Origin of the sequence: Pseudomonas sp. OV226 (assembly GCF_003148705.1) — a bacterium.
Classification (GTDB): domain Bacteria; phylum Pseudomonadota; class Gammaproteobacteria; order Pseudomonadales; family Pseudomonadaceae; genus Aquipseudomonas.
Genome location: NZ_QGGS01000002.1, coordinates 230,687 through 346,029, shown reverse-complemented (window position 1 = coordinate 346,029; position 115,343 = coordinate 230,687). Strand labels below are relative to the sequence as shown.

The 115,343-nt window shown below is 58.8% G+C and carries 107 protein-coding genes, 1 tRNA gene and 1 pseudogene (1 of these 109 cut by a window edge); 57 read left to right on the top strand and 52 right to left on the bottom strand.

Annotated elements, in window-relative coordinates; all coding sequences use genetic code 11:
* Nucleotides 1–37 precede the first annotated feature (37 nt).
* From C7534_RS04680 to C7534_RS04630, 10 genes are all read left to right on the top strand, one after another.
* Nucleotides 38–1,288 carry a ribonucleotide-diphosphate reductase subunit beta gene (locus C7534_RS04680; protein WP_007943877.1) on the top strand — a complete coding sequence of 417 codons (1,251 nt, stop codon included), beginning with the start codon at nt 38–40 and terminating at the stop codon, nt 1,286–1,288.
* A 414-nt stretch (nt 1,289–1,702) separates the two neighbouring features.
* Nucleotides 1,703–3,289 carry a DNA cytosine methyltransferase gene (locus C7534_RS04675; protein ID WP_109785131.1) on the top strand — a complete coding sequence of 529 codons (1,587 nt, stop codon included), beginning with the start codon at nt 1,703–1,705 and terminating at the stop codon, nt 3,287–3,289.
* 669 nt (nt 3,290–3,958) lie between these two features.
* Entirely contained in the window at nt 3,959–6,190 is a 2,232-nt protein-coding gene (locus C7534_RS04665; RefSeq protein WP_109785129.1) for a sigma-70 family RNA polymerase sigma factor, read from the top strand.
* Between the two features lie 37 nt (nt 6,191–6,227).
* Nucleotides 6,228–7,694, top strand: coding sequence for an ATP-binding protein (locus C7534_RS04660; RefSeq protein ID WP_177412218.1), 1,467 nt, complete (start codon nt 6,228–6,230; stop codon nt 7,692–7,694).
* Nucleotides 7,691–10,558 carry a Z1 domain-containing protein gene (locus C7534_RS04655; protein ID WP_109785127.1) on the top strand — a complete coding sequence of 956 codons (2,868 nt, stop codon included), beginning with the start codon at nt 7,691–7,693 and terminating at the stop codon, nt 10,556–10,558. The genes C7534_RS04660 and C7534_RS04655 overlap by 4 nt, the downstream gene beginning before the upstream one ends.
* Nucleotides 10,542–11,546: a PD-(D/E)XK motif protein gene (locus C7534_RS04650; RefSeq protein WP_109785126.1), complete on the top strand. Its 1,005-nt coding sequence runs from the start codon at nt 10,542–10,544 to the stop codon at nt 11,544–11,546. The genes C7534_RS04655 and C7534_RS04650 overlap by 17 nt, the downstream gene beginning before the upstream one ends.
* A gap of 1 nt (nt 11,547) precedes the next feature.
* Nucleotides 11,548–13,353, top strand: a complete 1,806-nt coding sequence (locus C7534_RS04645) for an AIPR family protein (protein ID WP_109785125.1) — start codon at nt 11,548–11,550, stop codon at nt 13,351–13,353.
* A 293-nt stretch (nt 13,354–13,646) separates the two neighbouring features.
* On the top strand, nt 13,647–14,066 hold the full coding sequence (locus tag C7534_RS04640) for a very short patch repair endonuclease (protein ID WP_109785124.1): 420 nt from the start codon (nt 13,647–13,649) through the stop codon (nt 14,064–14,066).
* Between the two features lie 389 nt (nt 14,067–14,455).
* Nucleotides 14,456–14,965: a BRO-N domain-containing protein gene (locus tag C7534_RS04635; protein ID WP_109785123.1), complete on the top strand. Its 510-nt coding sequence runs from the start codon at nt 14,456–14,458 to the stop codon at nt 14,963–14,965.
* 207 nt (nt 14,966–15,172) lie between these two features.
* Nucleotides 15,173–16,162, top strand: a complete 990-nt coding sequence (locus tag C7534_RS04630) for a hypothetical protein (protein ID WP_109785122.1) — start codon at nt 15,173–15,175, stop codon at nt 16,160–16,162.
* Nucleotides 16,163–16,168: 6 nt separating this feature from the next.
* Here C7534_RS04630 and C7534_RS04625 read toward each other — a convergent pair whose 3' ends face one another.
* On the bottom strand, nt 16,169–16,984 hold the full coding sequence (locus C7534_RS04625) for a sulfite exporter TauE/SafE family protein (protein WP_109785121.1): 816 nt from the start codon (nt 16,982–16,984) through the stop codon (nt 16,169–16,171).
* A 112-nt stretch (nt 16,985–17,096) separates the two neighbouring features.
* Between C7534_RS04625 and C7534_RS04620 the strand changes: the two genes are divergently transcribed.
* On the top strand, nt 17,097–17,864 hold the full coding sequence (locus C7534_RS04620) for an AraC family transcriptional regulator (RefSeq protein WP_109785120.1): 768 nt from the start codon (nt 17,097–17,099) through the stop codon (nt 17,862–17,864).
* Between the two features lie 93 nt (nt 17,865–17,957).
* A complete protein-coding gene (locus C7534_RS04615; protein WP_109785119.1) occupies nt 17,958–18,275 on the top strand; it encodes a helix-turn-helix transcriptional regulator in 318 nt (105 codons plus the stop codon).
* A 49-nt stretch (nt 18,276–18,324) separates the two neighbouring features.
* Here C7534_RS04615 and C7534_RS04610 read toward each other — a convergent pair whose 3' ends face one another.
* Nucleotides 18,325–19,383 (bottom strand): MBL fold metallo-hydrolase, encoded by a 1,059-nt coding sequence (locus C7534_RS04610; protein ID WP_109785118.1) that lies wholly within the window; start codon nt 19,381–19,383, stop codon nt 18,325–18,327.
* A 215-nt stretch (nt 19,384–19,598) separates the two neighbouring features.
* Between C7534_RS04610 and C7534_RS04605 the strand changes: the two genes are divergently transcribed.
* Together C7534_RS04605 and C7534_RS04600 are read left to right on the top strand one after the other, a co-directional pair.
* Nucleotides 19,599–20,207 (top strand): TetR/AcrR family transcriptional regulator, encoded by a 609-nt coding sequence (locus C7534_RS04605; RefSeq protein ID WP_109785117.1) that lies wholly within the window; start codon nt 19,599–19,601, stop codon nt 20,205–20,207.
* A gap of 139 nt (nt 20,208–20,346) precedes the next feature.
* Nucleotides 20,347–20,880, top strand: coding sequence for a DUF1003 domain-containing protein (locus C7534_RS04600; RefSeq protein WP_109785116.1), 534 nt, complete (start codon nt 20,347–20,349; stop codon nt 20,878–20,880).
* A gap of 7 nt (nt 20,881–20,887) precedes the next feature.
* On the opposite strand, the gene C7534_RS04595 is transcribed toward C7534_RS04600, so the two are convergent.
* Nucleotides 20,888–21,829, bottom strand: a complete 942-nt coding sequence (locus C7534_RS04595; RefSeq protein WP_109785115.1) for a LysR family transcriptional regulator — start codon at nt 21,827–21,829, stop codon at nt 20,888–20,890.
* A gap of 15 nt (nt 21,830–21,844) precedes the next feature.
* On the opposite strand from C7534_RS04595, the gene C7534_RS04590 reads away from it, so the two are divergent.
* Nucleotides 21,845–22,543 (top strand): CTP synthase C-terminal region-related (seleno)protein, encoded by a 699-nt coding sequence (locus C7534_RS04590; protein ID WP_109785114.1) that lies wholly within the window; start codon nt 21,845–21,847, stop codon nt 22,541–22,543.
* Nucleotides 22,544–22,548: 5 nt separating this feature from the next.
* Nucleotides 22,549–22,856: pseudogene (locus tag C7534_RS04585) on the top strand (antibiotic biosynthesis monooxygenase family protein).
* Nucleotides 22,857–22,915: 59 nt separating this feature from the next.
* On the opposite strand, the gene C7534_RS04580 reads toward C7534_RS04585, so the two are convergent.
* Entirely contained in the window at nt 22,916–23,242 is a 327-nt protein-coding gene (locus tag C7534_RS04580; RefSeq protein ID WP_109785113.1) for a DUF2025 family protein, read from the bottom strand.
* A gap of 238 nt (nt 23,243–23,480) precedes the next feature.
* Between C7534_RS04580 and C7534_RS04575 the strand changes: the two genes are divergently transcribed.
* From C7534_RS04575 to C7534_RS04560, 3 genes are all read left to right on the top strand, one after another.
* Nucleotides 23,481–24,608 (top strand): glycerophosphodiester phosphodiesterase, encoded by a 1,128-nt coding sequence (locus C7534_RS04575; protein ID WP_109785112.1) that lies wholly within the window; start codon nt 23,481–23,483, stop codon nt 24,606–24,608.
* A 213-nt stretch (nt 24,609–24,821) separates the two neighbouring features.
* A complete protein-coding gene (locus C7534_RS04565) occupies nt 24,822–25,127 on the top strand; it encodes a PepSY domain-containing protein (RefSeq protein ID WP_109785111.1) in 306 nt (101 codons plus the stop codon).
* 126 nt (nt 25,128–25,253) lie between these two features.
* Nucleotides 25,254–26,432 (top strand): GAF domain-containing sensor histidine kinase, encoded by a 1,179-nt coding sequence (locus tag C7534_RS04560; RefSeq protein ID WP_109785110.1) that lies wholly within the window; start codon nt 25,254–25,256, stop codon nt 26,430–26,432.
* Here the strand turns inward: C7534_RS04560 and C7534_RS04555 are convergent.
* Entirely contained in the window at nt 26,429–26,857 is a 429-nt protein-coding gene (locus C7534_RS04555; protein ID WP_109785109.1) for a hypothetical protein, read from the bottom strand. The two genes, C7534_RS04560 and C7534_RS04555, sit on opposite strands and share 4 nt — an antisense overlap.
* 111 nt (nt 26,858–26,968) lie before the next feature.
* On the bottom strand, nt 26,969–28,594 hold the full coding sequence (locus C7534_RS04550) for a methyl-accepting chemotaxis protein (protein WP_046031985.1): 1,626 nt from the start codon (nt 28,592–28,594) through the stop codon (nt 26,969–26,971).
* 422 nt (nt 28,595–29,016) lie between these two features.
* Between C7534_RS04550 and C7534_RS04545 the strand changes: the two genes are divergently transcribed.
* The 4 genes from C7534_RS04545 to C7534_RS04530 all read left to right on the top strand — a co-directional run bounded on the left by C7534_RS04545 (nt 29,017) and on the right by C7534_RS04530 (nt 33,801).
* The gene (locus tag C7534_RS04545) at nt 29,017–30,039 is read left to right on the top strand and encodes a transporter (RefSeq protein ID WP_077431402.1); all 1,023 of its coding nucleotides are present in this window, start codon (nt 29,017–29,019) and stop codon (nt 30,037–30,039) included.
* Between the two features lie 270 nt (nt 30,040–30,309).
* On the top strand, nt 30,310–31,926 hold the full coding sequence (locus C7534_RS04540; RefSeq protein WP_046031987.1) for an inorganic phosphate transporter: 1,617 nt from the start codon (nt 30,310–30,312) through the stop codon (nt 31,924–31,926).
* A 289-nt stretch (nt 31,927–32,215) separates the two neighbouring features.
* The gene (locus C7534_RS04535; RefSeq protein ID WP_046031988.1) at nt 32,216–33,082 is read left to right on the top strand and encodes a hypothetical protein; all 867 of its coding nucleotides are present in this window, start codon (nt 32,216–32,218) and stop codon (nt 33,080–33,082) included.
* Nucleotides 33,079–33,801: a TylF/MycF/NovP-related O-methyltransferase gene (locus tag C7534_RS04530; protein WP_046031989.1), complete on the top strand. Its 723-nt coding sequence runs from the start codon at nt 33,079–33,081 to the stop codon at nt 33,799–33,801. The genes C7534_RS04535 and C7534_RS04530 overlap by 4 nt, the downstream gene beginning before the upstream one ends.
* Before the next feature lie 143 nt (nt 33,802–33,944).
* On the opposite strand, the gene C7534_RS04520 is transcribed toward C7534_RS04530, so the two are convergent.
* Nucleotides 33,945–34,391: a multidrug/biocide efflux PACE transporter gene (locus C7534_RS04520; RefSeq protein ID WP_046031990.1), complete on the bottom strand. Its 447-nt coding sequence runs from the start codon at nt 34,389–34,391 to the stop codon at nt 33,945–33,947.
* 90 nt (nt 34,392–34,481) lie between these two features.
* Between C7534_RS04520 and C7534_RS04515 the strand changes: the two genes are divergently transcribed.
* Nucleotides 34,482–35,336 (top strand): LysR family transcriptional regulator, encoded by an 855-nt coding sequence (locus C7534_RS04515; RefSeq protein ID WP_046031991.1) that lies wholly within the window; start codon nt 34,482–34,484, stop codon nt 35,334–35,336.
* A 99-nt stretch (nt 35,337–35,435) separates the two neighbouring features.
* On the opposite strand, the gene C7534_RS04510 is transcribed toward C7534_RS04515, so the two are convergent.
* The 3 genes from C7534_RS04510 to C7534_RS04500 form a co-directional block, all read right to left on the bottom strand.
* The gene (locus C7534_RS04510) at nt 35,436–36,671 is read right to left on the bottom strand and encodes an RNA polymerase sigma factor (RefSeq protein ID WP_109785108.1); all 1,236 of its coding nucleotides are present in this window, start codon (nt 36,669–36,671) and stop codon (nt 35,436–35,438) included.
* The gene (locus C7534_RS04505; RefSeq protein WP_046031993.1) at nt 36,671–37,015 is read right to left on the bottom strand and encodes a YciI family protein; all 345 of its coding nucleotides are present in this window, start codon (nt 37,013–37,015) and stop codon (nt 36,671–36,673) included. Before C7534_RS04505 ends, C7534_RS04510 begins: the two co-directional genes overlap by 1 nt.
* Nucleotides 37,016–37,082: 67 nt before the next feature.
* Entirely contained in the window at nt 37,083–37,508 is a 426-nt protein-coding gene (locus C7534_RS04500; RefSeq protein ID WP_046031994.1) for a YybH family protein, read from the bottom strand.
* Between the two features lie 139 nt (nt 37,509–37,647).
* Between C7534_RS04500 and C7534_RS04495 the strand changes: the two genes are divergently transcribed.
* Entirely contained in the window at nt 37,648–38,133 is a 486-nt protein-coding gene (locus C7534_RS04495) for a GNAT family N-acetyltransferase (RefSeq protein ID WP_109785107.1), read from the top strand.
* A gap of 60 nt (nt 38,134–38,193) precedes the next feature.
* On the opposite strand, the gene C7534_RS04490 is transcribed toward C7534_RS04495, so the two are convergent.
* The 5 genes from C7534_RS04490 to C7534_RS04470 all read right to left on the bottom strand — a co-directional run bounded on the left by C7534_RS04490 (nt 38,194) and on the right by C7534_RS04470 (nt 40,693).
* Nucleotides 38,194–38,535, bottom strand: a complete 342-nt coding sequence (locus tag C7534_RS04490; RefSeq protein ID WP_046031996.1) for a hypothetical protein — start codon at nt 38,533–38,535, stop codon at nt 38,194–38,196.
* Nucleotides 38,528–38,794 (bottom strand): prevent-host-death protein, encoded by a 267-nt coding sequence (locus tag C7534_RS04485; protein ID WP_046031997.1) that lies wholly within the window; start codon nt 38,792–38,794, stop codon nt 38,528–38,530. The genes C7534_RS04490 and C7534_RS04485 overlap by 8 nt, the downstream gene beginning before the upstream one ends.
* 97 nt (nt 38,795–38,891) lie before the next feature.
* Nucleotides 38,892–39,380, bottom strand: coding sequence for a GNAT family N-acetyltransferase (locus tag C7534_RS04480; RefSeq protein ID WP_109785106.1), 489 nt, complete (start codon nt 39,378–39,380; stop codon nt 38,892–38,894).
* Between the two features lie 98 nt (nt 39,381–39,478).
* Nucleotides 39,479–39,964 (bottom strand): GyrI-like domain-containing protein, encoded by a 486-nt coding sequence (locus C7534_RS04475; RefSeq protein WP_046031999.1) that lies wholly within the window; start codon nt 39,962–39,964, stop codon nt 39,479–39,481.
* 66 nt (nt 39,965–40,030) lie between these two features.
* Nucleotides 40,031–40,693 carry a LysE family translocator gene (locus C7534_RS04470; RefSeq protein ID WP_109785105.1) on the bottom strand — a complete coding sequence of 221 codons (663 nt, stop codon included), beginning with the start codon at nt 40,691–40,693 and terminating at the stop codon, nt 40,031–40,033.
* A 139-nt stretch (nt 40,694–40,832) separates the two neighbouring features.
* On the opposite strand from C7534_RS04470, the gene alaC reads away from it, so the two are divergent.
* On the top strand, nt 40,833–42,050 hold the full coding sequence (gene alaC, locus C7534_RS04465) for an alanine transaminase (protein ID WP_109785104.1): 1,218 nt from the start codon (nt 40,833–40,835) through the stop codon (nt 42,048–42,050).
* Nucleotides 42,051–42,238: 188 nt separating this feature from the next.
* Here alaC and C7534_RS04455 read toward each other — a convergent pair whose 3' ends face one another.
* Together C7534_RS04455 and C7534_RS04450 are read right to left on the bottom strand one after the other, a co-directional pair.
* Nucleotides 42,239–43,591, bottom strand: coding sequence for a GntP family permease (locus C7534_RS04455; protein WP_046032002.1), 1,353 nt, complete (start codon nt 43,589–43,591; stop codon nt 42,239–42,241).
* Between the two features lie 82 nt (nt 43,592–43,673).
* Nucleotides 43,674–44,207, bottom strand: a complete 534-nt coding sequence (locus tag C7534_RS04450) for a gluconokinase (RefSeq protein ID WP_046032003.1) — start codon at nt 44,205–44,207, stop codon at nt 43,674–43,676.
* Nucleotides 44,208–44,421: 214 nt separating this feature from the next.
* Here C7534_RS04450 and C7534_RS04445 point away from each other — a divergent pair, with 214 nt between their 5' ends.
* The 3 genes from C7534_RS04445 (at nt 44,422) to C7534_RS04435 (ending at nt 46,852) form a co-directional block, all read left to right on the top strand.
* Complete coding sequence (locus tag C7534_RS04445) at nt 44,422–45,453, top strand: LacI family DNA-binding transcriptional regulator (protein ID WP_109785102.1); 1,032 nt, start codon at nt 44,422–44,424, stop codon at nt 45,451–45,453.
* 56 nt (nt 45,454–45,509) lie between these two features.
* Nucleotides 45,510–46,142, top strand: a complete 633-nt coding sequence (locus tag C7534_RS04440; protein ID WP_046032005.1) for a glutathione S-transferase family protein — start codon at nt 45,510–45,512, stop codon at nt 46,140–46,142.
* Nucleotides 46,143–46,297: 155 nt separating this feature from the next.
* Entirely contained in the window at nt 46,298–46,852 is a 555-nt protein-coding gene (locus C7534_RS04435) for a hypothetical protein (protein ID WP_109785101.1), read from the top strand.
* Nucleotides 46,853–47,087: 235 nt separating this feature from the next.
* Here C7534_RS04435 and C7534_RS04430 read toward each other — a convergent pair whose 3' ends face one another.
* The 4 genes from C7534_RS04430 to C7534_RS04415 all read right to left on the bottom strand — a co-directional run bounded on the left by C7534_RS04430 (nt 47,088) and on the right by C7534_RS04415 (nt 50,613).
* Entirely contained in the window at nt 47,088–48,101 is a 1,014-nt protein-coding gene (locus tag C7534_RS04430; RefSeq protein ID WP_109785100.1) for an ABC transporter substrate-binding protein, read from the bottom strand.
* Nucleotides 48,098–48,625 (bottom strand): sigma-70 family RNA polymerase sigma factor, encoded by a 528-nt coding sequence (locus C7534_RS04425; RefSeq protein WP_109785099.1) that lies wholly within the window; start codon nt 48,623–48,625, stop codon nt 48,098–48,100. The genes C7534_RS04430 and C7534_RS04425 overlap by 4 nt, the downstream gene beginning before the upstream one ends.
* Nucleotides 48,626–48,741: 116 nt before the next feature.
* Nucleotides 48,742–49,533 carry a phosphate/phosphite/phosphonate ABC transporter substrate-binding protein gene (locus C7534_RS04420; RefSeq protein WP_109785098.1) on the bottom strand — a complete coding sequence of 264 codons (792 nt, stop codon included), beginning with the start codon at nt 49,531–49,533 and terminating at the stop codon, nt 48,742–48,744.
* A 138-nt stretch (nt 49,534–49,671) separates the two neighbouring features.
* Nucleotides 49,672–50,613 (bottom strand): fatty acid desaturase, encoded by a 942-nt coding sequence (locus C7534_RS04415; protein WP_046032010.1) that lies wholly within the window; start codon nt 50,611–50,613, stop codon nt 49,672–49,674.
* A gap of 335 nt (nt 50,614–50,948) precedes the next feature.
* Between C7534_RS04415 and C7534_RS04410 the strand changes: the two genes are divergently transcribed.
* Nucleotides 50,949–51,368 carry a GNAT family N-acetyltransferase gene (locus C7534_RS04410; RefSeq protein WP_109785097.1) on the top strand — a complete coding sequence of 140 codons (420 nt, stop codon included), beginning with the start codon at nt 50,949–50,951 and terminating at the stop codon, nt 51,366–51,368.
* 41 nt (nt 51,369–51,409) lie between these two features.
* Here the strand turns inward: C7534_RS04410 and def are convergent, their stop codons facing one another.
* The 3 genes from def to C7534_RS04395 all read right to left on the bottom strand — a co-directional run bounded on the left by def (nt 51,410) and on the right by C7534_RS04395 (nt 53,273).
* Nucleotides 51,410–51,949, bottom strand: a complete 540-nt coding sequence (def, locus tag C7534_RS04405) for a peptide deformylase (RefSeq protein ID WP_109785096.1) — start codon at nt 51,947–51,949, stop codon at nt 51,410–51,412.
* The gene (locus tag C7534_RS04400; RefSeq protein ID WP_046032013.1) at nt 51,946–52,908 is read right to left on the bottom strand and encodes a YihY/virulence factor BrkB family protein; all 963 of its coding nucleotides are present in this window, start codon (nt 52,906–52,908) and stop codon (nt 51,946–51,948) included. The genes def and C7534_RS04400 overlap by 4 nt, the downstream gene beginning before the upstream one ends.
* Nucleotides 52,909–53,081: 173 nt before the next feature.
* Complete coding sequence (locus tag C7534_RS04395; protein ID WP_109785095.1) at nt 53,082–53,273, bottom strand: CsbD family protein; 192 nt, start codon at nt 53,271–53,273, stop codon at nt 53,082–53,084.
* Nucleotides 53,274–53,473: 200 nt separating this feature from the next.
* Between C7534_RS04395 and C7534_RS04390 the strand changes: the two genes are divergently transcribed.
* On the top strand, nt 53,474–53,851 hold the full coding sequence (locus C7534_RS04390) for a hypothetical protein (protein ID WP_046032015.1): 378 nt from the start codon (nt 53,474–53,476) through the stop codon (nt 53,849–53,851).
* 172 nt (nt 53,852–54,023) lie between these two features.
* Here C7534_RS04390 and fadD1 read toward each other — a convergent pair whose 3' ends face one another.
* Nucleotides 54,024–55,724 (bottom strand): long-chain-fatty-acid--CoA ligase FadD1, encoded by a 1,701-nt coding sequence (gene fadD1 / locus C7534_RS04385; RefSeq protein ID WP_077431393.1) that lies wholly within the window; start codon nt 55,722–55,724, stop codon nt 54,024–54,026.
* 386 nt (nt 55,725–56,110) lie between these two features.
* Nucleotides 56,111–57,799, bottom strand: a complete 1,689-nt coding sequence (gene fadD2 / locus C7534_RS04380) for a long-chain-fatty-acid--CoA ligase FadD2 (RefSeq protein ID WP_109785094.1) — start codon at nt 57,797–57,799, stop codon at nt 56,111–56,113.
* A gap of 245 nt (nt 57,800–58,044) precedes the next feature.
* On the opposite strand from fadD2, the gene C7534_RS04375 reads away from it, so the two are divergent.
* Nucleotides 58,045–58,989 carry an alpha/beta hydrolase gene (locus tag C7534_RS04375; RefSeq protein WP_109785093.1) on the top strand — a complete coding sequence of 315 codons (945 nt, stop codon included), beginning with the start codon at nt 58,045–58,047 and terminating at the stop codon, nt 58,987–58,989.
* A gap of 42 nt (nt 58,990–59,031) precedes the next feature.
* A complete protein-coding gene (locus tag C7534_RS04370; RefSeq protein ID WP_008151121.1) occupies nt 59,032–59,502 on the top strand; it encodes a MaoC family dehydratase in 471 nt (156 codons plus the stop codon).
* Nucleotides 59,503–59,577: 75 nt separating this feature from the next.
* On the opposite strand, the gene C7534_RS04365 is transcribed toward C7534_RS04370, so the two are convergent.
* Entirely contained in the window at nt 59,578–60,045 is a 468-nt protein-coding gene (locus tag C7534_RS04365; protein ID WP_046032019.1) for a ferritin-like domain-containing protein, read from the bottom strand.
* 204 nt (nt 60,046–60,249) lie between these two features.
* On the opposite strand from C7534_RS04365, the gene C7534_RS04360 reads away from it, so the two are divergent.
* The gene (locus tag C7534_RS04360) at nt 60,250–60,486 is read left to right on the top strand and encodes a DUF3820 family protein (RefSeq protein WP_003213031.1); all 237 of its coding nucleotides are present in this window, start codon (nt 60,250–60,252) and stop codon (nt 60,484–60,486) included.
* Nucleotides 60,487–60,503: 17 nt separating this feature from the next.
* Complete coding sequence (locus tag C7534_RS04355) at nt 60,504–61,685, top strand: aminotransferase class V-fold PLP-dependent enzyme (RefSeq protein WP_109785092.1); 1,182 nt, start codon at nt 60,504–60,506, stop codon at nt 61,683–61,685.
* Nucleotides 61,686–61,687: 2 nt separating this feature from the next.
* On the opposite strand, the gene C7534_RS04350 is transcribed toward C7534_RS04355, so the two are convergent.
* From C7534_RS04350 to zwf, 4 genes are all read right to left on the bottom strand, one after another.
* Nucleotides 61,688–62,413, bottom strand: a complete 726-nt coding sequence (locus C7534_RS04350) for an intradiol ring-cleavage dioxygenase (protein WP_046032021.1) — start codon at nt 62,411–62,413, stop codon at nt 61,688–61,690.
* A 325-nt stretch (nt 62,414–62,738) separates the two neighbouring features.
* Entirely contained in the window at nt 62,739–63,404 is a 666-nt protein-coding gene (locus tag C7534_RS04345) for a bifunctional 4-hydroxy-2-oxoglutarate aldolase/2-dehydro-3-deoxy-phosphogluconate aldolase (protein WP_109785091.1), read from the bottom strand.
* 17 nt (nt 63,405–63,421) lie between these two features.
* Nucleotides 63,422–64,135: a 6-phosphogluconolactonase gene (gene pgl, locus C7534_RS04340; RefSeq protein ID WP_046032023.1), complete on the bottom strand. Its 714-nt coding sequence runs from the start codon at nt 64,133–64,135 to the stop codon at nt 63,422–63,424.
* Nucleotides 64,122–65,591 (bottom strand): glucose-6-phosphate dehydrogenase, encoded by a 1,470-nt coding sequence (zwf, locus tag C7534_RS04335; protein WP_046032024.1) that lies wholly within the window; start codon nt 65,589–65,591, stop codon nt 64,122–64,124. Before zwf ends, pgl begins: the two co-directional genes overlap by 14 nt.
* Before the next feature lie 226 nt (nt 65,592–65,817).
* Here zwf and C7534_RS04330 point away from each other — a divergent pair, with 226 nt between their 5' ends.
* Nucleotides 65,818–66,678, top strand: coding sequence for a MurR/RpiR family transcriptional regulator (locus tag C7534_RS04330; protein ID WP_177331417.1), 861 nt, complete (start codon nt 65,818–65,820; stop codon nt 66,676–66,678).
* Between the two features lie 101 nt (nt 66,679–66,779).
* On the opposite strand, the gene C7534_RS04325 is transcribed toward C7534_RS04330, so the two are convergent.
* From C7534_RS04325 to edd, 11 genes are all read right to left on the bottom strand, one after another.
* Nucleotides 66,780–67,634 (bottom strand): D-hexose-6-phosphate mutarotase, encoded by an 855-nt coding sequence (locus C7534_RS04325; protein WP_109785090.1) that lies wholly within the window; start codon nt 67,632–67,634, stop codon nt 66,780–66,782.
* 144 nt (nt 67,635–67,778) lie between these two features.
* Nucleotides 67,779–69,125, bottom strand: a complete 1,347-nt coding sequence (locus C7534_RS04320; RefSeq protein ID WP_077431391.1) for a carbohydrate porin — start codon at nt 69,123–69,125, stop codon at nt 67,779–67,781.
* Between the two features lie 128 nt (nt 69,126–69,253).
* Nucleotides 69,254–70,414: an ABC transporter ATP-binding protein gene (locus tag C7534_RS04315; protein WP_046032027.1), complete on the bottom strand. Its 1,161-nt coding sequence runs from the start codon at nt 70,412–70,414 to the stop codon at nt 69,254–69,256.
* 4 nt (nt 70,415–70,418) lie between these two features.
* Nucleotides 70,419–71,264: a carbohydrate ABC transporter permease gene (locus C7534_RS04310; RefSeq protein ID WP_046032028.1), complete on the bottom strand. Its 846-nt coding sequence runs from the start codon at nt 71,262–71,264 to the stop codon at nt 70,419–70,421.
* Nucleotides 71,257–72,165, bottom strand: coding sequence for a carbohydrate ABC transporter permease (locus C7534_RS04305; protein WP_007974433.1), 909 nt, complete (start codon nt 72,163–72,165; stop codon nt 71,257–71,259). The genes C7534_RS04310 and C7534_RS04305 overlap by 8 nt, the downstream gene beginning before the upstream one ends.
* A gap of 139 nt (nt 72,166–72,304) precedes the next feature.
* Nucleotides 72,305–73,603, bottom strand: a complete 1,299-nt coding sequence (locus tag C7534_RS04300) for an ABC transporter substrate-binding protein (protein WP_046032029.1) — start codon at nt 73,601–73,603, stop codon at nt 72,305–72,307.
* A 117-nt stretch (nt 73,604–73,720) separates the two neighbouring features.
* Complete coding sequence (locus C7534_RS04295; RefSeq protein WP_109785089.1) at nt 73,721–74,980, bottom strand: D-mannose isomerase; 1,260 nt, start codon at nt 74,978–74,980, stop codon at nt 73,721–73,723.
* A 219-nt stretch (nt 74,981–75,199) separates the two neighbouring features.
* Complete coding sequence (locus C7534_RS04290) at nt 75,200–76,669, bottom strand: ATP-binding protein (RefSeq protein ID WP_046032031.1); 1,470 nt, start codon at nt 76,667–76,669, stop codon at nt 75,200–75,202.
* Nucleotides 76,659–77,390: a response regulator gene (locus tag C7534_RS04285; RefSeq protein WP_046032032.1), complete on the bottom strand. Its 732-nt coding sequence runs from the start codon at nt 77,388–77,390 to the stop codon at nt 76,659–76,661. Before C7534_RS04285 ends, C7534_RS04290 begins: the two co-directional genes overlap by 11 nt.
* Before the next feature lie 158 nt (nt 77,391–77,548).
* Entirely contained in the window at nt 77,549–78,499 is a 951-nt protein-coding gene (locus C7534_RS04280) for a glucokinase (RefSeq protein WP_109785088.1), read from the bottom strand.
* Nucleotides 78,496–80,322 (bottom strand): phosphogluconate dehydratase, encoded by a 1,827-nt coding sequence (gene edd / locus C7534_RS04275; protein WP_109785087.1) that lies wholly within the window; start codon nt 80,320–80,322, stop codon nt 78,496–78,498. The genes C7534_RS04280 and edd overlap by 4 nt, the downstream gene beginning before the upstream one ends.
* Nucleotides 80,323–80,542: 220 nt before the next feature.
* Here edd and gap point away from each other — a divergent pair, with 220 nt between their 5' ends.
* From gap to C7534_RS04230, 9 genes are all read left to right on the top strand, one after another.
* Nucleotides 80,543–81,544, top strand: coding sequence for a type I glyceraldehyde-3-phosphate dehydrogenase (gene gap / locus C7534_RS04270; protein WP_109785086.1), 1,002 nt, complete (start codon nt 80,543–80,545; stop codon nt 81,542–81,544).
* A 17-nt stretch (nt 81,545–81,561) separates the two neighbouring features.
* On the top strand, nt 81,562–82,026 hold the full coding sequence (locus C7534_RS04265; protein WP_109785085.1) for a methylglyoxal synthase: 465 nt from the start codon (nt 81,562–81,564) through the stop codon (nt 82,024–82,026).
* A gap of 76 nt (nt 82,027–82,102) precedes the next feature.
* Nucleotides 82,103–82,621: an RNA polymerase sigma factor gene (locus C7534_RS04260; protein ID WP_077431387.1), complete on the top strand. Its 519-nt coding sequence runs from the start codon at nt 82,103–82,105 to the stop codon at nt 82,619–82,621.
* An 83-nt stretch (nt 82,622–82,704) separates the two neighbouring features.
* Entirely contained in the window at nt 82,705–83,670 is a 966-nt protein-coding gene (locus C7534_RS04255; RefSeq protein WP_109785084.1) for a FecR family protein, read from the top strand.
* Nucleotides 83,671–83,792: 122 nt separating this feature from the next.
* Complete coding sequence (locus C7534_RS04250; RefSeq protein ID WP_109785083.1) at nt 83,793–86,357, top strand: TonB-dependent receptor; 2,565 nt, start codon at nt 83,793–83,795, stop codon at nt 86,355–86,357.
* Nucleotides 86,358–86,471: 114 nt separating this feature from the next.
* On the top strand, nt 86,472–87,080 hold the full coding sequence (locus C7534_RS04245) for a biliverdin-producing heme oxygenase (RefSeq protein WP_109785082.1): 609 nt from the start codon (nt 86,472–86,474) through the stop codon (nt 87,078–87,080).
* A gap of 137 nt (nt 87,081–87,217) precedes the next feature.
* Nucleotides 87,218–87,613, top strand: a complete 396-nt coding sequence (locus C7534_RS04240) for a YbaN family protein (protein ID WP_109785081.1) — start codon at nt 87,218–87,220, stop codon at nt 87,611–87,613.
* 178 nt (nt 87,614–87,791) lie between these two features.
* The gene (locus tag C7534_RS04235; protein ID WP_046032042.1) at nt 87,792–89,936 is read left to right on the top strand and encodes a methyl-accepting chemotaxis protein; all 2,145 of its coding nucleotides are present in this window, start codon (nt 87,792–87,794) and stop codon (nt 89,934–89,936) included.
* 201 nt (nt 89,937–90,137) lie between these two features.
* On the top strand, nt 90,138–91,469 hold the full coding sequence (locus C7534_RS04230; protein ID WP_109785080.1) for a CoA transferase: 1,332 nt from the start codon (nt 90,138–90,140) through the stop codon (nt 91,467–91,469).
* A 104-nt stretch (nt 91,470–91,573) separates the two neighbouring features.
* Here the strand turns inward: C7534_RS04230 and C7534_RS04225 are convergent, their stop codons facing one another.
* Nucleotides 91,574–92,437, bottom strand: coding sequence for a DNA-3-methyladenine glycosylase family protein (locus tag C7534_RS04225; protein ID WP_109785079.1), 864 nt, complete (start codon nt 92,435–92,437; stop codon nt 91,574–91,576).
* A complete protein-coding gene (gene arcD / locus C7534_RS04220; RefSeq protein ID WP_109785078.1) occupies nt 92,434–93,861 on the bottom strand; it encodes an arginine-ornithine antiporter in 1,428 nt (475 codons plus the stop codon). Before arcD (C7534_RS04220) ends, C7534_RS04225 begins: the two co-directional genes overlap by 4 nt.
* 461 nt (nt 93,862–94,322) lie before the next feature.
* Between arcD (C7534_RS04220) and arcD (C7534_RS04215) the strand changes: the two genes are divergently transcribed.
* The 12 genes from arcD (C7534_RS04215) (at nt 94,323) to C7534_RS04160 (ending at nt 108,895) form a co-directional block, all read left to right on the top strand.
* Nucleotides 94,323–95,750, top strand: coding sequence for an arginine-ornithine antiporter (arcD, locus tag C7534_RS04215; protein ID WP_077431381.1), 1,428 nt, complete (start codon nt 94,323–94,325; stop codon nt 95,748–95,750).
* A 35-nt stretch (nt 95,751–95,785) separates the two neighbouring features.
* Complete coding sequence (gene arcA, locus C7534_RS04210) at nt 95,786–97,042, top strand: arginine deiminase (RefSeq protein ID WP_046032047.1); 1,257 nt, start codon at nt 95,786–95,788, stop codon at nt 97,040–97,042.
* 80 nt (nt 97,043–97,122) lie between these two features.
* Nucleotides 97,123–98,133, top strand: coding sequence for an ornithine carbamoyltransferase (locus tag C7534_RS04205; RefSeq protein WP_046032048.1), 1,011 nt, complete (start codon nt 97,123–97,125; stop codon nt 98,131–98,133).
* A gap of 194 nt (nt 98,134–98,327) precedes the next feature.
* Complete coding sequence (arcC, locus tag C7534_RS04200) at nt 98,328–99,257, top strand: carbamate kinase (RefSeq protein ID WP_046032049.1); 930 nt, start codon at nt 98,328–98,330, stop codon at nt 99,255–99,257.
* A gap of 12 nt (nt 99,258–99,269) precedes the next feature.
* Nucleotides 99,270–99,632, top strand: coding sequence for a DUF5064 family protein (locus C7534_RS04195; RefSeq protein WP_109785077.1), 363 nt, complete (start codon nt 99,270–99,272; stop codon nt 99,630–99,632).
* Nucleotides 99,633–99,773: 141 nt separating this feature from the next.
* On the top strand, nt 99,774–101,282 hold the full coding sequence (locus C7534_RS04190) for a sigma-54-dependent transcriptional regulator (protein WP_046032051.1): 1,509 nt from the start codon (nt 99,774–99,776) through the stop codon (nt 101,280–101,282).
* A 440-nt stretch (nt 101,283–101,722) separates the two neighbouring features.
* On the top strand, nt 101,723–102,106 hold the full coding sequence (gene gcvH / locus C7534_RS04185; protein WP_046032052.1) for a glycine cleavage system protein GcvH: 384 nt from the start codon (nt 101,723–101,725) through the stop codon (nt 102,104–102,106).
* An 11-nt stretch (nt 102,107–102,117) separates the two neighbouring features.
* Nucleotides 102,118–104,970, top strand: coding sequence for an aminomethyl-transferring glycine dehydrogenase (gene gcvP, locus C7534_RS04180; protein WP_046032053.1), 2,853 nt, complete (start codon nt 102,118–102,120; stop codon nt 104,968–104,970).
* A gap of 183 nt (nt 104,971–105,153) precedes the next feature.
* Nucleotides 105,154–106,530: an L-serine ammonia-lyase gene (locus tag C7534_RS04175; protein ID WP_109785076.1), complete on the top strand. Its 1,377-nt coding sequence runs from the start codon at nt 105,154–105,156 to the stop codon at nt 106,528–106,530.
* Between the two features lie 38 nt (nt 106,531–106,568).
* On the top strand, nt 106,569–107,693 hold the full coding sequence (gene gcvT, locus C7534_RS04170) for a glycine cleavage system aminomethyltransferase GcvT (RefSeq protein WP_077432198.1): 1,125 nt from the start codon (nt 106,569–106,571) through the stop codon (nt 107,691–107,693).
* A 404-nt stretch (nt 107,694–108,097) separates the two neighbouring features.
* Nucleotides 108,098–108,310: a cold-shock protein gene (locus C7534_RS04165; protein ID WP_007934683.1), complete on the top strand. Its 213-nt coding sequence runs from the start codon at nt 108,098–108,100 to the stop codon at nt 108,308–108,310.
* A gap of 96 nt (nt 108,311–108,406) precedes the next feature.
* Nucleotides 108,407–108,895, top strand: coding sequence for an RDD family protein (locus C7534_RS04160; protein WP_109785075.1), 489 nt, complete (start codon nt 108,407–108,409; stop codon nt 108,893–108,895).
* A 58-nt stretch (nt 108,896–108,953) separates the two neighbouring features.
* On the opposite strand, the gene nadA is transcribed toward C7534_RS04160, so the two are convergent.
* From nadA to tolA, 8 genes are all read right to left on the bottom strand, one after another.
* Nucleotides 108,954–110,012: a quinolinate synthase NadA gene (gene nadA / locus C7534_RS04155; protein ID WP_046032056.1), complete on the bottom strand. Its 1,059-nt coding sequence runs from the start codon at nt 110,010–110,012 to the stop codon at nt 108,954–108,956.
* A 247-nt stretch (nt 110,013–110,259) separates the two neighbouring features.
* Nucleotides 110,260–110,335: transfer RNA gene (locus tag C7534_RS04150), tRNA-Lys, on the bottom strand.
* Between the two features lie 63 nt (nt 110,336–110,398).
* Complete coding sequence (queC, locus tag C7534_RS04145; RefSeq protein WP_046032058.1) at nt 110,399–111,091, bottom strand: 7-cyano-7-deazaguanine synthase QueC; 693 nt, start codon at nt 111,089–111,091, stop codon at nt 110,399–110,401.
* A gap of 1 nt (nt 111,092) precedes the next feature.
* Nucleotides 111,093–111,740 (bottom strand): 7-carboxy-7-deazaguanine synthase QueE, encoded by a 648-nt coding sequence (gene queE, locus C7534_RS04140; protein WP_046032066.1) that lies wholly within the window; start codon nt 111,738–111,740, stop codon nt 111,093–111,095.
* 166 nt (nt 111,741–111,906) lie between these two features.
* A complete protein-coding gene (gene ybgF, locus C7534_RS04135) occupies nt 111,907–112,746 on the bottom strand; it encodes a tol-pal system protein YbgF (protein ID WP_109785074.1) in 840 nt (279 codons plus the stop codon).
* 6 nt (nt 112,747–112,752) lie between these two features.
* A complete protein-coding gene (gene pal / locus C7534_RS04130) occupies nt 112,753–113,250 on the bottom strand; it encodes a peptidoglycan-associated lipoprotein Pal (protein WP_003178634.1) in 498 nt (165 codons plus the stop codon).
* A 52-nt stretch (nt 113,251–113,302) separates the two neighbouring features.
* Entirely contained in the window at nt 113,303–114,583 is a 1,281-nt protein-coding gene (gene tolB / locus C7534_RS04125) for a Tol-Pal system beta propeller repeat protein TolB (RefSeq protein ID WP_442963196.1), read from the bottom strand.
* Between the two features lie 17 nt (nt 114,584–114,600).
* A protein-coding gene (gene tolA, locus C7534_RS04120; protein WP_109785072.1) for a cell envelope integrity protein TolA crosses the window boundary here: on the bottom strand, nt 114,601–115,343 show its 3' portion. Its footprint extends 337 nt past the window's final position; only the last 743 of its 1,080 coding nucleotides appear in the window; its start codon lies beyond the right edge, outside the window; it ends in the stop codon at nt 114,601–114,603.

Below are 115,343 nucleotides of genomic sequence, written 5' to 3'. Positions count from 1 at the left end.
CACGGGCATCTGGCCCTCACGCAGGAGACGACACGTCATGCTGAGCTGGGACGAATTCGACAAAGAAGACAGCGGCGAAGCCGTGGTAAAAGGCGCTAACGCCGGCCACGCGACCGAAGCCAACATGGACCGACTCGACACCGCTGGTGGTGTCGCCGCTCAAGAAGCTCGCGCCGTAACCGCGAACGACTCTGCCGCAATCGCCCGTGCCAAAGCTGCCCTGGACACCCTCGACGTCGCCGAAGGCCTCGCCGAACTCGAAGGCGCCTCCGCCCGCGTCGCTGTCGACGAAAAGCGCATGATCAACTGTCGCGCCGACCTCAACCAACTCGTACCGTTCAAGTACGACTGGGCCTGGCAGAAGTATCTGGACGGTTGCGCAAACCACTGGATGCCGCAAGAAGTCAACATGACCGCCGACATCGCCCTCTGGAAAGACCCGGAAGGCCTGACCGACGACGAGCGCCGCATCGTCATGCGCAACCTCGGCTTCTTCTCCACCGCCGACTCCCTGGTTGCCAACAACCTGGTCCTGGCCGTGTACCGCCTGATCACCAACCCGGAATGCCGCCAGTACATCCTGCGCCAGGCGTTCGAAGAGGCGATCCACACCCACGCCTACCAGTACTGCATCGAATCGTTGGCCATGGATGAAGGCGAGATCTTCAACATGTACCACGAGATCCCATCGGTCGCGAAAAAAGCCACCTGGGGCCTCAAATACACCCGTTCGATCTCCGATCCGAAGTTCGAAACCGGCACCGTCGAAACCGACAAAGAGCTGCTGCGCAACCTGATCGCCTACTACTGCGTTCTGGAAGGCATCTTCTTCTACTGCGGCTTCACCCAGATCCTCTCCATGGGCCGCCGCAACAAAATGACTGGCGTCGCCGAGCAGTTCCAGTACATCCTGCGCGACGAATCCATGCACCTGAACTTCGGCATCGACGTGATCAACCAGATCAAAATCGAAAACCCGCACTTGTGGGATGCCGAGATGAAGGAAGAGGCTTCGCAGATGATTCTGCAGGGTACTCAGCTGGAGATCGAATACGCTCGTGACACCATGCCTCGCGGCGTGTTGGGCATGAACGCGGCGATGATGGAGGACTACCTGAAGTTCATCGCTAACCGTCGTTTGAGCCAGATTGGTTTGAAGGAAGAGTATCCAGGGACTACGAACCCGTTCCCTTGGATGAGCGAGATTATGGACTTGAAGAAAGAGAAGAATTTCTTTGAGACGCGCGTGATTGAATACCAAACTGGTGGTGCGCTTAGCTGGGATTGATTTCCGAGCTCGCCGCGATTTGATGATTGCAGTGTGAATCGACAAATCGAAAAAGCAAAAGCCCCGATCTGATCGGGGCTTTTTATTCGGCCATGGATACTCACTTCCACCTCACGCCCAGAAAATTCCTACGACACTTACAGCAGTTTCCACCTCAATGGCCACTCAAAACCCTAACCGTTATGACAGCCCGATCGTTGAGGCCTTTGCTACAAAATGAACAGGACCGGAAGCCTTGCCGCGCACCTAAACTCGGTGGAATTAGGCATTTCTACTTAAAGTTCATTTCTTGCCCGTCACCCTAGTGAACCGTTACCATTTAACGCATATAGGGCGTGTCACTTTTGGGCCGCAACTCACCTGAGCGCTACAGTGCGCTTTTCTATTTTCGTCTTAGGCGCATCGACTAAATCAATGAAATATAAGGATTCTATCCCGGTCATCGACCTCTTTGCCGGCCCGGGCGGACTCGGGGAGGGATTCTCTTCAATCGGTGGCCCTGAGAAGGGAGTACGTAAGTTTCAGCTACGTGTCTCGATAGAGAAAGATCCTGTCGCTCACGCGACTTTGTCCCTCCGCGCATTGTTTCGCGCTTTTCCAAAAGGTGAAGCACCGGAGGCTTACTACCAATACATCCGGGGCGAAATTACTCGTGAAGAGCTTTTCAAGCATCCGGACGTACCGGCAGAAGCAGTGGAGGCAGCACAAGAAGCTAAGCTCGCAGAGCTTGGTAAAATTTCGCCCGATGAGGTCGACAATTGGATCAGGGAAGCCTTGATAGGCGCAGATGAATGGGTACTCATTGGCGGCCCGCCGTGCCAAGCATACTCAGTAGCAGGACGTGCCCGTCGAACACGTGAGAGCCAAGAGGAGTTTGAAAGCGACGAGAAGCACTTTCTCTACAAAGAGTATCTGCGCATTATTCGCGAGTTCAAACCGACGATCTTCGTCATGGAGAACGTGAAAGGCATACTGTCCTCGAAGCACAGTGGCTCGAACATTTTCCAGCAAATTCTCGAGGACCTCTCGACTCCTGGTGATGGTCTTTCGTACAACATCCGCTCCTTAGTCGTCCCTAAAGATGTGGAGAAACCAGATCCACATGACTTTGTCATTCAAGCCGAACGTCACGGTCTTCCTCAGGCTAGACACAGGGTTATCCTGCTTGGGGTTCGCTCTGACGTTGCCTCGAGCTGCCCTGCTCTATTGGAGCGTCCGCAAAAGTTTGTAATGGAACCCAGCAAAACGGTTTTCACCGTTGGGCAGGCTTTATCAGGGCTCCCTCCAATACGGAGCAAAATTTCAAGGGGAGGAGATTCTCTCGAAGCCTGGCTCTCCGCGTTAGAGGAGGCCAGTTCTATCCTTTTCCGATCCTATGAAACTGGCCGCGGGGAATTGATAGACGCTGTGAAAAGTGCTGCTGAAGACGCAAAGAGGCTGAAATCTAGTGGCAGTGGATTCGTACCTTGGAATGTAGTTCCAGAAATGAATACCAAGCAATGCGAGTGGTTCCTCGACCCACGACTGAAAGGGGTATTACAACATGAGGCTAGGAGCCATATGCGCTCTGACCTGCATAGGTATATTTTTGCAGCAAGCTACGCACGGTTGAACGGCACCTCACCAAAAATATACCAATTCCCTGCCCAACTCCTACCAGCTCATGAAAACGTGTCTTCCGATTCCGTTCCCTTTAGTGACCGTTTCAGAGTTCAAATGGAAGATGGCCCGTCTACCACCGTCGTCGCTCACATCGCTAAAGATGGCCACTACTACATTCACCCGGATCCAAGTCAGTGCCGCAGTTTGACTGTTCGCGAAGCGGCTCGACTGCAGACTTTTCCTGACAATTACTTCTTCGAGGGAAATAGAACACAGCAGTACACACAAATCGGAAACGCAGTCCCGCCGCTTCTTGCTAGAAAAATCGCAGCTGTTGTCGCTTCGATCATCGACGCCTATCGATCAGGAAAAAACCACCAAGCGTCACTTGGCATTTGATCGAACCGGACAGATTATCGAGCAACGCAATCAGCGCCAGATAGTTTCGGGGGCAGGTACCCGCAACGACGGCGAATTTTCAGCCTGCCTCAGCCAATGAAGATTCGCGACCTACTAACTCCGCCCATAGTTTTGAGCTTTCTCTCTGGGTAATGGGGGTGTCAGAGCGTCTCAGGAATATCTCTCATGGGAGGAGAGAACGGTCGAGAGAACTTAGCCTCCAGACGCTCTAAACGCTTCGCCTACTCAGAGATCATCCTGATTTGCTGTCTCATCAAGACGATCATTGACTTCTCGAGCCCAAATTTCGATCTGATTAACAAGCTGAGGAGAATTACCTTTCTGCGAGCCACGGTCAGCTATTGCCGTAGGCTCCTGCAGCGGCGCCACTCCTTTACTTTACGTGCTTATGACAAGTGGATATTGTGAACAGAGTAGCTTCACTGCAAAGTTCTTCGTGACATATCTATGTAAGTGATTTCTGGTAGGTTTCACGCCCCATTGCTCACCGTGCCGATAGGGACATCTTTATGTCAGCCTTGAGGGTGGTCATGATTTGTACGCCTTAGAGAGCGGGAACATGGACAAGGAATCGCCCCTGAAAACAAACATATACAGCAAGCTCATTTCTCAAGTCATTGTTGCGGAAGCTTCTCATGATGCGGACGCATGGGGCATGTGGGTAGCACCGTGGTGAAACTAAACCCTTTGCTCCGTATGGCGGTGATTGCTGGCGTAGAGGTCGCTGTAAAACTTCATGTTGCGCGGGGTGACGATCTAGATGCCCGGGACAGTGGAGGTGCCACCCCCCTGATGCTTGCTTCCGCACGAAGAAAGACGGGCATTGTGCGGTTGCTTTTGGTTGCTGGAGCAAACCCAGAGCTGCTCGATTCGGAGGGCCGGGGAGTCATAGCCTATGCGGAGAAGGGTGGATGTCCTGAATGCATTGCTCTACTAAGACAGGCACTAGACGCTTTCGGCCAAGTGAATGAGAGCGTATCTGATGACTGCTTCTCACTGCCAAGTGAGTCTACTCCGGGCGATGCGACAATAACAGAAGCATTTCAGACCACCTATAAAGCGGAGGATGAAGCGGCGGTAGTGGCCACTCAGGATGAGGTAGCCATGTCCGAAGTTTGCCTAGGCACTGTGCATCAAGAAGCGATGCTGGAGAACACTAATAGCGAATTAGATGACCTGCTCAATTTCGAGTCCGCGATAGAACCGCAAGAGTTCTTCGCCCGATCCAATAGCGAATCGGCTTCGGGGTCATTCGTTGCGATCGTCAGTTCGGAACCTGTGGTTTGGGATGACAAGGAGGTGGATTGGGATCTCGACCTGTCAACTGCACAGATTGCCGGTGATGGTATCAGCACTAACGTTGCAGCAGCGGCCGATCACGGCGCAGAGAATGACTTCCTGAAGGTCCGTAACCGCGGCCGAAAATCGGTTAAACGCGCTGTCCTCCAGACCGGCACGCGGCTGTCGATTAATCCGGAGATATGCATCACCTGGGCGAAGGAAACTCTGATGAAGGGATGGTGCTCTTTCGATGATGTCGACCGGCTGGTCGCCCATTGTGAGGGCAATGGTGATTTCGAAGAGCTACGCATTAATCTCCAGCGCAACTTGGAATCTGCCGGCTTCGATATTTTCGATCATTCTGACGAGCATGATGTTGTGCGATGGGACGCCAGATCGGACATTTCAGACATATTGTCCGGCGAGCTAGCTGAAGCGATTGAGGCAGCCCTTACGCGTGAAACGAGGCTGCCAGGCACGCAAAAATTCAGCATGGACAAGTCCTACGAACAGCAGCTGCTGGGGCCAATAGCGAGGGCAAAGCAGGAGCTTCAGCTAGGGATTCTCGCCTCCGAAGCCGCCATCGGAACGATCCTCGATGTCTTCGACAGCATCCGCAACGGGTACCGAGCTCCCGACTCTGTCTCGCTGAGGATCATCACTCCCTCGCGTTTGAACCACACGGAGACGGCCGAAGTCATGGCCGCCGTGGAAGCCCTTAAGTCTTGGCAGGCCAATGGTCGCAGGATGGAAGGTAAGCAGCGAAGAGAAGCGCTTGATGCGCTCGATGCGCTCGATATCTCTCTGGCGTTTCACAAGGATTTGGTCCGCTCCCTAGAGCAAAATATGGGGAGCATCGAACACTCCATTCAGCTGGACAAACTGATTTCGGTCTATGAGGCTGCCACTGCGCGTCTTATCCGCGAGCATCTTCCCTTTGCTAGGCGTTTTGCGGCAAGAAACGTGGAGGAAGGCGAAGACCCGGAAGATGTTTTCCAAGTGGTATACACGGGGTTGCAGCGATCGACGAGGCGTTTTGACTCAGCGCGAGGGGATAGGTTCGTTATCTATTGCACCTTCTGGATGCAACAGGCGCTAACGAGATGGCGTGCAGATGAAAGTGCATCGGTCCGCGTACCTGCGCATCGGTATTACAATTTGACAATGCTTGATCGCGTACTAGACAAGCTCGACATTCGCTCTGACGGCGCTGTTTCGGACAATGAACTTGCCACTGAGCTAGGGTGGACAACTGATCAAGTGCGAGAGTTTCGCAAAATACCCCGTAATGCTGTATATCCCGAAAGCATCGAGGATTGGGATGAGCTCTTACCCGCCCAAGAGCATGAAGATATCTTCGACAATGCAGAAACTGTGAGGATTGTAGTGGATGCATTGGCTGAGTTGGATTCGCGTGAAGCGGCTGTGATTAAAATGCGCTTCGGAATAGGATGCGACGAAGAGATGACCCTCGAAGAAATTGGCAAGTACTACGATTTGACACGCGAACGCATTCGACAGATCGAAACTAAGGCGCTTCAACGTCTATCACTTCCGGCACGCAAGGCCCGCTTGAAAAAACTAATGGGGATTGAATAGCGTGGGAGTTAGAAATGCACCTCCCTATGCTGGTTCGATGCTCGAGTCACTTCGCGGGCTCGGCTACTCCCTACCTACTGCACTTGCCGATATCATCGACAATTCCATCGCGGCGAACTCGAGCGAGGTCGCCGTTCATCTCGAATGGGCCGGTCCGGAGAGCTGGGTAAGGATCGTTGATAATGGCGACGGTATGGACGATGCTAGTCTTGAGGCCGGGATGCGGTTCGGTGCGCGCGATCCGAGGGCTGAACGCGCTGCTAGTGACCTCGGTCGCTTCGGGCTGGGTCTGAAGACCGCGAGTTTCTCCCAGGCACGGCGACTGACCGTCGCCAGTAGGCAGAACGGTGGACCTGTCGTGTGCCTGCGCTGGGACCTAGATCTCATCGGTCAGGAGTCGGGCCTCGAATGGCCGATCTTCGAAGGGCCCGCTTCGGGATCGGAGCAGCTGTTTGCGCCACTCGAACAGATGGAACACGGCACAGTTGTCCTCTGGGAGAAGCTCGACCGCATCGTGACCGATGGATTCGGCGCCACAGACATGATCGAGCTCGCGGATCGCGTTGAAGCACATCTTGCGATGACCTTTCATCGTCTCCTCGACGGCAATCAGCCAACGCTTCGCCTCCTTCTGAACGGCAGAGGGGTAAAGCCGTGGGACCCATACCTGATGGGGCATCCCGGCAAGGCGCTCGAAAGCCCTGAGTATCGAATTCTCCACACCACAGGTGTGACGGTTCAATGCCACGTCCTTCCTCATCGCGACATGCTCAAGCCCACCGAACAGGAAGCCGCAGCCGGGCCCGGAGGATGGACGCAGCAGGAGGGCTTCTACGTCTACCGCAACAAGCGTCTCCTTCTCGCCGGGGGCTGGCTTGGCCTCGGCGATGGAGGCAAGCCATGGCCACGCGATGAAGCCCACAGACTTGCCCGCATCCGCCTCGACATACCGAACAGCGCGGACGCCGATTGGAAGATCAATGTCCTGAAGTCGGCGGCCAGCCCGCCGGTACGACTGCGATCTCAACTTAACCGTCTGGCATCGGAAACACGCGACACAGCGAGGCGGGTTTTTGCCCACAGGGGGCATATTGCGCAGGTGTCAGGCCCGCGCTCGAACGCCGTAGCAGAGGCATGGCAGGTACGCCGCTCGGCACAAGGGACATCCTACCGAATCGCGCGCGACCATGACCTGGTAGCGTCGATCCTAAATCGCGCCGGTGCGCTTAAGCCCGATATCCTCGCTCTACTAAGGCTCATCGAGGAGACTGTTCCCGTTCAACGCATCTGGCTTGATACGGCGGAAGACAAGGAAACGCCGAGAACAGGTTTCGCCGGAGCACCTAACAATGAAGTGATGGAAACGTTGTCCTCAATATTCGAAGCGCTGGTGAAGTTTCGCGGACTCAGCCCGACCGAGGCGCGCGAACGGCTCGGTCGCACGCCCCCATTCGACCGGCACCTCGAACTGGTTGCAGCCCTTGGAGTGAAAGATACGCAATGACGAATTCGAACCTGAAAGCTTTCGATTCAATCCTATCTATGGCGCAGAACATGCTCCGCCTCGCCGAAGAGCGCGCTCAGAGCCCTGTCACTCCGGAGATGATCGAAAAGGAGCTGACCAAGCTAGCGATCATGATGGAGGACGACTTTACCCTCGTCGATCGCGACGCGCTCGTCGATGAACTGATCCGCCGATCCAGTCGTACGGTGGGTAAGAACGCTACTCTTTCGAGCGGTGAGGACCATGTCGTTTGGCTCGAGGCGGAAAGGAAGAAGAACTGGACCTACTGGCAGCGTTACTCCGAGTACATGGAAGCACGCATCCCTTGGACGGCCCTCGATGCCCTCGACCTTGCTACGGATGAAGTTCTGTCGCAACTCGAGGACCCGACCCGGGAAGGCGCATGGGATCGTCGCGGGATGGTCGTGGGTCACGTTCAGTCGGGAAAGACCGGCAACTACACCGGATTGATCTGCAAGGCCGCCGACGCAGGTTACAAGATCATTATCGTGCTGGCCGGCCTGCACAACAATCTGAGAGCCCAGACACAGATCCGCCTCGACGAGGGGTTCTTGGGTTTTGCCACCATCGCTGACGCTGATGAGCTCCCTGCGGTCGGCGTGGGATTGATCGATAAGGACTTGTCTGTCCGTCCCAACGCTGCAACCAATCGAAACGACAATGGCGACTTCAACACGGTTGCTGCGTCGAGGATGAACATCAGCCCGGAACAGCGGCCATGGCTGTTCGTGGTCAAAAAGAACAAGACAGTACTCGAGCTCCTGCTGCACTGGATCCGCAACCGTGTCGCCAACCACGTTGACCCTGAAACCGGGCGCAAGCTCGTCACTAACCTGCCTCTACTAGTGATCGACGACGAGTCCGATCATGGATCGGTCGACACGGGCGAAGACATCGTGGATGAGTTCGGCGCCCCGGATCTCGAACATAAACCCAAGACCATCAACAGGTTGATCCGCTCGATCCTCCACCACTTCTCGAGGAAGGCTTATGTCGGCTACACGGCGACGCCCTTCGCAAACATCTTCATTCATGACCGCGGCGAGACACAGGAGCACGGACCAGATCTATTCCCAGCAGCCTTCATCACCAGTCTTGCGGCACCATCGAACTACGTCGGGCCTGGCCGTGTCTTTGGATCGGCTTCCAGCACTCCTGAAGACCTACCCATGGTCCGCCCCCTGTCGGACAACGAGTTCCAGACTTGGATGCCGCCACGGCACAAGAACGGATACCGACCACGGTGGCAGGGAGAGGACTGTGTGCCAGATTCACTCGCAGAAGCGATCCGTTCCTTTGTCTATGCCTGTTCCGTGAGGAAGCTGCGCGGACAGGGCAGCAAGCATTCCTCGATGCTCATCCACGTTACCCGCTTCACTTCGGTACAGAATGCCGTCGTTAACCAAGTTGCGACGTACGTGCGTGATCTGAAGGGTCGCTATACCCGCGGTATCGAGCTTGCGGAGCTCGAGGCGTTCATGCGCAAGGAATATGAAGAGACTTTCTTACCAGGCATGCAGGGGATCCGCTCTGCGCTCGTCGAAGGCGAAGCGTTGGAGGACTTCTCGTGGGCGGACATTCGTGCCGTCCTCCCCAATGTGCTGTCCGACATACGCGTACGCGAGATCAACGGCAGTGCCAAGGACGCACTCGATTATGCTGACAACGATGTCACCGGCCTCAAGGTGATTGCCATCGGCGGTGACAAACTTGCCAGAGGTCTAACGCTCGAAGGTCTCTGCACGAGCTACTTCCTGCGAACTGCACGCATGTACGACACGCTCATGCAGATGGGGCGCTGGTTTGGCTACCGCGACGGTTACCTCGATGTCTGCCGCCTCTACACGTCGCAGGAAATGGTGGAGTGGTTCGGCCACATCGCGGATGCCGCCGAAGAGTTGCGCCAAGAGTTCGACAACATGTTTGCGGCGGGAGCTACGCCCAAACAGTTCGGGTTGCGCGTGAAATCGCACTCTGTGCTCACGGTGACGTCGCGGGCCAAGATGAGGAACGCTCGCGCGATGCAGTTGACCTACTCCGGCGATCTGCTGCAGACCATCGTGTTTCCCAATCGCAAGGACGACATCACTGCGAACTTCAAGGCTACTAGTCGTTTCATCGCCGAACTCGGCCCCTCAAAGGACCTGAACGACCAGCTCTTCATACCGAATGGCCAGAATTGGAACGGTCACCTTTGGCGAGATGTGCCAGCTCTAAGCATAATTTCGTTCCTTCGGAACTATAGAACGCACCCGGCTAGCTTCCGAATTATGAGTCCGTTGATCGCCGACTTCATCGAGGAGATGAACAAGGGGCGTGAGCTCACGAGCTGGACGGTCGCCCTGATCGGAAAGGACAGCGGCCCCGACGACAAAGACCGCACGGTAGGTGGTTGTTCGGTCAACATGCTGCAGCGGAAGCGAACGACCGAACATGAGGATCGATACTCGATTAAGACCCTGATATCGCCTCGAGATCAGGCCATTGATCTGACGGAGGCGGAATGGAAGGCTGCGCTGGAGCTCAGCCAGAAAGCCTGGCGCAACGACACTGATCGCAACGAAGGCAAGGAGCCTCCGTCAGAACCAAGAGGACCCCAGATCCGTCGGGTTCTCGGAGAAGGCGTCGCCGAAGCAGGCATCCCGCCTCGCCGGGAACGCGGCCTGCTGATGCTCTATTTACTGGATCCAGAGGGTGCTGGCGTCGATGAGCTGAAGGATGCCGATCCAGTCGTCGCTTGGTCAATCAGTTTTCCGTCAAGCACTTCCGAGAGAAGGGTTTCCAATTCAAGGTATATCGCCAACAGCGTACTGTGGGGAGGTCTCAATGAGTGGGTGGACTGAAGAGGGGCTCGCACGTGCGTGGCGAGCGCTCGCACGCCAGGAAGCAGGGGAAGACTGGCGATTCGTCCACCTCACGGGAATTGGCGCTCTCTCGGTCGAGGCGGGATGTCACTTTCCCTTAGGTCGTGAAGCACTGATCGTCTCCTTTCCCGGATCATGGTCGGTCAATCCGGCACGGCTGCCCGAAGGCAAGGGGTTCGACGTATCCAACATAGAAGGTCAGCTTGTGTTCGCCGGAAAGACGGCCATTGCTCTTGTGAGGCGGCCTGAAGGGTCACCGGATATCTTCGCCATCATGGTTGTTGATATCTTGAGGACGCTGGAGGCTGCAGCCGAGAACGCAAGCCGCGACGTGATGGATGCCTTCCTTGAACGGGTCAGGGAGTGGCAGGCATTTATGGCTCGAACGCACCGCCCACTTTCGTCTGATGCGCAGATCGGCCTGTTCGGCGAACTGTGGTTGCTCAATCTGCTAACGGACACGCCCCTCGGAGCGGGTGCTCTCGACTGCTGGCAGGGACCTTTGCGGGCGGCGCAGGACTTCCATGTTCGGGGTGGCGCGATAGAGGTAAAGAGCACTGTTCGAACCGGGAGTTTCCTTGCTCGGATTAACAGCATCGAGCAGCTGGATGGTGACAGGGCACCCATCTTCCTCTGCGCCTTTCGCTTTGAGGAAAACACTGATGGGGCATCGCTCGCCGGTCTTGTGTCCAAACTCCGCGAAAAGTTCGAACTGGCCGGAGTGCAACGCGGATTCGAGGCGTTACTCATGGTGATGGGATACCTCGACGAGCATGCAGCGCTCTATGGCCGCACGCTGACATTGAAGGACGCGAGAGCGATCCACGCGGAAGGTGGCATGCCGCGCCTCACTCGTGCCGCGCTGCCAGCGGCCATCCGCTCGGCGGCCTATGTGCTCGACCTTGACGCCCTCGAAGTCCCCACCATCGGACTCTCGGAGCTGATTAACGAATTTGGACTGGATTGAAATGAGCCTCGAAGAATTTCACCGCAACTTCCGCTCCGACCTGCATACGACGATTGCAGAGCGAGTTCAGGCAGGTGAAGGGCCATTCCCTTCGGAGGAGCTCGTATTTGCTGAAATGGTCATGGAGCATCTTGCCGAGACAGGGATTTGCGAAGAGTCCGTGGTCTGCCACTGGAACGGAAAGGTCGGCAACGCGAAGCTGCGTATCACTGGCTATGCCCTCAGCGCTGACGAAACTGCCCTCGACCTGTTTGTCAGCCATTACTTTGGAACTGAGCAACTTCAAGATCTTGCAGACTCGGATGCAACAGCCACCGCAAGTGAAGGAGTTCGCTTTCTGTTTCGCGCGGCGAGCGGAAATCTCGACGCAAAAATTGATCCAACCCATTCGGTCCGGGACCTAGTCGCGACCATTCGATCCCGCTGGAGTGACATTGACCGACTTCGGGTGTTCGTAATAACCGACGGCAAGACAAAGACTAAGCGATTTTCCAACAAGGAGGTCCATGACAAGATGGTGGCCGTCGAGTCCATGGACATGGAAAGACTGTTCCGTCACACCGATGGAAAACCTCGGGACGAACTGGCACTAAGCTTCGTCCAGTCAATCGGGCGACCACTTCCCTGCGTCCATGTCCCTGATCCGGATGCCGACTACGAGTATGCGCTGACTGCAATTCCGGGTCAGCTCCTTCGTGACCTTTACTTACGCTTCGGATCTCGGTTGCTGGAAGCCAACGTGCGAACTTTCCTTGGCAACAAGAAGGCAGTGAACAAAGGTATTGTCGAAACGCTTCGTAAGGAGCCGGAGCACTTTCTTGCCTTCAACAACGGCCTCGTCCTTGTCTGTGACGAAGCGGCATTCGAGCGCGCCGATGACGGCAATCTGGGGCTCTCTTTCCTGAAGGGACTCCAGATCGTCAATGGTGGACAGACCACTTCGTCCATCTACTTCGCATCGCGCGATGATAGGTCCATCGATCTGAGCCACGTCATGGTCCCGGCAAAAATTATCATCCTCAAGGGATCGCAAGATGAAGCGCGCGAGCGACTGATCTGCAACGTCTCGCGCTATGCGAACAGCCAGAACGCTGTGAAGATGTCCGACTTGTCCGCGAACCGGCCGTTCCATGTTCAGCTTGAGAAGCTAGCAAACGAGACTTGGTGCCCTGATGGTGCCACGCGGTGGTTCTACGAGCGAGCCGCAGGTGCCTACAATGTCATGCTGCTGAGAGACGGCAATACCCCAGCAAAGCGTCGAAAGCTGCAGGAGACGGTTCCGCCGAAGCGCAAGCTGACCAAGAACGACATCGCAAAGTATCACGAAGCTTGGCGCGGCAAGCCGGATGTCGTGGCAAGGGGTGGCGAGAAGAATTTCGTCTTGTTCATGGAAGAGCTAGACAAGGTTCCGGGAGTAGTTCCCAACCCACTCGATGCACCTTGGTATCGTGCAATGATTGCCAAGGTTATTCTCTTCAAGGCGATCGAGAGCATGATCAAGACGAAGGAGGCGAAGGAGGTCTTCCGCCAAGGATGGGTGAACATCGCCACCTATGTCGTGTCCGTAGTGGCGGATAGACTTGGCGACAGACTTGACTTCGATCAGATCTGGATGAGGCAAGGGATTTCCGGCGGTCTGCGCGAACTGCTTTGGGACTGGGCCGTGGTCGTGAACGCCGTGTTCAATAGGGTTGCCCCTGGTCAACAAATTTCAGAAGTGGCCAAGCGAGCGGACACTTGGACAAAAGTCAGGTTGGCTGATTTCTCAACTCCAGCGAACGGAATAATCGAGTTGCACTATCAATAAGTTTTACTACCTAATTCAAAAGCAACTGACTTCTTTTCTGAGCCAAACCACGGATAAGCAGGTCACGAGATATGCCACTGTTTACAGTCCTGTACCGCTTTCAGCGACCAGCGTATTTCTGCTTCCAACCTGGCGCCGTGGCTAGTGCACGAGAACATCACCAAGGGCAAACTGCACAGTGATCCCGTTCGCGATGGACAGTGGTGCGAGCGAATTTCAGCAGAGAAAAAGCTAAAATCGAGTGAGGCAGTATCGTAAAAAGTCGAATTGATTGACAAGCCAGGACGCATGCGTTGAGTGCAGACATAGTTTCCCCAGAACACCGCTCCAAGATTATGTCGATGATCAAGGGCAAAAACACGAAGCCTGAAATGCTCGTGAGATCGGTGTGCCATGAATTGGGGCTTCGCTACCGTTTGCATAGGAAGGATCTGCCGGGCAAACCTGACTTGGTTTTCCCAAAACACCGGTTGTGCATGTTCGTCCACGGCTGCTTTTGGCATCGACATCCAGACTGCAAGTTTGCATACACGCCCAAGAGCAGGCTCGATTTCTGGCAGCCAAAACTAGCGAAGAACGCCGAGCGGGACCTTAATGTTCAGCACGCGCTACTCGCGGAAGGATGGAATGTAGTAATAATTTGGGAATGCCACACCAAAAACAGAGAACTCCTACGCAATGAAATCCAAAAAACATTCGGCTTGAGTGATTAGCCCTACACCTTCTCGACGGAAAAATGATGAATGATTTTGAAGGGTTGACCACTTGGTATTGACCCTCTAGGCTCTTACTTCGGCGCCTAAGAAACGCCTAAACCAGAGCGGTCCTCCGCACCCGACAGTCATGCGGCTTTTTTTCGTCTGCGGTTTCTCTACGTCTGCGAGAAAATCCCCGTTATGTCGGGAGTGGGCGAATACAAGACCCGAAAGGGGAATATGTCCGGCCCGTCTCTGGTGGGTTTCTTAGCTCCCGACACCCATAACGAATGCCCTAAGAAAGCAGCCAGAGGTAAAGGAAATGCCTGACTATCCAACCTTCATGATGAAGGTGAATCGCTGTACCCATACGTGCAATCGCGTGCTTCCGCTTCAGGAGGTTCACCATGTCTGAACCGCTCGCTTCAACCCTTTTCACTCGTCACGACATCTACCTTCACGCGCTTCTGGTGGAGAACCAGGCCTGGTTCTGCGCTCATGACCTCGGGCGACTGATGGGGAAATTCCTCGACGAGCGCATGTCACGCAAACTCGATGCAGACCAGCGACAGATGATGCTGGTGGATGCTCACGGTACTGCCGAAGAACGCCTGATGATCAGCGAGTCTGGCGTCTACGCGTTGCTGGTTTATCACTATTGCCCGGAGTATCGGTTGCTACGCGAATGGCTGACGCACCAAGTGATTCCGGCATTGCGTGATGCTCGTCCATCGCGATCAGTTGAACGCCCTACGTTGAGCGTTCTGGACTGGCCAAAGATGTCGCTTTGCATGCTTCACTGGCAGGATGAGCCGTGGATTCGGTTGAGGGACATGCCTTGTGTGTTGACGGATGATCCTTACAATCAACGCGGATCCTGGTGGCGGAAGGCGTCGCGAGTGTTGCGAGGCTTCTGATTATTCATTGCCGTAGAGAAAATCCGCTACTTGAGTTTCAAGTAGCGGATTTTGTTTAAGTGGCGTATTCACTGGCGTCATCGCGAGCAGGCTCACTCCAAGGTTTGGTGTGCTGCCGTAGAGTTTGCGGTGTGCTGAAAACACTCAGTGCAACGCACCTCGCCTCCCGCTATTAATACCCTTCCCTCTCAAGGACCCAAGCCCACCATGAAATTCGACCTCGCCTACTGCCTCAGCCTCGACGACAAACTGTCGATCTATGACGTACGCGATCTGAATTTCGACGAAACCATGGAGTTCGATTCCGCCAAAGAGCACTTCCAGTGCCCCAACGACGCCTGTCGCTTAGCGTTCGATGCCGCGAATGTGTTGACGACGTTCAACGCCAAAAACGTGAATTACATCCGCACTCCACACTTCAAAAACACACCCAGTACCCGGCACGTGTCGGATTGTCCTTATGTCAGTCTCAAGGCCTCGGCGTCCGGTGTGGACGCGGACGGTGCGGAAACGGATGACAGTCGCGAGGAGCATTTCCCGTCGGAGTTGTTGCTGACTCGGCGTCAGTATGTGCGTAAGGCGTCGTCCCCTGATGTCGCGGCGGATGTTATGCGGGATGTCCCGAAAACAAATCCGGCGGACAGCCAGGCAGAGCACTCGAGCCACGAATCAGCGCCGGACAAGACCAGTGTCTTCGCCCACCCGGTGGAGTGTTTTGTGTCGAACTTCGAGGACAAGGAGCTGCTCAAGCGCATGCCACTGAAGATTGGCGAGCACACGGCGCCGTACGGGTCGTTCTTCAAGAAGATCGAGTATTTGCAGGACAACAAGGGGCTGATTTACTGGGGCAAGATCAAGGAGATCAAGGATTACACCCTGAGCTTTCGCATCGATTTCGAACAGAAGGTCTGGTTCAAGCAGGCGGATGAGGCGAAGAAGAAGCCTTATTCGGTCAATGTTTACTTGAGCAAGAAGCTGATCGACAACTACCGCAAGCGCAAAGCGTTTCTGGAAGAGATCAAGCACGCCATCGAGAGCGGCAAGGACTTGTATTGCTTCTTTTATGGCGTGACGCCGGAGTTGAAGCAGGTGCCGAGCAAGAAAAACCCCGAGCAGACGTTCGGGGTGTTCAGTGCGAATATTGAGAACCTGGATCACTTCATTGTTCGGGAAGCGCCGGGGTTGGCCGATAAGTAACAGCGCTCAGTTCAGAGACATGCTGAGCATCACCAACACCAGCAAACCCACATATACCCGTGCATGTATTCGATCCGGAATCCGCCCGATCCAGGGTGTGGCCAATCGAATCCCCAGCAACGATCCCATCGTCAAAACCGCAAACGCCAGCAGATCCACGTAGCCGATAAACCACGACCCCAAGTCAAACTCGCTGAATCCCGCCATCGCCATGTAAGTCACCGTCCCGGCCACCGCGACCGGCACGCTCAACGGATTGGCCATCGACGTCGCCTGACTCATGCTCAACCCACATCGTCGCAATAACGGCACGGTCATGACGCTGCCGCCCACGCCGAGAAACGTCGCGATAGCGCCAATGCCTACGCCACCGCCAGACACTTCCGCCCTGCCCAATCGTCGTGGGATTGCGTTATCGGTGCGTGTAAGAAATCCGCGTCTAACCAGGCAATCCACAATGGTCACGCCCAAGTACGCGATGAACGCATAACGAATCACCTCGCCACTGACCCATATCGCGGCGACCGCGCCAACCACCGCGCCCAAACCAATGAACCCGCCTAATGGCCACATGTAATGGCGAATGAAGTTCCCGGCGCGCCGATGTTTGCCGGTGGCGATCAGTGCGTTGACGATCATCACGCAGGTCGAAGTCGCCACGGCAATGTGCATCGCCGATTGGCCGACCGGGTCGTCGGCGCCGTGGCTGGCGGTGAGCATGCGGTAGAGCAATGGCACGACGACGAAGCCGCCGCCGAAGCCGAACAGCACCGCCGTGATGCCGGTCGTGCAGCCGAAGAGTGTTAGCAGGAGATAGAACATGGCGCGTCGTCCGTTGGTTGGGAGCGGTCGACGATAGAGCGATGAGCCTTGGCCTGCTTCAGCAAGTCAGCCAATAATGTTCGCGTTTACGCCAACTGCTGGAAATCGCTAGATGCGCAATGTTTCGATTGATCTGCTGGATGACACGCCTCGCCCGGTGGTGGCGATCGGCACGGATTATTCCCACGGCCATGTGTTGCCTCGTCATACACACCGGCGGGCGCAGTTGTTGTATGGCGCCACCGGGGTGATGCAGGTCAGCACGCATGACGGCAATTGGGTGGTGCCGCCACAGCGGGCGGTGTGGATTCCGCCGGGGATGGCGCATGAGGTGCTGATGCTCGGGGTGAGTACGCGCAGTGCGTATATCGAACCGGCGGCGGTTGATCTGGGCGATCGCTGCCAAGTGATCAGCGTGTCGCCGTTGATGCGGCATTTGTTGATGGAAGCGGTGGAGATCCCGCTGACGTATGACGAGGCCGGGCGCGACGGTGCGCTGATCGACTTGCTGCTGCACGAACTGGCGCGCAGCACTCACCTGCCGTTGCACATTCCGCTGCCCGTCGATGCGCGGTTGCTGGGGTTGTGCCAGGCGTTTCTCCAACACCCGAATGCTCACCAATCGCCGCAGCAATGGGCCGATCAATTGCACATCAGCCTGCGGACGTTCAATCGATTGTTTCGACAACAGACCGATCTAAGTTTCAGCCAATGGCGGCAGCGTGCCTGCGTGGTGCTAGCCCTGTCGCGGCTGGCATCGGGCACGGCGGTAACGCGCATTGCTGTGGATTTCGGTTATGACAGCCCGGCGGCGTTCTCGACCATGTTTCGTCGTGTGCTGGGGCAGCCACCGTCCGTCTGGATGGAAGCCACGAAATAGCAAAAATCGAAAAATGAGTTTGATCCGGGCGCAAAACAACTGTACAAAAACACAGTACATTTTGAATCAGCACTCTCGAGCCCGGAGAACACCATGGCCTCTCATGCGATGAAAATCACCCTGGAACGTATCGCCCTCTTCCAATTCACCCCGGCCCACTGCGCCCAGGCCCGAGCGATGCTGGGTTGGAGTGTTGATGAGCTGGCTCGGGAATCCGCGGTTTCGGTAGAGGCCATCGAGCGGTTTGAAGCCAAGCGCGATGTGCTGGATGTTACACGGCTGGCGTTGGCGTATTGCTTTGAGGCGCAGGGCTTGGTGTTTTTCCCAGGATTTGCGCCGGGCAAAGGGATGAATGTGAAAGGGTCTACGCCGAACCCGATTGGGCGGGCGGATTATGCGATGGTTGAGTGAGGTGTCAGTGAGCCGGCCGCTCATCAGCGAGCGGCCCGACTGCAGAGGATCAAGCGTTCTGCGCTGTGACCTGATCGCGTTCACTTTCCATCCCGAGCCACCACGCACTCCCGCGCTGCGGATACTTCACGTTAAACGCCTCGCCCATTTGCGGCGTGGTGATCGACACATTGCGCTCCCAGGCTAACGCCAGGATCCGGTCGAAGGGCTCGAACCAGGCGTGCATCGACAAATCGAAGGTGCCGTTGTGAATTGGCAATAACCAGCGCCCTTTGAGGTCAATGTGCGCTTGCAGGGTTTCTTCCGGCTGCATGTGAATGTGCGGCCACTCGACGTTGTAGGCACCGGTTTCCATCAGCGTCAGGTCGAACGGGCCGTACTGTTCGCCGATGCGCTTGAAGCCATCGAAGTAGCCACTGTCGCCGCTGAAGAAGATGCGCGTGTCGCCGTCGATCATGACCCAGGACGCCCAGAGCGTGCTGTTGCCATCGAACAGTCCGCGGCCGGAAAAGTGTTGCGACGGAGTAGCGATGAACTGGATGCCGTCCACTTCGGTGCCCTGCCACCAATCGAGTTGGCGGACTTTGCTGGCGTCGATGCCCCATTTGATCAGGGTGTCGCCGACGCCCAACGGGGTGAGGAAATACTTGGCCTTGTCCGCCAGTTTCAGCACCGCCTGATAATCGAGGTGGTCGTAGTGATCGTGGGACAGGATCACCGCTTCAATCGGTGGCAATTGTTCCAGGCTGATGGGCGGCTGGTGGAAGCGCTTGGGCCCAGCCCATTGCACCGGTGAAGCGCGCTCGGCGAAGACCGGGTCGGTGATCCAGAATTTGTCCCGCAGTTTCAGCAGAACCGTTGAATGGCCGAGGCGGTAAACGCTGTGGTTGGGTGCCGCCATCAACGCTGCCTGGGTCAGCGCTTGTACCGGCACCGGAGCCGTTGGGCGAGTGTTGCGCGGTTTGTGGAAGATCATGTTCCACATGATGCGCAGCATTTTGCGAACGCCTTCGCGTTGCACGGGTGCATGGTTTCGGAAAAGCCCTTGCGCCTGACGGGAAGCTTCAGGTGTTACGGAATTGTCCGCAGGTGAAATTGAAGTGGCCATGACTGAGTGACTCCAGAAAAACCGCACGATTGCAGTTCTTCACGGTGGGACGATAAATGGCCAAAGCACGCACGCATCAGCCGGACATTCTATTTTTCGCTGCACAGGATTAACAAAACATTACACTGCACAGTGTAGTTTCAAGGTTGCATCAAAGCCGATCACAAGTAAACTACCGAGTGTAATTTTTCTCTGTCTCTTGCCGAAGCGTACTTATGACAGCTCCACAGCGCCTCACCGACCGAAAACGCGAAGCTATTATTCAGGCGGCGATTGCCGAATTCCGCGCCAATGGTTTCGATATCACCAGCATGGACAAGATTGCCGCCACGGCCGGCGTGTCGAAGCGCACGGTGTACAACCACTTCCCAAGCAAGGAGGAGTTGTTTGCCGAAATCCTCAATCAATTATGGGCGCGGCTGACCGCAGAACAGGAAACGCCCTACCGCCCTGACCTGCCTTTGCGCGACCAGATGCGCCTGCTGTTGCAGGAAAAATTGCAGATGCTGGGCGATGACAATTTTCTCGATCTGGCGCGGGTAGCCATCGCCGCCACCATCCACTCCCCTGAACGTGCGCAGAACATGGTCGCCAGAATGGGTGAGCGCGAAGAAGACCTGACTATCTGGATTCGCTCTGCGCAGGCGGATGGTCGGTTGAAACCCGTCGACCCCGCGTTTGCGGCGCAACAGATCCAGGGAATGCTCAAATCCTTTGCGTTCTGGCCGCAGATTTCCATGGGGCTGCCGGGCCTGTCAGCCGAAATGCAGACCACCGTGGTGGAGTCAGCGCTGGATATGTTCCTGGCCTGCTATCAGGTCTGAAACGAGCTGCGAAAAATGACATGTTCGGCACGTTGTTGCTGATGGGGCTGCGCAAAACCAAACAGCGCAATGTGTTTCAGAATGAAAATGAAGCTGGGGCTATAGTGACCCTCAGTCCCAGCCCCAGGCGGAGAGCATCATGACCACCCCGACCACTGACACAAAACCTGTCGTTGATCATTTACGCTTTCACCGCCCTCACGCCCACCTGGCGCCAACCTTCGGCAACGACAAGTTTGCCCTGCGTGCGGAAGCCTTTGCGCGGTTCTTCGGTACACCGAAATTTCTCGGGGCGCAGACGCTGATCGTCGTGCTGTGGGTATGCCTCAACCTGTTCGGCGTGGCCCACTTCGACCTGTACCCGTTCATCTTGCTCAACCTGGCCTTCAGCCTGCAATCGGCGTACGCCGCCCCACTGATTCTGCTGGCCCAGACCCGTCAGGCGGCGCGTGATAAAGCGCAGTCCGACGCCGATGCACAGCACCGTGAAGCCCTCGCCGTGGCCAACAGCGAACGTCAGGCCCAGGCCGCGCACAACTCCGCGCAACTGCTGGAATTGCTCGAGCAAAACACCCGGCTCACAGAGATGACCAAGACCCTGACCGAACGCATCGAAAACCTGACGTCGGAAATGCATCAGCACTTCGTGCGCAAGGTGCCGCCAACGGTTTAGCGCTCGCTCAAGGCAATCGCAGTGCCCGCCCCAATTCATCAAACAGTGTCACCACCGAACGCAACGCACGGCAATCCGGACGGGTCAGCAACCAGAGTGCGGTGTCGTAGCCGTGCAATGGGCCGGTCAACGGCTGCAGCGTGTCGCCGATCAAAAAATCCGGCAATGCCGCAACGCCCAACCCGGCCCGCACCAGTTCGGTCACCGATAGCATGCTGTTGCAGCGATAGCTCGGGGTGACACCCGGCAAATGCTGGCGCCGCCAGGCAACAGTGGGATGGTCGGGTAGAAAATCGTCGGGCGCGATCCAGGTCAGCGAAGCCAGGTCTTCAGGATCGACGGACTTCAGATACTGCGCACTGGCGCAGACCCGGTAGGAAATATCCGCCAGACGTCGTCCGACCAAGTGCTCGGGCGGTGTGCGCGTCAGGCGCAATGCGATGTCGGCATCGCGACGGCTGAGGTTGGCGAAGTCGTTGGAGGTGCTCAACTCGATAGTCAACGCCGAGTATGAGGGCATGAACTGCGCCAGTGCGGGTAGCAGCAAGCCTTGCAGGACCGAGTCCGTACACGTCAGCCGCACCGTGCCGCTGATGACTTCACCGCCCTGCTCCACCCCGATTCGCGCCGCCTCCAGCGCTTGTTCTGCGCGCTCGGCCTGCTCGGCCAGAGTTTGCGCGAGCGTGGTTGGCAAATACCCGGCGCGGCTCTTTTCGAACAGTTGCTGACCCAATGCCGTTTCCAGTCGGCGGACGGCGCGAAACACCGTTGAAACGTCGACTTTCAGCAGGCCCGAAGCCCGGGCCAGAGAACCGCCGCGCACCAGAGCGAGGATCAGGGCCAGGTCGGGATAGTCCAGTCGATAGTGCGTCGCTGCATTGATCACTTGGGATAACGCCAATATTGAATGCGTGAGCGCCAATCTATAGTGGGTACCAGGAATCAACAAGCCGAGAGAGCACTCATGGAAACCACTGCAATCCGCATCGCCCTGATCGGTGACTACGACCCTCAAGTCACTGCCCACCAAGCCATTCCCGTCGCCCTTGGCATGGCCGCCGAACAGCTGAGCCTGAACGTGCAATTCCAGTGGTTGGCCACCGACCAGATCAACGCCGACACACCGCTGCAAGATTTCGATGGATTCTGGTGCTTGCCCGGTAGTCCTTACCGAGACATGGACGGGGCGTTGCGGGCGATCCGGTTTGCCCGGGAGCAGCAGCGACCGTTCCTCGGCACCTGTGGCGGGTTTCAACATGCGGTGTTGGAGTACGCCCGCGATGTGTTGGGTTGGGAAGATGCCGAACACGGCGAGACGCATCCTGACGCCGCGCGGGCGCTTCTGACGCCGCTGACCTGTTCGCTGTTGGAAGCGGTGGACAGCATTCATCTGGTTGAAGGTTCGTTGATCGCCAACGCGTACGAAACGACTGAAATACGCGAGGGATATCACTGCCGCTTCGGTGTGAATCCTGAGTTCGAACGTGAGCTATTGATCCAGCAGCTACACGCCGTTGGCCATGATTCGCAGGGGGATTTGCGGGCCGTTGAGCTCACCGGGCATCCGTTCTTTGTCGCCACGCTGTTCCAGCCTGAACGTGCAGCGCTCAAGGGCATTCTGCCGCCGCTGGTCCGCGCTTTCATCAAGGCTTGTGTGAGGTAGAAATCATGACGACGCCTTACTACGCGGTGATTTTCACATCCCGGCGCACTGAAGGTGATCACGGCTACGCCGAGGCCGCCGAACGCATGGTGGAGCTGGCCCGTGAGCAGCCCGGTTTTCTGGGCGTGGAATCGGCCCGGGGCGAAGATGGGCTCGGGATTACGGTTTCGTATTGGGCCAGTGAAGCGGCGATCCTGGCGTGGAAACATCATCCCGGCACAGCGCGATTCGTGAACGTGGGCGCTCGACCTGGTACTCGTCGTGTCATACGCGGGTGTGCCGGGTTGAGCGCGATTATCAGTTTCAGCCGTAATGATTTGCGGTGCCCATCAAGCCTGCTCGCGAAGGGGCCAGCCAAGACACCGCAAAACATCAGCCCTGTACAAGACTCCTGACCGCCGCTATCTCCGGCACTTCCTGCCGATTCATGTACACCCGCAACGGCTCGGTGATGTTGATCCGGTCATCGATGTTCTGATCCAGCAGCAACTGAATCAACTCACGCTTGAGCGTCATGGCCTGCCCCGGCCCCGGCGCCCAGACAAATTCACTGGTGGGAATAATGCCGTCATCGGCCACGTCCATGCCGAACGAGTCTTCGCTGAATCGCACAATGTAGTGGCCGGTCTTGCGGTTGAGGCCGACAAAGCCTTTGAGTTGGTCGGCGGCCTGGCAGATAAGCTCGGAAGTGATGCGCATATAAACCTCACAAAAAGTCGTTTCTACGACCGGTGATCAATGGTTTACACGCAAGGGAAACGACACGGTTTTCCCTCTGCCGGGGAAATTGCCGTGGCCAAGAGTACTGCAAAGAAGTGCACAGTTGCGCTGAAAAATTCTGCCTTGAACACGTTTATGTCGGTCTGGCGATAGCGCCGGCAACGCTCAGTTGTTAAAAGGGACGTCTTTGAATACTCATTGCGAAAGGATCTCGACCATGCCGGTTACCTTCACCAAAAGCGCCCTGCTGCTGAGCCTGATGCTCGGTCTCGGCCAGGCACAAGCCGCCAGCGAGCCAACCCCGACAGCGCTGGCAAGCCGTTTGGGCATTCCGCACCCGGCGGTGATCGCCCATCGCGGCGCGTCTTTCGATGCGCCGGAATCCACCGCCGCCGCCTACAAACTGGCGCGCGACCTGGGGGCCGACTATCTGGAGATGGACCTGCAACGCAGCAAGGACGGCGTGCTGTTTGTGCTGCACGACAACAATCTGCAACGCACCACCGACGTTGCCAGCAAGTTCCCGGATCGCAAGGACAGCCCCGCCAACGCGTTCACCATGGCCGAGTTGAAAACCCTCGACGCCGGCAGCTGGTTCAACAGCGCTTACCCGGATCGCGCGCGTCCTTCTTACGCGGGTCTGAAAATTCTGACGCTGGACGAAATCATCGATATTGCCCAGGGCAACCCGCTGCACAAACCCGGCCTGTACATCGAGACCAAAGAGCCAAAGCAATTCCCCGGTATTGAGCGCGACCTCAAGGACAAATTGCAGGACCGTGGCTGGCTGAGCCCGGCCGGTTCGAAACTGGCGAAAAGTGATCTGGCCGTCGGCCAGGGCAAAGGCAAAGTCGTGTTGCAGACCTTCGAGAAGAGCAGCCTCGAACTGCTGCAAAAGGAAATGCCGAAGGTGCCGAAAATTCTGCTGTTGTGGGTCGGCGAAGGCAGTATCGAGCCCAAATCCAAGGTGACGTTCGCCGAATTCGGCGACAAGGACAAAGCCACTTACTACGCCAGACAAGAGCCGAAGGATAAAGCCGAATTCCAGCAATGGGTCGAGTACGCCAAGGCTCAGGGCGCTATCGGCACCGGCCCTTCCGCCGCGCTGACCCAAGGGGGCGACCAGAGCTACTCGGACCTGGTGAAACCGTGGATGAACCAATACACCCACGATCAGGGCATGCTGGTGCACGTGTACACCATTGATGATGCGCTGGATTACCAGAAGGTGATGGATGCCGGGGTTGACGGGATTTTCACCAACCGCGCCAGCGAGTTGCTGAACTTCTACAAACGGCCGGCTGCGGGGACTGTTGCGCAGTTGCTGCAGAACAACGGCTATTAAACCCAAAAAGATCGTTCCCACGCTCCGCGTGGGAATGCAGCCCTGGACGCTCTGCGTCCCACTTGGAACGCGGAGCGTCCCCTGAGGCGTTCCCACGCAGAGCGTGGGAACGATCCCTCAACGATCCCTCAACGTCTCGGGAATTAAGGATGAGTTAAGTTGCCACCGTTAATCTGGCGCCACTTAAACAGCTCAACCCAAGGAAAGAACTTCATGAAAACCCTGACTGCCCTGTTCACCGCCGCTGCCCTGACCCTCACCGCTGGCCTGGCCCAGGCCGATGTCCGCGTCGACCAGATCCCTGAACTGGTCAAGAGCGGCAAGATCAAGCCACTGGAAGAAATGAACCAGGCAGCGCTGAAACTGCACCCGGGCGCGACCATCACCGACACGGATCTGGACAACCACTTCAACGGCTACGAATACGAAGTTGAACTGAAAACCGCTGACGGCAAAGAATTTGACGTAGATTTCGATGCCACCACAGGCAAAGTCCTGAGCAACAAACAAGACACCTGATGCGCACATGAAAAGCCGCACGATTTACCAATCGTGCGGCTTTTTTGCGTCTGCAATTCAGACTACGCCAACACATCGTCGGCCCGCTAGAATCTGTCCACGGTGTTCAAACAGAGATTGACTGAAATGGGTCAAACAGCGGCAGCAGACATCGCCTTGATCGGCAGGATCAGCGCCGTACCGGCCATCCTTCAAGTGGTCCGCGAGTTGACCGGCCTGCGCTTCGCCGCGGTGGCGCGCGTGACGGAGGACTCCTGGACGGCGTGCGCCGTGCTCGACCAACTGAACTTCGGTTTGCAGGTCGGCGGTGAACTGGAGGTCACCACGACCCTGTGCCACGAAATTCGTCAGGCCCGCCAGTCGGTGGTGATCGACAAGGCCAGCGAAGACCCGCGCTACCGCGATCACCACACGCCGCGTATTTATCAGTTCGAAAGCTACATCTCCGTGCCGATCTTCCGTACCGACGGACGCTTTTTCGGCACCCTCTGCGCACTTGATCCTCTGCCCGCCCAGCTCAAATCCAGCACGAGCCAAAGCACCATGGAATCCTTCGCGCGCATGCTGGCACTGCAAATCGAGGTCGAAGAAAACCAGCAACACACCGAGTTGGCGCTGAAGCAGGAGCGTGAAAACTCGCAACAGCGCGATCGGTTTATCGCCGTGCTCGGCCATGACTTGCGCAACCCGCTGTTCGCCATCAGTGTCGGTGCCGAAATGCTCCTGCGCAAACTGCCTGACCCGGCGAACCAGCAACGGGTCCAGCACATCCTGACCAGTGCCCAACGCGCAACCCGACTGGTCGATGACGTGCTGGATTTCGCTCGCGGTTCCTTTGGCCTGGGCATTCCGGTGAACATCGCACCGTGCGCGGATCTGGATGCGGCTTTACGGCATGTGATTTCCGAGGTTCAGAGTGTTCACCCGAACCGCGTCATAAATTCTTCCATCGGCGATTTACACAACGTCCCGTGCGATCGCGAGCGGGTCGCCCAGTTGCTGTCCAATCTGGTGGCGAACGCAGTAGTCCACGGCGATCCCCAAGGTCCGGTCGAGGTCAATGCGCAGACCAACGATGGACACTTCGTACTGAGCGTAAAAAATCAGGGACTGATTGCCGAGGACGCATTGGCGTATCTGTTCCGCCCCTACTCGCGACCGGCCAGCGATACTCCGCAGACCGGCCTCGGGTTGGGCTTATACATTGCCAGTCAGATTGCGCAGTCCCACGGTGGAAAACTGGACGTGGTCTCGACCGCAATACAGGGCACGACGTTTACCTTCAGCCTGCCTGTGCAGGTTTAGGCGCTGGTACTGACCAGCGAACCCGACGTGCTGGAATCGGCATCCTGTAACGCCTGCAATAACGCCGCCGTCGCCGCCTGCAATGAACCCGCCGTGGTCGCCACCTGCGACTGAGCCGCCGCGACATCAGCGGCTTTGGCGTCTGCATCCTCCTGTTTCGCCTGGGCCGCTTGCAGCTGTTGCTGTTGTTCCTGCATCTGCTTTTGCAGCTCGGCGATTTGCTTGCGCAAGGTTTTCACCGCATCGGATTCTTCGCTGCTGCTGGAACTGCTGTCGCTCGACGCGGGAGCGCCGCCGGCGGCCAGTTTAGTGTCGTCGGAAGGCGTGGCGGTGACGGAGGTGTCTGCGGCGGGAGCGCTGATCGAGGTTTTGCTGGTGGAGGTGGTGAGGGTCTGGTTGATGGATACAGAGGTGATGCTGACCATGGGAATTATCCAATGTGGGTGCTGGGTATCTCCCTCATCGACAAGTTCAGGCCGGATTTGAGATCGACTGTGTACCGACTCGGTAAGCGAGCCGGTACACATTCAGTGCCGCTAAGCGCTCAACCGCGCCGTCACTTCATTCAACTGCGACGATACGCTGTTCAGGTTGTGGCTGGCCGCCTCGGTGCGTTGCACGTTGTCCAGATTGGTACTGGCGATGCTGGTGATTTCCGTGAGGTTGCGCGAGATGTCCTCGGCAACCGACGTCTGTTCTTCGGCGGCGGTGGCGATCTGGCGGTTCATGTCGCGAATCGCTTCGACGGCTTGGGTGATCCGCTCCAGCATCGCGCCGGCTTCGGTCACTTGCTGCACGCTTTCCTCACTGCGTGACTGGCCGCTTTCGATGGCCTGCGCCGCGTCGACCGCACCGGTTTGCACGGTCTGGATAATCTGGTTGATCTCAATGATCGACGCCGCCGTGCGCTGGGCCAGGCTGCGCACTTCATCAGCGACCACCGCAAAACCACGCCCGGCTTCACCGGCACGGGCCGCTTCAATGGCAGCGTTGAGCGCCAGCAGGTTGGTCTGTTCGGCGATGCCGCGAATCACTTCCAGCACCTTGCCGATGCGGCCGCTGTCGGTTTCCAACTGACGAATGACCGTAGCGGTATTGGCGATTTCGCCACGCATTTGAGTGATGGTGCGGATGGTGCCCTGCATGACTTTTTCGCCCTGCTGCGCGGACTGGTCAGCGTCGTCGGCAGCCCGTGCGGCATCGGCGGCGTGACGGGCGACTTCTTGCGCGGTGGCGGACATTTCGTTCATTGCCGTGGCCACCTGATCGGTGCGGTTGAACTGCTCGTTGGTGCCGCCCGCCATGAGGCCGGCAATCGAATTCAGTTCACCGCTGGCACTGTCCAGATCCTTGGCGCTGCGCTGCAAATGGCTGAAGGTTTCGGCGAGGAAATCGCGCAGGGTGTTGGCCGCGACCGCCAGTTTGCCCAACTCGTCCTGGCGGGTGCTGGCCACACGCTCGGCAATTTTTCCCCGGCTGAGTTGCGCCACGTATTCGATCAGTTTGCGAATCGGTTCGACCAGGTTGCGGTTGACCAGCCACAGGCTCAACAGCCCGATCAACAGGCCCGAGACGAGCATCACGATGATCCCCAGCAACACGGTGCGCTCAGCCTCGGCACTGATCTGCTTCGACTGTTCGCTGCCCTGCTTGCGCAACTCGGCGACCAATTCGCTCATCTGGTCACTGGCTGCGCGGTCCACACCTTTCACCGCGGTGTCGCCAGCGGTGGGGTCGGCACCGGCGGCCACATAGGCATCACGACCCTTTTGATAGGCGGCCCCGAGCAGGCGGTGTTCATCACGCAGGCGTTCGATGCGAGTCTTGAGCTGCGGTTCGATGCCCTTCTGCCCGGCCAGTTCGCCGAGGATGCTTTGCACATCGCGCTGACGGTCTTCGAATTGCTTCCAGTATTTGTCCAGGTCCGCCGGTTGCTTGCCACGCAGCAAGACGTTTTTCCATTCCTGGACCTGCACCTTGAATTGCAGGTTGGCTTCATCGATCAACTGGGAAGTGTGCAACGGGCCGTCGATCAGGTTCGCGTAGCGCTGAACGCCGCTGGAAAGGAAATGAAAGCAGGCCAGGGCGATCAACAGCATCGCAAAGAGGCTGCCGCTCAACAGGGCGAGAATTTGCGCTCTCAAGGACTTTTGCAAAAGCATCGAAGGGTACTCATGACAGAAATTAGGCACGCCCCGGTAAGGCGTGAAAGGTGTCCGGACTTCCTTGTCTGCGACGTCGGCTGACGGCCGAAGGCGCGCAACTTAACCCAAGCGTAATCGGCGTGCCAGAGCGGTTCTTTAATCAAATCCGACCGTTGGCAGAGCCACTATTTCGCCTTCACCGCCCTGTCACAAAACCGTCAAAAATCCTTGCGATGATGCGGCTCAAGTGAACCTGTAAAACCCGCCGTAACGCGACCCTGTAGCCGCTGGCGAAGCCTGCGTTCGGCTGCGAAGCAGTCGTGTAATCAGGCAATGCGTTGTGTCAGCAAGCCCGAGTGCTCAGGTTTGACGACTGCTTCGCAGCCGAACGCAGGCTTCGCCAGCTGCTACATGGAGCGGCATACCCCTTGCGAGCACTCATGAACCACAGCATCGACCACAGCCATCGCGACACCGATCTGTTCGGCCTGCTCTACGGTTTCAGCTTTCGTCCCGGTGAACGAGGTCGGGAGATTGATTCGGCCAAGGCGCTGCACTACCTGCAACACCCCGAAGACGACGAGCAGTTTCTCTGGTTGCATTTGAACCTGGCCCACGCCGCGTGCGAGCGCTGGATGAAAAGCCATCTGGAGCTGCCGGAGGAGTTTTTCGAAGCCTTGCATGAAGGCTCCCGGTCGACCCGCATCGAGCATGTGGACTCGGCCTTGCTGGCGGTGGTCAACGATGTGGTGTTCAACCTCAGTAGCATGGTTTCCTCGGATGTCTCGACGCTGTGGGTGTGTGCCCGCAGCCGGCTGATCATCAGCGCGCGCCTGCAACCGCTGCACTCGGTGGATAAGTTGCGGTCCTCGGTGAAGGCCGGTGAATGTTTTCGCTCGCCGCTGGAACTGCTCGTGCATTTGCTGCGTGATCAAGGCGAAGTGCTGACGCAAATCGTGCGCAAGACCAGCCAGAGTGTCGATCAGATCGAAGATGAGTTGCTCTCTTCACGCCTGTCGACCAACCGCGCTGAACTGGGTGCCAACCGCCGGGTGCTGGTGCGTTTGCAACGTCTGCTGGCGCTGGAACCGGGTTCGCTGTTGCGCCTGCTCAATCGGCCGCCGCAATGGTTGCAGAAGGAGGACGTCAAGGAGCTGCGCAAGTCCACCGAAGAGTTCGCCCTGATCATCAACGACCTCACGGCGCTGGGTGAGCGGATCAAGCTGTTGCAGGAAGAAATCGCCGCCAACCTCAACGAACAGAGCAACCGCACCCTGTTTACCCTGACCGTGGTCACGGTGCTCGCGTTGCCGATCAACATCATTGCCGGTTTCTTTGGCATGAACGTCGGCGGAGTGCCGCTGTCGGGTGACCCCGAAGGGTTCTGGATTCTGGTGGCGCTGGTGGCGACATTTACCGTGATCGCCGGGCGCTGGGCGTTTCGCAAGCGCCAGGATTACTGAGCCCCCGCTACCCTGTAGCAGCTGGCGAAGCCTGCGTCCGGCTGCGCAGCAGTCGTAAATCCTGAGCACACGTTTTACCTGAAAGACCGCAGTGGCTGATTTTACGACTGCTGCGCAGCCGGACGCCGGCTTCGCCAGCTGCTACAGGGTAGCGCGGTGAATTCTGATTAACGGATACGCAAAAACCCCAAACCCTGACCTGAAGCAGTCTCCCTGTAACAATTAGCAACGACTATCACTGACACACCTCCCTCCTCAGGATTGTCAGTCATGGCTACTCCTTCCTACCCCACCGATGCCCAGGCTTCCGCCAGCAGCGGTAAACCCCAACTCGACAAAAAGCCCAGTGCGTTCACGCTGGTGATTTTTTTCGGCGTGTTGGCCATCGGGCTGCTGTTTACTGCCTACAGCCTGATGCGCGACATGAACGAACTCGGCACCGTGGTGACCACCTGGACCCCGTTTCTGCTGTTGGGTGTGGCGCTACTGATTGCCCTCGGCTTTGAATTCGTCAACGGTTTCCACGACACCGCCAACGCGGTGGCGACGGTGATTTACACCAACTCGATGCCGCCCAACTTCGCAGTGGCGTGGTCCGGGTTCTTCAACTTCCTCGGTGTGCTGCTGTCCAGCGGCGCGGTCGCTTTCGGCATCATTGCCTTGCTGCCGGTGGAGTTGATTCTGCAAGTCGGCTCTTCCGCCGGTTTCGCCATGATCTTCGCCCTGTTGATCGCCGCCATCCTGTGGAACCTCGGCACGTGGTGGCTGGGTTTACCGGCTTCGTCCTCGCACACGCTGATCGGTTCGATCATCGGCGTGGGCGTGGCCAATGCCCTGATGCACGGCCGTGACGGCACCAGCGGCGTGGACTGGGCCCAGGCGACCAAGATCGGTTACGCGTTGCTGCTTTCACCACTGGTCGGTTTTGGTTTCGCCGCGTTGCTGTTGCTGGCCCTGCGCGCGTTCGTCAAGAATCGCTCGCTGTACAAGGCCCCCAAAGGCAACACACCGCCACCGTGGTGGATTCGCGGCATGTTGATCGTGACCTGCACCGGCGTCTCGTTTGCCCACGGCTCCAACGATGGCCAGAAAGGCATGGGCCTGATCATGTTGATTCTGGTCGGCACCTTGCCAATGGCCTACGCGCTGAACCGCGCCATGCCGGCCGACCAGGCGTTGCAGTTCGCGGCGGTGGCCGAGGTGACGCAGCAAGCGCTGGCCAAGGCCGCGCCGCAACCGGCCCCGGCCGATCCGCGCCTGGTGCTGTCCGACTACGTGCGCAGCAAGGAAGCCACGCCGCAACTGGTACCGGCGCTCGCCGCCCTCACCGGCCGCATCGGCGCCGAGGTCAAGGGCTATGGCGCGCTGTCCAAAGTACCGGCCGAGGCTGTGGGCAACGTGCGTAACGACATGTACCTGACCAGCGAAACCATTCGCCTGATGGACAAGAACAAGGTCGGCAACTTCGACGCCGACACCAGCAGCAAGCTGCAGCTGTTCAAGCAGCAGATCGACAACTCCACGCGGTTTATTCCGCTATGGGTCAAGATCGCCGTGGCGATTGCACTCGGGCTGGGCACCATGGTCGGCTGGAAACGCATTGTGGTGACGGTCGGCGAGAAGATCGGCAAAACCCACCTGACTTACGCCCAGGGCGCCTCGGCGGAAACCGTGGCTATGTTGACGATTGGCGCGGCGGATATGTTCGGTCTGCCGGTGTCGACCACCCATGTGTTGTCTTCTGGCGTCGCCGGGACCATGGTCGCCAACGGCGGTGGCTTGCAGATGAAGACCATCCGCAACCTGCTGATGGCCTGGGTACTGACCTTGCCGGCAGCGATCCTGTTGTCGGGCAGCCTGTACTGGTTGTTCACCCAACTGTTCTGATCGACAAACCCCTGTAGCAGCTGGCGCAGCCTGCGTCCGGCTGCGCAGCAGTCGTAAGTCCTGTGCATGCGGTATGTCTGATGGACCGCGCGTTATGGTTTTACGACTGCTGCGCAATCGGACGCAGGCTGCGCCAGCTGCTACAGGGGATTTTTTTGTCTGGGCGAAAGCATTTCGTCGCAAATTCAGGCGATTACGCTTTTATTGATCCACCACCCGCCGGTTTGCACTTCAGTTTGCTAACGTGTGGCCGACTCATAAGAGACTCGATGTATTCAGGAGTGGAATCGTGAATCTGTATATCAATCAGCTTCAGCAAAAAGCTGACTTCAAAGAAGCCATCTACGCTGGCGACATCTTCCTGAACACTCAGCTGCGCGCTGCCAAAGAGCTGTGTGCGTTTGCCCAGGAAAGCATCACCGCCGCGTTCGACGGCGAGACCAACCACCAGGCCCTGCACACGCTGATGCCGGTGGAAGAATTCGTAGTGCTGGTGACTCGCCTCAAGGGCCAGTTCACCAACAGCCAGCGCGCCAAGGATTTGATCTTGTCGTTCATCGACGAGATCGGCGTCGACCCGCGCGAGTACATTTTCGACGTGCCGCGCATTCGCGTGGTGCCGAACTATGACTACCTGCACGCCGGCGTCAGCTACGCCTACAAGCCGCATCGCGACACGTGGTACGGCAGCGTCGATTGCCAGATCAACACCTGGATGCCGGTGCACACCATTCGCCCCGACCAGACCATGATGATCAACGCGGGTTACTTTGATGTGCCGGTGAAGAACACCTCCAGCGAATGGAGCCTCAACGACTGGATCAACAACCAGCGGCACAAGGCCAAGGACAACCTCAAGGAGGAAGTCCGCGTGCACCCGGTGCCACTGGAGGCAATCAACACGTCCTCTGAAGTGCGCATTGCCGGCAACACCGGTGAGATGCTGATTTTCTCCGGCTCGCACCTGCATGGCACAGTCGCCAACCACACCGAACAAACCCGCTTCAGCGTGGATTTCCGCCTGATGCACCTCGATGACCTCAAGCACAAGCGCGGCGCGATCAACGTCGACAGCGCCTGCCCTGACGTCGGCGCCGGTTTCAAAGACTATTTCCACGCCCACGACTTCTCGAATTTCCAAGGAATCCAGCAATGACCAAGCGTCGCATCACGCCTGCAGAGGCCCAGTACAACGAAACCCGTGCCAACGTTCTGAAGCGCGTTGATGCCGAGTACGTGGCCGACGCGCCGTTCGTGTTCGCCAACCGCATCGGCGTAACCGCTGCACTGTCGCGCATGGAACTGTTCAAGAAAGTGGCTGAAGTACCGGGCGCGATCATCGAGTGCGGCGTGTACAAGGGCAACTCGCTGATGCTGTACATGCACTTGTCGATGATTCTGGAACCGTACGCGATCAACCGTTCGATCGTAGGCTTCGACACCTTCGAAGGCTTCCAGAGCATCGACAAGAAAGAAGACCCGGCCGACGTCAACGAGACCATGTTCTCCGACACCGACCAGTCGCTGATCCAGGACATGATCGACGCCAACGACCTGCTGCGCCCGGTCAACCGCATCCCGCGTTGCGAGCTGGTCAAGGGCGACATCGTCAAGACCGTGCCTGAGTGGGTCAAGACCCGTCCGGACCTGGTCGTGGCCATGCTGATCCTCGACACCGACCTGTACGAATCGACCAAAGTCGCGCTGGAAACCTTCCTGCCGTACATGCCTAAAGGCGCCATCGTGGTGCTGGACGAAGTCGCTTACCGCAACTTCCCGGGCGAAACCAAGGCCCTGCGCGAAGTGCTGGACCTGAACAAAATCGAACTCAAGCGTCTGCCGTTTGATTCGTGCGTGGGTTACTTCCACGTCTAACGCATAACCGTACAGCTGATACAAAACCTGTGGGAGCGAGCTTGCTCGCGATGAGGCCGGCACATTCAACATCATCGTTGACTGTCAGGTCGCCATCGCGGGCAAGCCCGCTCCCACATTTGTTATGTGTTGCAGCCCCTGTCTCAGTTGGCTTTTTGCAACGTCGCCCGACCCACCATCACCCGCTCCCGCACCACGTCATACACCCAGTGGTAAATGTAGGTGTACGGCAGGAAAAACAGCAGCACGCCGATATCGAGCAAGAACGCCTCCCACAGGCTGGTCTTCAGCCACCAGGCAATCAGCGGCACACCGAAGGCGACCAGTCCGCCTTCAAACAGCAGCGCATGGACCACCCGGACCCATGTCGTGCGCACCACGTTGTAGTGGTTGAGAACACGGTCAAACATCCCGTTGAACACCACGTTCCAGGCCAGGGCCAGCGCCGCGATGAGCATGGTGACCATGCCCATGTCGAGCAACGGTTTGTTCATGATCCAGGCCAGCAACGGGGTACAGATCAGGATGGCCAGCAGTTCGAAACCAATGGCCTGGAAAACACGCTCTGTGATGGATTTGTTGGGGCTCATGGCCTGACTCCTCTGAGTGACTGTGGTTGCCATGATCCGGCATCAAGCCGATACTTCATAACCAATAACCATCGATCAAGGCGATAGTTCATGGCCTCTCATGAAGTGTTGCTCGCCTTTGTCCAGGCGGCGACCCAAGGCTCGTTTTCCGCAGCGGCGCGCAAACTGGGGCGCAGCCAGTCGACCATCAGCGCAGCAGTGGCCAGCCTGGAAATCGATTTGAACCTGGTTCTCTTCGACCGCAGCAGCCGCAAACCCAGCCTGACCCCGGCCGGGCACGTGATGCTGCAACGCGCCGAGGAGATCCTGGCTGCTACCAGCCGGCTGGAAATGACGGCCAGCCAATTGTCTGAAGGCATTGAGGCAAAACTGACCGTGGCGATTTCCGACACTTATCAATCCGACCGGTTCGAAGCGGTGCTCAGTGCGTTCGAGCAACGCTATCCGGACCTGGAGCTCGAATGCCTGATTGCCGAATGCGATGACCTGATAGCGCTGGTGCAACGGGGACGGGCGCACGTGGCGTTCGCGGAAATGAAGGACAGCTACCCTCCGAGCCTGGTCAGCTCTACCGTCGAAGAGCGCACGGAAATCGCACTGTTCGTCTCCCCTGCGCATCCCTTGGCGGCGCTCGATCATATCGACCAGCATGTATTGCAACAGCACCGGGAGCTGCGCCTGGCGACCATCGTCAATCCGTATGAAAGCCGGGCGAAAGGTCGCGTCTGGTCGGCGCCGAGTTACTTGATGCTGTTGGAAATGGCCCAGGGAGGATTTGGCTGGGCGTCGTTGCCGCGGTGGCTGGTGGAGCGTTATGGCCAGGGTTCGTTGCAGGAACTTCAGGTGCGCGGCTGGCCGAAACCGGTGTTTGTCGATGCGTTGTGGTCACGCCAATATCCGCCGGGGCCAGCGGGGAGTTGGTTGTTGAGCAAGATGCTGGAGTGAAGGTCCTTTGGCCCTTATCGCGGGCAAGCCATGTTCCTACAGGTTAAACGCAAACCCCGTAGGAGCATGGCTGCCCGCGATGAAGCCCGACACATCACATCACCCCAACGCCTTTATGCGCGCTTCCAGAAACCGCCGCTCCGGCACCTGCTGCGTCAGTTCCAGCGCCCGCCCATACGCGGCCCGCGCCTCCTCCACCCGTCCCAACTGCCGATAAAACTGCGCCCGCGCCGAATGCGCCAGGTGGTAATCCAGCAATTCGCCGCGATCCAGAATCGCCTCCACCAACGTCAGCCCCGCCAACGGTCCATCGCGCTGGGAGATCGCCGCTGCCCGGTTCAACTCGATCACCGGCGACGGCACCATCCGCAACAGCAAGTCATACAGACCGACAATCTGCGGCCAGTCCGTGGCTTGCGGCGCTGACGCCTCGGCATGCACCGCCGCAATGGCCGCTTGCAGGCAATACGGCCCAAAGCGCTGCAGGGTCAGCGCCCGTTCCACCAGGGCGCAACCCTCGGCGATCATCCCCGCATCCCACAATGAACGGTTCTGCTCATCCAGCACGATCAACTCGCCGCTTGCCGAAGTCCTGGCCAGGCGCCGTGACTCATGCAGCAACATCAGCGCCAGCAACCCCATGACCTCCGGCTCGGGCAGCAACTCCAGCAACAAACGCCCCAGCCGAATGGCCTCGCGCGTCAGGTCTTCGCGCGTCACTTCAGCACCGATGGAGGCCGAGTAACCTTCGTTGAACACCAGGTAAATCACCCGCAACACGCTGTCGAGGCGCTCGGGCAATTCCTTCAGTGTCGGCACTTGATAAGGGATTTTCGCATCGCGGATTTTCGCTTTCGCCCGCACGATGCGCTGAGCGATGGTGGCGGGCGCCGAGAGAAACGCCCGGGCGATTTCCTCTGTGGTCAGGTCGCAGACTTCGCGCAAGGTCAACGGCACTTGAGCATCTGCGGCCAGTGCCGGGTGACAACAGGTGAAGATCAGCCGCAGGCGATCATCTTCCACGTCTTCGGCACTCCAGTCGGCCTGTTCCAGCGCCTCCAGTTGAGCGATCAGCAGCGGTTGCGCTGCGACAAACCGCGCACGCCGACGTAACGCATCGATGGCCTTGAAGCGCCCGGTGGACACCAGCCAGGCGCGCGGATTGTCCGGCACGCCATCACGCTGCCAGCGCTCCACCGCCACGAAAAAGGCCTCGTGCAGGGCCTCTTCAGCGAGATCGAAATCGCCGAGCAATCGGATCAGCGTCGCCAGGATCCGCCGCGACTCTTCGCGGTAAACCAGCTCGACCCGAGCCGGCACCGACTCGCCCGGCATCAAGGATTCAACTGGCGAACGGGACGCACCTCAACACAACCGACACGGGCCGCCGGGATGTCCCCGGCGACCTGGATCGCTTCATTGAGGTCCTTGGCATCGATCAGGTAGAAGCCGGCCAACTGCTCCTTGGTTTCGGCGAACGGACCGTCGGTGATCGACATCTTGCCGTTACGCATGCGCACAGTGGTCGCGGTCTGCACCGACTCCAGCGCCTCGGCCGCCACCATGCGGCCACTACCCTGAATCGACTCGGCGTAGGCCATGCACTCGGCGTCCTTGGGACTGTCAGGCAATGAGTGCAACGCCTGTTCGTTGCTGTACACCAGGCATAGGTACTTCATGTGACTCTCCTGAATCGAACGGATCAACTATGGCTGCAGATTGACGCCTTGGCGAAATTCCCGACGATCAGGGCTCCAGATTGAAGAGCGTGGTGCCGCTGACCATGTCGAACGGGGCCGACCAATGTTCGTGGACAATCCGCCATTGCCCGCCGTCGCGGCGATAGCAGGCGGTCACGCGCATCCAGCAGGCCTGGGTCTCGCCCTTGTCGTTGGTGCCACCGCAATGGGCCAGCCAATGGGCGAAGGCGACGTGCTCGTCCGCCACAATGTTCATATGATCGAAATCAAACTGATGCTGGCCCTGGCACATTTCCATGCACTCCAGCCAATGCGCGCGGTACGCGGCCTTGCCCCGGAACTGCAAGGCCTTGACTGCGTCGTAGGAGACGATGTCGTCGGCATACAGGGCCATGATTTTATCGACGTTTTTAGAAATGACTGCCTGACGATAGGTGTCGATCAGGGTCTGGATTTCATTGGTAGCGCTCATGGTGGTTCTCCGTGTTTTTGTTGTGAAGACACCCTTAGTCGTTCGGCCAAACGGCAAATCGACAACCAAATAAAAATAATCCATCTGCGCAAACTCGCTAAAATCCAAGACCCATTCGTGTTGGAAAAAGGACACTCCAGTGACAGCCCGACTCGTGCCTTACGACAGCCTGAACGCACTCCAGCGCCAGCAGGTCGAGGCCATCGAAGTTCTTCAGGAACAAATCAAATTTTCCGGCGACATTCACGGTGCATTGCACACCTTGCTGTCCAGACCCGGCCCGGGCGTCAAAGGGTTTGCGCTACTGGTCGAAGACGTTCCGGTCGCCTTCCTGCTGCTCAAGCGCCCGCCCGTACTGCCGGCCTGGGCCGATGAACACAGCGCCACCTTGCATGCGCTGCAAGTGGATCAACACGCTCAAGGCAAAGGCTACGGCAAGGCCTGCCTGCAAGCGCTGCCGGACGTGGCGCGCCAGGCGTTTCCGGAAATAAAGGGGCTGGAGTTGTCGGTGGATGCGGACAACCAGGCGGCCATCGCGCTCTACGCAAAATTCGGCTGGGTCGACAGTGGTGAAGCGTACAAGGGCCGGATCGGGTATGAACGGCGGATGGGGTTGGTTTTTTAACCGACGGGGGGGCGATTCCAAAGGGTTGCCTCGTGGCAACCCTTTGGATGAAGTCTTCTGTCAGAGCAGTAAACAGTAGTCGAGCAGTTGTTTTTCGACACTTTGGCGTTGGCCGATCACCAGAGCGACCACCACAAGTTTTTCGCTCGGATATACCTCATACAGAACCCGCTGCCCCAAAGGCAGATACTCTCGAAATAGAGTTACACCCAGAGACGCCGCTTCCTGACAAACACCATAGACATGAGCCTGGCTAGCCAGTGCCGTAACGATCTGCATGACCAATTGATCAACCAGCTCTGCCGCTTTTTTGCGACCGCATTGTTGTGTCAGGTAGTGCTCAAGTGAAACGACTCCGTGCTCCGCAGCAGTCGCGAACTCTACCCTGTAGGTTTCAGGCATCGGTATCGCCTTGCTCTGATTGACGTCGCTGAGCCAGTCTGGCCAAAAGTGTGTCACCAGAAATCAACTTGCCCTGCTCCTTGTCGCGGGAGGCAAACGAGAGAAGCTTGATCAGCGCAATGGCTTCGTCACGACGCTTACGCTCCTCATACGACTCAATCACATAAGCCGGCACACCATTTTGCGTGACGAGCATAGGCTCAGAGAGATCCAGTGCCGCGGCGTTCTTTTTTACAAAACTGATGGTTTCAACTCGCATTACTCATTCCTCTACCGCCATCCAATCAGGCTGGCCAATGCAACACGGTCTGAATTTAGGCTATAAAAAAACTTATCTCAAGCAATCATTTGCGACCTCAAAGCTCCAACACCATCTCATGCCACGCCATCCCGCCATGGTCAGAGGCCGACGGCTTGATGTAGGCAAAGCCAAACCCGGCGTACAGCGGGATATGCCGCTCCTTGCACATCAGGTGGATGTGGGTCTTGCCCAACGCACGCATCCGCTCGATGAACTCGCCCATCAACCGCTTCGCCAACCCCAGCCCCTGATAATCCGGGTGTACCACCACCGACATGATCACGACTTGCGGACCGGCCGGGTCGTGGCCGATCAGTTCCTTGAACGCTTCGTCCGACATTTCCACCTGAAACGCCGCACCGGAGTTGATGAAACCGGCTACAACGCCGTCGACTTCAGCCACGATGAAACCCTCGGGCCACGTGGCGATGCGGGTGGCGATTTTCTCGCGGGTGGCGGCTTCGTCGCCTTCGTAGGCCACGGTTTCGATGGCGTAGCAGCGGTCCAGATCAGTGGCGGTGACGTTGCGGATGACGGTGTTCATGGCAGCTCGGAATCAGCGTGGGAAAGGCTGGGGATCATAAATCAGCACCCGCGCGACAGCGAGAGACGATTCTACTAATCAGTCTCTCGCCGTCTTGTTTACGCTTTGATCGGCAACCAGATTTCCAGCTTGCCGGTGTTGAGCTTGGGGTTGAAGTCTTCGCTGTAGCGCTCGAACTCCGGGGCAGCCAACAGCTCGCGTCCAGACTTAGGCAGCCACGTGCCATGGATGTACTGGAAGGTTTGCGGCAAGGCGGTGAGCGGCCCCTTGTGTTCGAACACGACATATTGCTGGGGCTGCACCTCTACCCAGCGGTATGTGTCCGGTAAGTCATCGAGCTTGCTGATCTCGACCCCGGCGATGTAATCGAAACCGCCCTGACCGTCGAAATTGCAGCAGACGCCGTAAGTCACTTCGCCTTTTTGCCCGGGAACATTGCCGATGTGCGGAATGAATTTGTCCCAGAGCGCGGGAATGTCAGCAGTAGTCTGTTGAGTAAATTTTCCGCCAAGCCCTGCGATCAGCAGGAAGTGTCCGTGTTCGAAGCGTGGTTCCGTTACTTCGGCGCTTGTTTGCTCATCCATGATTCATCTCCTGAGCTTAAAAAAGGGTTCGGCTGGGAGTATAGAAGCCAAACCCGATTCGCCCAGTTACAGGGCGTGCAACTGTTCGACGGCGCCCGCCCCCACAAACTCGTTGTAGCCCGATAGAATCACGTAGACCGCGAAATAGCAGAAGATCGCCGCCGATGCCATGTACGAGTAGCGCAGCAATTTGTCGCCCAGCAACTTGCCGCCGTGGCTGGCAGCGAAGCACAGGCCGGCGCTCCAGAGCAGTCCGGCGCAAAGAAAACCGCCGAGAAACAGCGCCGAACTGAGGGCGCCACCGCCGCCGGAACGGGCAATCAGCGTGCCGCCGACTGCCGCGAACCACAGGATGGCGCTGGGCGAGGACATGGCGAGGAAGATCCCACGGAAAAACTCTTTGCGATGGGAGTTCTGCCCCACCTCTTCGGCCTGGGCCAAGGCCGCTTCGTGGTGAATCGCCGAATAGATCATCTTCGCCGCGAAATAGATCAGCAACGCCGAACCGCCGATCCACAGTACCCAACGCACGGTTTCGTATTGCAGCAAAACGGTCATGCCCGTCAACGCCAGCACCGCGTAGATCAGGTCGCCGACACAGGTCCCCAACCCCAGCGCAAAGCCCTGGAAATAGCCGCGCTGCATGGCCAATGTGATCATCGCGATATTGGCCACGCCGATATCCAGGCACAGCGAAAGGCTCAGCAAGAAGCCGCTGGTGAATTCCATCAACCGATTTCCTTCGGACAAATTTGTTTACACAGTGGCTGGACAGTGTGCCACATCAGCCCTTATCTTCCGCAACAGGCCACCGCAGTGGCCAGCGTCGCTCGGACGGTTCCGGGCGCTTACGTTATTCGAGGCAACAATGGCCGAACAAGGTTCGCCGCGCCGCTTTGCGCGCATCGATCGACTCCCCCCTTACGTGTTCAACATCACTGCCGAGCTGAAGATGGCCGCCCGTCGTCGTGGCGAAGACATCATTGACTTGAGCATGGGCAACCCTGACGGCCCGACTCCGCCGCACATTGTCGAAAAACTCGTGCAGGTCGCCCAGCGCGAAGACACCCACGGCTACTCGACGTCCAAGGGCATTCCGCGTCTGCGCCGGGCGATTTCCAACTGGTACAAGGATCGCTACGAGGTCGACATCGACCCGGAAAGCGAAGCCATCGTCACCATCGGTTCCAAGGAAGGCCTGGCGCACTTGATGCTGGCCACCCTCGATCAGGGCGACACCGTGCTGGTGCCCAACCCCAGCTACCCGATCCACATCTACGGTGCCGTGATTGCCGGCGCCCAGGTGCGTTCGGTGCCATTGATTCCGGGCGTGGACTTCTTCGCCGAACTGGAACGGGCGATTCGCGGCTCGATCCCGAAACCGAAAATGATGATCCTCGGCTTCCCATCCAACCCTACTGCTCAATGTGTGGAGCTGGATTTCTTTGAGCGCGTAATCGCCCTCGCCAAGCAGTACGACGTTTTGGTGGTGCACGACCTGGCTTACGCCGACATCGTCTACGACGGCTGGAAAGCCCCCTCGATCATGCAAGTGCCGGGCGCCAAGGACATTGCGGTGGAGTTTTTCACCCTGTCCAAGAGCTACAACATGGCGGGTTGGCGGATCGGTTTCATGGTCGGCAATCCGGAACTGGTCAACGCCTTGGCGCGGATCAAGAGTTACCACGACTACGGCACGTTCACTCCGCTGCAAGTCGCGGCCATTGCGGCGCTGGAAGGCGACCAGCAATGCGTCAAGGACATCGCCGAGCAGTATCGGCAGCGGCGTAACGTGCTGGTCAAAGGTCTGCATGAACTGGGCTGGATGGTCGAGAACCCGAAGGCGTCGATGTACGTCTGGGCCAAGATTCCCGAGGCGTATGCGCACCTCGGCTCGCTGGAATTCGCCAAGAAACTGCTGGCCGAGGCCAAGGTCTGCGTTTCGCCAGGCGTGGGGTTTGGTGAGTATGGGGACGATCATGTGCGCTTCGCGCTGATCGAAAACCAGGACCGGATTCGTCAGGCGGTGCGCGGGATTCGCGGGATGTTCAGGGCGGATGGGCTGGCACCGAAAACCAACGCCTGACCCATGAGTGTTCCCACGCTCCAGCGTGGGAATGAATCCGGTGACGCTCTGCGTCACAGTGGACGCGGAGCGTCCATGGTGGCATTCCCACGCAGAGCGTGGGAACGATCATTATTGTGTTCAGCCTTGAAATCGATCACCCACAAAAAAACCGCATCGCTGCGGTTTTTTTGTGTCTGCTAATCGACTTACACGAACATCGACAGCAACAAGATAAAGCCCAGCGCAACCACGGACAGGATGGTTTCCATCGCGGTCCAGGTCTTGAAGGTTTCCGCTACGGTCATGTTGAAGTACTGCTTCACCAGCCAGAAGCCCGCGTCGTTGACGTGAGACAGGATCAACGAACCGGCACCGGTGGCCAATACCAGCAGCTCACGGTTCACACCCGGAATCATCCCCACCACCGGCACCACAATGCCCGCACCGGTAATGGTTGCCACGGTCGCCGAACCGGTCGCGATACGAATCACCGCCGCCACCAGCCACGCCAACAGAATCGGCGAAATCTGTGCATTCACCGCCATGTGGCCGATCACGTCACCCACACCGCTGGTCACCAGCATCTGCTTGAAGCCACCACCGGCACCGATGATCAGAATGATCGCGGCGGTCGGCGCCAGGCTCGCGTCCAGCCATTTCATCATTTGGCTGGAACCGATGCCCTGCTTGTAGCCGAAGGTGTACAGCGACAGCAGCAATGCCAGCAGCAATGCCGAAATCGGGTGACCGATCAGGTCCATGAAAGCGCGGAAGATGTTGCCATCGGGCAGCACCACGTCGGCAAACGTCTTGAGCAGCATCAAGAACACCGGCAGCAGGACGGTCACCAGCGTGATGCCGAAGCTCGGCAGTTCAGCCGAATCCGTTTCGCGCGCCAGTTGATCCACCAGCTCCTGGTTCGGATGACCGGGAATGTGCTTGGCAATGAACGTACCGAAAATCGGGCCAGCGATGATGGCGGTTGGCAACGCAACGATCAGGCCGTACAGAATGGTTTTACCAATGTCGGCACCGAACACACCGATCGCCAGCAGCGGACCCGGGTGCGGCGGCACCAGGCCGTGTACGGCGGACAGGCCGGCCAGCAACGGGATACCGATCTTGATGATCGACACGCCGGTGCGGCGGGCCACGATGAACACCAGCGGAATCAGCAGCACAAAGCCGATTTCGAAGAACAGCGGAATGCCGACCAGGAACGCGGCGAACATCATCGCCCACTGCACCTTGTCCTTGCCGAAGGCGCGGATCAACGTCTGCGCAATCTGATCCGCACCGCCTGATTCGGCCATCATTTTGCCGAGCATGGTGCCCAGCGCGAGGATGATGCCGACGAAACCCAACACGCCACCGAAGCCGTCCTGGAACGCCTTGATGATGGTGCCGATCGGCATGCCGGAGGTCAGCCCGAGGAAGGCTGCGGCGATGATCAGTGCGAGGAATGGGTGCAACTTGAACTTGGTGATCAAGACGATAAGCCCGATCACCGTGACCACTGCATCGAGCAGCAGGAACGTCTCGTGGGACATGCCAAACATTAGGGGTGTCTCCTGGTTGTTGTTGTTATTAAAGCGGGTAATTCGCACGCCATCAGGACAGCGCTATCTTTTCCGGGAACGCTCATACAGCGTGTTTCAGGCCATGGGCCTGCCACCAGACATGCGCCTGTGCGGCCAATTGCTCGACGCTGTAGACCGATGCATCCAGCGCCAGGGTCAACGGCTCGCCCACGGGCGATTCGAGGGTGGCGAACTGGCTTTCGATCAATGTCGACGGCATGAAGTGGCCCGGGCGGTGGGACACGCGGTCAGCGGCGACTTCAGGGGTCAGTTCAAGGAACACGAAACCCAGGCCCGGCAAGGCACTGCGCAAGCGCTCGCGATAAATGTGCTTGAGGGCCGAGCACGTCAGCACCGGGCGTTCGCCCTTGGCATCGATGCGGCGCAGTTCATCGCACAGGCTGTCGAGCCAGCCGGCACGGTCTTCGTCGTTCAGGGGGATACCCGCGCTCATCTTTTCGATATTGGCGGCAGGGTGGAAAGTATCGCCTTCAATGGCAGTGGCGCCGCTGAGTTGGCACAAGGCCTCGCTGACGCACGTCTTGCCGCAACCGGCAACGCCCATGATGACCAGGGCGGTGATGGGATGATTCATGTAACACCTCAGCGCGCAGACAGCGCTACCTTTGCCAGTTATGACACTAGACCAAAAGCAGTAGTTGCCGACGCCTTCTTGTCATTTTTGTGGGTTGCAGCATGTTCGTTCCCAACGCCAAGAAGCGAGGTTCAGGCAAAACTCGCTTACGCATTTGCAGCTGCTTCGGGACAGCGCTACCTTAGTGCCTTGAATTTTGTTTGGCAAGCCGTCGATGACCCCAACTAAAAACGATAAAAATACGCGCACCACTGGCCGCCCTACCCTCAATGAAGTTGCCCGACTGGCCGGCGTCAGCCCGATCACCGCCTCCCGCGCCCTGCGTGGCGTCAGCACGGTGGCCATCGAACTGGTGGAAAAAGTCCAGAAAGCCGCGCTGGAACTCAACTACGTGGTCAACCCCGCCGCCCGCGCCCTGGCCTCGGCCCAGAGCCATTCGGTGGTGGTGTTGGTGCCTTCATTATCCAACTTGCTGTTCATCGACACCCTGGAAGCCATTCATCAGGTTTTGCGCCCCAAAGGCTTCGAAGTGCTGATCGGCAACTTCCATTACTCGCGCGATGAAGAAGAAAACCTGCTGCGCAACTACATGGCGTATCAGCCTCGCGGTCTGTTGCTGACCGGTTTCGACCGCACCGAAAGTTCGCGGCGGATGATCGAGGCGAGCAACATCCCGTGCGTGTACATGATGGAACTGGACAGCGCGGCCGGCGTGAACTGCGTCGGCTTCTCACAACTGGCGGCCGGCGAAACCGCTGCCGGGCACTTGCTGTCCCGTGGCCGCAAGCGCTTGGCCTACATCGGCGCACAACTGGACCAGCGCACCTTGTTGCGCGGCGAGGGTTTTCGCAAAGCCCTGCAAAAGGCCGGTTTGTACGACCCTGATCTGGAAGTGCTGACCCCGCGCGCCTCCTCCGTCGGATTAGGCGGCGAACTGTTCCTGCAACTGCTGGCCAGTCACCCCGATGTCGACGCGATCTTTTTCGGCAACGACGACCTGGCCCAGGGCGCACTGCTCGAAGCCCTGCGCCATGGCATCAAGGTGCCGGAACAAATAGCCATCCTCGGCTTCAACGACCTGCCCGCCTCCGCCCACATGGTCCCGCGCCTGAGCAGCATCAACACACCGCGAGAGGCCATCGGCCGGCGCTCGGCGGAATTGATGCTGACCCTGATGGCCGGGAATAGCGTGGCCAAACCGGTGCAAGACATGGGGTTTGAGTTGAAGGTGCGCGAAAGCACGTGATTACGTTTTCAACTAACCTTAAAGTCCCGAAGCGTATTCGCTAACGGAGTAGCTCAATGGACCCTGTACTGAAGATTCTCGGCAAAGCCTCGTCAATCAATGTCAGAAAAGTCCTCTGGACCTGCGAGGAACTGGGCATCGCCTACGAACGCGAGGACTGGGGCAGCGGTTTTGCCTCAACCCATAGCCCGGAATTCCTCAGGTTCAACCCCAATGCCCAGGTGCCAGTGATCATCGACGGCACCGTCGTGCTGTGGGAATCCAACACCATCTGCCGCTATCTGACCGGCAAACACCACAACACTCACCTGCTGCCACACGAACCGCTGGCGCGCGCGCGCGTGGAGCAATGGATGGATTGGCAAGCAACCGACCTCAATTCGTCCTGGAGCTACGCGTTTAGCGCATTGGTGCGCAAAGACCCGGAATATCAGGACCCGCATCGCATCGCCGTCGGCCTGCGTGGCTGGAACCAGAAGATGGACATTCTTGCCCATCAGCTCTCGGCAACCGGGGCGTTTGTCACCGGGTCCGAGTTCACGCTGGCGGACATTGTCGTCGGGCTGTCCGTCAATCGCTGGTTGATGACGCCGATGGAACGGCCGGACTTCCCCGTCATCGACGAGTATTTTCAGCGCCTGGCCCAACGCCAGGGCTTCTTGAAACACGGATGTAACGGCCTGCCTTGACGGCGCGGCGGTAGATCTCTGCCGCCTGACGGCAACCCCTGACCGCCGGACCTGCGCCCTCCCCTTGCAAAGCCTTTGCAAACCCGAGGCTTTGCGCTGCGGCACAGTACTTGCTCCTGCCCATCGGTCAGCCATTACCCACAGGTCTACCCATCATGTTGGTCAGTGCAAAACAAGTCCAAATGCTTCCCCTGCCCAAGCGTCCCGGCGAAGATCCGGCCGCCGAAGCCGCCGCCGGTCTGCAAAGCGGCTTGCAGGGTGCAATGATGCAGGCTCTGCAAACCAACGTGCAGGCGCAGGTGCAATCGTCCGCGACCCAACAGGCCACGCAACAAGTCAGTGAGGCGAGCAAAATCAGCGACAACGTTGATGAAGCGTTCGCCAAGACCCGCGTGGCGCTGCAAGCCGCCGATCCGTCCAAAGTTCCGGCCGATGTCAAAGCCCAGTCCTCCGACAGCGCGGCCATGACCGACTTCAAGGACTACATGAGCAAAACGCCGGAACAGCGTCTGCGCGACAGTATCCTGAAGGAGATGGGCATTACCGAGGAAGACTCGAAAGCCATGCCGCCGGAGAAACAACAGGCAGTCGCCCAGGAAATCGCCGATCGCCTGCAGGACAAAATGAAACTGGCGCAGGTCGAGAAAGAAGCCGGCAGTAGCGAAAAAAATGGCACTCAAGTAGTCGACAAGTTCCTGGCATCGCTTTAACCACACATACCACACCCGTTTTGTAGCCGCTGGCGCAGCCTGCGTTCGGTTGCGCAGCAGCCGTAAATCCGGTTTACGCGGTCCGACAGAAGAACCGGGCATTCGGATTTTACGGCTGTTGCGCACCCGAACGCAGGCTGCGCCAGCTGCTACAGCGAATGTGTCGCTGCGAGAATCAGTTCAGTTGCAACGTCGCGTTGAACTGGCTGATCGCATCGACGACGTGCCCGATAAACTACAAGCTTGCACTCACCTTGGTCGCCACCTCCCCCGGCACCCAAGCCTTCCACACCTGCGGCTGCTCACGTAAAAACGCCTGCGCCACCTCACGCGGTGGCAGGCGTTTTTCGCTCATTTGCCCCAGCGTCCGGTTCAGCAAATCGATCGGCAAATCGACCTTTTCAAAGAACGCCACCAGGTCCGGGTACTGCGCCTTGAACGGCGCAGACACACCGATGGCCAGGCTGGCAGGCATCGAGCGCGTGCCCTTGGGATTGGGATTGCTGGCATCAGCCAAGGTCTTCCAGGCGTCGGCGTCGAACGGCGGCTCGTCCAGTTTCACCAGTTTGAAGCGCCCCAACAGCGGTGTTGGCGACCAGTAGTAGAACAACACCGGTTTGCCACGGCGGATCGATGAAGCGACCTCGGCATCCAGCGCCGCACCCGAGCCGGTGCGGAAGTTGACGTAGCTGGCGGTCAGGTCATACGCCTTGAGCTTCTGGCTGTTGACGATCTCCGACGTCCAGCCCGTGGGGCTATTGAGGAAACGACCGCGGCTCGGGTCTTCCGGGTCGCGAAACACATCCTTGTACTTCGTCAGGTCTGCAACGGATTTCAGTTCCGGGGCCAACGGTTTGATGCCCCGTTCCGGGTCGCCCTTGATCACGTATTCCGGCACCCACCAACCTTCGGTGGCACCTTTGACGGTATCACCCAAACCAAACACCTTGCCCTCGGCAGAGGCCTTGACCCACGCCGGACTGCGCCCGGCCCACTCTTCGCCGATCACCTGAATGTCGTTTTTGGCCAGCGCCGCCTCAAGACTGACGGTGCTGCCCGGCAACGTGTCGGTCGGGTAGCCGTAACCTTTCTCGACAATCAGGCGCAGGATTTCGGTGATGAGGCTGCCGCTCTCCCACGTGATGTCGCCGAAGTGAATCGGCGCGGTTTTCTCCGTCGCCGATACCGCGCCGACGCTAAGGCTCAGCGCCAACAGCGAACTGCCGAGCAGGGTTTTGATCGATCTCATGCGGACCTCTTGTCTAACAGGAGTTGGTTGGCGCTGTGGCGATCGCACAGCGCTTGGGAGCGGGTCATGTAAACGCTGACCGAACGCTGGGAAATGCCCAGCTCGACGGCGATTTGCGGGTAGGTCAAACCGTCGACGCGAGCCAGCAGGAAAGTCGAACGGACCTTGCCCGGCAAACGCTGCAGGCTGTGATCGAGGCGGTTCAAGGCTTGTGAGACCTGCGCGAGTTCTTCGGGCGAAGCGGCGCAATCCGCATCGATCTGCTGCAGATGCAGGCGCTCCAGATCCGCACGCCGCCAGCGCTGATAGAGCAGGCGTTGGGCGATGGTGGTGAGCAAGGCGCGGGGTTGGCGAATCGCGCTCAGACCGGGCGCTTCAAGCAGTTGTACGAAGGTGTCGGCGGCAATATCTTCGGCGCCCGCCACGTCCTGCAGATGACGGCGCAGGTAAGTGCAGAGCCAGCGGTAGTGGGCGCGGAACAAGCCGTCCACAGAGTGACGATGGGATAGATCGGGGCCGGACATAGGGGCTCCTGGGTTAGGGGTCGCTGAATGTCCGGTGATCCGGTGGTGCGATCCTAACAAGGAGCCTTATTCTTTAATAATATTTAAAAAGCATTTTTATATGCTTTTTAAGAATTTCAACGCAAGCGACCATAACCCGACATTTCAGCCTCTTGCTGGTAGTCGAGTACCACCTGATAGTCGCTTTCCTCTGCGGGCAGTACTTCCTCAAGTCCCAGGATTTCGACGACGTCAGGCAATTCTTTCAAGGTTTGATTCATGACGAGCCGAAGCTGTTCAACCTGTTGATCACTCGCCGCCGCCGTCGTGATAAAGGGCAACGTCGGACTCAATGCACTGCGCGCGATGACGTGCAGCCCCGCGACCTCTTCTTCGGCGTACCGCGCCAGATAGACGTAAGTGACGCTATCAATGGCCGCCAGGTCGGCCAGGTCTTCACGCAGCCAGCGCAGGCTTTCGCGGTGGCTGCCGCTGATGGCCACGCTGGCAAAGAACTGGCCGTCGCGATGCAGCGGTGCCAGTCGATGCCGCAGCAGGTTCATGCCGCTGTTGGAATCTTCGCCATTGATCACGCCACGACTGTCGCGAAAGTCAGGCAAGGTCCGCCGAGCGTCATCGGCACGACTCAACAGCACGCTGCAATGGTTGCCGCCGCTGCTGTCCGGCAGTTCATAGCGAGGCCGTCCGATCACCCGGACCCGCCCGCGCAGCGCCGTCATCAGCGGATAGCCGCAGGTTTGGGTCAGCAGCAGATGCGGAGAGAGCCAGAGGTCTGTCAGTGACAGGTCTTTGGCATCAAGACGATCGCTGCCGAGCCGTTCAAGGATTCGCGTCAACCAGCGTTCATTGGCCTGGCGGATCGGCTCTGGCGCGACGTACATCAGTAATTCGGCAATGTGTTGAGTCATCGAAATCTTCCACACAACCAGTAACCCTGTGGGAGCGGGCTCGCCTGCGATAGCGTTAGACCAGTCATCAGATGCGTTGGATGTGAAAAAGCAATCGCGGGCAAGCCCGCTCCCACAGGGTTCAATGGTGACTATGCATTAGCTAAACGGATGCTGTGGGCTGTCGATGGCCCTCACACCGTTCTCACGCCACAACTGCCCATAACCCTGCACCAGAAATCCGCCACTGCGCGCCAGCCACTGCTCGCGGCGTGCCCGGTAAGCACGCGGCAAGTCGTACCACGCCAACCCCGGCAAGTCGTGATGCACCAGATGAAAATTGAGGTTCAGGAACAGCCAGCGCCATGGCCAGGCCGCCTCATTGAGCACCGTGCGCTGCTCGGGTTCGGCATGCGGGCGATGCTCATAATAGGAGCGAATCATCGCAATCGACAGCGCCGGCACGCTGATCAGGAACAGGTAATGCCACACCGGCAACACGCTGTAGCGGGCGATGAACACCAGCATCAGAATCGTCAGTGCGCCATGGCTCAGCCACATCAGCCACGCCTGTCGCTGACCGGCTTTCAGTCGCTGCCACTCCTCCCGGGCCAGTGCCAGCAAGGCCAGCGGCGCACCGAGAATCAAGCGCCCCAGGACGGTTTTGTTCAGCCAGTGCAGGCCCTGTTCGAACAGCGAACGGCCCTGCCACTGTTCGACGCTCAGGTAGCGACTTTCCGGATCGCGACCCGGCAGGGTCAGGTCTTCGTCGCGGTGATGCAGCAAATGGCTGTCGCGATAAAGGGTGTAGGGATACCAGACGGCGAACGGCGCATAACCGAGGACTTTGTTCAGCGAGGTCCAACGGGTCGGGTGACCGTGCAGCAATTCGTGCTGCACCGACAACCACAGCACCAGCAACGGAATCAGTAGCAGGGTGCTCCACCACACGCCCAAACGGTCACCCGCCAGGACAATACTGAACCAGCCGCCATACACGCCGATCAACAACAGCCAGGTCGGCCATTCGGTGCGGGCCGTCAGGCGTTGACGCAGGGTTTCGATTTCTTCTCGATGGGCACTGTCGAAGTAATGGGGCATGGCGTTGCTCAGATCGGGACCAGTCCCCTTCTGTGCAATAGCCTTGGGAAATCTTGCAGATTATTTGGTTATTTCGTTAGACGTGCCGCAGGAGCCCGATTGCCGGGCTCCCTTGTCGCAGGATCAATGACCGAACACATCCACCTTCTTGGCCTTCTTGTCTGCGCGCTTTTCGATGGCGGTTTTCGCCGGCTTTTTCTTCGCTGCTTTCTTCGAATCCATACCTTTGGACATGATGCGTACTCCACTCACAGGGATGTGAGATCAGGTATACACCTATCGCTGCGCGCGCGTTCTTTTATAATCGCCCGCTTTGCACACCGACAGCCCAAACCATGCCAGACACTCAGTACACCGTGCTCGACGAGCCGCTATGGCCGCTGATGAACAAGTTTTATCGCGCTCACCAATCGTCGATGAAAGCCGTGCGCGACGCTCGATTGTGGGTCGCCCGGCGCGAAGAAATCGTCGGCGCATTGTGTTTGCGGCCGGTAGCGGGCGGGCATTGGTTGACGGGGCTGTTTGTTGATCCGGCCTGTCGCGAACAAGGGGTGGCCGGTGCGTTGATTGCGGCGGCGGTCAAGGACCTTGAACTGCCGGTGTGGCTGTTTTGCCACCCCGATTTGCGTGATTTTTATGAACGTCGCGGCTTTGCTTTCGATCCACAGATGCCTTATGCCATGGTCGAACGCCTGAGCCGCTATGCCCGCAGCAAACCGATGATTGCGATGGGGCTGGAACCGCGCACAACCTGAACACACCGCCGCTCCTACAAGGATTGGGGGCGCCTACAGGATCAATCGTCGGCGTTCGGATCAAGGTCCGGGAACATGACTTCGGTAAACCCGAACTTGCTGAAGTCGGTAATACGCGACGGGTACAGACGGCCGATCAGGTGATCGCATTCATGCTGCACCACGCGGGCATGAAACCCTGAAGCGATGCGCACAATGGGTTGGCCCTTGGGGTCGACACCCTCGTAACGAATCTGTTGGTAACGCTGTACCGCGCCACGCAGGCCCGGCACCGACAGGCAGCCTTCGAACCCCTCCTCCATCAACGGGCTCAGCGGCGTGATCAACGGGTTGATCAGAATTGTCTGCGGCACCGATTCGGCGTCGGGATAGCGCTCGCTGTGCTCGAAACCGAAGATCACCAGTTGCAGGTCGACACCGATTTGCGGCGCCGCCAGGCCGACCCCACCGACGCTTTCCATGGTCTGGAACATGTCGTCGATCAGTTGCCACAGCTCGGGGCTGTCGAACATTTCGGCTGGCACCGGCGGAGCAATGCGCAGCAGGCGCTCATCGCCCATTTTCAGGATTTCACGGATCATTTGATGACTTCGTCAGTGGGTGTTTTAACCGAATGATCGCGTCCCAGCCCGGAAACGTGATGTTTCTCTTCGTGGCCAGGACCGTGCTCGCCGGCAACCTTCTCGCCCGGGTCCTTGCCCTCGCGCGACATGTGCTCGATCACCGCATTCATCTCCGCACCGAGCAACAGCACTGCGGCGGAAATATAGAAGTACAGCAACAGCACGATGATCGCGCCGATACTGCCATACATGGCGTTGTAGTTGGCGAACTCCTTGACGTACAAACCAAAGCCCAGCGACGCGATGATCCACACCACCACCGCCAGCACCGAGCCCGGGGTGATGAAGCGAAACTCCTGTTTGACATCGGGCATGACGTAGTAGATCAGCGCCACCGCGACCATCAACAGAATCACGATGACCGGCCAGCGAACGATGGTCCACAAGGTGACGATAAAGTCTTCAAGGCCAACTTGCGAGGCAATCCAGCCCATGACTTGCGGCCCGAGGACCATCAGCGCGGCGGCGGCCAGCAGCATCCCGGCAATGCCGACGGTGTAAATGACCGACAGTGGAAAACGCTTCCATATCGGCCGGCCTTCGACCACATCGTAGGCGGCGTTCATCGCACTCATCATCAGCCGCACACCGGCAGAGGCGGTATACAGCGCAATCACGATACCCACCGAGAGCAAGCCGCCCTTGGATTGCTGGAGCTGGTCAATCACCGGGTTGACCTGTTCCAGCGCCTGGGGCGGCAAGACCAGTTCCGATTGCAGGCGTAGCCAGGAGAAAAAGTCCGGCAGGTGCAGGAAACCGATCAGGGCAATCAGGAACAGGATGAAGGGAAACAGCGAAAACAACATTTGATAGGCCAGCGCCGAGGCATAGGTCGACATCTCATCGTCGATGAACTCGGTGACCGTGCGCATCATCACACGGTGCAGGGGCAGGCCTCTCATGTCCGGGAAAATCATTAGCGTCTCCATTCGCCGCAAGAGGGGTTGGAAGTCGTGGCGACTCAGGGGGCTGATTTCTACAACAAAGTAGCCTACTTGGCGACTTTGAAACAATTTCCTCGTTCAAGTTCAGGCTGACACAAAAACGGCCATCGATGGATGGCCGTTTGCAAGACGTTTCACACGTCGGATCACGCCTTGTCGATGCCTTTTTTGAGCGCATCCTTGGCTTTGCCGATCGCTTGCTGGGCCTCGCCTTTCCTTTCCTGCATCACGCCTTCGGAGCGCATTTTTTCGTTACCGGTGGCCTTGCCGACGCCTTGCTTGACGTTGCCGGCGGCTTCATTGGCCAGGCCTTTTACTTTATCGCCCGTGCTGCTCATGGTGATTCTCCTGTGAACGTTTCAATGAGAAAAAGTCGTTACACAAGGATTGACCGGGGGCATTTGCGCGGAGTTTCATTTATTTGTGCCGCCCATTTCGTCGATCTCAGCAGGTTGGGCTTTATGTTTGCCGACCAACCCCCGAGAATGCGCAACGTATTCAGGCCATGGCGCTGACGATCCAACCCCGTAGGAATGTTATGAAACTCGATAAAAAGCAGGCCATTGCCCGCAGAAACCAGGAACTTGGCGGTGCCGTGCTGGGCGTCAACAACTGCCATTTCACCGAATTGAACCGCAACCGCAACATCTGGTGGTTCGATATCCCGGTCGCGCGCCTGGCCGTTGGTCAGTACGAATGGGTTCACTTGCTGATGCACACGCCGGACACCGACGAGTTGCTGCACCTGAAAGTGCCGACCGTGTTCCTGCGCGAGAAGCTTGAAGGCCTGGTGGTGCGCAATGAAGGCAAGCGCAAGGCGGCCTTGAGCCTGGAGCTGAGTGCCGACAAGGATTCGTACTTGCAGGACATGCGCCCGGCGGGCACCAACGTCAACTTCGCGCCGTTCCGCCTCTAAGAGAGCGCCAGTTCGTTAAGAGATCGTTCCCACGCTCTGCGTAGGAATGCCGCCCCGGACGCTCCGCGTCCAATGCCGGGACGCAGAGCGTCCCGGGATGCGTTACCACGCAGAGCGTGGGAACAATCAGGTTGGCAACAAAAAGCCCCGCATCTGCGGGGCTTTTTGTGTGTTACGCGCCGACCTTTTTCGCGGCGATTTTCTTCAACTCTTCATCGCGCAGTTCACGACGCAGAATCTTGCCAACGTTGGTGGTCGGCAGCGCATCGCGGAACTCGACGGCACGCGGCACCTTGTAGCCGGTGACGTTGGCACGCATGTGCTCCATCACTTGCTCTTTGGTCAGCGTCACGCCCGGTTTGGCGACGATAAAGATCTTGATCGCCTCGCCCGACTTCTCGTCCGGCACGCCAATGGCCGCACATTGCAGCACGCCCGGCAGGGTCGCGAGCACGTCTTCCAGTTCGTTCGGGTACACGTTGAAACCGGAGACCAGGATCATGTCTTTCTTGCGATCGACAATGCGCAGGTAGCCATCAGGCTGGATCAGCGCGATGTCACCGGTCTTCAACCAGCCTTCGCTGTCGAGCATTTCATCGGTGGCTTCCTGGCGCTGCCAGTAACCCTTCATGACCTGCGGGCCTTTGACACATAGCTCGCCGATTTCGCCCAGCGGCTGTTCCACGCCGGCATCGTCAATGACTTTGCAACGGGTCGACGGGACCGGGATGCCGATGGTGCCGATCTGGATGTTCTGGATCGGATTGACGGTGGCCACCGGGCTGGTTTCGGTCATGCCGTAACCTTCGCAGATGGAGCAGCCAGTGACCGCTTTCCAGCGTTCGGCGGCAGCCAGTTGCAGGGCCATGCCACCGGACAAGGTAACTTTCAGCGCCGAGAAATCCAGCTTGCGGAAGCCTTCGTTATTGCACAGGGCCACGAACAAGGTGTTGAGGCCGACGAAACCGCTGAACTTCCACTTCGACAGTTCCTTGACCATCGCCGGCAGGTCGCGCGGGTTGCTGATCAGGATGTTGTGGTTGCCGATCAGCATCATCGCCATGCAATGAAAGGTGAACGCATAAATGTGGTACAGCGGCAGCGGCGTGATCAGGATCTCGCAACCTTCATTGAGGTTGGAGCCCATCAGCGCCTTGCATTGCAGCATGTTGGCCACGAGGTTGCGGTGGGTCAGCATCGCCCCTTTCGCCACGCCGGTAGTGCCGCCGGTGTATTGCAGCACCGCGACATCGCTGCTGGCCGGGTTGGCTTCAGCCACTGGCTGGCCATGCCCCTTGCTCAGCACGTCGTTGAACTTGACGGCTTTGGGCAAGTGATACGCCGGGACCATCTTCTTCACGTACTTGATGACGCTGTTGATCAGCAGGCGCTTGAGCGGTGGCAACAGGTCGGCCACTTCCGTGACGATCACGTGCTTGACGCCGGTTTTCGGAACGACGGTTTCCGCCAGGTGTGCCATGTTGGCCAGGCAGACCAGGGCTTTGGCACCGGAGTCGTTGAATTGGTGTTCCATTTCCCGCGCGGTGTACAGCGGGTTGGTGTTGACCACGATCAGCCCGGCGCGGATGGCACCGAAGACGGCAACCGGGTACTGCAGCACGTTAGGCAATTGCACGGCGATTCGATCGCCCGGCTGCAAGTCGGTATGCTGTTGCAGGTAAGCGGCAAAGGCACCGGACAATTCGTACAGTTCACCGTAGGTGATTGTCTTGCCCAGGTTGCTGAATGCCGGCTTGTTGGCGAAGCGTTGGCAGGATTGCTTCAACACTGCCTGAATATTCGGGTACTCGTCTGGATTGATCTCGGCAGCAATCCCAGCTGGGTACTTATCCTTCCAAAAGTCTTCGATCATGGAAGCCCACTCCTCAGCAACGCGAATTCAGCACCGCATTTGATGCGATTATTATTGGTGTTTGGTCATTGGTGAATCTGGGCTTTTACACAGGCCGAGAAGCACAAAGCGCGCCGAGAGTAGCAGCTTTGCCAAGGGTCGACTAGAGCCAAAAGCGGCCCCTACGGTCACAATTGTGACTCAAGAATTGCTAGCGGTCATTTTAGAGCAAAAATCCTATAAAGCCTTGAAAGCCCCTGAAACAGGGCCTTTCCAGATCTTTAAAAGCATCGCGGGCAAGCCTTGCTCCTACAGGTTCCGTGTCGATCACATTCTATGTGGACGATAATGAAACCTGTAGGAGCATGGCTTGCCCGCGATCCGCGTGAAACGCGGCCATTCATCGATTACGCGATATCGCGCAGCTCCCGCCGCAGAATCTTCCCGACCGGCGTCATTGGCAACGACTCACGTAACACGATGTGCTTGGGCACTTTGTACGCCGTGAAGTTCTCCTTGCAGTAAGCCTTCAACTCCTCAAGGCTGACCCCGGCTTCGCGGGCCACCACAAACAACTTCACCGCCTCGCCCGACCGCTCGTCCGGCACACCGATGACCGCGCAGTTGGCGACGTTCGGATGCGCCATCACCACGTCTTCGATCTCGTTCGGGTACACGTTGAAACCCGACACGATGATCATGTCCTTCTTGCGATCGACGATGCGCACAAAACCGTCCGGGTCGATCACCGCGATGTCGCCGGACTTGAACCAGCCCTCGGCATCCAGCACTTCAGCGGTGGCGTCGGGCTTCTGCCAGTAACCCTTCATGATTTGCGGGCCTTTGATGCACAGTTCGCCGCGCTCGCCCAACGGTTGCTCGACGCCTTCATCGTTGATCACTTTCAGCGAAGTGCCCGGCACCGGCAGGCCGACCGTGCCGATTCGCGATTGATCGCCGTACGGGTTGGTGCAGGCCACCGGCGAGGTTTCGGTCAGGCCGTAACCTTCAGTGATACGGCAACCGGTCATCTGCTCCCAGCGCTCGGCGGTGGCCTTGACCAGCGCCGTGCCGCCGGAGTTGGTGAGCTTGAGGCTGGAGAAATCCAGGGTCTTGAAGTCCGGGTGGTCCATCAGGGCGACGAACAAGGTGTTGAGCCCCAGCAACGCCGAGAAACGCCAGTTCTTGAGCTCCTTGATGAAGCCGCCAATGTCTCGCGGATTAGTGATCAGCACGTTGTGGTTGCCGGTCACCATCATGCACATGCAGTTCGCCGTGAATGCATAGATGTGATACAGCGGCAGTGGCGCGATCATCACTTCCTGACCTTCACGCAGCAGTGGCTGACCGTCGGCACCGAACTGCCCCAGGCAGGCACGCGCCTGCTGCATGTTCGCCACCAGGTTGCCGTGGGTCAGCATGGCGCCCTTGGCCAAACCGGTGGTGCCGCCGGTGTATTGCAACACGGCGATGTCGTCGAGGCCGACTTTCAGCGGCTTGATGCCCAGGCCACGCCCCATGCGCAATGCGCTCTTGAACGAAATGGCCTGTGGCAGGGCATACGCCGGGACCATTTTCTTGACCTTGCTGACCATGGTATTGACCAGCCAGCCCTTGGCGGCCGGCATCAGGTCGCCCATTTTCGCTTCGATCAGGTACTGGATGTCGGTGTCGGGCAGCACTTCCTGGACTTTCTGCCCGAACATGTTCAGGTACACCAGTGCCCGGGCACCGGAATCCTTGAACTGATGACGCATCTCCCGCGCGGTGTACAACGGGTTGGTGTTGACCACGATCAACCCGGCACGCAAGGCACCGAATACAGCAATCGGATAATGCAGGACGTTGGGCATCTGCACCGCGATGCGATCCCCCGGCACCAGGTCGGTGTGGGCTTGCAGGTAAGCAGCGAATGCCAGGCTCTGGCGTTCCAGTTCGGCGTAGGTCAGGGTCACGCCCATGTTGCTGAATGCCGGGCGGTCAGCAAATTTCTTGCAGGAACGCTCGAACACCTCGATCACCGACTTGTAAGCCCCAAGGTCTATGTCCAGGGGCACGCCGGCCGGGCGTTTGTCATTCCAGAAATCAGGTTGCATTGTTCTTATCCTCTTTACCTGAGCCTATCCGGGGCCGCTGTTGCGCCCTTGTTCAAAAACAAAAGCGAAAAGCGGAGCTTCACGGACACTAGCAGCTATGGCGATTCAGGCAAATATGCGCACGCGCCTCATTGATCGTGTGAATCTTCCCGCCGTGGCGTGGCCTGATCAGACGGGACGCGCGGGATGCGCTATACAATGCAACCACGCCCATGCCACATGCAGCCCCATGCAAAGGAATCGACATGATCCACGACACGTTCTGGCTGACCGCGACTGACCATAGCCGCCTGTTCGTCAACCAGTGGCTGCCCGCCGCGCCATTACACGCGGTCATTCTGCTGGCTCACGGCATGGCCGAGCACAGCGGTCGCTACGCCCGGCTGGCGGAAAAATTCTGCGAGCACGGTTACGGCGTCTATGCGCCGGATCAGCGTGGACATGGCAAAACCGCCGAAAACGGCACACTCGGCCATTTCGCCGATGACGATGGCTGGTGCAAAGTCGTCGGCGACCTCGCCAGCCTCAACCAGCACATCGGTCAACAGCATCCTGGTGTGCCGATCGTGTTGCTCGGTCACAGCATGGGCAGCTACATCGCCCAGGCTTACCTGCTGCATCACAGCGCCAGCCTGCACGGCGCGGTGCTCAGCGGTTCGAATTTCCAGCCCGTGACGCTCTATCGCGCGGCGCGCCAGATCGCCCGTTTCGAAAAGCTGCGCCAGGGGCCCAAGGGGCGTAGTGCGTTGATCGAATGGCTGTCCTTTGGCTCGTTCAACAAAAAATTCAAACCGGCACGCACACAATTCGACTGGCTCAGTCGCGACCCGGTGGAAGTGGATCTTTACGCCAACGATCCGCTGTGTGGCTTTCGCTGCACTAACCAGATGTGGATCGATCTACTCGGTGGGTTGCAGCAAATCAGCAAAGCGTCCAATCTCGCTCAGATCGATCCGGGCCTGCCGTTGCTGGTGATTGGCGGTGAATGTGATCCGGTGAGCGAAGGCAAGCGTCTGAAAGATCTGGCCGATGCCTTGCGTGCGGCGGGCAGCCAGAACCTGCACCTGACTATTTACCCGCAGGCGCGCCACGAACTGTTCAAAGAGAGCAACCGCGAGGAAGTGATCAGCGATGTGTTGCAGTGGATCGCCCAGGCATTGAGCCACCGTCGGCCACCCCGGTCGGAATAGTTTTTTTGTGGATTTTTTTATTCGTCACAGGAACCGAGACAGATGACCCAGGTTACCAATACCCCTTACGAAGCCCTCGAAGTCGGCCAGACCGCCAGCTATAGCAAGACCGTCGAGGAGCGCGACATTCAGTTGTTCGCCGCCATGTCCGGCGACCACAACCCGGTGCACCTGGACGCCGAGTTCGCGGCGGGCACCATGTTCAAGGAGCGCATCGCGCATGGCATGTTCAGTGGCGCGCTGATCAGCGCAGCGGTTGCCTGTGAACTGCCTGGGCCAGGCACTATTTATATCGGCCAGCAAATGAGCTTTCAGAAACCGGTGAAAATTGGCGACACCTTGACCGTGCGTCTGGAGATTCTGGAGAAACTGCCGAAGTTTCGTGTGCGCATTGCCACCCGCGTGTTCAACCAGCGTGATGAATTGGTGGTGGATGGCGAAGCGGAGATCCTGGCACCGCGCAAGCAACAGACCGTGACGCTGCCGACTTTGCCGGCGATCAGCATCGGTTGAACAATGCCCTTGCCTTGAACCAGCAGACACAAAAAACGCCAGACTCGCTGGCGTTTTTTTAGTGGAAGCGAACGCTTACGAGCGTGCGCGAGCCTGGTTACGCAGGGCTTTGACCTGGTCATGATTGCGTTGCACGCCGTGGTACTGACGTTCAACCAGGTCACGAATGCCCACCAGGTTGTGTTTGTTGATTTTCTCCATCGCCTCTCGGTAAGCCTTCAGCGCATGGTCTTCACCGCGCTCGGCTTCGTTCAGGACAGCCTCTTCGTCCTTGCCGGTAAACATCGACTTCACGTCGACCCAGCGACGGTGCATATCGCCGCTGACACTGGTGGAGGTTTCTGGATCGCCGCCCATCGAACGCACGGCGGATTGCAGTTCAGACGCCGCCGTGGCGCAGTCGGCAGAACGCTGAACGAACAACGTTTTGAGTTCAGGGTGTTTGATGTCTTCAGCGCAAGTCTTGAACCCTTCCTGACCGTCTTTGCTGGTTTCAATCAGGTCGTTGAGTACAGAGATGGCTTCTTTATTCATGTCGGTCATTTTTCAATTCCTTGCGGGTTGATGAAAGATGCAATGACTGTTGCACCCTGCATGCCAGCTTCGAATCGACAATTTAATTTTTATATTTCAATGACTTAATTTTACAGGCGAAATCTGTATCCGTTTTTTTTGCATGAACTGTCAATTGGCCTGCATGCAGAATGCCTGTATTTTCCGTACAGATTGAATCCTGACGGCCGACCGATGAACCCTGAAAAACTAGAACTGCTGATCACCCGCGAAATGCCCTTTGGCAAATACAAGGGCCGGATCATTGCCGACCTGCCCGGCCCCTACCTGAATTGGTTTGCCCGGGAAGGATTTCCTCATGGCGAATTAGGTGGCTTGTTGGCCCTGATGCAGGAAATCGATCACAACGGCTTGTCGGAACTGCTCGAGCCCTTGCGCGCCAAACATGGCAAACCCGCCCCCCGCCATTGATCCTGACCGAGTACCCCATGCCCGATAACACCCGTCGCGCCCGTGATGAAATGTTCTGGCAGACCTTTGCCGACCGCTATGCCGTCGAACCCGGCCCGATCAACCTGGAGAACGGCTACTTCGGGCGCATGTCGCGAACGGTAGTCGAGGAATACCAGCGCAACATCGAAATGATCAACCGCAGCAACTCGGTGTACGTACGCCAGCGATTCGAACAGGTCGAAACCCAGAAGATCCGCGCGCAGTTGGCCGCACTGGTGGGCGTGCCTGCCGACACCGTGGCGCTGACCCGCAATGCCTCGGAGGGTCTGCAATCGTTGATCCGCAACTACAACCGTCTTCAGCCGGGCGACCAGGTATTGATCTGCGATCTGGAGTACGACTCGGTCAAAAACGCCCTGCGCTGGCTGGCGCGCAATCGCGGGGCCGAGGTGATCGAGATCGACCACCAGCACCCCGCCAGTTTCGACAGTTTACTGGCGACCTACCGTGACGCTTTTGAGCGCTACCCCAAACTCAAACTGATGGCCCTGACTCACGTCACCCATCGCACCGGCCTGGTGATGCCGGTGCAGGCGATTGCCGCCGCCGCGAAAGAACACGGGATCGATGTGATCCTCGACGGCGCCCACGCGTTGGGGCAAATCGACTTCAATCTGGATGAACTGGGTATCTCCTTCGCCGGCTTCAACCTGCACAAATGGATCGGAGCACCGCTGACGCTAGGGTTCATCTACATTGCTCCCGAGCGCCTGGCCGATATCGACCCGGACATGGGCGAATCGCACTACCCCGTCACCGACATTCGCGCCCGCACGCCGTACGGCACACCGAATATCCCGGCGCTGCTGACATTGCCGCTGGTGATCGAGGAACATCATGCCATGGGTGGTTCTGCCGCCAAGGGTGCCCGGCTCAACTACTTGCGTAACCTGTGGGTGCGTGCAGCGCGCGAATTGCCGGGGATTGAAGTCATGACGCCGGATGACCCTCGCCTGTATTGCGGCATCACGTCACTGCGCTTCACGCGCCATAGCGATCAACAGCCGATGGTTGAGCGACTGCTCAGCGACTACAACCTGTTTACCGTGATGCGCAGCGGTGCCGCGAGCGGACCGTGCATTCGCATCACACCGGGCCTGACCACCACTGCGTCACATATGAAGCTGCTGACCCGGGCGCTGACCGAACTGGGCTGAAATCACACGGTGTACCTGTCGAAGTCCTCCGGCTTGATGTGTGATGAAACCGCGAAGGTGTCGATGGCGATGGTGGTGGATCCGAAATAGCCATCGTCATTCGACTTTCGACTAAGCGTATGAACGCTTAACGTCGAAGCTTCGCCGCCGTGGTGCTTGTAGTAAATGTCTTCATCGTTGGTCAGCGGTGAAGCCTTTCTGCCGCTGTACTCTCGGGTGTTCAGTACCGACCGCGAAGCCGCCTCGGGCAAGTAAAGCTGGCCGACCCAGGCGACATGCCGCTCTTGCAGGTAATTGTTGCCGGCCGTGATGCGCACAGCGACGTGAATGTGCAGCGAACGGCCGGCGTAAAACCCCGGGTAAATCGTGGTAAACCGCACGACTCCGTGCTTGTCGGTGAACTGACCGCCGCGCAGGTAAGTGTCGTCGTCGGTGCGCGGGATCGAGCCGATTTCACCGACATCGACTTCCTTGTCCGGATTGATCTTGCTCCAGCCCGAATAGGCACCACGCGCGTTGCAATGCCAGATATCAACCAGCGCGCCCGTGACAGGCTGCCCGGTCATGGCATCGACGATCGCCAGGCGCAGTATCAAGGGAACGCCATCAGCGCCTTCGCTGATGTTGCGCCTGATCAGTTTCGGGTTACGGAAATACGGACCGGCGATTTGTTCGGGGGACAGCAGGCAAGCCGGTTGTGAAGGTGCAGCGCAGGTGTTGTCGTCCATGACGTTCTCTCTTCCAATAGAAGAACGCAGGTTAGGGTGCGACGAATGTGCAGGTGCGGTAATTATTTATCGCCTGAGGTCGATCTGTAGCAGCTGGCGAAGCCTGCGTCCGGCTGCGAAGCAGTCGTAAATCCAGTGCATGCGGTCTGCCTGATGCACCGTGGATACAGATTTTACGACTGCTTCGCAGCCGGACGCAGGCTTCGCCAGCTGCTAGAGGAGGTTTCAACGGCCCATTACTTTTCTTCAGGCAAAAAAAAACGGTGCACCGACCAAGCGCACCGTAAAGCCGTAGAACACACAACGAAGTGTCAGGTAAAGCAGATCAGTCCAGCAGCGCCAAGGCCTCGGCAGTGCATTCCTGAATGCGGGCCCAGTCGCCGTTCTTGATCCACTCCGGATCAAGCATCCAGCTACCGCCCACGCACATGACGTTTTTCAATGCCATGTAGCTCTTGATATTGGCCGGGCCAACGCCGCCGGTCGGGCAGAACTTCACTTCGCCGAACGGGCCGCCCAAGGCCTTGATGGCAGCGACGCCGCCGCTCACTTCCGCCGGGAACAGCTTGAAGCGGCGATAACCCAGGCCATAGCCTTCCATGATGCCGGAGGCGTTGCTGATACCGGGCAACAGCGGGATCGGGCTGTTGACACTGGCTTCGAGCAAATCACGGGTGATGCCTGGCGTAACGATAAATTGCGAACCGGCCGCTTCGGCGGCGGCGAGCATGTGGCGATCCAGCACGGTGCCGGCACCGGTCACCAGTTCCGGACGCCGTTCGCGCAGGATCTGGATGGCCTTGAGGCCGAACTGCGAACGCAGGGTCACTTCCAGGGCAGTCAGGCCGCCGGCGGCGAGGGCGTCAGCCAGCGGCAGGACGTCCTGTTCGCGAGCGATGGTAATCACCGGCAAAATCCGCGCCTTGGCGCAGAGGCTGTCGATCAGGGCAACTTTGTCCGCCATGGAAACGGTCGGGGATGGGGTTGTCATAGCGGCTGTTCCTTGGCTCATGGGCACCAGTAAATCTCTAACGTGGGTTGCAAAAACGCGCGAATCGGCATGGCGGCGACATCGTCACTGGCCAATGCGGCACTCAGGGTGGTCAGTTTTGACTGACCGGAAATGGACAGAACTTTATGCTTGGCCGATGCCAGCAGCGCACGGCTCATGGTCAGGCGTTGATGCGGCACGGTAGGTGCCAACATCGGGTAGCAACGACGGATGCCGTCGGCCTTCAAGGCATCGGCCAGGTTCGGGCTGTTCGGAAACAGCGACGCGGTGTGACCGTCGTCACCCATGCCCAGCACCAATACATCGATCACCGGCAGTTCGGAGAGCAAACGATCGGCCTGCTCGGCCGCCTGTTCAAGGTTGGCGCTGGCGCTGTACAGACTCAGGAACTGAGCCTTGGCCGCCGGCCCTTGCAACAGATAGCGCTTGAGCAGACCGGCATTGCTGTCGGCATGCTCAACCGGCACCCAACGTTCGTCGGCCAAGCTGACCACCACGTTCGACCAGTCCAGCGCCTGTTTGGCCAGGTGCTGGAAAAACGCCACCGGGCTGCGACCACCGGACACCACCAGCGTGGCGGTGCCTTGGGTGTCGATCGCTTCGCTCAATTGCTTGGCAACCGTCAGTGCCAGCGTTTCGGCCAACAGCACCGGGCTTTTGAACGCATGGGCGCTGACGCCCTGAGGCAGTTTCAAATTAGATATCGCCATACCACGACCTCCCATCCCGCGTGATCAGAGCAATGGAGCTCATCGGTCCCCAGGACCCGGCCGCGTACGGCTTGGGCGCATCACCGGATTTTTTCCACCCGGCGATCAACTGGTCACACCATTTCCACGCGGCTTCGATTTCATCTTTACGGACAAACAGGTTCTGATTGCCGCGCATCACTTCCAGCAACAACCGCTCGTAGGCATCGGGAATCCGCGCGCTGCGATAAGTGTCGGAAAAATTCAGTTGCAACGGACCGCTACGCAGCTGCATGCCCTTATCCAGGCCTTGCTCTTTGGTCATCACGCGCAAGGAAATACCTTCGTCCGGTTGCAGGCGGATAATCAGCTTGTTGCTGATTTGCAGGCGCTGCTCAGGGGCGAAGATGTAATGCGACGGTTCCTTGAAGTGGATGACGATCTGCGACAGCTTCTGCGGCATGCGCTTGCCGGTGCGCAGGTAAAACGGCACGCCGGCCCAGCGCCAGTTGCGAATATCGGCACGCAAGGCGACGAAGGTTTCGGTGTCGCTCTGGGTGTTGGAGTTTTCTTCCTCAAGGTAACCCGGGACCGATTTGCCTTCGCTGTAACCGGCGATGTACTGACCGCGCACTACTTGAGTGGTCAGGCCTTCCGGGCTGATCGGCGCCAGCGCCTTGAGGACTTTGACTTTCTCATCGCGGATGCTGTCGGCGGACAGGTCGGCCGGCGGGTCCATGGCGATCAGGCAAAGCAGCTGCAGCAGGTGATTCTGGATCATGTCCCGCAGTTGACCGGCCTTGTCGAAGTAACCCCAACGGCCTTCGATCCCGACCTTCTCGGCCACGGTAATTTCCACGTGGGAGATGTAGTTCTGGTTCCACTGGGTTTCGAACAGACTGTTGGCGAAACGCAGCGCGATGAGGTTTTGAACCGTCTCTTTGCCCAGGTAATGGTCAATGCGGTAGGTGCGGTTTTCCGGGAAGAACTGTGCCACGGCGTCGTTGACCTTGCGCGAGGATTCCAGGTCCGAGCCGATGGGCTTTTCCAGGACTACGCGGGTGTTTTGCGCCAGGCCGACCTTGGCCAGGTTCTCGCAGATCGCGCCGTAAACGGCGGCAGGCGTCGCAAAGTAGGCAATCACGCGCTGGGCACTGCCGGCCATTTCAGCCAGGGCGATGTAATCATCAGCCTGGAGAAAGTCGACGTGCAGGTAGCTCAGTCGGGCCAGGAAGCGTTCGACCACGGCCGCATCCAGCTCTTTGGCCCCGACATAACGACGCAACTCGGCGGCGATGAATGCCAGGTGTTGCTGCTCGGTGCCGGGCTCGCGGGCCAGCGCGATAATGCGCGTATCCTCGTGCAAGAGGCCTGCGCCGTCGAGTTGATAGAGGGCAGGAAACAGCTTGCGCAAGGCCAGATCGCCGAGGGCGCCGAACAAGGCAAAGGTGCACGGTTCAACCGTAATCGAAGGCATGATGTTTGTTCTTTTATCAAGTTAAGCTACAAATACCTTTTTTCAAGGCATCGCTCAAGAGAAAATGTAGTAATAACCACAACATTTTCGCAAAATATAGATTCCGAGTGGTGGTCGGTCGGAGCCATCAGTAGGATAGGCCACCGTTTGGGGCCGCATCAAAGGCCCTTTTGGCATAGCCGAACTCTAATTTGCGCTGCTGACCCAAGGAACATATATGGACCGCGTGCGGAATTTACTGGAACAGATCCAGAATCGCCTTGAAGACCTGAACAAGGCTGAACGTAAAGTCGCCGAAGTGATCCTGCTCAACCCACAGCAGGCCACCCGGTTCAGCATTGCCGCCCTCGCCCAGGCCTCGAAGGTCAGCGAGCCGACGGTCAACCGTTTCTGCCGTTCGTTCGGCGTCAGCGGCTACCCGGAACTCAAACTGCAGTTGGCTCAAAGCCTGGCCAGTGGCGCGGCGTATGTCAGCCGTGCGGTCGAGGCCGATGACAACCCTGAGGCTTACACACAGAAAATCTTTGGCAGTGCCATCGCATCGCTGGACAGCGCTTGCCAGGCGCTTGACCCGAACCTGATCAGCCGTGCCGTCGACCTGCTGATTCAAGCCCGGCAGATCCACTTCTTCGGCCTCGGTGCCTCGGCCCCGGTGGCACTGGACGCACAGCACAAATTCTTCCGGTTCAATCTGGCCGTCACCGCCCATGCCGATGTGCTGATGCAACGGATGATTGCGTCGGTGGCACACACCGGCGAATTGTTCGTGATCATCTCCTACACCGGCCGCACCCGCGAACTCGTGGAAGTGGCGCGCATCGCCCGGGAGAACGGTGCATCGGTGCTGGGTCTGACAGCCGAAGGTTCACCACTGGCCAAGGCCAGCACCCTGAGCCTGAATATCCCGCTGCCCGAAGACACTGACATCTACATGCCGATGACCTCGCGGATCATTCAACTGACCGTGCTGGACGTGCTGGCTACCGGCATGACCCTGCGTCGTGGTGTGGACTTCCAGCCGCATTTGCGCAAGATCAAAGAGAGCTTGAATGCGAGCCGGTATCCGGTGGGCGACGAGTTCAATTAATTGACGATTCGCAGCCTCGTTTCACTCGACAGCTCCTACAAGAGATCGCCGCACCTGTAGGAACTGTCGAGTGAAACGAGGCTGCGATCTTTTGATCTGCGCTAAGCCCCTACCCGCGCCTGCAAACTCAAATGCGCCTTCTGTCCCGGCGCCAGGCTCAGGCTGTGGGTGCCGCCACTGGCCGCTTCCACACACACAAACTCTGATATTTCATTCCAGCTCACCCCCAGCAACGGCCGCGAGCCCGGATGCCAGACCACCGTGTCCGCCTCATCACCCGTATCAATGCACAACTCACGCTGCCAGGCGTGGTCCTTGAGTTGCAATTCGCCGTCTTGCTGGAACACTCGCTGGCACCCGCCATCGACCCTCAACTCACCATCCTGCTGACAACTCTGGCGATTCAAATGGTCGTAACCCTGCACGCCATCGAGCCCAGACAGCGCTATCTCGCTGACATCGCCAATACGCCAGTAAGCATGCAAAGCCTGGCTCAACTGGCACGGCATGTCGTCCTGATGCTCGGTGCTCAGGCGCAATTCCATGCGTTCGCCAAGGTGGGCGTGCAAGTCCACTTGCCAGTCACACAATTGAAGCTGCCAGTGCAATCGCACGCCATCGTCGTCATGGCGGCTGTCGAGCAGCTTCCAGTCGATCAACCGCGCCCAGCCATGAGATGGCCACGCATTCTCGCTCGGATGACGGCCATACCACGGCCAGCACACCGGCACGCCACCCCGAATCGCGCCGACCTGCGGCCACTTCGCCGCGCACCACAGCCAGGGTTTTTGACCCGTTGGCTGGAAGTGCAGCAACTGCGCGCCCTGGCGACTGAACACGGCCTGACACAGCGGATGGTCGATCACCAACACGTCGCGCTTCTGATAGCGCTCCCACGCAAACACCGGACGTTCGCGCAAGGATTTGAAGAAGCGTTGTAGCGGATGCTCATGCATGTGCCACGGTCCTGAAAATCAATGGGGGTACTCTTACTGTTGTGCCCAGTGCGCCACAGGCCCTCTAAGGCCTCCCAAAAAAAAGCGGACAGCCTTGGCTGTCCGCAAATATGCGCACATAGAGAGGAGCTTATCGCAACAGCGTTAGAACACCGACTGAATTTTCAGGCCGGCTACCAGCGCGTTGTCGACTTCATCCACACCGCCTGGGTGAGTGACGTATTGCAGGTTAGGACGCACGGTCAGCCAGTTGGTAACGTGGAAGCCGTAGTTGAGTTCGTAGTTGTATTCAGTGGTCCGCAGTGGCGAGAACAGTGGATCCTCGTACTCAGTCACATTGTTGGCAGCGTTGACCGCCTCGGCGTTTTTCTTCACGTCATCGTTGACATGGATACGGGCGAAACCGATGCCCATGTCATCTTTAGGACGCGCATCGAACGGGCCCTTGTACACAAACATCAACGACTGGTAGTTGTCGACAATGTTGGTGTCCTTGTCGTGGAACGTGGCGTTGGCTGCAATGTTCAGACCGCGGGACTTGTCACCGTTGTGGCTGGTGAGTTGTTGCTGTGCAACGAACCAGTAGCCGTGCTTGCTGCTGTGGCTGCGATAGGCGTTACCGCTGGTGGCCGCATCATTGCCGTTGTCGTCCTTGAGAACGTCATCGGCCTTGGCCGTGCTTTTGTAGTAACCGACACGGTATTCGCCCGGCAGGTTGCCAGGGTTAGGCAACCAGACCAGTTCGACTGGCAGGACGGTGCCGTTGGTACCACTGCCGCTGAGTTTGAAGCCGTTACCGTGCTCCAGTTGCGACGTGTTCTGGTTGTACGCGCCGATCTGCGCATAGAACTCAGGCGAGATGTTGTACTTCACGCGGACCGCAGCCTGCATGACCGGCCAGTTGTACCAGATGTTGGTGGCCCAGTTACCCACCTGGGAACCACAGAACGCCAGGTTCTGGAACTCGCATGGGAAGGTGTTGAAGTCTTCGCCTTCGCCGAAGTAACCGGCCTTGATGTCCAGTTTATTGTCGAAGAACTGGTGCTTGATCCACAACTGGGTCAGACGGACCATGTGACCACGGCCATAGACTTCCTGGGAGGAACTCAAGGTGCCAGCACGTGGGTCGCCGATACGGTCATTGGAGATGTTCTCACCGTTACGGTTGGTGAGCTGGATCTTGGCCTGAGTGTTATCCCAGCCAAACAGTTTTTGCAGGTCCAGTGCTGCCCCAAGGCCAAACTGGTCTGCGTAACGAGCCGTTTTGTCGTCGTTGAAACCGCCATGGAGGTTGCCGCCGACTTCACCGACGTAATCCATTTTGATGTCGATGCCCTGCTCGATCAGCTTGGTCCGCTCGCCACCCCAATCACCGGTCATCCATTCGGAGTCGGCGCTGAACGCATCAGCCGCGTGTGCGCTACCGGCCATCATCATCACTGCAACAGCTGACAACTGGCAGATAAGCTGAGCGTTGTTGTTCTTCTTCATCCCTACATCCTCGTTTTATTGTTATTAACTTTTCTTTTTCTAACGCGGTGACATCGGTTGCAGCGGACGACAGGCCATCCGCCGCGTATCCCCCTGTGGGAGCAAGCCTGCTCCCACACTTTTTATCTTCAGCGGCCTTTGAATTGGGCCACGTTGTCAGCGTGCATTTCGCTTTTCGGCAAGCCGGCCACCCCCAAACGCTCCCCCGTCTTGGCGTCGAACAACAACACTTTCGATGGGTCGAATTGCAGGGTCAGTGTCTCGCCCGGCGCCGGTGCGACGTCTGGTGCCAGACGGCAGCAGACTTTGGTGTCATTGAGATTGACGAACACCAGGGTGTCGGGGCCGGTTGGCTCGGTGACCTGGACTTCAGCGCGAATGGTCGGCAATCCGTTCGGTTCGCCATTGGCCAACACGATCTGTTCAGGGCGCATGCCCAGGATCACTTCGCGGTCTTCGAGGCCGGCATCCTGCATGCCCAGTGGCAACTCGCAACGGGCCTGGCCGCTGTCGAGCAATGCAACCAGACGACCGTCCTTGCGCTGCAAACGCAGGGGGATGAAGTTCATCGGTGGCGAGCCGATGAAGCTCGCCACGAACAGGTTGGCCGGGTTGTTGTAGATGTCTTTCGGCGTGCCGAACTGCTGGATGATCCCGTCCTTCATCACCGCCACTTTGTCGCCCAGGGTCATCGCTTCGATCTGGTCGTGGGTCACGTAGACCGTGGTGGTTTTCAGGCGCTGGTGCATCAGTTTCATTTCGGTGCGCATCTCGACCCGCAGCTTGGCGTCGAGGTTGGACAGCGGTTCGTCGAACAGGTAAATCTTCGGTCGCCGCGCCAGGGCCCGGCCCATGGCGACACGCTGTTGTTGACCACCGGAGAGCTGGCCCGGCTTGCGAGTGAGCAGGTGTTCGATCTGCAGCAATTTGGCGACGCGAGCGACTTCTTCGTCGATTTCGGCAGTCGGCATTTTGCGGATCTTCAGGCCGAACGCGATGTTGTCGCGCACACTCATGGTCGGGTACAGCGCGTAGGACTGGAACACCATGGCGATGTCGCGATCCTTGGGGCTCATGCCGCTGATGTCGGCGTCGTCCACCAGGATTGCGCCGCCGCTGATGGTTTCCAGGCCGGCGATGCAGTTCATCAGCGTGGATTTACCGCAGCCCGATGGCCCTACCAGGATCAGGAACTCACCGTCATCGATCTTCAGTTCGATGTTTTTCAGAGTGTCCGGCAAACCGGCACCGTAGGTCTTGTTGACGTTGCGTAATTCGAGAGTTGCCATGTTTCTACCCCTTGACCGCGCCGGACGTCAGCCCACGCAGGAAATACTTGCCAGCGAATATGTAGACCAGCAGTGTCGGCAGCCCGGCGATCATCGCGGCGGCCATATCAACGTTGTATTCCTTGGCCCCGGTGCTGGTGTTGACCAGGTTGTTCAGGGCCACGGTAATTGGCTGGGCATCGCCACTGGCGAACACCACGCCGAACAGGAAGTCGTTCCAGATTTGAGTGAACTGCCAGATCAGGCAGACCATCACGATCGGGATCGACATCGGCAGCAGGATCTTCAGGAAGATCGTGAAGAAGCCCGCACCGTCCAGGCGTGCAGCCTTGACCAGTGCATCCGGAATGCTCACGTAGTAGTTGCGGAAGAACAGCGTGGTGAACGCCAGGCCGTAGACCACGTGCACCAGCACCAGGCCGGTGGTGGTGTTAGCCAGGCCGAACTTGCCGAGGGTGAACGAGGCAGGCAACAGCACGGTCTGGAACGGCAGGAAGCAGCCGAACAGCAGCAGGCCGAAGAACAGTTGCGAGCCACGGAAACGCCACATCGACAGTACGTAACCGTTCATGGCACCGATGAAGGTGGAAATCAGCACCGCCGGCACGGTGATCTTCACCGAGTTCCAGAAATAGCCGCCGACCACGTCCCAGGCCTTGATCCAGCCGATACCGTCAATTACGGTCGGCCAGCTCAGCAAGTTGCCGGTGCGGATGTCTTCCGGAGATTTGAAGCTGGTCAGCAGCATCACCACCAGCGGGATCAGGTACACCGCCGCTGCGAGCAGCAGCGTGGCGTATATGGCGACCCGGCTGAAGCTGAGGCTGCGTTTTCCGAATTGATCAGTCATGGCGTTTGCCTCGCAGCTCGGAGTACAGGTACGGCACGAGGATGGTCAGCACGGCACCGAGCATGAGCATGGCGCTGGCCGAACCGATGCCCATCTGGCCACGGCTGAAGGTGAAGGAATACATGAACATCGCCGGCAGGTCGGACGAGTAGCCGGGGCCGCCCGCCGTCATCGCCGCGACCAGGTCGAAGCTCTTGATTGCGATGTGCGCAAGGATCATGAAGGCACTGAAGAACACCGGGCGCAGGCTCGGCAAAACGATCTTCAGGTAGATGGTCGGCAGGCTTGCACCGTCGACCTGGGCAGCACGGATGATCGACTGATCGACACCGCGCAGACCGGCGAGGAACATTGCCATGACAAACCCGGAGGCTTGCCACACAGCGGCGATCACCAGGCAGTAGACGACGCGATCCTGATCCACCAGCCAGTCGAGGCGAAAGCCTTCCCAGCCCCAGTCACGCAGCATCTTGTCCAGACCCAGGCCTGGGTTGAGCAGCCATTTCCATGCGGTACCGGTGACGATCATCGAGAGCGCCATCGGGTACAGGTAAACGGTGCGAATGAAACCTTCCTTGCGAATGCGCTGGTCCAGCAACACGGCGAGGAACACGCCGAGCACCAGGCTGATACCGATGAACATGCCGCCGAACACCGCGAGGTTTTTGCTCGCGACCCACCAGCGATCGTTGTCCATCAGGCGCATGTATTGCTGCAGGCCGACCCACTTGTAGCTCGGCATGAAGCTGGAATTGGTAAAGGACAGAATGAACGTCCAGATGATGTAACCGTAGAAACCAACCAACACGATCAGCATGCTCGGCGCCAGTACCAACTTGGGTAACCAGCGTTGCAGCGCATCGAACGGTGAGGCTTTGCTGAAAACCGCCACAGAGCTCATCGGGATAATCCAGGTGGAGAGAAGTGAGATCGACACAGCCCTTGTGGGAGCCGAGCTTGCTCGCGATGACGGACTGACATTCAAAAGAGATGTCGACTGTTACACCGCTATCGCGAGCTAGCTCAGCTCCTACAGGGGATTACTGGGCCGCTTTGACAGCCGATGCCAGTTGGGCGCTGGCCTTGGCCGGGTCAGCATCCTTGTCGTTCATGAAGTTGGTGACCACATCGAAGATCGCGCCCTGTACGGCCAGGGAGGTGGCCATGTTGTGCGCCATGCTCGGTTGCAGGCCGCCCGTCTTGTCGTCCGCAACGAAGTCCTTCGCTGACTTCTGGGCGCACTCGTCGAAGCCGAGCTTGTCCATTTCATTCAGCATGTCGTTACGCACCGGGATCGACCCTTTGTTCATGCTGAAGACTTTCTGGAAGTCAGTGCCCAATGCGACCTTGGCCAGGTCTTGCTGGGCAGCGATGTCACCCTTGCGATCCGCTTTGAGCTTGAACACCGCCAGGGAGTCGATGTTGTAGGTGAAGGCTTTTTCGGTGCCCGGGAACGGTACGCACTGGTAGTCCTTGCCCGCGACTTTCTTCGCCGCTGTCCATTCGCTTTTCGCCCAGTCGCCCATCATCTGCATGCCGGCCTTGCCGCCGATGACGTCGGCGGCGGCGATGTTCCAGTCACGACCGGCGCGGTTCGGGTCCATGTAGCCGGTGATTTTTTTCAGTTCGGTGAACGACTTGGTCATCTCCGGGCCGGAGAGGGTTTTCTGGTCCAGGTCAACCAGGGCTTTCTTGTAACCGTCGGCGCCCATGACCGAGAGCACCACGTCTTCAAACACGGTGCTGTCCTGCCAAGGCTGACCGCCGTGGGCCAGGGCGATGAAGCCTGCGGCTTTGAGCTTGTCGCCAGCGGCATAGAATTCTTCGAGGGTGGTCGGGGCTTTTTCGATCCCGGCTTTCTTGAACACTTCCGGGTTGATCCACAGCCAGTTCACACGGTGAATGTTCACCGGAACGGCGACGTAGTCACCTTCGTACTTCACGGTATCGGAGACTTTCCTGGACAGCAGGCCATCCCAGTTTTCCGACTTGGAAACGTCTTTCAACGCGTCGGTGCTGAGCAGGCCAGTGCTGCCCCACTCCTGGATGTCCGGGCCTTTGATCTGTGCGACGCCCGGCGGGTTACCCGCTACGGCGCGGCTTTTGAGCACGGTCATGGCCGTAGAACCACCACCGCCGGCGACAGCGCCGTCTTTCCAGGTGAAGCCGTCTTTTTCGACTTGAGCCTTGAGCACATCGACCGCTGCTTTTTCACCACCCGACGTCCACCAGTGAACAACTTCCACGGAACCTTTGGATTCGGCGGCAAGCACACTGAGAGGGAGCGCAGACAGGGAGGCGAGAGAAATGACAGTAGCGAGGCGAGAAATCGCATTCATCTAGAAGTACCTTTCTTGTTGTTATGCATGCAAGTCTGGTGCTTGCGCTGCATAGGATTTTAAACAGGAGTTATCCCCTCGCAGGTAACGAAGGGACGCTGGAATGTCACTGCATGGTTACACAGACGTGCCCTGGGACAACTGCCCCAGAGCCGTGGCCGTGCTCGGCGCCAGAGGCAGACGCGGAATCAATACGGCTTGCCAGGCGTGATACAGGTCGGGTTTACCGGCCCAGATATCAGCGCTTGGGCGGTTTTGCGGATCCAGCTCATGGTGCCAACTGCCGTCGCAACGATCGATAAAATGACTGTCACAGAATTCCCAGAATAGCCGGTACCAGGTTTCGTATCGCGCATCGCCGGTGCGTTTAAGCAACGCACTGGCGGCGGCACTGGCTTCGCAATGGGTCCAGTGCAGACGGTGGCGAACCACCGCCCGATTGTCCCAGTCGAGGGTGTAGACAATCCCGGGCAGCCCATCGACATCCCAGCCGTGACGGCAGTTGTGGTCGAAGAGTTTTTGCGCGTCGGTGGCGAGCCAGCCTGGCGTGAGCATTCCCGCCTGAACCCGCGCCGCTTCAAGGTGCAGCACCAGTCGCGCCCATTCAAAACCGTGGCCCGGTGTGGTGCCGTAGGGGCGAAAACCGTCGGCCGGGTTGTCGTGGTTGTACTCGCGTAGCGGCTGCCACTGACGGTCGAAATGCTCGATCACTAGATAATCATTGGCCGCGGCATGACCGTGAATAACGCGCTCGACGATGCGTTGTGCACGGCACAGCCAGCGGTTGTCCTGGGTGACATCGGCCAGTGCGAGGAAGGCTTCGGTGGCGTGCATGTTGCTGTTGGCACCGCGATAGGCCTCCTCTTCACGCCAGTCGCGATTGAAGGATTCGCGCATCGCGCCCTCCTCCTCGCTCCAGAAATGCGTGTCGATGATATTGATTGCATCGTCGAGCAAGGCTTGTGCGCCGGGACGCTGGGCGACGACGGCGGAACTGGCGGCCAACGCAACAAAGGCGTGCAGGTAGGCGGCCTTACCAGTGTTGCCGTCGCGATGATGCGCGACCGCAAACCAGCCCCCGTGTTCGGCATCGCGCAGCGGCCCGCTGAGGGCGCGGACGCCGTGATCCACCAACTCCGCAAACCCCGCAAGCCCCTGGATGTGCGCCATGGCGAAGCTGTGGGTCATGCGGGCGGTGTTCATGGTTTCGGCGTAGGCGTTGGCCGGCAGGCGGCCTTTTTCATCCAGATTGCCGAAGCCGTCGGCAAGCGTTGAAGCCTTGGCAAACGCCAGCAGGCGCAGGCCTTCAGCTGCAAGCCATTGCTGATGGGCAGGCGCGTTCAGCCAACTGCTGAACGCCGGTTGGAAGGTGTCCATGGCATACCTTTTTTGTTGTTATGACTGGAGGGCAGTCTAAACAACGGGCGATGACAGGCAGGTAACGAAGGGGGCGAGTTATGTCACCAGTCTGTGACATTCGCCTTGAGGAGTGTGTTGAATGGTCTGACGCCATCGCGAGCAAGCTCGGCTCCTACAGGATGGGCGCAATACCTGTGGGAGCAAAGCTTGCTCGCGATGAACGATAACGCGGTCTGACTAGTCAACACTTCGCGGTAACTGAAGTGTCACCCGCAACCCACCCTCACGCAGGTTTTGCAGGCTCACTTCCCCACCATGGCTATGCGCAATGTTGCGCGCAATTCCCAGCCCCAGCCCATACCCCTGCTGCTGCCCGGCCAGGCGGAAGTGCGGTTCGAAGACCTGTTCCAACCGTTGCTCGGGCACACCCGGCCCTTCGTCATCGACGTGCAGGACAAACGCACTGTCATCGTCATCGATGTGCAGATGCGCGTTCTGCCCGTACTTCAAGGCGTTGTCGATCAGGTTGCCAATGCAACGTTTAAGCGCCAGCGGTTTGCCGGGGTACGCTGCCAGCGCCCGCCCTTGCTGAGTCACGCGGCCATTGCCATTGGGCGCCAGATACGGCTCCACCAGGCAATCAAGCACATGGTTGAGGTCCACCGGTTCGATGTTTTCGTGAATGTCGGTGTCCTTCACACATTGCAGCGCGCCTTTGACCAGCAACTCCAGCTCATCCAGATCCCGTCCGAACTTGGCTTGCAGCTTTTCGTCTTCCAGCAATTCCACGCGAAGGCGCAAGCGAGTGATGGGCGTACGCAGGTCATGGGAAATCGCACTGAACAACTGGCTGCGCTCGGTCAGGTACCGGCTGATGCGTTCGCGCATGGCATTGAATGCACGGCTCACTTCGACCACTTCACTGCCGCCGCCCTCAGCCACCGATTGCACGTCGGCCCCCAGCGACATGTCCCGGGCGGCACGGGCCAGGCGTTTGAGCGGACGGCTCTGCCAGTGCACCAGCAAACCGATGAACAGCAGCAGAAAACCGCTGGTGAGCACAATGAACCAGACCTGCTGCGCCGGCAGCCCCTGCTCTTCAAGACTGGTGTAGGGCTCGGGCAGCAGCGAGGCGATGTACAGCCATTCACCCGGCGCCATCTGGATTTGCGTAACCAGCACAGGCGGGTTCACCGGCTCCAGCGTCAAGGCGTAGTGCGCCCATGAGCGTGGCAATTCGTCGAGCTTCAAGCCACCGTTGAAAATTCGCAGGTCTTCGGGGCTGACGAAGGTCACCGAAATGTCGGTGTCCTGGCCCAGTGACTGGCGCAGCACTTCGTCCACCGCTTTGAGCACCGCTTCCTTGCGCGGGGTGATCGGCAGCACGTCCATGCCCAAGGGTTTGTCGTTGAGGGTCACCACGAATCGGGTGCCGCCCATACTGCGCAATTGGTCCAGCACCAACGGCCTGAAAGCGACCGGCAGCGAGCGGAAATAACTGACGCTGGCCGTCATCGAATGCGCCAGGCTGCGGGCACTGGTGACCAGGCCTTCAAGCTGCGTCGCGCGCAATTGCGACACCCAGATCACGCTCGACAACGTCTGCGCAAACAACACCGCCAGCAACGTCAGCAGCAACATCCGCCCCAGCAGCGAACGCGGCATCGGCACCTTGGCCGCAAGCTTGCGCAAAGACTCAGTGGCCATTGCTGGCAATCACATTGGCGGCCAGTTGATAGCCGCTGCCGCGCACGGTGCGAATCAATCGTGGCGGTTTTTCAGTGTCACGCAGGCGTTGACGCAAACGGCTGACCGCCATGTCGACGATGCGGTCCAGCGGCATCAAATCGCGACCCCGGGTGGCGTTGCCGATGGTGTCTCGATCGAGGATTTCCTGGGGGTGGTCGAGGAACAGTTTCAGCAACGCGAAATCGGCGCCGGACAGAATCACTTCTTCACCGTCGGTGTGGAACAGTCGATGGCTGACCATGTCCAGGCGCCAGTCATCGAAGGCCAGCACTTCGCCGCCGTTGCGTTCCTGACCGAACTGCGCGCGGCGCAACAACGCCTTGATGCGCGCCTGCAATTCACGTGGGCTGAACGGTTTGCCAAGGTAATCGTCAGCACCCAGCTCCAGGCCAATGACCCGGTCGGCTTCGTCGGAGCTGGCGGTGAGCATGATGATCGGCACTTGCGCCTGACGCGGGTGCTGGCGAACCCAGCGGCAGAGGCTGAAGCCATCTTCGTCCGGGAGCATCACATCGAGGATCACCAGATCGCTCGGCGCCTCGTTCAGCGCCTGGCGAAAACCGGCGCCATCGGGCGTGGTGCGGACCTGGAAACCGGCGCGGGTCAGGTAGGTGTCCAGCAACTCGCGTATCTCTTGATCGTCATCGACCAACAAAATCGACTTGTTGACTGAGCTCACGGGGCGGCGTCCTTGTTGTTTGAATTGGGCGGATTATGCCTGATCGTGCAAAGAACGTTGGTGTCTGTGAGGGCCCCATCGCGAGCAAGCTCGGCTCCTACAGGTCATCACAACCCTGTGTAGGAGCCGAGCTTGCTCGCGATGAATGGTACTCGGTCTCAAGCCTGTTCCAGCGCCACACCCGCGCCCATCAGGCCGGAATACGGTGCCGTCACCAGCCACACCGGGATGCCTTTGAAGTAGTCACTCATGCACCCCTTGTCGGCGAAGCACCGGGCAAATCCGCTTTCAAGGAAGAAATCGGCGAATCGCGGAATCACCCCGCCCACGATGTACACGCCACCGCGCGCGCCGGTGGTCAGCACGTTGTTGCCGGCCACGCGGCCAAGCCAGCAACAGAACTGCTCCAGCACTTCCAATGCGATCGGATCACCGGCCAACCCGGCCGCAGTAATCGCTTCCGGGGTTTCAAGTACCGGCGTGTGACCGTCCACCGCGCAAATCGCCCGATAGACCCGCGGCAAGCCGCCGCCGCTCAGGGCCGTTTCAGCACTGACATGGCCGATCTCATTGAAGATGTGCTGCCACAACTGGGTCTCCCGTGGACTGCTCAGCGGCAAGTCGACGTGACCGCCTTCTCCGGGCAACGCGGCAAAACGCCCTTCCCCCAGATCCAGCAAGGTGCCGACGCCAAGACCAGTGCCCGGACCAATCACCACGGCCGGGCGCAACGGTTCCGGCATGCCTTCGCAGACCACGCGGAATTCGCCGGGCTGCAAACGGGTCATGCCCAGCGCCATGGCCGAGAAGTCATTGACCAGCAACAGCTGCTCGACCTGCAAGGTCTCGCAGAAACCCTTGCGGCTCAGTCGCCAGTGATTGTTGGTGAACTTGAATTCATCGCCACTCACGGGACCGGCCACCGACAGGCACACCGAGCCGATCGAACCCGGCGCCAGCCCCAAACCGCTCAGGTAAAGACTGATCGCGTCTTCCGGATGGGCGAAGTCTGCCGTCGCCAGCACCTGGACCGATTCCAGTTGCTGGTTTTTCCACAACGCGAAACGTGCGTTGGTCCCACCGATGTCACCGACCAAAGCCAGTTTCAATTAAGCGTCTCCAGGGCAGAAGTAAAGGCGCTGGCGCCCTGCTCCGCCGAGCTGAAGGCCATGCGCATGAAACCAAACAGTTCACGACCGCTGCCAATGTTATTGCCCAACAGGCCCTTGGCAGGTTCGCGCGCTGCAAATTCAGCGGCGTCCACCTTAAGTTCCAGGGTGCCTTTGACGCCATCGACGCGGATGATATCGCCCTCTTGCACCCGCGCCAAAGCGCCACCGACATACGCTTCGGGGCTGACATGAATCGCCGCCGGGATTTTGCCCGAGGCACCGGACATACGCCCGTCCGTCACCAGCGCCACTTTGAAGCCACGATCCTGCAGCACGCCAAGGAACGGCGTCATCTTGTGCAGTTCCGGCATGCCATTGGAGCGCGGGCCCTGGAAGCGCATCACCGCGACAAAATCCTTCTCCAGCAAACCGGCCTTGAACGCATCGGCCAGGTCCTGCTGATCCTGGAACACCATCGCCGGTGCTTCGACGATCTGGTTTTCCAAGGCTACGGCCGATACTTTCATCACGCCGCGGCCCAGGTTGCCTTCCATCACGCGCAAACCGCCTTCTGGCGAGAACGCACGAGCGACCGGGCGCAGGATGCTTTCGTCGAGGCTGTCGGTCACGCCTTCGCGCCAGACCAGTTCGCCGTTATCGAGGAACGGCTCCATGGTGTAACGGCGCAGGCCGTGACCCAGCACGGTGTTGACGTTTTCGTGGAGCAGCCCGGCGTCCAGCAGTTCGCGGATCAAGAACGACATGCCGCCCGCCGCCTGGAAGTGGTTGATGTCGGCTTTGCCGTTCGGGTAGACGTGGCTCAGGGTCGGCACGACTTCGGAGAGATCGGCCATGTCCTGCCAGGTCAACTGGATACCCGCCGCCATGGCGATGGCCGGCATGTGCAAGGTGTGGTTGGTCGAGCCGCCAGTGGCATGCAGCGCCACGATGGAGTTGACCAACGAACGTTCGTCGACGATTTCGCCGATCGGCATGAAGTCGCCGTTCTGCTTGGTCAGACGCGTGACCTGGTGCGACGCTTCGCGAGTCAAGGCATCGCGCAGTGGCGTGTTCGGGTTGACGAAGGAGGCGCCCGGCAAGTGCAGGCCCATGACTTCCATCAGCAATTGGTTGGTGTTGGCGGTGCCGTAGAACGTGCAGGTGCCAGGGCTGTGGTAGGAATTCATTTCCGATTCCAACAGTTCTTCACGGCTGGCTTTGCCTTCGGCGTAGCGCTGGCGCACATCGGCTTTCTGCTTGTTGGAAATGCCCGAGACCATCGGTCCGCCCGGCACAAAAATCGTCGGCAGATGACCGAAACGCAAAGCCCCCATCATCAGGCCCGGCACGATCTTGTCGCAGATGCCGAGCATCAGCGCGCCGTCGAACATGTTGTGGGACAACGCCACGGCGGTGGACATCGCGATCACTTCGCGGCTCGGCAAGCTCAGTTCCATGCCCGGCTCGCCCTGGGTCACACCGTCGCACATGGCCGGGGTGCCGCCGGCAAACTGGCCGACCGAACCGATCTCGCGCAGCGCTCTTTTGATCTGTTCCGGGAAGACTTCATACGGCTGGTGTGCCGAGAGCATGTCGTTATATGACGAAACTATCGCGATGTTGGCGGAGTTCATCATCCGCAGACTGTTCTTGTCTTCCGTACCGCAACCCGCCACGCCGTGGGCGAAGTTGGCGCATTGCAGCTTGCCGCGCATCGGACCGTCGCTGGCCGCACCGCGAATCAAAGCAAGGTAGGCCTCACGTGTGGCGCGGCTACGGGCGATAAGCCGTTCGGTGACCTCAAGGACGCGGGGATGCATGTGTAGAACTCCAGGCTAACGGATGTGGCGACCTGATTGTCTATGCTGAACAAGGACCGTTGTGATTGGGATGACAGACGGTTTTCTTGATCGGTCGGACCAGTTTGTTCAGGTCACTCGTTGTAGATTGAACAAAATATTGCCATTAAAAAGGCTTGTTTTCTATTTTTATGCGAATAATCTTGTAATTCCAACAACAAAACGACGGCGGCCCTGTTAAATGACTCTTCGAATCGCAATCAATGGTTTTGGCCGAATTGGCCGCAACGTCTTACGCGCACTGTATACCCAAGGCTATCGTCAGGACCTGCAGATCGTTGCCATCAATGATTTGGGTGACAGCGCGATCAACGCTCATCTGCTCAAGTACGACACTGTTCACGGCACGTTCGACGCCGATGTCCAGCACGACCAGGAGAGCCTGACCGTCAACGGCGACCGCATCGCCGTCAGCGCCATTCGCAACCCCGCCGAACTGCCCTGGGCTGCAGAAAAGATTGATGTCGTGTTCGAATGCACCGGTCTGTTCACCGACCGCGCCAAAGCCGCCGCGCATATTACGGCCGGCGCGCGCAAAGTCATCATCTCGGCCCCGGCCAAAGGCGCCGACGCCACCGTGGTGTATGGGGTTAACCACGACATTTTGCGCCAACACCACCAAATCATTTCCAACGCGTCGTGCACCACCAACTGCCTGGCCCCGGTCGCTCAGGTGCTGCACCGTGAACTCGGGATCGAGAGCGGTCTGATGACCACGATCCACGCCTACACCAACGATCAAAACCTGACCGACGTCTATCACACCGACCCGTACCGCGCCCGTTCCGCCACCCAGAACATGATCCCGAGCAAGACCGGTGCCGCTGAAGCCGTCGGCCTCGTCCTGCCGGAACTGGCGGGCAAGCTGACCGGCATGGCCGTTCGCGTGCCCGTGATCAATGTGTCGCTGGTGGACCTGACCGTTCAGCTCAAGCGTGAAGCATCGGCCGATGAAGTGAATGCGCTGTTGAAAGAAGCCAGCCAGCATTCGAAGATTCTCGGGTACAACACCCTGCCGCTGGTTTCCAGCGACTTCAACCACAACCCGCTGTCGTCGATTTTCGACGCCAACCACACCAAGTCCAGCGGCAAGCTGCTCAAGGTGTTGGCCTGGTACGACAACGAATGGGGCTTCTCCAACCGCATGCTCGATAACTGCCTGGCGTTGTGCAACGCTGAATAAGCCCGGAGCAGTCACCGATGATCGGTATCAGTTTTACGCGCAAGACCCTGGCGGCGCGCAAGCGTATCGCCTTGGTCGCCCATGACCACTGCAAAGTGTTTTTGCTGGACTGGGCCGAACGGCACAAAGACAAACTCGCGCAACATGAACTGCTCGCCACCGGCACCACCGGGTTGTTATTACAACAACGCCTCGACCTGCCGGTGGAAAGCATGATCAGCGGACCTTTGGGCGGTGACCAACAGCTCGGCGCACGCATCGCCGAGCAGCGCGTCGACCTGCTGGTGTTTTTCTGGGACCCGTTCGAGCCGCAACCCCACGACCCGGACATCAAGGCTTTGCTGCGCGTGGCGGCGGTCTGGAACATTCCGGTGGCGTGCAATGAATGCAGCGCCGACTACCTGCTCAGCAGCCCGTTGATGGATCAGGCACACGAACATCGCATCCCCGATTACGCGACGTATTTATCCGGCCGAGCGTAACCCCTCACAATCAGTACTTGACCATCCGAGCGGATGATAAGCATTATCATTCGCTCGAAATGGATCAGGTTCCCCCGTGAGTCAATCGCGCTTCAATCATGTCTTCATCGCCCAGCGCGTTTCGCTGCTGCGCACGTTGGAGCGGATGGTCAACAATCACAGCACTGCCGAAGACCTCCTGCAGGAGACCTACCTGCGAGTGACTCGCGCGCTGGGTGAACGGCCCATCGATCACCTCGAACCCTTCGTGTTCCAGACCGCCCGCAACCTGGCGCTGGACCATTTGCGCGCGCGTCGCATTCAGTCCCGCACCCTGCTCGACGACGTGCCGCTGGACGTGGTGGAAAGCATCGCCGCCCCTACCAGCAGCGCCGAAGATGCCGTCCATGCCGAACAATTGCTGGAGCGTTTGAACGTGAGCCTCGGTGAACTGAGCCATCGTCAGCAGCAGATTTTTATCCTCAGCCGCCTGAACGGACACAGTTATCTGGAGATCGCCGAGAAGCTCGGCGTCTCGTTGAGTACTGTGCAGAAGGAACTGAAGCTGATCATGACGATCTGCATCGGAGTCGCCGAGCGCTCAAACGGCGACTGAGTTCGTCAGGCTTTGCTACCCTTGCCCCACTTCCAAGCCTCACTAAAAAAACAGCCGTGCACAGACACTGCCGAGGAAACACCGTGACGGACACCCACCGCTCCCCTTCGCCCTCGCCGGCCAGGGACCCCGCTACCGCGATGGACCAGGCCCTGGACTGGCTGATCGTGCTGGGCAGCCCGAGCGAAGACCAGACCCAGGCGTTTCATGACTGGCTGGCTGCTGATCCGCTGCATGCCGAGGCGTTCGCCAAGGCGCAGGCGATCTGGGATGGCCCGCAAGTGGTGCAATGCGCACAACAACTGGCCGCCCGGCCGCCGAAAGTAACCGTCCTGTCGCGCCTGCGTCCGCACTGGAAACCCTTGGCGACGGCCGCCGTGTTGATCCTCGGCCTGTTCAGTTTCAGCAACCTGCCGATGCGCCTTCAGGCCGACCACTTGACCGTGATAGGTGAACGCCAGCGCCTGCAATTGGAGGACGGCTCCAAAGTGCTGCTCAATACCGACTCGGCGTTTTCCAGCACCATCAACGATCAACAGCGCGTGGCCAGGTTGTATCAGGGCGAAGCGTTTTTCGAAGTGCAAGCCAGTCGTGGCCAGCCATTGGAAATCGACGCCGGGCCCGTTACGGCCAGCGTGCGCGATACCGCGTTTGCCGTGCGTTATCTGGACGGCGTGACGCAGGTTCGGGTGCAGCGCGGGGATGTCGACTTGCGGGCGACGCACGACGATACGCGTGTGCGCCTCAGCGCCGGTGAAAGCATTCGTATCGGCCCCAACGGTTTCGACCGGCCCGCCAAGCTCGATGCCGCCACCGAATTGGCCTGGGTCCAGGGTCGACTGGTGTTCGAGAACTGCCCGCTGAGCCAGGTACTGGCAGAGCTGCGTCGCTACTATCCGGGCTGGATCATCAACAACAACGAGCAATTGGCCGACGTCGCGGTGACCGGCAATTACCGTCTCGACCAACCGCTGGATGTGGTCCGCTCGCTGGCACACATCACCTCCGCACGGCTTCAGGAATTCCCCGCTTTAGTCATCCTGAACTAAATGAGAATTATTTTTACTCGATAGCACGCGTTCGTTCGTCTCGTTATAGCCAATGCAATTGATTCGCATCTCTAAATGCCAATCAGCACCTATAAAGATTCGTGCGACACGGAGCGCTATCGATGTCCTCTCGCCTTACCCGCCAGTCCTCTTCACCTTCCTGCGTGCTGTCGCTGCTGACCGCCGCCATCCTCATGGCCGGTGCCGCGCCGCTCATGGCCGCCACGGCGGCCGAGCCGTCGACCCGCAACATGGGTGATTATTCGTTCGCCATCCCTGCTCAGTCGCTGGTGTCGGCACTCAATGCCTTTACCGCCGTGACAGGTTGGCAAGTCGGCTTGCCGGCAGAGCTGGCGGAAGGCGTGGCTTCCCAGGGCGTACGCGGTTCGTTGCCGCCGGAAAAAGCCCTCGATCGCCTGTTGGTGGGGACCAACCTGAGCTATCGCAAACTGGGCACCAGCAACATTGTGCTGGAGAAACGCAGCAACAACGGCGCGATCAACCTGGACCAGGTCACGATCAGCGCCACCCGTAATGAACAGGACGTGAACAGCGTACCGAGCACAGTCAGCGTTTATACCCGTGAAGACCTGGACCGCAACAACGTCAATAACATCAAGGAACTGGTGCGCTATGAACCGGGCGTTTCGGTGGGCGGCACAGGCCAGCGCGCCGGTCTCACGGGCTACAACATCCGTGGCATCGACGGCGATCGCGTATTGACCCAGGTCGATGGGGTGCAAGTGCCGGACAGTTTCTTCAACGGCCCGTATGCCCAGACCAACCGCAACTACGTCGACCCGGAAATCGTCAAACGCGTGGAAATCCTCCGGGGCCCCGCGTCGGTGTTGTATGGCAGCAACGCCATCGGCGGCGCTGTCAGCTACTACACGCTGGACCCGGATGACATCATCAAACCTGGCAAGGACGTCGGCGCGCGCCTGAAAACCGGTTACAGCTCGGCCGATGAAAGCTGGCTGACCTCCGGCACCGTGGCCGGCCGTACCGGCGAGTTCGACGGCCTGCTGCACCTGAGCCAGCGCAACGGTCATGAAACAGAGTCTTACGGCGAAACCGGTGGCACCGGCCTGAACCGCACCGAGGCCAACCCTGAGGACGTGCGCACCACCAGCGTACTGGCCAAGCTGGGCTGGGATTACGCCGACGACGCGCGCTTTGGTCTGACTTACGAAAACTACAAGGCCGACAGCGACACCAACCAGTTGAGCGCGGTGGGCGGCCCGTTCAACGCCGGGCGTGGTTTCGGCTTCTATAAATCCCGTACCGGGAACGACACGATCACTCGCGAACGTTTTGGCCTGGATCATAACTTTGGTCTGGACAGCGCCCTGGCAGACAACATCAAGTGGACCCTGAACTATCAGATCGCCAAGGCCGACCAGAGCACCCAGGAAATCTACGCACCTTCGCGCACCGTGCTGCGCAACCGCGACACCAACTACAAAGATCGCCAGTGGGTGTTCGATGTCCAGGCTGACAAGTCATTCGCCATTGCCGACACCGCTCACCTCGTCACCTACGGCACGACCATCAAACAGGACAAAGTCACCGGCCTGCGTACCGGCACCGGCACCTGTCTGACCGTGGCCGGTTCCTGTCGGGTCATCGGTGCCGCGAGCCCCGCCGACACCCTGAAACCGGCGAGCGATTTCCCCGATCCGACGATCAACACTTACAGCCTGTTTGCCCAGGATCAGATCAGCTGGGGCAACTGGACCTTCCAGCCCGGTGCTCGTTACGACTACACCCAACTCAAGCCGCACGTCACCGATGAGTTCCTGGCCACCGCCGACCAGAGCGGCAACGGCGTCGTGAGCGAAGACACCAAAACCTGGCATCAACTGTCGCCAAAACTCGGCACCACCTACCGCTTCAACGACAACTACACCTGGTATGGCCAATACGCCGAAGGCTTCCGCACGCCGACGGCCAAGGCTTTGTATGGTCGCTTCGAAAACCTCGCGGGCGGCTATCAGGTCGCCCCTAACCCGGACCTGGAACCGGAAAAGAGCAAGAGCTATGAAACCGGCCTGCGCGGTCAATTCGAGGCCGGCACGTTCGATGTGGCGGTGTTCTACAACAAATACCGCGACTTCATTGACGAGAACGCCATTACGCCCGGCTACACCGAGACCACGTTCCAGAGCAACAACATCGCCCACGCGACCATCAAAGGTGTGGAGCTCAAGGGTCGCCTGAACCTGGACAACTTCGGCGCTCCGAACGGCCTCTATACCCAAGGCTCGGCGGCCTACCAGTACGGTCGTAACGATGACACCGGTCAGCCGCTGAACAGTATCAACCCGCTGACCGGCGTGTTCGGCCTGGGTTACGACCAGGACAACTACGGCGCCCTGCTGAACTGGACACTGGTCAAGCGCAAGACCCGCGTCGACAGCACCAGCTTCAAGACTCCGGACGGCACCAGCACCCAGTTCAAGACACCGGGTTATGGCGTGCTCGACCTGGCCGGTTTCTACAAGGTGACCGACGACGTGACCGTCAACGCCGGCCTCTACAACCTGACCAACAAAAAGTACTGGCAATGGGATGACGTACGCGGCTACGACAGCGTCGGCGAAGCCTCGGTGACTCAGCCGGCCAACCTCGACCGCCTGACCCAGCCGGGTCGCAACTTCGCGGTCAATCTGGTCTGGGATATCTGATCCCGCCCGGCTCACTGTGCAGCCCAGTAAAAGCTGCACAGTGAAGATTTTTTACTGTCGCGCGCCTGCTGATTCGTCTCGTTACCAAGCGCCTCCATTTCTCAAGGATTTCTCATGACCTCTCAGGACACCGCTCAACGCCCTGCTCTGCGTTCGCAACGTTTGAACCAGATCACCCACGAACCGCATACCAAACTTGATGCCCTGGTCAAAGCCCACGCGCCGTTTGAAACCCAGGCCAACTTCGCCCGTTTCGTGGTCGCTCAGTACCTGTTCCAGTCGGAACTGGTGTCGCTGTACAACGATGCCGCACTGACCGCGATTGTTCCCGACCTGCCGGCCCGTTGCCGTGCCGAAGCGGCCAAGGCTGACCTCGCTGATCTGGAAACCGAAGTGCCGGCCGCCGTCGCCGGTGCCGTGAAGAACCCGACCCAGGCCGAAGCGCTGGGCTGGCTGTTCGTTTCCGAAGGGTCGAAGCTCGGCGCAGCGTTCCTGATCAAGCGAGCCGTTGGCCTGGGCTTGAGTGAAACCTTCGGCGCCCGCCATCTTGGCGAACCAACCGGTGGTCGCGCTGAAGGCTGGAAAAGTTTCGTGAAGACGCTGGATGGCCTGACGCTCAGCGCACAGGAAGAAGCCGATCTGGACAAAGGCGCCATCGACGCGTTCAACCGGTTTACCGTGTTGCTGGAACAGGCTTACGCCACCGCAGCCGAACCGGCCTGAAGCCAAACAAATATCCTGTGGGAGCGGGCTTGCCCGCGATTGCAATGTGACATTCAGCATCTTTGTTGAAGGGTAGACCGTCATCGCGGGCAAGCCCGCTCCCACAGGTCCGCCTCACTCCCGTGCCCTTGAGACCAATGCCTCAGCCCTCCTCTTCAAAAATCTCCCGCCTGCTCTTCGGCCTGCTGGCCTACATCAGCCTCGGTATCGGCCTGATCGCCATCGTCGTGCCCGGCCTGCCCACCACCGAATTCATCCTGCTCGCCGCCTGGGCCGCGACCCGCAGTTCGCCGCGCTTGAGTGCCTGGCTGGAAAACCATCGGCTGTTCGGTTCGATCCTGCGCAACTGGCGCAACGGCAAGATCATCGCCCGTCGAGCCAAAGTCAGTGCCACCGTCAGCATGTTGCTGTGCGCCACGCTGATGCTGGTGATGCTCGATCACGGCTGGACGATTTACCTGGCGATTGCCGGCATGAGCCTGGGCAATCTGTGGATCTGGTCGCGACCGGAATCAGTACCGAGAATTTCCTGAAATTCAGCTCTTTTCAGGGCATTTTCCTGCGCAAACGGTCAACCACTACCGTTCGTCGACTTGCGTTCATGCAACCTTCACAAAGCGCCGATGTGCATTGAATGGCGCTAAATGGATTTGGCGTACCGAGTCGGTTTCGACTCCTTGCCAACACTTCATCCATTTGTGAGTTCGCCCTATGTTCGACTCCCTCTCTATCCGTCTGAAAATCGTTTTGCTCTCCGGTCTTTGCCTGCTCGGCGTGGTCGTCTTGATCGTCGGCATGAACATTTACCAGACCAATCAGAACGATGATCTGGTCAACGCCTCCAGCAGCAAAATGCTCACCGACAGCGTGCAGAGCCTGCTGCAAGCCAAAGCTGCCGAACAAGCGGTGCGAGTGCAGAAGACCTTCGGTGAAACGCTGACGGTGGTGACGGCCCTGGCCGATCAGATCAAGGACATGCGCACCCTGGCGGCCAAGCGCTCGCTTGACGCCGGCGCCCTGCGTGAAGAGTTGAACCAGAACCTGAAAACCGCGTTCGAGCGCAACAGCAAAGTGCTGGGGATCTGGCTGGCGTTCGAGCCCAACGGGTTGGATGGCAAGGACAGCGAGTTCGTCAATGATGCGGTCCGCCAGTCCAACGAAGCCGGGCGATTCGCCACGTATTGGAGCCGTGCAGGGGGCGAGGCGCTCAACACAATCATGGTCGAAGAGGACATGACCAAAACCACCCTGAACCTCAGCGGCACACCCTACAACGTCTGGTACACCTGCCCGCGGGACAGCAAGCGTACCTGCCTGCTCGACCCCTACGCCGATACCGTCGGCGCTAACAAAACAGAAGTGTTGATGACCACCATTTCCGTACCGCTGCTGGTGGATGGCAAGTCCATCGGCGTGGTCGGTGTCGACATCGCGCTAGATGCCCTGCAAGCGGCGGCGGTCGACTCCCAGCGTGAACTGTTCAACAGCGCCGGGCACATGCTGATCGTCTCCGGCACAGGCGTGCTCGCGGCCTACAGTGTCGACGCCGGTAAAGTCGGCAAGAGCATCGGCGACACCCTCGGCGCGGACGGCAGGGACATCCTGCAATTGCTCGGCAGCGGAGCGCCGAAGATTCTTCAGCAAGGCGACCTGATCCGCGCGGTCTACCCGGTCAGCCCCATCACTGACGCGAAAACCTGGGCCGTGGTGATCGACTTGCCCAAACAAGTGTTGCTGGCCGACTCGGTGAAACTGCAAGCGGTGCTCGATGACGCCCAGCAAAGCGGCACGATCAAAGCGGTGCTGGGTGCCGTCATTGCTGGTTTGGGCGGCTTGCTGCTGATCTGGCTCACCGCGTCGGGCGTGACCCGCCCGATCAACAGCGTGGCCGACATGCTCAAGGCGATTGCCAGCGGCGACGGCGACCTGACCCAGCGTTTGAACTACAGCAAGAAAGACGAATTGGGTGAACTGGTCAGCTGGTTCAATCGCTTCCTCGACAAGCTGCAACCGACCATCGCGCAGATCAAGCAAAGCATCACCGACGCCCGCGGCACGGCCGACCAGTCTTCGGAAATCGCCCGTCAGACCAGCGAAGGCATGCAAGTGCAGTTCCGTGAAATCGACCAGGTCGCCACCGCGTCCAACGAAATGAGCGCCACCGCCCACGACGTTGCCAACAGTGCCTCGAACGCCGCCAGTGCGGCCAAAGGTGCCGACCAATCGGCCCGAGATGGCATGCAGATCATCGAGCGCAGCACCCGCGACATCAATCAACTGGCGGACGAAGTCAGCAAAGCGGTGACCGAAGTCGAAGCGTTGGCGGTCAACAGTGAGCAGATCGGTTCGGTGCTGGAAGTGATCCGTAGCATTGCCGAACAAACCAACCTGCTGGCGCTCAACGCCGCGATTGAAGCGGCCCGTGCCGGTGAAAGCGGTCGCGGGTTTGCGGTGGTGGCCGACGAGGTGCGCAACCTGGCCAAACGCACTCAGGATTCGGTGGAAGAAATTCGCCAGGTGATCGAGCGCATCCAGAGCGGCACGCGTGGCGTGGTCGCCACCATGCATTCGAGCCAGACCCAGGCCCACAACAACGCTGGGCAGATCCAGCAAGCGGTCCAGGCCCTGGGCAAAATCAGTGATGCAGTGACGGTGATCAGCGACATGAACCTGCAAATCGCCAGCGCTGCCGAACAGCAAAGCGCAGTGGCCGAAGAGGTCAACCGCAACGTCTCGGCGATCCGCACCGTCACCGAAACCCTGACCGGCCAAGCCACCGAATCGGCGCAGATCAGCAGCCATCTCAACTCGCTGACCACGCACCAGATGAAATTGATGGATCAGTTCCGGGTGTAATTCACGTTCCTGTAGGAGCAAGGCTTGCCCGCGACAGGATCGTTCCCACGCTCTGCGTGGGAATGCAGCCCGGGACGCTCTGCGTCCCAAAAGCGGACGCAGAGCGTCCATTGAGGCATTCCCACGCAGAGCGTGGGAACGATCATCTGGTCTGTCAGCCGTTTTGAACTATGCTCGGGCTCTCGTTCCGGAGGGCCTTCGATGACTGATTTACTCACGTCCATTCAAGCCGCACTCGGCTTGCCTCACACCCCCATACCTTTCACGTCGAGCGGCGCCCTGCCCTCGGCGTTTGCCGTGACCGATCTGGCCTGCGCCAGCATTGCCGCCGCCGGACAGGCTGTCAGCGAGCTATTGCGGCAGCACACCGGTCGCTTGCCGGGGGTTGAAGTCGACCGCCGCCTTGCCTCTTTCTGGTTCGCCACGTCGATCCGCCCCGTCGGCTGGAGCGTTCCGCCGATGTGGGACCCGGTGGCCGGTGACTACGCGACGAATGACGGCTGGATCCGCCTGCACACCAACGCCCCCCATCACCGGGTAGCGGCTGAAAGCGTGCTTGGCACCTGCGTTGACCGCGCGGCGATGGCGAGCAAAGTGGCGCATTGGGCCAAAAGCGCTCTGGAGCAGGCGGTGGTCGACGCCGGGGGCTGCGCCGCCGAAATGCGCACGTGGGCGCAATGGCAGCGGCACCCGCAAGGGTTGGCCGTCAACGCCGAGCCATTGATTCAGTTCAGCGACGCCAGCGGCCACCCCGCCAAAGCGTGGCGCGGCTCCGTGGCCCAGCCACTGGCCGGGATCAAGGTGCTGGACTTGACCCGCGTGCTGGCAGGTCCGGTCGCCAGCCGTTTTCTCGCGGGCCTCGGTGCGCAGGTGCTGCGCATTGACCCGCCGACCTGGAACGAACCCGGCGTGGTACCGGAGGTGACCTTGGGCAAACGCTGTGCGCGCTTGGATCTGCACAGTAAAGATGATCGCGCTGTATTCGAAACCCTGCTCAAGGAAGCGGACATCCTTTTGCACGGTTACCGCGCCGATGCACTGGAACGCTTGGGCTACGGCGTTGCCGAGCGCCGGACACTGGCGCCGGGCCTGCTGGATGTCAGCCTCAACGCCTATGGCTGGAGCGGCCCGTGGCAGAACCGCCGTGGCTTCGACAGCCTGGTGCAGATGAGCAGCGGGATTTGCGACGCCGGGATGCAGTGGAAACACGCGGACAAACCGACACCCTTGCCGGTGCAGGCGCTCGATCACGCCACCGGGTATTTGATGGCGGCTGCGGCTGTCATTTTATTGGGGCGTGGGGGTTCGGCGCGGTTGTCGTTGGCGCGGACGGCGAAACTGTTGATTGAACAGGGTGCCGGGGTGCAAGAACCGTTGCGGGCAGAGGATGACAACGATCAAGGGATCGTGATTGAGCAGACGCCTTGGGGGCCGGCGCATCGGCTTCATGTGCCGTTGAAAATCACCGGGACACCGTTGCAGTGGGGGCTACCCGCGACAGAGTTGGGTTCCCATCGTGCGCAGTGGTGGTGATGATTCTGGCCCCATCGCGGGCAAGCCCGCTCCCACAGGTTTTGTGATCGGCACAGATCCACTGTGGGAGCGGGCTTGCCCGCGATGGGGCCAGAACAAACAGCTCAGTCAGAGCGGCTGAGTGATGTCCAGAGCAACTGCGCCGCATACCCTCGATAAGGTCGCCACGCCTCGGCTCGCAGCAACAAATCCCGCGCGGTCACCGGCCCGCTTTCCAGCGCCGCCAGTGCCTTGATCAATCCCACATCCCCAGACGGAAACGCATCCGGCTCGCGCAACTGGCGCAACGCAATGTACTGCGCCGTCCAGTCACCAATCCCGTGCAAGGCGAGTAGCCGCGCCACGCCATCTTCTCGGCCCGGCTCAAACAACCGAGGATCATCCCGCAACGCCTGAGCCACACCGGACAAGGTTCGCCCCCGGCTTTTCGGCATGCCCAATGCCGCCAGATCCGCGTTCGCCAACACGGCCGACTCAGGAAACACATGGGTCAATCCCGCCAGCGGCGACTGCAACGGCGCGCCATACTGCACCACGAGTTTGCCCGCCAGGCGGATCGCCGCGCCCACGGTGATCTGTTGCCCCAACACCGCTCGAATCGCCAACTCCAATCCATCCCAGGCCCCCGGCACCCGCAAGCCCGGACGCTGGGCAATCAGGCGCTTCATCAACGGGTCCCGTGCCAACTGGCGGTGGATCGCTGGCAAATCCGCATCCAGATCAAACATCCGACGCAGCCGCGCCACGATCCCGGGCACGGCCATCGCATCCGGAAAATCCAGAGTCAGTTCAAGGGCGTCAGCGTCTGTCGGTCCTATCGAAAACGTACCGTAGACACCGTTTAACCCGATGCTGCGCGAGTAGACCCCGTCGGCCACGGCCTCCATCCCGGCCACCGCCCGCACCGACAAAAATCCCAGCATCGCCGACCAGTCATACGGCGGCTGATAGGCCAGCAACAACCTCACAACGACAGCAACCCGCTGTACAGACCATACGCGGCCAACCCGGCACCAATCATGACGCAGGTAAAAATGCCCTTCTCGACATGCGTGAACAATGGCTCGCCTTGCTCATGCTTGGCCTTGGCGAACAGAATCACCCCCGGCGCATACAGCAACGCCGACAGCAGCAAATATTTGACCCCGCCGGCATACAGCAACCACACCGCATACCCCAGCGCGATACCCCCGATCATCAGGTCCTTGGTGCGCTCGGCGCTGGCGTGCTCGTAGGTTTCGCCGCGCCCGCTCAACAACACCGCATACGCTGCCGACCACAGGTACGGCACCAGAATCATCGACGACGCGAGGTAGATCAGGCTGGTGTAAGTGCCGGCGGAAAACAGCGTGATCAGCAGAAATATCTGGATCATCACGTTGGTCAGCCACAGCGCATTCACCGGCACGTGGTTGGCGTTTTCCTTTTTCAGGAAGGCGGGCATGGTCTTGTCTTTGGCCGTGGCGAACAGGATCTCGGCACACAGCAGCGCCCAGGACAGCAAAGCCCCCAGCAGCGATATCGCCAGGCCAACGCTGATCAGCAACGCCCCCCAGGGCCCGACGATATGTTCCAGCACGGCCGCCAGCGACGGGTTCTGCAGGTTGGCCAATTCTGGCTGGCTCATGATGCCCAGCGACAACACGTTCACCAGCACCAGCAAGGCCAGCACCCCGATAAAACCGATGACCGTCGCCCGTCCCACGTCCGAACGTTTCTCCGCCCGGGCCGAGTAGACACTGGCGCCCTCGATCCCGATGAAGACGAACACCGTCACCAGCATCATGTTGCGCACCTGGTCCATCACCCCGCCAAAATTCGGGTTGCTGCGTCCCCAGATGTCCCGGGTAAAAATGTCCGCTTTGAAAGCGACGGCGGCGATGACGATGAACATGATCAGCGGCACGATCTTGGCCACGGTGGTCACTTGATTGATGAACGCCGCCTCCTTGATCCCGCGCATCACCAGGAAATGCACGGCCCACAGCAGCACCGAGGCACAGCCGATGGCGACGGGTGTGTTGCCCTGGCCAAAGACAGGAAAGAAATAACCGAGGGTGCTGAACAGCAACACGAAATAACCGACGTTGCCCAGCCACGCACTGATCCAGTAACCCCAAGCGGAGGAAAATCCCATGTAGTCGCCGAAGCCGGCCTTGGCGTAGGCATACACCCCGGAATCCAGTTCAGGCTTGCGATTGGCCAGGGTCTGGAAGACGAACGCCAGGGTCAGCATGCCGACGGCGGTGATGGCCCATCCGATCAGCACCGCCCCCGCATCGGCTCGCGCCGCCATGTTCTGCGGCAACGAGAAGATCCCCCCGCCAACCATCGAACCCACCACCAGGGCGATCAACGCGCTCAGGCGAAGCTTTTGCGTCGGTTGTGACATTCCTGCGTCTCCACTTTTTTCCAAATGCGGCCGGGCGACCATGGTTATAAAACCGTCACATGACGGGTTTTAACTAAATAGATACAGCGTAATAACGTTTATTAGATAACGCCATGTCACGGTCATTTATTTATAACCGAACATTCTATGGCCGTCATGGCAAAGAGCGATTTTGTGGGTTAATCCTAATAAATCAATTCCGTACCAAAAACAGGCGCCAAATATTTGCGGAAACGCCAAAAAGAACTAACTTAAAGATCGCCACCAAAGCTCGCTTATTCCGGCTAGCTCTGAGCGAGGCCTCTGGATTAGGCTTCTCCGGCGATCCGTATCCGGACCGAAAAGCATCCAAAAGTCTTTAATTAACAATGGAATGTGTTCATGCACTGATCTAAGTCAGATGTTCGAACAGCTAACAGAACTACTCTGTTGTCTCTCTTCTCCTGCACTGGAGTCATGCGATGTCTGAATCCCCCGCAAAACTGAAACTTGGCGCGTTGGTTGCTCTGGTTGTCGGCTCAATGATTGGTGGCGGGATCTTCTCCTTGCCACAAAACATGGCCGCCAGTGCTGACGTTGGCGCCGTACTGATCGGCTGGGCCATCACCGCCGTTGGCATGCTGACCCTGGCGTTTGTCTTCCAGACCCTGGCCAACCGAAAGCCTGATCTGGACGGCGGGGTATACGCCTACGCCAAGGCCGGTTTCGGCGACTACATGGGTTTCTCTTCCGCCTGGGGTTACTGGATCAGTGCGTGGTTGGGCAACGTCGGGTACTTCGTACTCTTGTTCAGCACCCTGGGTTACTTCTTCCCGATTTTCGGTGAAGGCAACACGGTAGCTGCCGTGATCGGTGCATCGGTGCTGCTCTGGGGCGTGCATTTCCTCGTGTTGCGGGGGATCAAGGAAGCCGCGTTCATCAACCTGGTAACCACGGTCGCCAAAATCGTGCCGCTGGTGCTGTTTGTGTTGATCGCGATTTTCGCCTTCAAACTGGACATCTTCACCGCTGACATCTGGGGCGTGAAAAACCCGGACCTGGGCAGCGTGATGAACCAGGTACGCAAGATGATGCTGGTCACCGTCTGGGTGTTCATCGGCATCGAGGGCGCGAGCATTTTCTCGGCCCGCGCAGAAAAACGCACCGATGTAGGTAAAGCCACCGTCATCGGTTTCATCACTGTGCTGCTGTTTCTGGTGCTGGTGAACGTGCTGTCCCTGGGCATCATGACTCAACCGGAACTGGCCAAGCTGCAGAACCCGTCGATGGCGGCCGTGCTGGAGCACGTGGTCGGTCACTGGGGCGCGGTGCTGATCAGCGTAGGCCTGATCATCTCGCTGCTGGGGGCGTTGCTTTCGTGGGTGCTGCTGTGTGCGGAGATCATGTTCGCCGCGGCCAAGGACCACACCATGCCGGAGTTCCTGCGCAAGGAAAACGCCAACCATGTGCCGGTCAACGCCCTGTGGCTGACCAACGCGATGGTGCAGTTGTTCCTGATCATCACGCTGTTTTCGGCCAGTACTTACCTGTCACTGATCTACCTCGCCACGTCGATGATTCTGGTGCCTTACCTGTGGTCGGCGGCTTATGCGCTGCTGCTGGCGGTGCGCGGCGAGACTTACGAAAACGACTCGGGCGAGCGCACCAAGGACCTGTTGATCGGCGCCATCTCGGTGATCTACGCGGTCTGGCTGGTCTACGCCGGCGGCACCAAATACCTGCTGCTGTCCGCCCTGCTCTATGCGCCCGGCGTAATCCTGTTCGCCAAGGCCAAACGTGAACTGGGCAAACCTGTTTTCACCAACGTCGAGAAGCTGATTTTTGCAGCCGTAATCATAGGCGCCGTGGTGGCGGCCTATGGGCTGTATTCCGGCTTCCTGACCCTGTAACACCTGAATAATTTGTCATCTGGAGGATCACTGTAATGACCACGGAAAAAGTTAAGTACGGCGTGCATTCCGAAGCCGGCAAACTGCGCAAAGTCATGGTTTGCTCCCCAGGCCTGGCCCACCAGCGGCTGACCCCGAACAACTGTGACGAACTGCTGTTTGATGATGTGCTTTGGGTCGCCCAAGCCAAGCGTGACCATTTCGACTTCGTCACCAAAATGCGCGAACGCAACATCGATGTACTGGAAATGCACAACCTGCTGACCGACATCGTTGCTATCCCGGAAGCGCTCGACTGGATTCTGGAGCGCAAGATCACTGCCAACTCGGTGGGCCTGGGCCTGATCAATGAAACCAGCTCGTGGCTGCGCAGCCTGGAGCCGCGCAAGATCGCCGAGTTCCTGATCGGTGGCGTCTCCGCCGATGACCTGCCGACCAGTTTCGGCGGCAAAGCCATCGAGATGTTCCGCGACTTCCTCGGCCACTCAAGCTTCATCCTGCCGCCACTGCCCAACACCCAGTTCACTCGCGATACCACGTGCTGGATCTACGGTGGCGTGACCCTGAACCCGATGTACTGGCCGGCGCGCCGCCAGGAAACCCTGCTGGCCACCGCCATCTACAAATTCCACCCGGAGTTCACCAACGCCGACTTCCAGATCTGGTACGGCGACCCGGACCAGGAACACGGTAGCTCCACCCTGGAGGGGGGCGACGTGATGCCAATCGGCAACGGCGTGGTGCTGATCGGCATGGGCGAACGCTCGTCCCGCCAGGCCATTGGCCTGCTGGCGCAAAGCCTGTTCAAAAACAAAGCGGTCGAAAAAGTCATCGTCGCCGGTCTGCCGAAATCCCGCGCAGCGATGCACCTCGATACCGTGTTCAGCTTCTGTGACCGCGACCTCGTCACGGTTTTCCCTGAAGTCGTCAATCAGATCGTCGCCTTCACCCTGCGTCCGGATGAGAAAAAACCGGGTGGCATCGACATCCGACGCGAAGACGCCAGCTTCCTCGACACCGTGGCCAAGGCCCTCAACCTGAAAGCGTTGCGCGTGGTGGAAACCGGCGGCAACAGCTTCGCCGCCGAGCGCGAACAGTGGGACGACGGCAACAACGTGGTGGCTGTGGAGCCAGGCGTGGTGATCGGTTATGACCGCAACACCTACACCAACACCTTGCTGCGCAAGGCGGGCATCGAAGTCATCACTATCAGCGCAGGCGAGCTGGGACGTGGACGTGGCGGCGGCCACTGCATGACCTGCCCGATCATTCGCGACCCAATCGACTACTAACCTTCAGCCTTGGCCGGCGCAGCCCTGTACCCCAGGGCATGCGCGACCAAGGGGATAACCGACACCAAAGGAGATCCATCATGGCTTTTAATATTCACAACCGTAATTTGCTGAGCCTGGAACACCACACCCCTCGCGAATTGCGCTACCTGCTCGACCTGTCCCGCGACCTCAAGCGCGCCAAGTACACCGGCACCGAGCAGCAACACCTCAAAGGCAACAACATCGCGCTGATCTTCGAAAAAACCTCGACCCGTACCCGCTGTGCGTTCGAAGTCGCGGCCTATGACCAAGGCGCCAACGTCACCTACATCGACCCGAACTCCTCGCAGATCGGCCACAAAGAAAGCATGAAAGACACCGCCCGCGTATTGGGGCGCATGTACGACGCCATTGAATACCGTGGCTTCAAGCAGGAAATCGTCGAAGAACTGGCCAAGTTTGCCGGCGTACCCGTGTTCAACGGCCTGACCGATGAATACCACCCGACGCAAATGATCGCCGACGTGCTGACCATGCGTGAACACGCCGACAAGCCGATCCACGACATCAGCTACGCCTACCTGGGCGACGCCCGTAACAACATGGGTAACTCGCTGCTGCTGATCGGCGCCAAGCTGGGCATGGACGTGCGCATCTGCGCGCCAAAAGCCCTGTGGCCGCTTGACGACCTGGTGGCTCGCTGCAAGCAATATGCGGAAGAAAGCGGTGCTCGCATCACCCTGACCGAAGACCCGAAAGCCGCGGTCAAAGGCGTGGACTTCATCCACACCGACGTCTGGGTGTCGATGGGCGAACCCGTTGAAGCCTGGGCCGAGCGTATCCAGCAACTGCTGCCGTACCAGGTCAACGCCGAACTGATGAAAGCCACCGGCAACCCGCGCACCAAGTTCATGCACTGCCTGCCGGCCTTCCACAACAGTGATACCAAAATCGGCAAGCAGATTGCCGAGCAGTACCCGAACCTGAAGAACGGCATCGAAGTGACCGATGACGTGTTCGAGTCGCCGGCCTGCATCGCCTTCGAGCAAGCGGAAAACCGCATGCACACCATCAAGGCGATTCTGGTGTCGACTTTGGCTGACCTTTAACGGCGCACCCGGCTCCCACTGACTGGACTCAGTCAATGTGGGAGCTGACTTTTGTGGGAGCCGGGCTTGCCCCGGGCGGCGTTCCGACGATGGCATCACCTCGCTGTAACTGATTCACCGAGGCGTCTGCATCGCTGGCAAGCCAGGCTCCCACAATGACCGCATCTCACTGTTTTTCTGGAAGGATTGCCATTATGCGTATCGTCGTCGCTTTGGGCGGTAACGCCCTGCTCCGCCGTGGTGAACCCATGACCGCGGATAATCAGCGCGCCAACATCCGGATCGCCACCGAACAAATTGCCAAGGTCCATGCCGGTAACCAACTGGTAATCGCCCACGGCAATGGTCCGCAGGTCGGCCTGTTGTCGCTGCAAGCCGCGGCCTACACCTCGGTTTCCCCCTACCCGCTGGACGTGCTCGGTGCCGAAACCGAAGGCATGATCGGCTACATCATCGAACAGGAACTGGGCAACCTGCTGGACTTCGAAGTGCCCTTCGCCACCCTGCTCACCCAGGTTGAAGTCGACCCCAAAGACCCGGCCTTTCAAAACCCTACCAAGCCGATCGGCCCGGTATATGCCAAGGCCGAAGCGGAAAAACTCGCCGCCGAAAAAGGCTGGGCGATTGCCCCGGACGGCGACAAATTCCGTCGCGTGGTGGCCAGCCCCAAACCAAAACGCATTTTCGAGATCCGCCCGATCAAGTGGCTCCTGGAAAAAGGCAGCATCGTGATCTGCGCCGGCGGTGGCGGCATCCCGACCATGTACACCTCACCCGGCGTACTGGAAGGTGTCGAAGCGGTGATCGATAAAGACCTGTGCTCGGCGCTGCTGGCCGAACAGCTTGAAGCCGATATTCTGGTGATCGCCACCGACGTCAGCGCCGCGTTCATCGACTACGGCAAGCCGACCCAGAAAGCCATCGGCCAGGCTCACCCGGATGAAATGGAAAAACTTGGCTTCGCCGCCGGCTCCATGGGGCCCAAGGTGCAGGCAGCCTGTGAATTCGCACGCCATACTGGAAAGGTCGCGGTGATCGGTTCACTCTCGGACATCGAAGCGATCGTCCAGGGCAAGGCAGGTACGCGCATCAGCACGGCGAAACCTGGCATTACTTACTTGTAGGGAGAAACGTCTATGGCACTGTTTGAGCCAGGTCATTTACACATCGAGCGACACGCGTTGACCAAGGACGATGTCAGCTACGACGTGAAGCTCGACTATGAAGTCAGCAAAAATGATAAAGGGGTGAAAGGAATTCAGTTCACCCTGCATGGCAGCATGCAAGGGAAGGACATGAAAGAGGCCTTCTTTCTGCCCAAGGAGGAGGCTTACAACTTCGCCAGAAACGTGACAGCGATCGCCGAGAAGTACGGCATTCCAAAGACCCATAGCCAGATCGGCTCGGTACACAAACATTACGACTTGATGTTTGAAGACATACGCAAGCAGTTGGACATGAAATCCGGCGACCCTGTAGATATCAAAGACTTCGAGTAATCCACTGACCCCTGTGGGAGCGAGCCTGCTCGCGCCCACAGGGGTTCTGTGTTGCCCGCAAATCCTGCACCGAATTTCACCTTATCCCCTGCGCCAAGGCATACTTGCCACCCTCCGCACTTCAGAACACTGAACCACCCCATGCGTATCCACGTCAGCTTCATCGACCGCGTCGGTATTACCCAGGAAGTCCTGGCCCTGCTCGGTGGGCGCAACCTCAATCTGGATGCGGTGGAGATGGTGCCGCCCAACGTTTACATCGATGCCCCGACCCTGAGCCCGCAAGTCCTCGAAGAGCTGCGCGATGCGTTGTTCAGCGTGCGCGGTGTGCAAGCGGTGACGGTGGTCGACATCCTTCCCGGCCAGCGCCGGCACCTGCAACTCGATGCCTTGCTCGCGGCCATGACCGACCCGGTCCTGGCGCTGGACAGTGCCGGCAAAGTGTTGCTGGCCAACCCGGCCTTGATCGCGTTGTACGGTCGTGAACCGGCGGGCGAAAGCATCGCCGACCTGTTTGCCGACCCGGCACTGCTCGACGCCCTGCTTGAGCATGGCTTTCGCCTGCCGCTGCGGGAAATCACCGTCGACGGTCAGACATTGCTGCTGGACGCCACGCCGATCACCGACGCGGGCGCCCTGTTGACCTTGTATCAACCCAACCGCATCGGTGAACGCCTCTCGGCGCTGCACCATGACCATGCCGAAGGGTTCGATGCGCTGCTGGGCGAGTCACCCGTCATCCGCACCCTCAAGGCGCGCGCACAACGGGTCGCGGCCCTCGATGCGCCGCTGCTGATCCAGGGCGAAACCGGCACCGGCAAAGAACTGGTGGCACGGGCCTGCCACGCCAGCAGCGCTCGGCACAGTTCGCCATTCCTCGCGCTCAACTGCGCGGCATTGCCGGAGAACCTCGCCGAAAGCGAACTGTTCGGCTATGCCCCCGGCGCCTTCACGGGTGCGCAACGGGGCGGCAAACCGGGGCTGATGGAACTGGCCAACCAGGGCACGGTGTTTCTGGATGAAATCGGCGAGATGTCGCCGTACTTGCAGGCCAAACTGCTGCGTTTTCTCAATGACGGCAGCTTTCGCCGCGTTGGCGGTGATCGCGAGGTGAAGGTCAATGTGCGGATTCTCAGCGCCACCCACCGCGACCTGGAAAAAATGGTCAGCGAGGGCAGCTTTCGCGAAGACCTGTTCTATCGCCTCAATGTGCTCAACGTTGAAGTCCCGCCGCTGCGCGAACGCGGCCAGGACATTCTGTTGCTCGCCCGCTATTTCATGCAGCAGGCCTGTGCACAAATCCAGCGCCCGGTCTGTCGCCTGGCACCGGGCACCTACCCGGCGTTGCTGGGCAATCGCTGGCCGGGCAACGTGCGGCAATTGCAGAACGTGATCTTCCGTGCCGCGGCGATTTGCGAAAGCACGCTGGTCGACATCGGCGACCTCGACATCGCCGGCACCTCGGTGGCGCGCCAGAACGACAGCGAAGTCGACAGCCTGGAACAGGCCATGGAATCGTTTGAAAAAACCCTGTTGGAAAAACTCTATATCAGCTACCCCTCGACCCGCCAACTGGCCAGCCGCCTGCAAACTTCCCACACGGCGATTGCCCATCGGTTGCGCAAGTACGGCATACCCAACAAGCCCTGAGCTTGTGGCGGGATCACAATCCCCCAAACACCACAGCCCCCTGTAGGAGCCGAGCTTGCTCGCGATGGCGGTACTTCAGTCACCTTTGATTTCGACTGAAGTACCGCCATCGCGAGCAAGCTCGGCTCCTACAGGGTCCATGTTCAAAAACGACCTCCATCTGTACTGAAAGCGCTACAGCGGAACGATATCGCTACACCCCTCCCCGATCACGGCTGTGCAAGGCTTTGATCCACCTCGGCTTTCTCCCCCGTCTCCGACCGTATCGATTTCGCTACACGCGATGAATTCAACCAATCTGCAAAACGTCATAAGTCATTGATAAATAACGGCTAAACCAACATTGGCCGTGTTCTTGCTATGTAGTCCTCATAACCAGGGCTTTGCCCAAGCATTCAATAGCGTCCACCAGACGAGTCTGGCCCCCCTTAGGAGTTCACATGAGCGAGTTGCGTTTTACTGAAGACCACGAATGGCTGCGCACCGAAGCTGACGGCAGCGTTACTGTCGGCATCACCGCTTTCGCACAGAACGCCTTGGGCGACGTGGTTTTTGTACAACTGCCTGAGCTGCAGTCCTATGACAAAGGCGCCGAAGCCGCCACCGTGGAATCGGTAAAAGCCGCCAGCGGCGTGTACATGCCACTGGACGGCGAGGTGCTGGAAGTGAACCCGGCGCTGGACAGCAGCCCTGAACTGGTCAACGAAGATCCGCTGGGCGAAGGCTGGTTCTTCCGCTTCCAGCCAAGCGACGCCTCGGCGGTCGCCCAATTGCTCGATCAGGATGCCTACGACCGTCTGATCAAAGCCAACGCCGAAGCCTGAGGAGCGCTGACATGACCCAAGTGAATCTGACCACCGCCAACGAATTCATCGCCCGCCATATCGGCCCTCGCGCCGGTGACGAGCAAGCCATGCTCAACAGCCTCGGTTTCGACTCCCTGGAAGCCCTGAGCGCCAGCGTCATTCCCGACAGCATCAAAGGCACCAGCGTCCTGGGCCTGGAAGACGGCCTGAGCGAAGCCGATGCCCTGGCGTCGATCAAAGCCATCGCCGGTAAAAACCAGCTGTTCAAGACTTACATCGGCCAGGGCTACTACGGCACCCACACGCCATCGCCGATCCTGCGCAACCTGCTGGAAAACCCGGCCTGGTACACCGCCTACACCCCGTACCAGCCAGAAATCTCCCAGGGCCGTCTCGAAGCGCTGCTGAACTTCCAGACCCTGATCAGCGACCTGACCGGCCTGCCGATTGCCAACGCTTCCCTGCTTGACGAAGCCACCGCCGCTGCCGAAGCCATGACCTTCTGCAAACGCCTGAGCAAGAACAAGGGCAGCCACCAATTCTTCGCTTCCGTGCATTGCCACCCGCAAACCCTCGACGTGCTGCGCACCCGTGCCGAGCCGTTGGGCATCGAGGTTGTCGTCGGTGACGAACTCGAACTAACCGACGTGACGCCGTTCTTCGGCGCGCTGCTGCAATACCCGGCCAGCAACGGTGACGTGTTCGATTACCGCGCGCTGACCGAACGCTTCCACGCGGCCAACGCACTGGTCGCCGTAGCGGCCGACCTGCTGGCCCTGACCGTGCTGACCGCACCGGGCGAATTCGGTGCCGACGTGGCCATCGGCAGCGCCCAACGCTTCGGCGTACCGCTGGGCTTCGGCGGCCCGCACGCGGCGTACTTTTCCACCAAAGATGCGTTCAAGCGTGACATGCCGGGCCGTCTGGTCGGTGTTTCCGTGGACCGTTTCGGCAAGCCGGCCCTGCGCCTGGCCATGCAAACCCGCGAGCAACACATCCGTCGCGAGAAAGCCACTTCGAACATCTGCACCGCGCAAGTGCTGCTGGCCAACATCGCCAGCATGTACGCCGTGTACCACGGCCCGAAAGGCCTGACCCAGATCGCCAATCGCGTGCATCACCTGACGGCGATTCTGGCCAAAGGCTTGAGCGCACTGGGCCTGACCGTTGAACAAGCCAGCTTCTTCGACACCCTGACCCTGAACACCGGCGCCAATACCGCCAAGCTGCACGATCAGGCGCGCGCCCAGCGCATCAACCTGCGCGTGGTCGATGCTCAGCGTGTGGGCCTGTCGGTCGACGAAACCACCACCCAGGCTGACATCGAAACCCTGTGGAGTATTTTCGCCGACGGCAAGACCCTGCCGGACTTCGCCGCCCTCGCAGCCGTAGTGCAGAGCACCATTCCTGCGTCGCTGGTGCGCCAATCGCCGATCCTCAGCCACCCAGTGTTCAACCGCTACCACTCGGAAACCGAGCTGATGCGCTACCTGCGCAAGCTGGCCGACAAAGACCTGGCACTGGACCGCACCATGATCCCGCTGGGTTCGTGCACCATGAAACTCAACGCCGCCAGCGAAATGATCCCGGTGACCTGGGCTGAATTCGGTGCCCTGCACCCGTTCGCCCCGGCCGAGCAAAGCGCCGGCTACCAGCAATTGACCGACGAACTGGAAGCGATGCTGTGCGCCGCGACTGGCTACGACTCGATCTCGCTGCAACCGAACGCCGGTTCGCAAGGTGAATACGCCGGTCTGCTGGCCATTCGCGCCTATCACCAGAGCCGTGGCGAAGACCGTCGCGACATCTGCCTGATCCCGTCGTCCGCCCACGGCACCAACCCGGCCACCGCTAACATGGCTGGCATGCGCGTCGTCGTCACCGCTTGCGATGCTCGCGGCAACGTCGACATCGAAGACCTGCGCGCCAAGGCCATCGAGCACCGCGAACACCTCGCTGCGCTGATGATTACCTACCCGTCGACCCACGGCGTGTTCGAAGAAGGCATCCGCGAGATCTGCGGCATCATTCATGACAACGGCGGCCAGGTGTACATCGACGGCGCCAACATGAACGCGATGGTCGGCCTCTGCGCACCGGGCAAGTTCGGCGGCGACGTGTCGCACTTGAACCTGCACAAGACCTTCTGCATTCCGCACGGCGGTGGCGGCCCGGGTGTCGGCCCGATCGGCGTGAAATCGCACCTGACCCCGTTCCTGCCGGGCCACGCCCAGATGGAACGCAAGGAAGGCGCAGTCTGCGCAGCACCGTTCGGCAGCGCGAGCATTCTGCCGATCACCTGGATGTACATTTCGATGATGGGTGGTGCGGGCCTCAAGCGCGCTTCGCAGCTGGCGATCCTCAATGCCAACTACATCTCCCGTCGCCTGGAAGAGCACTACCCAGTGCTGTACACCGGCAGCAACGGCCTGGTGGCGCACGAATGCATCCTCGACCTGCGTCCGTTGAAAGACAGCAGCGGCATCAGTGTCGATGACGTCGCCAAGCGCCTGATCGACTTCGGCTTCCACGCCCCGACCATGTCGTTCCCGGTCGCCGGCACGCTGATGATCGAGCCGACCGAAAGCGAATCCAAGGAAGAACTGGACCGTTTCTGCGACGCCATGATCCGCATCCGCGAAGAAATCCGCGCAGTGGAAAACGGCACGCTGGACAAGGACGACAACCCACTGAAAAACGCTCCGCACACCGCAGCAGAGATCGTTGGCGAGTGGACCCACCCGTACAGCCGTGAGCAAGCGGTGTATCCAGTTGCCTCGCTGATCGAAGGCAAATACTGGCCACCGGTCGGTCGCGTCGACAACGTCTTCGGCGATCGCAACCTGGTGTGCGCCTGCCCGTCGATCGAAAGCTACGCTTAAACGAATGAGGGGGCGGGTTTACTCGCCCCCGCGTTCAAGAACACCGCTTATCCCTGTGGGAGCAAAGCTTGCTCGCGATAGCCGTTACACGGTCTATCTGATGAACCGCGTCATCGTTCATCGCGAGCAAGCTTTGCTCCTACGGCTCACGTTGCACCTATAACAAGAAACCGGAGAACAACCATGTCGTTAAGCGTGTTCGACCTGTTCAAGATTGGCATCGGCCCCTCCAGCTCCCACACCGTCGGTCCGATGCGCGCCGCCGCACGCTTCGCCGAAGGTTTGCGCCGTGAAGGTCTGATGGCTGCCACCACCTGCGTCAAAATCGAGCTCTACGGTTCGCTCGGTGCCACCGGCAAGGGCCACGGCAGCGACAAGGCTGTGTTGCTCGGCCTCGAAGGCGAACACCCGGACACCGTGGACACCGAAACCGTTGCTGCGCGCTTGCAAGAAATTCGCGGTAGCGGGCGCTTGAACCTGCTCGGCGAACACAGCATTGCGTTCAACGAGAAAGAACACCTGGCGATGATTCGCAAACCGTTGGCCTATCACCCCAACGGCATGATCTTTCGCGCGTTCGACGCGGCGGGCCTACAGATCCGCAGCCGCGAGTACTACTCGGTCGGTGGTGGTTTTGTGGTCGATGAAGACGCCGCCGGCGCCGACCGCATCGTCGAAGACGCCACGCCGCTGACCTTCCCGTTCAAAAGTGCCAAGGACTTGCTCAGTCATTGCACCACCTACGGCCTGTCCATCAGCCAGGTGATGCTGACCAACGAAAGCGCCTGGCGCCCGGAAGCGGAAACCCGCGCCGGCCTGTTGAAAATCTGGCAAGTGATGCAGGACTGCGTCGACGCCGGTTGCCGCAACGAAGGCATCCTGCCCGGCGGCTTGAAGGTCAAGCGCCGCGCCGCCGCCCTGCATCGACAATTGTGCAAGAACCCGGAATCGTCATTGCGCGATCCGCTGTCGGTGCTGGACTGGGTCAATCTGTACGCCCTGGCGGTCAACGAAGAAAACGCCAATGGCGGACGCGTCGTCACCGCGCCCACTAACGGTGCAGCCGGGATCATTCCAGCGGTTTTGCATTACTACATGCGCTTTATCCCGGGGGCCAATGAAGACGGGGTCGTGCGCTTTCTGCTGACCGCGGCGGCCATCGGCATTCTCTACAAAGAAAACGCCTCGATCTCTGGCGCCGAAGTCGGTTGCCAGGGCGAGGTCGGCGTGGCCTGTTCCATGGCCGCCGGCGCCTTGTGCGAGGTCCTTGGCGGGACCGTGCAGCAAGTGGAAAACGCGGCGGAAATCGGCATGGAACACAACCTGGGCCTGACTTGCGACCCGATTGGCGGGCTGGTGCAAGTGCCTTGCATCGAGCGCAATGCCATGGGCTCGGTGAAGGCCATCAATGCGGTGCGCATGGCGCTGCGTGGGGACGGTCAGCACTTCGTCTCCCTCGACAAGGTCATCCGCACCATGCGCCAGACTGGCGCCGACATGAAAAGCAAATACAAGGAAACCGCCCGTGGCGGTTTGGCGGTCAACATTATCGAGTGCTGATGCTCACGCGCATTGGCACACTTTTTCAGGAGCTGAATATGTCCACCGAACAATTGCTGAAAACCCCGTTGCACGCCCTGCACATCGAACTCGGCGCGCGCATGGTGCCGTTCGCCGGCTATGACATGCCAGTGCAATACCCGCTTGGCGTAATGAAAGAACACCAGCACACCCGCGATCAAGCCGGGCTGTTCGATGTTTCGCACATGGGCCAGATCCGCCTGACCGGCGCCAATGCCGCCAAGGCCCTGGAAACCCTGGTGCCGGTGGACATCATCGACCTGCCGGTGGGCATGCAGCGCTACGCGATGTTCACCAATGAAACCGGTGGCATTCTCGACGACCTGATGGTCGCCAACCTCGGTAACGACGAATTGTTCCTGGTGGTCAACGCAGCCTGCAAGGATCAGGACCTGGCGCACCTGCGCAAGCACATTGGCGAGCAATGCACCATTGAGCCCCTGTTCGAAGAACGCGCCTTGCTGGCCCTGCAAGGTCCGGCCGCAGTCACCGTGCTTGCGCGCCTGGCCCCTGAAGTGGCGAAGATGACCTTCATGCAGTTCACCCGCGTGAAATTGCTGGGCGTGGACTGCTTCGTCAGCCGTTCGGGCTACACCGGGGAAGACGGCTTCGAAATCTCCGTACCGGCCGCCAATGCCGAAGCCCTGGCACGCGCCCTCCTGGCCGAACCAGAAGTCGCCGCCATCGGCCTGGGTGCGCGCGACTCGTTGCGCCTGGAGGCCGGCCTGTGCCTCTACGGCCACGACATGAACACCGAGACCACCCCGATCGAAGCAAGCCTGCTGTGGGCCATCTCCAAGCCGCGTCGTGCCGATGGTGCGCGGGCCGGCGGCTTCCCTGGCGCTGAAACCGTATTCGCGCAACAACAAGGTGGTGTCAGCCGCAAGCGCGTGGGCCTGCTGCCTCAGGAACGCACGCCTGTGCGTGAGGGTGCGGAAATCGTCAACGAGGCTGGCGACATCATCGGCGCCGTATGCAGCGGCGGTTTTGGCCCGACCCTGGCAGGTCCTTTGGCCATGGGTTACCTCGACAGCGCCTACATCGCCATCGACACACCCGTATGGGCGATTGTCCGTGGGAAAAAGGTGCCTTTGCTTGTAAGCAAAATGCCATTTGTTGCACAACGCTACTATCGCGGCTGATTGACTGTTTCTATAAGTAACGCGGTGGCGTTAACAGTGCACTAATGTGTAACGCAACCGCCATAAAATAGTGCATGTCATTACCAATAAGCTTCGTTTATGAACGCTGCTTATAACGTTCTAAAACAATTGAGCAGCGACATAGAATAAGAAGGCTCTAGTGGATCGACTAGTGCGCTCAACCTGAGCAAAACCGGGCCTCTGACGGGGCTTGTTTTTTCTCCCATAGTTGGCGTAGAGTTTGTTCACTGTGTTTGCATGGGTCGCTTGGAATCGTGACCTGGGCAGTAGCCTACAAGTTAGCTACATCCCGTTCGACGTCTTCTTACTCTCCTGCAACCAGCCCCAGTACTCTTTCATGAGAAGGAGACTGTCATTAATTTTTGCGTCAAAGGAAATAAGAAATGTCCCAACGTCAGAGCGGTACCGTCAAGTGGTTTAACGACGAGAAAGGTTTTGGTTTTATCACTCCTGAAAGCGGTCCGGATCTGTTCGTACATTTCCGCGCCATCCAGGGCAACGGCTTCAAGAGCCTGAAAGAAGGCCAGAAAGTGACTTTCGTTGCCGTGCAAGGCCAGAAAGGCATGCAGGCTGACGAGGTTCAAGCAGAAGGTTAATCTTCTGTAACGAAAAAGCCCCTGATGCTGACATCAGGGGCTTTTTTGTGCGCGTAAATCCGTAAAATGGCTTCTTTTTTCTGCCCAGAGGCTGCCATGTCGAAACACCTGCTCAACCCCCAGGGCGACTTCCCCACCGCCCCCCTGGGTCGTCGCCTGGCAGCGATGTTCTATGACTTCCTGTTATGCACCGCCCTGCTGATCGTCACCAGCGGCATTTACAAGATGATCCAGATGGCCATCCTCGGCGAAGAAAAAATGCGCACCCTGACCGAAGCCGGCGCGCTGGACGGCGATCCATTGCTCTCGACGGTGTTGCTGTTTGTACTGTTCGGCTTTTTCGCCAAGTTCTGGACCTGGTCTGGCCAGACACTGGGCATGCAGGTGTGGTGCATCCGCGTACAGAACGCCGACGGCTCGTCCATCAGCCTGTGGCAGGCGCTGTTGCGGTTTGTAGTGTCGATAGCGTCCTGGCTATGTCTGGGGCTGGGTTTCTTCTGGTCGCTGTTCGACAAGCAGAAACGCAGTTGGCATGACATGTACTCCAACACTCAGCTCGTACAGATTCCGAAAAAAACCAAGTAAACCGCCAGATGCAAAAACGCCCCGACCAAATCGGGGCGTTTTTTTAGCGGTCAGCGAATCAGGCGTTACCCGCCAGCTTCATTCGCGCAGCCTGAGTGAAGTCGAGCATGCGCTTCAATGGGCGAATCGCCTGCGGAATCAGCGCAGGATCGACAAAGATCTCATTCGCCCCCTCTTTCAAGCTCTTCAGCAGGCGCTCAAGCGTGTTCATTGCCATCCACGGGCAGTGTGCGCAACTGCGGCACGCGGCACCGTTACCGGCCGTTGGCGCTTCGATGAAGACCTTGTCCGGGCACAGCTGCTGCATTTTGTAGAAAATGCCGCGGTCGGTGGCGACGATCAACGTCTTGTTTGGCAGGCTCTGCGCCGCCGCGATCAACTGGCTGGTAGAACCGACGGCATCCGCCAGTTCGATCACCGAGGTCGGGGACTCCGGGTGCACCAGAATCGCGGCTTCGGGGTACAGCGCCTTCATGTCTTCAAGCTGCTTGGACTTGAACTCCTCGTGAACGATGCAAGCACCGTCCCACAGCAGCATGTCCGCACCGGTCTGGCGCTGAATGTAGGTGCCCAGGTGTTTATCCGGGCCCCAGATAATGGTCTCGCCGTTGTCCATCAGGCTTTCGACGATTTCCAGTGCGCAACTGGAGGTCACCACCCAATCCGCCCGGGCTTTGACTGCCGCCGAGGTATTGGCGTACACCACGACGGTGCGTTCCGGGTGCTGATCACAGAACGCCGAAAACTCGTCTACCGGGCAGCCCAGGTCCAGCGAGCACGTCGCTTCGAGGGTGGGCATCAGCACACGTTTTTCAGGGGTGAGGATTTTCGCGGTTTCACCCATGAACTTCACACCGGCGACCACCACGGTTTTGGCCGGATGTGCGGCGCCGAAGCGGGCCATCTCCAACGAGTCGGAGACGCATCCACCGGTTTCTTCAGCCAATGCCTGAATGACCGGATCGCAATAGAAGTGGGCAACCAGCACCGCGTTCTGAGCCTTGAGCTCGGCGGCGATGGCGGCACGGTAATAGGCCTCTTCCTCGGCAGTCAGCGGTTTGGGCTGCTTGGCATCGAGGTGAGCCTGAACCAAAAGGCGTTCGGAAATCTGCGTCATGTTCGCAAGACCTGCAGGCGCATTTGCGCGAAAGTCGAGTATACACCCGGCTCCGACCCTTTCAGGGTACCGCCGGGAGAGTGAGTATTCATCAGGCACGGACAGCGTTGAAGCTGGGCAAGGCTACAGAATATCCCGCAGATGCAAAAGATGATTCTGACCCGGCCGACCTTAAATCGCGGGCAAAAAAAAATCCGGAAATCCTCACTTGCGTGGGCCTTCCAGACTTTTAAAACTGCTACAAAAATGGTGGGTCGTGTGGGATTCGAACCTACGACCAATTGGTTAAAAGCCAACTGCTCTACCAACTGAGCTAACGACCCGCTGTGTGGTGGCGCGTATAATACTGATTTTTAAGGACTATTCAACACCTAATTTGAAATAAATCAAAAATAAGGTGTTGGGTCGCTGATTCCGGCCGCCGCGAAGCCTTCTGCGCGCAGTCGGCAGCTGTCGCATTTACCGCACGCACGACCGTTATCGTCGGCCTGATAGCAGGAAACGGTCAGCCCGTAATTGACGCCAAGCTTCACGCCAGCCTCAACGATCTGTGCCTTGCTCAGGTTCTGCAGCGGCGCCTGAATGCGGAAACCATTGCCCTCGACACCGGCCTTGGTCGCCAGATTGGCCATGCGCTCGAACGACTCGATGAACTCAGGACGGCAGTCGGGGTAACCGGAGTAATCCACCGCATTGACGCCAATAAAGATGTCACGCGCACCCAGCACTTCCGCCCAGCCCAACGCCAGCGACAGAAACACCGTGTTGCGTGCCGGTACGTAGGTCACCGGAATACCTTCGCCGAGCTCTTCAGGTATGTCGATGCTGCTGTCGGTCAGTGCCGAGCCGCCAATGCCGTTCAGGTTCAGACCGATCACCTTGTGCTCGACCACACCCAAGTCTCGGGCGACGCGTGCAGCGGCATGCAACTCGGCATGAGACCGCTGACCATAATCAAAGCTCATGGTGTAGCAGCTGTAACCTTCGGCGCGAGCCATGGCCACGACTGTCGCCGAGTCCAGGCCACCGGACAGCAGGATGACCGCACGTTTTTCAGCAGTGTTCGATTGTTCAGTCATTTCAGCGCCCCGGCTCGTCATTCCAAAGATATTTATGCAGCTGCAATTGCAAACGCACAGGCAGGTTGTCCGCCACGACCCAGTCCGCCAGATCCCGAGCATTCAGGTCATGGTGGCTTGGCGAGAACAGGACTTCACCGGCGCGCCGATCAAGACCGTACTGGATCAGCTTGGACACAGCCCAGTCGTAGTCTTCCCGCGAGCAGATGACAAACTTCACTTGGTCGTTGGGCGTGAGCAATTCGATATTTTCGTAGCGGTTGCGGTGTGCTTCCTTCGAACCCGGGGTTTTCAGGTCGACAACGCGACTGACCCGAGAATCTACTGCCGAGATGTCGAGCGCACCACTGGTTTCCAGTGACACTTCGTAACCGGCGTCACACAACTGCTTGAGCAATGGGATGGCGTTAGGTTGTGCCAGTGGCTCACCACCGGTGACACACACATAACGCGGGCGAAAACCGGCCACTTGCTCGAGGATATCGTCGAGCGGGCGGATGGTTCCACCCGTGAAGGCATAGGCGCTGTCGCAGTATTGGCAACGCAATGGGCAACCGGTCAGGCGCACAAATACTGTGGGCAGCCCGGCAGTCCGCGTTTCACCCTGCAACGAGTAAAAAACTTCGGTGATTCTCAATGTGTCTTGCATAGTCGCCACGGGCATAACAGCTAAACAGGCTGTCCGCCTCCGTCAGGCACTTCAAGGAACCCCGCCACCGCGCAGATCCCGAAAAGCGTGTTTCATAAAAAGGGCGTGAATTCTAACGAAAAAACCCGCGACAAGCGCGGGTTTCTTCAAATCGGGTCAAGCCAGCTTACATGCGCTGCAAGTCTCGTTGCGCCAACTGAGCTGCGGAAGTCCCCGGATACTGGGATACAACCTGCTGCAGAATGCCCTTGACCTTGTCGGTGTGACCAAGGCGGCGTTCCACATCAGCGAGCTTGTACAACGAATCAGGCACTTTGGCGTGCTTTGGGTACAACTGTGAAACCTTGGCAAACGCTTGACCTGCACCTTGCAGATCGCCTTTGGCCAGGTTCACTTCGCCCAGCCAGTACTGGGCATTGCCCGCGTATTGGCTGTTCGGGTATTTGCGCAGGAATGCGGCAAAAGCCTGGCTGGCCTTGTCGAAATCCTTGGCTTTGATCAAGTCGAAGGCTGCGTCGTAATACAGCTTTTCCTTCGCCGGATCAGCCGGCTCGCTACCCGCGGCAGGTGCTTGAGCGGCAGCGGCTCCAGCACTTGCGCCGACGGCAGCACCAGGGGCGTTCAAATCACCACTGGTGGAAGAATTCTCAGAAGTCGCGGCAGGTGCAGCACCGGTTCCAATGCGCCGATCAAGATCCTGATATCGCTCCAGGTTCTCTTGCTTCATGCGCGCCACATCATTTTGCAGAACTTCAATCGCGCCTTGCTGGCGCTCGATCTGTTGCTGCATTTGTTGCAGTTGGTTGAACAGCTCGCCCTGTGCCGAGACAGGGGCCGAAACCCCTCCCCCGGCATAGGCGCCGTTCGTACCGTAACCTGCAGGCGGATAACTGCTCCCGCTATTGTTATAACCGGAGTTGTTATCGACCACAGGAACCGCAGCCAACACCGCAAGCGGTGCGAGACTGAGAGCCAAGACAGTTACAGCACGACGGCACGTTCGCATGACGAATTACTTACGCAGTTCGACGCGACGGTTTTGAGCCCAGGACTGCTCGTCGTTGCCGGTAGCAACTGGACGCTCTTCGCCGTAGGAAACCAGTTCCAGCTGAGCTGGGGAAACACCTTGCAGTACCAGGTAGCGTTGAACGGCTTTCGCACGACGCTCGCCCAGTGCCATGTTGTACTCACGAGTACCACGTTCGTCGGTGTTGCCTTCCAGAACAACGCGAGCGCCGTTTGCTTTCAGGTCTTTGGCGTGAACGTCCAGAGCGCGCATGGCTTCTGGCTTCAGGTCCGAGCTGTCGTATTCGAAGTAGAAAGTGGTGATAGCGCGCAGAGCAGCTTCTTCGCTCAGGGAACCGTCAACGGCACCAGTGTTTGCGCCATAACCAGCGTTTGGATCTACTGCGCCTTCACCGGCGTTGTCGCCGCCTTTGGACGAGCAACCTACAGCTACAGCCATGGCCAGAGCCAGCGCAGCAAATTTACCAAACTTCAGCATTTCCATCGTGAAACTCCTAATGAACCCCAATGTGTTAAGTACAACGTGTAGCGCCGCGTCAGTTCAGGTAAGGGGACCAGGAAGGTTCTCTGACTTCGCCTTGAGCGGTAGGAAGCGGGAGCCTTACGCGTCCATTAATGGACACGAGCATCAAGACTCCCCGGCCCTGCTGGCGGGTGGCGTAGATTACCATGGTGCCGTTGGGCGCAACAGTAGGCGACTCGTCCAGAGTGCTATCAGTGAGGATCTTTACACTACCTCGCTGCAAATCCTGGGCCGCCACCTTGAAATTGGTGAAACCATCCTGGCGGTGGATCATCACCAGGGTCTTTTCATCAGCCGACAGTTTAGGGTTGGCGTTGTAGTTACCCACGAAGGTCACACGCTCCGCACCGCCACCACCGACGCTGGTTTTGTAGATCTGCGGCTTGCCGCCACGGTCGGAGGTGAAGTAGATGGTCGAGCCATCCTTACCCCAGAACGGTTCGGTGTTGATGCCGGGACCGTTGGTGACACGAGAGATCTGACGCGAACCCAGGTTCATCACATAGATGTCCGGGTTGCCGTCTTTGGACAGCACGAACGCCAGGCGATTGCCGTCCGGCGACCAGGCTGGCGCGCCATTCAGGCCTTCGAAGTTGGTGATCTGCTCACGGCGACCGGTGTCGATGTTCTGCATGAAAATGCGCGGACGCTTCTGCTCGAACGACACATAGGCGATGCGCTTGCCATCCGGCGCAAAACGCGGCGACAGGATTGGCTCGCGCGATTGCAGCAGGGTCACGGCACGGGCACCGTCATAGTCCGAACGTTGCAGCGTGTAACGCGTGTTCTTCTCGGAGAAACGCTCGGCCGTCACGTACAGCAGGCGAGTCGAGAACGCACCTTTGATACCGGTGAGTTTTTCAAACGACTGGTCGGAGATGTAGTGCGCCATGTCGCGCAACTGATCTGTACTGCCCGACACGCTGCCGGTCAGTACTTGCTGCTCGGTGGCAACGTTGAACAGTGCGTATTGAACCTGCAGGCGACCGCCCGCTGGAACGATACTGCCGACCATGATGTATTGGGCACCCACCGCCTTCCAGTCACGGAAAATGATTTCGCTGGCCTGGCTCGGCAAGCTGATCATGTTCTGCTTTGGAATCGGCGAGTAGTAACCCGAGTTGCGCAGGTCGTTACCGATGATTTCGGCCATGTCGTCCGGCAGCACAGCGCCGCCCTGGAACGCAAACGGCACGACTGCAATCGGGGTAGCCCGATCACTGCCGCTGGTGACCAGAATGTTTTTCTCATCTGCCATCGCCATCCCTGCCATGCAGCAGATAGCGATTAGCATTCCTCGTAGAAGGTTTCTCACGGGGCTAAATCCTCAGGCGTGAATGTCATCTTGAATGAACGATACGGAGCAAAATCGCTCGGCTTCATTCCCTGCATTTCTGTCAAACGTCCAATATTCTTCACTGCCGCTACAGCAGACGCATCAAACGGACCGTCACCACTGGACTTGGCCACGCTGGCCGAAGTCACCGTACCATCCGGCAACATGCCGATTTGCAGCACGACTGTCATACCTTTGCGCGCCGAAGGTGGACGAGCCCAGCCTTCCGCCGCACGAACACGAATCAAATCATCGAAACTGCCGGCGACTTCGTCACCCTGTTCATCCGCCAAGGCCTGCTGGCGCTGCGGCGTGTCGGAAAGCAAATCTGCCAGGGCCTGAGCCTTTTTGTCTTCGGCGGATTTACGTGCTGCATCCTGCGATTTCTTCTTCGCAGCATCGGCAGCAGCTTTCTTCTTCGCATCTTCGGCGACTTTCTTCTTCGCCTCTTCAGCTTCAGCTTTCTTCTTGGCGTCTTCGGCGGCTTTCTTCTTCGCGTCTTCGACGATTTTCTTCTTCGCTTCTTCAGCGGCCTCTTTCTTGGCCTCTTCTTCAGCGGCTTTCTTGGCTTCTTCTTCGGCTTTCTTCTTGGCTATATCAGCCAATTGTTTCTCTTCGGCCTTTTTGGCTTCGGCGGTCTTCTTCGCTTCATCGGCTTTCTTGGCTTCATCAGCCTTTTTCGCCTCATCCGCTTTCTTCGACTCGTCAGCCTTCTTGG

Coding starts and splice junctions, on each gene's coding strand:
- C7534_RS04680 (WP_007943877.1), top strand. CDS start 38: ATGCTGAGCTGGGACGAATTCGACAAAGAAGACAGCGGCGAAGCCGTG.
- C7534_RS04675 (WP_109785131.1), top strand. CDS start 1,703: ATGAAATATAAGGATTCTATCCCGGTCATCGACCTCTTTGCCGGCCCG.
- C7534_RS04665 (WP_109785129.1), top strand. CDS start 3,959: ATGGGGCATGTGGGTAGCACCGTGGTGAAACTAAACCCTTTGCTCCGT.
- C7534_RS04660 (WP_177412218.1), top strand. CDS start 6,228: ATGCTCGAGTCACTTCGCGGGCTCGGCTACTCCCTACCTACTGCACTT.
- C7534_RS04655 (WP_109785127.1), top strand. CDS start 7,691: ATGACGAATTCGAACCTGAAAGCTTTCGATTCAATCCTATCTATGGCG.
- C7534_RS04650 (WP_109785126.1), top strand. CDS start 10,542: ATGAGTGGGTGGACTGAAGAGGGGCTCGCACGTGCGTGGCGAGCGCTC.
- C7534_RS04645 (WP_109785125.1), top strand. CDS start 11,548: ATGAGCCTCGAAGAATTTCACCGCAACTTCCGCTCCGACCTGCATACG.
- C7534_RS04635 (WP_109785123.1), top strand. CDS start 14,456: ATGTCTGAACCGCTCGCTTCAACCCTTTTCACTCGTCACGACATCTAC.
- C7534_RS04630 (WP_109785122.1), top strand. CDS start 15,173: ATGAAATTCGACCTCGCCTACTGCCTCAGCCTCGACGACAAACTGTCG.
- C7534_RS04625 (WP_109785121.1), bottom strand. CDS start 16,984: ATGTTCTATCTCCTGCTAACACTCTTCGGCTGCACGACCGGCATCACG.
- C7534_RS04620 (WP_109785120.1), top strand. CDS start 17,097: ATGCGCAATGTTTCGATTGATCTGCTGGATGACACGCCTCGCCCGGTG.
- C7534_RS04615 (WP_109785119.1), top strand. CDS start 17,958: ATGGCCTCTCATGCGATGAAAATCACCCTGGAACGTATCGCCCTCTTC.
- C7534_RS04610 (WP_109785118.1), bottom strand. CDS start 19,383: ATGGCCACTTCAATTTCACCTGCGGACAATTCCGTAACACCTGAAGCT.
- C7534_RS04605 (WP_109785117.1), top strand. CDS start 19,599: ATGACAGCTCCACAGCGCCTCACCGACCGAAAACGCGAAGCTATTATT.
- C7534_RS04600 (WP_109785116.1), top strand. CDS start 20,347: ATGACCACCCCGACCACTGACACAAAACCTGTCGTTGATCATTTACGC.
- C7534_RS04590 (WP_109785114.1), top strand. CDS start 21,845: ATGGAAACCACTGCAATCCGCATCGCCCTGATCGGTGACTACGACCCT.
- C7534_RS04580 (WP_109785113.1), bottom strand. CDS start 23,242: ATGCGCATCACTTCCGAGCTTATCTGCCAGGCCGCCGACCAACTCAAA.
- C7534_RS04575 (WP_109785112.1), top strand. CDS start 23,481: ATGCCGGTTACCTTCACCAAAAGCGCCCTGCTGCTGAGCCTGATGCTC.
- C7534_RS04565 (WP_109785111.1), top strand. CDS start 24,822: ATGAAAACCCTGACTGCCCTGTTCACCGCCGCTGCCCTGACCCTCACC.
- C7534_RS04560 (WP_109785110.1), top strand. CDS start 25,254: ATGGGTCAAACAGCGGCAGCAGACATCGCCTTGATCGGCAGGATCAGC.
- C7534_RS04555 (WP_109785109.1), bottom strand. CDS start 26,857: ATGGTCAGCATCACCTCTGTATCCATCAACCAGACCCTCACCACCTCC.
- C7534_RS04550 (WP_046031985.1), bottom strand. CDS start 28,594: ATGCTTTTGCAAAAGTCCTTGAGAGCGCAAATTCTCGCCCTGTTGAGC.
- C7534_RS04545 (WP_077431402.1), top strand. CDS start 29,017: ATGAACCACAGCATCGACCACAGCCATCGCGACACCGATCTGTTCGGC.
- C7534_RS04540 (WP_046031987.1), top strand. CDS start 30,310: ATGGCTACTCCTTCCTACCCCACCGATGCCCAGGCTTCCGCCAGCAGC.
- C7534_RS04530 (WP_046031989.1), top strand. CDS start 33,079: ATGACCAAGCGTCGCATCACGCCTGCAGAGGCCCAGTACAACGAAACC.
- C7534_RS04520 (WP_046031990.1), bottom strand. CDS start 34,391: ATGAGCCCCAACAAATCCATCACAGAGCGTGTTTTCCAGGCCATTGGT.
- C7534_RS04515 (WP_046031991.1), top strand. CDS start 34,482: ATGGCCTCTCATGAAGTGTTGCTCGCCTTTGTCCAGGCGGCGACCCAA.
- C7534_RS04510 (WP_109785108.1), bottom strand. CDS start 36,671: ATGCCGGGCGAGTCGGTGCCGGCTCGGGTCGAGCTGGTTTACCGCGAA.
- C7534_RS04505 (WP_046031993.1), bottom strand. CDS start 37,015: ATGAAGTACCTATGCCTGGTGTACAGCAACGAACAGGCGTTGCACTCA.
- C7534_RS04500 (WP_046031994.1), bottom strand. CDS start 37,508: ATGAGCGCTACCAATGAAATCCAGACCCTGATCGACACCTATCGTCAG.
- C7534_RS04490 (WP_046031996.1), bottom strand. CDS start 38,535: ATGCCTGAAACCTACAGGGTAGAGTTCGCGACTGCTGCGGAGCACGGA.
- C7534_RS04485 (WP_046031997.1), bottom strand. CDS start 38,794: ATGCGAGTTGAAACCATCAGTTTTGTAAAAAAGAACGCCGCGGCACTG.
- C7534_RS04480 (WP_109785106.1), bottom strand. CDS start 39,380: ATGAACACCGTCATCCGCAACGTCACCGCCACTGATCTGGACCGCTGC.
- C7534_RS04475 (WP_046031999.1), bottom strand. CDS start 39,964: ATGGATGAGCAAACAAGCGCCGAAGTAACGGAACCACGCTTCGAACAC.
- C7534_RS04470 (WP_109785105.1), bottom strand. CDS start 40,693: ATGGAATTCACCAGCGGCTTCTTGCTGAGCCTTTCGCTGTGCCTGGAT.
- alaC (WP_109785104.1), top strand. CDS start 40,833: ATGGCCGAACAAGGTTCGCCGCGCCGCTTTGCGCGCATCGATCGACTC.
- C7534_RS04455 (WP_046032002.1), bottom strand. CDS start 43,591: ATGTTTGGCATGTCCCACGAGACGTTCCTGCTGCTCGATGCAGTGGTC.
- C7534_RS04450 (WP_046032003.1), bottom strand. CDS start 44,207: ATGAATCATCCCATCACCGCCCTGGTCATCATGGGCGTTGCCGGTTGC.
- C7534_RS04445 (WP_109785102.1), top strand. CDS start 44,422: ATGACCCCAACTAAAAACGATAAAAATACGCGCACCACTGGCCGCCCT.
- C7534_RS04440 (WP_046032005.1), top strand. CDS start 45,510: ATGGACCCTGTACTGAAGATTCTCGGCAAAGCCTCGTCAATCAATGTC.
- C7534_RS04435 (WP_109785101.1), top strand. CDS start 46,298: ATGTTGGTCAGTGCAAAACAAGTCCAAATGCTTCCCCTGCCCAAGCGT.
- C7534_RS04430 (WP_109785100.1), bottom strand. CDS start 48,101: ATGAGATCGATCAAAACCCTGCTCGGCAGTTCGCTGTTGGCGCTGAGC.
- C7534_RS04425 (WP_109785099.1), bottom strand. CDS start 48,625: ATGTCCGGCCCCGATCTATCCCATCGTCACTCTGTGGACGGCTTGTTC.
- C7534_RS04420 (WP_109785098.1), bottom strand. CDS start 49,533: ATGACTCAACACATTGCCGAATTACTGATGTACGTCGCGCCAGAGCCG.
- C7534_RS04415 (WP_046032010.1), bottom strand. CDS start 50,613: ATGCCCCATTACTTCGACAGTGCCCATCGAGAAGAAATCGAAACCCTG.
- C7534_RS04410 (WP_109785097.1), top strand. CDS start 50,949: ATGCCAGACACTCAGTACACCGTGCTCGACGAGCCGCTATGGCCGCTG.
- def (WP_109785096.1), bottom strand. CDS start 51,949: ATGATCCGTGAAATCCTGAAAATGGGCGATGAGCGCCTGCTGCGCATT.
- C7534_RS04400 (WP_046032013.1), bottom strand. CDS start 52,908: ATGATTTTCCCGGACATGAGAGGCCTGCCCCTGCACCGTGTGATGATG.
- C7534_RS04395 (WP_109785095.1), bottom strand. CDS start 53,273: ATGAGCAGCACGGGCGATAAAGTAAAAGGCCTGGCCAATGAAGCCGCC.
- C7534_RS04390 (WP_046032015.1), top strand. CDS start 53,474: ATGAAACTCGATAAAAAGCAGGCCATTGCCCGCAGAAACCAGGAACTT.
- fadD1 (WP_077431393.1), bottom strand. CDS start 55,724: ATGATCGAAGACTTTTGGAAGGATAAGTACCCAGCTGGGATTGCTGCC.
- fadD2 (WP_109785094.1), bottom strand. CDS start 57,799: ATGCAACCTGATTTCTGGAATGACAAACGCCCGGCCGGCGTGCCCCTG.
- C7534_RS04375 (WP_109785093.1), top strand. CDS start 58,045: ATGATCCACGACACGTTCTGGCTGACCGCGACTGACCATAGCCGCCTG.
- C7534_RS04370 (WP_008151121.1), top strand. CDS start 59,032: ATGACCCAGGTTACCAATACCCCTTACGAAGCCCTCGAAGTCGGCCAG.
- C7534_RS04365 (WP_046032019.1), bottom strand. CDS start 60,045: ATGACCGACATGAATAAAGAAGCCATCTCTGTACTCAACGACCTGATT.
- C7534_RS04360 (WP_003213031.1), top strand. CDS start 60,250: ATGAACCCTGAAAAACTAGAACTGCTGATCACCCGCGAAATGCCCTTT.
- C7534_RS04355 (WP_109785092.1), top strand. CDS start 60,504: ATGCCCGATAACACCCGTCGCGCCCGTGATGAAATGTTCTGGCAGACC.
- C7534_RS04350 (WP_046032021.1), bottom strand. CDS start 62,413: ATGGACGACAACACCTGCGCTGCACCTTCACAACCGGCTTGCCTGCTG.
- C7534_RS04345 (WP_109785091.1), bottom strand. CDS start 63,404: ATGACAACCCCATCCCCGACCGTTTCCATGGCGGACAAAGTTGCCCTG.
- pgl (WP_046032023.1), bottom strand. CDS start 64,135: ATGGCGATATCTAATTTGAAACTGCCTCAGGGCGTCAGCGCCCATGCG.
- zwf (WP_046032024.1), bottom strand. CDS start 65,591: ATGCCTTCGATTACGGTTGAACCGTGCACCTTTGCCTTGTTCGGCGCC.
- C7534_RS04325 (WP_109785090.1), bottom strand. CDS start 67,634: ATGCATGAGCATCCGCTACAACGCTTCTTCAAATCCTTGCGCGAACGT.
- C7534_RS04320 (WP_077431391.1), bottom strand. CDS start 69,125: ATGAAGAAGAACAACAACGCTCAGCTTATCTGCCAGTTGTCAGCTGTT.
- C7534_RS04315 (WP_046032027.1), bottom strand. CDS start 70,414: ATGGCAACTCTCGAATTACGCAACGTCAACAAGACCTACGGTGCCGGT.
- C7534_RS04310 (WP_046032028.1), bottom strand. CDS start 71,264: ATGACTGATCAATTCGGAAAACGCAGCCTCAGCTTCAGCCGGGTCGCC.
- C7534_RS04305 (WP_007974433.1), bottom strand. CDS start 72,165: ATGAGCTCTGTGGCGGTTTTCAGCAAAGCCTCACCGTTCGATGCGCTG.
- C7534_RS04300 (WP_046032029.1), bottom strand. CDS start 73,603: ATGAATGCGATTTCTCGCCTCGCTACTGTCATTTCTCTCGCCTCCCTG.
- C7534_RS04295 (WP_109785089.1), bottom strand. CDS start 74,980: ATGGACACCTTCCAACCGGCGTTCAGCAGTTGGCTGAACGCGCCTGCC.
- C7534_RS04290 (WP_046032031.1), bottom strand. CDS start 76,669: ATGGCCACTGAGTCTTTGCGCAAGCTTGCGGCCAAGGTGCCGATGCCG.
- edd (WP_109785087.1), bottom strand. CDS start 80,322: ATGCATCCCCGCGTCCTTGAGGTCACCGAACGGCTTATCGCCCGTAGC.
- gap (WP_109785086.1), top strand. CDS start 80,543: ATGACTCTTCGAATCGCAATCAATGGTTTTGGCCGAATTGGCCGCAAC.
- C7534_RS04265 (WP_109785085.1), top strand. CDS start 81,562: ATGATCGGTATCAGTTTTACGCGCAAGACCCTGGCGGCGCGCAAGCGT.
- C7534_RS04250 (WP_109785083.1), top strand. CDS start 83,793: ATGTCCTCTCGCCTTACCCGCCAGTCCTCTTCACCTTCCTGCGTGCTG.
- C7534_RS04245 (WP_109785082.1), top strand. CDS start 86,472: ATGACCTCTCAGGACACCGCTCAACGCCCTGCTCTGCGTTCGCAACGT.
- C7534_RS04240 (WP_109785081.1), top strand. CDS start 87,218: ATGCCTCAGCCCTCCTCTTCAAAAATCTCCCGCCTGCTCTTCGGCCTG.
- C7534_RS04235 (WP_046032042.1), top strand. CDS start 87,792: ATGTTCGACTCCCTCTCTATCCGTCTGAAAATCGTTTTGCTCTCCGGT.
- C7534_RS04230 (WP_109785080.1), top strand. CDS start 90,138: ATGACTGATTTACTCACGTCCATTCAAGCCGCACTCGGCTTGCCTCAC.
- arcD (WP_109785078.1), bottom strand. CDS start 93,861: ATGTCACAACCGACGCAAAAGCTTCGCCTGAGCGCGTTGATCGCCCTG.
- arcD (WP_077431381.1), top strand. CDS start 94,323: ATGTCTGAATCCCCCGCAAAACTGAAACTTGGCGCGTTGGTTGCTCTG.
- arcA (WP_046032047.1), top strand. CDS start 95,786: ATGACCACGGAAAAAGTTAAGTACGGCGTGCATTCCGAAGCCGGCAAA.
- C7534_RS04205 (WP_046032048.1), top strand. CDS start 97,123: ATGGCTTTTAATATTCACAACCGTAATTTGCTGAGCCTGGAACACCAC.
- arcC (WP_046032049.1), top strand. CDS start 98,328: ATGCGTATCGTCGTCGCTTTGGGCGGTAACGCCCTGCTCCGCCGTGGT.
- C7534_RS04195 (WP_109785077.1), top strand. CDS start 99,270: ATGGCACTGTTTGAGCCAGGTCATTTACACATCGAGCGACACGCGTTG.
- C7534_RS04190 (WP_046032051.1), top strand. CDS start 99,774: ATGCGTATCCACGTCAGCTTCATCGACCGCGTCGGTATTACCCAGGAA.
- gcvH (WP_046032052.1), top strand. CDS start 101,723: ATGAGCGAGTTGCGTTTTACTGAAGACCACGAATGGCTGCGCACCGAA.
- gcvP (WP_046032053.1), top strand. CDS start 102,118: ATGACCCAAGTGAATCTGACCACCGCCAACGAATTCATCGCCCGCCAT.
- C7534_RS04175 (WP_109785076.1), top strand. CDS start 105,154: ATGTCGTTAAGCGTGTTCGACCTGTTCAAGATTGGCATCGGCCCCTCC.
- gcvT (WP_077432198.1), top strand. CDS start 106,569: ATGTCCACCGAACAATTGCTGAAAACCCCGTTGCACGCCCTGCACATC.
- C7534_RS04165 (WP_007934683.1), top strand. CDS start 108,098: ATGTCCCAACGTCAGAGCGGTACCGTCAAGTGGTTTAACGACGAGAAA.
- C7534_RS04160 (WP_109785075.1), top strand. CDS start 108,407: ATGTCGAAACACCTGCTCAACCCCCAGGGCGACTTCCCCACCGCCCCC.
- nadA (WP_046032056.1), bottom strand. CDS start 110,012: ATGACGCAGATTTCCGAACGCCTTTTGGTTCAGGCTCACCTCGATGCC.
- queC (WP_046032058.1), bottom strand. CDS start 111,091: ATGACTGAACAATCGAACACTGCTGAAAAACGTGCGGTCATCCTGCTG.
- queE (WP_046032066.1), bottom strand. CDS start 111,740: ATGCAAGACACATTGAGAATCACCGAAGTTTTTTACTCGTTGCAGGGT.
- ybgF (WP_109785074.1), bottom strand. CDS start 112,746: ATGCGAACGTGCCGTCGTGCTGTAACTGTCTTGGCTCTCAGTCTCGCA.
- pal (WP_003178634.1), bottom strand. CDS start 113,250: ATGGAAATGCTGAAGTTTGGTAAATTTGCTGCGCTGGCTCTGGCCATG.
- tolB (WP_442963196.1), bottom strand. CDS start 114,583: ATGCTAATCGCTATCTGCTGCATGGCAGGGATGGCGATGGCAGATGAG.